This window comes from Fibrobacter sp. UWT3, assembly GCF_900230125.1.
Classification (GTDB): domain Bacteria; phylum Fibrobacterota; class Fibrobacteria; order Fibrobacterales; family Fibrobacteraceae; genus Fibrobacter.
Genome location: NZ_OCSS01000002.1, coordinates 758,356 through 873,698 on the forward strand (window position 1 = coordinate 758,356; position 115,343 = coordinate 873,698).

General features: G+C 50.9%; 107 protein-coding genes and 3 pseudogenes (1 of these 110 running past the window's edge). 73 read left to right on the forward strand and 37 right to left on the reverse strand.

The window, feature by feature from the left end; genetic code table 11:
* Window positions 1-30: the start of an IS3 family transposase gene (locus CRO08_RS10975; protein WP_176495013.1), read on the reverse strand. The gene continues 819 nt to the left of window position 1, outside the view; 30 of the gene's 849 nt are visible here — the first part of the coding sequence; it begins with the start codon at window positions 28-30; its stop codon lies beyond the left edge, outside the window.
* A 17-nt stretch (window positions 31-47) separates the two neighbouring features.
* On the reverse strand, window positions 48-377 hold the full coding sequence (locus tag CRO08_RS10980) for a transposase (RefSeq protein ID WP_097034692.1): 330 nt from the start codon (window positions 375-377) through the stop codon (window positions 48-50).
* A gap of 327 nt (window positions 378-704) precedes the next feature.
* Here CRO08_RS10980 and CRO08_RS10985 point away from each other — a divergent pair, with 327 nt between their 5' ends.
* The 30 genes from CRO08_RS10985 to CRO08_RS11130 all read left to right on the forward strand — a co-directional run bounded on the left by CRO08_RS10985 (window position 705) and on the right by CRO08_RS11130 (window position 31,841).
* Window positions 705-1,613, forward strand: coding sequence for an MlaD family protein (locus CRO08_RS10985; RefSeq protein ID WP_072807836.1), 909 nt, complete (start codon window positions 705-707; stop codon window positions 1,611-1,613).
* A 7-nt stretch (window positions 1,614-1,620) separates the two neighbouring features.
* The gene (locus CRO08_RS10990) at window positions 1,621-1,893 is read left to right on the forward strand and encodes an HPr family phosphocarrier protein (RefSeq protein WP_072807837.1); all 273 of its coding nucleotides are present in this window, start codon (window positions 1,621-1,623) and stop codon (window positions 1,891-1,893) included.
* Entirely contained in the window at window positions 1,865-3,715 is a 1,851-nt protein-coding gene (gene ptsP / locus CRO08_RS10995) for a phosphoenolpyruvate--protein phosphotransferase (RefSeq protein WP_097036222.1), read from the forward strand. Before CRO08_RS10990 ends, ptsP begins: the two co-directional genes overlap by 29 nt.
* Window positions 3,702-6,059: a lytic transglycosylase domain-containing protein gene (locus CRO08_RS11000; RefSeq protein WP_097036223.1), complete on the forward strand. Its 2,358-nt coding sequence runs from the start codon at window positions 3,702-3,704 to the stop codon at window positions 6,057-6,059. The genes ptsP and CRO08_RS11000 overlap by 14 nt, the downstream gene beginning before the upstream one ends.
* A gap of 4 nt (window positions 6,060-6,063) precedes the next feature.
* Window positions 6,064-6,918 (forward strand): EamA family transporter, encoded by an 855-nt coding sequence (locus CRO08_RS11005; RefSeq protein WP_097036224.1) that lies wholly within the window; start codon window positions 6,064-6,066, stop codon window positions 6,916-6,918.
* Between the two features lie 93 nt (window positions 6,919-7,011).
* A complete protein-coding gene (locus CRO08_RS11010) occupies window positions 7,012-9,801 on the forward strand; it encodes a CotH kinase family protein (RefSeq protein ID WP_097036225.1) in 2,790 nt (929 codons plus the stop codon).
* Window positions 9,802-9,959: 158 nt separating this feature from the next.
* On the forward strand, window positions 9,960-11,330 hold the full coding sequence (locus tag CRO08_RS11015) for a nucleotide sugar dehydrogenase (RefSeq protein WP_097036226.1): 1,371 nt from the start codon (window positions 9,960-9,962) through the stop codon (window positions 11,328-11,330).
* A 19-nt stretch (window positions 11,331-11,349) separates the two neighbouring features.
* Window positions 11,350-12,720, forward strand: a complete 1,371-nt coding sequence (locus tag CRO08_RS11020) for an O-antigen ligase (protein WP_141398340.1) — start codon at window positions 11,350-11,352, stop codon at window positions 12,718-12,720.
* Complete coding sequence (locus CRO08_RS11025) at window positions 12,707-13,786, forward strand: glycoside hydrolase family 5 protein (protein ID WP_176495130.1); 1,080 nt, start codon at window positions 12,707-12,709, stop codon at window positions 13,784-13,786. Before CRO08_RS11020 ends, CRO08_RS11025 begins: the two co-directional genes overlap by 14 nt.
* 78 nt (window positions 13,787-13,864) lie before the next feature.
* Complete coding sequence (locus CRO08_RS11030; RefSeq protein ID WP_097036229.1) at window positions 13,865-14,872, forward strand: glycosyl transferase; 1,008 nt, start codon at window positions 13,865-13,867, stop codon at window positions 14,870-14,872.
* A gap of 2 nt (window positions 14,873-14,874) precedes the next feature.
* Window positions 14,875-15,774, forward strand: coding sequence for a glycosyltransferase family 2 protein (locus CRO08_RS11035; RefSeq protein ID WP_141398341.1), 900 nt, complete (start codon window positions 14,875-14,877; stop codon window positions 15,772-15,774).
* Window positions 15,775-15,865: 91 nt separating this feature from the next.
* On the forward strand, window positions 15,866-17,314 hold the full coding sequence (locus CRO08_RS11040) for a lipopolysaccharide biosynthesis protein (protein ID WP_097036231.1): 1,449 nt from the start codon (window positions 15,866-15,868) through the stop codon (window positions 17,312-17,314).
* A 53-nt stretch (window positions 17,315-17,367) separates the two neighbouring features.
* Window positions 17,368-18,489 carry a DegT/DnrJ/EryC1/StrS aminotransferase family protein gene (locus tag CRO08_RS11045; protein WP_097036232.1) on the forward strand — a complete coding sequence of 374 codons (1,122 nt, stop codon included), beginning with the start codon at window positions 17,368-17,370 and terminating at the stop codon, window positions 18,487-18,489.
* Between the two features lie 36 nt (window positions 18,490-18,525).
* Entirely contained in the window at window positions 18,526-19,167 is a 642-nt protein-coding gene (locus CRO08_RS11050; RefSeq protein WP_097036233.1) for a sialic acid O-acetyltransferase, read from the forward strand.
* Window positions 19,168-19,186: 19 nt separating this feature from the next.
* Complete coding sequence (locus CRO08_RS11055; protein ID WP_097036234.1) at window positions 19,187-19,420, forward strand: acyl carrier protein; 234 nt, start codon at window positions 19,187-19,189, stop codon at window positions 19,418-19,420.
* A 16-nt stretch (window positions 19,421-19,436) separates the two neighbouring features.
* Complete coding sequence (locus CRO08_RS11060; RefSeq protein WP_217990587.1) at window positions 19,437-19,961, forward strand: 3-oxoacyl-ACP synthase III family protein; 525 nt, start codon at window positions 19,437-19,439, stop codon at window positions 19,959-19,961.
* Window positions 19,962-20,005: 44 nt separating this feature from the next.
* Window positions 20,006-20,335 carry a transposase gene (locus CRO08_RS11065; RefSeq protein ID WP_097034692.1) on the forward strand — a complete coding sequence of 110 codons (330 nt, stop codon included), beginning with the start codon at window positions 20,006-20,008 and terminating at the stop codon, window positions 20,333-20,335.
* Window positions 20,336-20,352: 17 nt separating this feature from the next.
* Window positions 20,353-21,201, forward strand: a complete 849-nt coding sequence (locus CRO08_RS11070) for an IS3 family transposase (protein WP_176495013.1) — start codon at window positions 20,353-20,355, stop codon at window positions 21,199-21,201.
* Window positions 21,202-21,273: 72 nt separating this feature from the next.
* Window positions 21,274-21,840, forward strand: a complete 567-nt coding sequence (locus CRO08_RS11075; RefSeq protein WP_097036236.1) for a 3-oxoacyl-[acyl-carrier-protein] synthase III C-terminal domain-containing protein — start codon at window positions 21,274-21,276, stop codon at window positions 21,838-21,840.
* A 2-nt stretch (window positions 21,841-21,842) separates the two neighbouring features.
* Window positions 21,843-22,604 (forward strand): SDR family NAD(P)-dependent oxidoreductase, encoded by a 762-nt coding sequence (locus CRO08_RS11080; protein ID WP_097036237.1) that lies wholly within the window; start codon window positions 21,843-21,845, stop codon window positions 22,602-22,604.
* A gap of 4 nt (window positions 22,605-22,608) precedes the next feature.
* Entirely contained in the window at window positions 22,609-22,845 is a 237-nt protein-coding gene (locus CRO08_RS11085; RefSeq protein ID WP_176495131.1) for an acyl carrier protein, read from the forward strand.
* Between the two features lie 3 nt (window positions 22,846-22,848).
* A complete protein-coding gene (locus CRO08_RS11090) occupies window positions 22,849-24,303 on the forward strand; it encodes a class I adenylate-forming enzyme family protein (RefSeq protein ID WP_097036239.1) in 1,455 nt (484 codons plus the stop codon).
* Between the two features lies 1 nt (window position 24,304).
* Window positions 24,305-25,372 (forward strand): 3-oxoacyl-ACP synthase III family protein, encoded by a 1,068-nt coding sequence (locus CRO08_RS11095; RefSeq protein ID WP_097036240.1) that lies wholly within the window; start codon window positions 24,305-24,307, stop codon window positions 25,370-25,372.
* Window positions 25,373-25,440: 68 nt separating this feature from the next.
* Entirely contained in the window at window positions 25,441-26,619 is a 1,179-nt protein-coding gene (locus CRO08_RS11100; protein WP_097036241.1) for a glycosyltransferase, read from the forward strand.
* Window positions 26,616-27,719, forward strand: a complete 1,104-nt coding sequence (locus CRO08_RS11105) for a glycosyltransferase family 4 protein (RefSeq protein ID WP_097036242.1) — start codon at window positions 26,616-26,618, stop codon at window positions 27,717-27,719. Before CRO08_RS11100 ends, CRO08_RS11105 begins: the two co-directional genes overlap by 4 nt.
* 14 nt (window positions 27,720-27,733) lie before the next feature.
* A complete protein-coding gene (locus tag CRO08_RS11110; RefSeq protein ID WP_097036243.1) occupies window positions 27,734-28,852 on the forward strand; it encodes a glycosyltransferase family 4 protein in 1,119 nt (372 codons plus the stop codon).
* A gap of 34 nt (window positions 28,853-28,886) precedes the next feature.
* Window positions 28,887-29,942 carry a dehydrogenase gene (locus tag CRO08_RS11115; protein ID WP_097036244.1) on the forward strand — a complete coding sequence of 352 codons (1,056 nt, stop codon included), beginning with the start codon at window positions 28,887-28,889 and terminating at the stop codon, window positions 29,940-29,942.
* An 11-nt stretch (window positions 29,943-29,953) separates the two neighbouring features.
* Entirely contained in the window at window positions 29,954-30,598 is a 645-nt protein-coding gene (locus CRO08_RS11120; protein ID WP_097036245.1) for an SIS domain-containing protein, read from the forward strand.
* 8 nt (window positions 30,599-30,606) lie between these two features.
* Window positions 30,607-31,311 (forward strand): nucleotidyltransferase family protein, encoded by a 705-nt coding sequence (locus CRO08_RS11125; protein ID WP_097036246.1) that lies wholly within the window; start codon window positions 30,607-30,609, stop codon window positions 31,309-31,311.
* A gap of 5 nt (window positions 31,312-31,316) precedes the next feature.
* On the forward strand, window positions 31,317-31,841 hold the full coding sequence (locus CRO08_RS11130) for an HAD-IIIA family hydrolase (RefSeq protein WP_097036247.1): 525 nt from the start codon (window positions 31,317-31,319) through the stop codon (window positions 31,839-31,841).
* Here CRO08_RS11130 and CRO08_RS11135 read toward each other — a convergent pair.
* Window positions 31,838-32,611, reverse strand: coding sequence for a WecB/TagA/CpsF family glycosyltransferase (locus CRO08_RS11135; RefSeq protein WP_097036248.1), 774 nt, complete (start codon window positions 32,609-32,611; stop codon window positions 31,838-31,840). The two genes, CRO08_RS11130 and CRO08_RS11135, sit on opposite strands and share 4 nt — an antisense overlap.
* 138 nt (window positions 32,612-32,749) lie before the next feature.
* Window positions 32,750-33,964 (reverse strand): CotH kinase family protein, encoded by a 1,215-nt coding sequence (locus CRO08_RS11140; RefSeq protein ID WP_176495132.1) that lies wholly within the window; start codon window positions 33,962-33,964, stop codon window positions 32,750-32,752.
* Between the two features lie 49 nt (window positions 33,965-34,013).
* Here CRO08_RS11140 and CRO08_RS16750 point away from each other — a divergent pair, with 49 nt between their 5' ends.
* Complete coding sequence (locus CRO08_RS16750) at window positions 34,014-34,850, forward strand: hypothetical protein (RefSeq protein WP_176495133.1); 837 nt, start codon at window positions 34,014-34,016, stop codon at window positions 34,848-34,850.
* Here CRO08_RS16750 and CRO08_RS11150 read toward each other — a convergent pair.
* The gene (locus CRO08_RS11150) at window positions 34,847-36,952 is read right to left on the reverse strand and encodes a polysaccharide biosynthesis tyrosine autokinase (protein WP_097036251.1); all 2,106 of its coding nucleotides are present in this window, start codon (window positions 36,950-36,952) and stop codon (window positions 34,847-34,849) included. The genes CRO08_RS16750 and CRO08_RS11150 overlap by 4 nt on opposite strands.
* A 91-nt stretch (window positions 36,953-37,043) precedes the next feature.
* On the opposite strand from CRO08_RS11150, the gene sppA reads away from it, so the two are divergent.
* The 4 genes from sppA to rpsI all read left to right on the forward strand — a co-directional run bounded on the left by sppA (window position 37,044) and on the right by rpsI (window position 41,531).
* Complete coding sequence (gene sppA / locus CRO08_RS11155) at window positions 37,044-39,305, forward strand: signal peptide peptidase SppA (RefSeq protein ID WP_255252333.1); 2,262 nt, start codon at window positions 37,044-37,046, stop codon at window positions 39,303-39,305.
* Window positions 39,302-40,369 carry a hemolysin family protein gene (locus CRO08_RS11160; RefSeq protein ID WP_097036253.1) on the forward strand — a complete coding sequence of 356 codons (1,068 nt, stop codon included), beginning with the start codon at window positions 39,302-39,304 and terminating at the stop codon, window positions 40,367-40,369. Before sppA ends, CRO08_RS11160 begins: the two co-directional genes overlap by 4 nt.
* A gap of 305 nt (window positions 40,370-40,674) precedes the next feature.
* Window positions 40,675-41,103 carry a 50S ribosomal protein L13 gene (gene rplM / locus CRO08_RS11165; RefSeq protein WP_072807868.1) on the forward strand — a complete coding sequence of 143 codons (429 nt, stop codon included), beginning with the start codon at window positions 40,675-40,677 and terminating at the stop codon, window positions 41,101-41,103.
* 23 nt (window positions 41,104-41,126) lie between these two features.
* Window positions 41,127-41,531 carry a 30S ribosomal protein S9 gene (gene rpsI, locus CRO08_RS11170; protein WP_072807869.1) on the forward strand — a complete coding sequence of 135 codons (405 nt, stop codon included), beginning with the start codon at window positions 41,127-41,129 and terminating at the stop codon, window positions 41,529-41,531.
* Window positions 41,532-42,054: 523 nt separating this feature from the next.
* Here rpsI and CRO08_RS11175 read toward each other — a convergent pair.
* The 3 genes from CRO08_RS11175 to CRO08_RS11185 form a co-directional block, all read right to left on the reverse strand.
* On the reverse strand, window positions 42,055-42,810 hold the full coding sequence (locus CRO08_RS11175; protein ID WP_097036254.1) for a flavodoxin family protein: 756 nt from the start codon (window positions 42,808-42,810) through the stop codon (window positions 42,055-42,057).
* A gap of 18 nt (window positions 42,811-42,828) precedes the next feature.
* The gene (locus CRO08_RS11180; protein ID WP_141398343.1) at window positions 42,829-43,572 is read right to left on the reverse strand and encodes a hypothetical protein; all 744 of its coding nucleotides are present in this window, start codon (window positions 43,570-43,572) and stop codon (window positions 42,829-42,831) included.
* A 429-nt stretch (window positions 43,573-44,001) separates the two neighbouring features.
* Window positions 44,002-44,433: a Lar family restriction alleviation protein gene (locus tag CRO08_RS11185; protein WP_097036256.1), complete on the reverse strand. Its 432-nt coding sequence runs from the start codon at window positions 44,431-44,433 to the stop codon at window positions 44,002-44,004.
* A gap of 435 nt (window positions 44,434-44,868) precedes the next feature.
* Here CRO08_RS11185 and rmuC point away from each other — a divergent pair, with 435 nt between their 5' ends.
* Window positions 44,869-46,380, forward strand: coding sequence for a DNA recombination protein RmuC (rmuC, locus tag CRO08_RS11195; protein WP_097036258.1), 1,512 nt, complete (start codon window positions 44,869-44,871; stop codon window positions 46,378-46,380).
* 84 nt (window positions 46,381-46,464) lie between these two features.
* On the opposite strand, the gene CRO08_RS11200 is transcribed toward rmuC, so the two are convergent.
* The 3 genes from CRO08_RS11200 to CRO08_RS11210 all read right to left on the reverse strand — a co-directional run bounded on the left by CRO08_RS11200 (window position 46,465) and on the right by CRO08_RS11210 (window position 48,455).
* Window positions 46,465-46,680 carry a helix-turn-helix domain-containing protein gene (locus CRO08_RS11200; protein WP_141398344.1) on the reverse strand — a complete coding sequence of 72 codons (216 nt, stop codon included), beginning with the start codon at window positions 46,678-46,680 and terminating at the stop codon, window positions 46,465-46,467.
* Window positions 46,681-46,812: 132 nt separating this feature from the next.
* A complete protein-coding gene (locus CRO08_RS11205) occupies window positions 46,813-47,481 on the reverse strand; it encodes a hypothetical protein (RefSeq protein WP_097036260.1) in 669 nt (222 codons plus the stop codon).
* A 332-nt stretch (window positions 47,482-47,813) separates the two neighbouring features.
* Entirely contained in the window at window positions 47,814-48,455 is a 642-nt protein-coding gene (locus CRO08_RS11210; RefSeq protein ID WP_097036261.1) for a hypothetical protein, read from the reverse strand.
* Between the two features lie 67 nt (window positions 48,456-48,522).
* Here CRO08_RS11210 and CRO08_RS11215 point away from each other — a divergent pair, with 67 nt between their 5' ends.
* From CRO08_RS11215 to tsf, 10 genes are all read left to right on the forward strand, one after another.
* Window positions 48,523-49,197: a hypothetical protein gene (locus CRO08_RS11215; protein WP_255252334.1), complete on the forward strand. Its 675-nt coding sequence runs from the start codon at window positions 48,523-48,525 to the stop codon at window positions 49,195-49,197.
* Window positions 49,198-49,338: 141 nt separating this feature from the next.
* Window positions 49,339-51,267, forward strand: a complete 1,929-nt coding sequence (locus CRO08_RS11220; RefSeq protein ID WP_176495134.1) for a glycosyl hydrolase — start codon at window positions 49,339-49,341, stop codon at window positions 51,265-51,267.
* Window positions 51,268-51,475: 208 nt separating this feature from the next.
* Window positions 51,476-53,362, forward strand: a complete 1,887-nt coding sequence (locus CRO08_RS11225) for a T9SS type A sorting domain-containing protein (RefSeq protein ID WP_097036264.1) — start codon at window positions 51,476-51,478, stop codon at window positions 53,360-53,362.
* 151 nt (window positions 53,363-53,513) lie between these two features.
* Window positions 53,514-55,412 (forward strand): glycosyl hydrolase, encoded by a 1,899-nt coding sequence (locus CRO08_RS11230; protein WP_176495135.1) that lies wholly within the window; start codon window positions 53,514-53,516, stop codon window positions 55,410-55,412.
* A gap of 20 nt (window positions 55,413-55,432) precedes the next feature.
* Window positions 55,433-57,856 carry a DUF3536 domain-containing protein gene (locus tag CRO08_RS11235; protein WP_097036266.1) on the forward strand — a complete coding sequence of 808 codons (2,424 nt, stop codon included), beginning with the start codon at window positions 55,433-55,435 and terminating at the stop codon, window positions 57,854-57,856.
* Complete coding sequence (gene hpt, locus CRO08_RS11240) at window positions 57,849-58,379, forward strand: hypoxanthine phosphoribosyltransferase (protein ID WP_097036267.1); 531 nt, start codon at window positions 57,849-57,851, stop codon at window positions 58,377-58,379. The genes CRO08_RS11235 and hpt overlap by 8 nt, the downstream gene beginning before the upstream one ends.
* Entirely contained in the window at window positions 58,369-58,857 is a 489-nt protein-coding gene (locus tag CRO08_RS11245; protein WP_072807883.1) for a hypothetical protein, read from the forward strand. Before hpt ends, CRO08_RS11245 begins: the two co-directional genes overlap by 11 nt.
* 27 nt (window positions 58,858-58,884) lie before the next feature.
* Window positions 58,885-59,931 carry a radical SAM protein gene (locus CRO08_RS11250; protein WP_097036268.1) on the forward strand — a complete coding sequence of 349 codons (1,047 nt, stop codon included), beginning with the start codon at window positions 58,885-58,887 and terminating at the stop codon, window positions 59,929-59,931.
* A gap of 189 nt (window positions 59,932-60,120) precedes the next feature.
* Window positions 60,121-60,861 (forward strand): 30S ribosomal protein S2, encoded by a 741-nt coding sequence (rpsB, locus tag CRO08_RS11255; protein ID WP_072807887.1) that lies wholly within the window; start codon window positions 60,121-60,123, stop codon window positions 60,859-60,861.
* A gap of 1 nt (window position 60,862) precedes the next feature.
* Complete coding sequence (tsf, locus tag CRO08_RS11260; protein WP_088636616.1) at window positions 60,863-61,744, forward strand: translation elongation factor Ts; 882 nt, start codon at window positions 60,863-60,865, stop codon at window positions 61,742-61,744.
* 128 nt (window positions 61,745-61,872) lie between these two features.
* Here tsf and bioD read toward each other — a convergent pair whose 3' ends face one another.
* Window positions 61,873-62,589 carry a dethiobiotin synthase gene (gene bioD / locus CRO08_RS11265; RefSeq protein WP_097036269.1) on the reverse strand — a complete coding sequence of 239 codons (717 nt, stop codon included), beginning with the start codon at window positions 62,587-62,589 and terminating at the stop codon, window positions 61,873-61,875.
* Window positions 62,590-62,593: 4 nt separating this feature from the next.
* Window positions 62,594-63,778 (reverse strand): 8-amino-7-oxononanoate synthase, encoded by a 1,185-nt coding sequence (gene bioF / locus CRO08_RS11270; RefSeq protein WP_097036270.1) that lies wholly within the window; start codon window positions 63,776-63,778, stop codon window positions 62,594-62,596.
* 99 nt (window positions 63,779-63,877) lie between these two features.
* Between bioF and CRO08_RS11275 the strand changes: the two genes are divergently transcribed.
* Window positions 63,878-65,215, forward strand: coding sequence for a Na+/H+ antiporter NhaC family protein (locus CRO08_RS11275; protein WP_176495136.1), 1,338 nt, complete (start codon window positions 63,878-63,880; stop codon window positions 65,213-65,215).
* Here CRO08_RS11275 and CRO08_RS11280 read toward each other — a convergent pair whose 3' ends face one another.
* Both CRO08_RS11280 and bioA read right to left on the reverse strand, forming a co-directional pair.
* Window positions 65,216-65,950 (reverse strand): 6-carboxyhexanoate--CoA ligase, encoded by a 735-nt coding sequence (locus tag CRO08_RS11280; protein WP_097036272.1) that lies wholly within the window; start codon window positions 65,948-65,950, stop codon window positions 65,216-65,218. It abuts the gene before it with no gap.
* 35 nt (window positions 65,951-65,985) lie between these two features.
* Window positions 65,986-67,320: an adenosylmethionine--8-amino-7-oxononanoate transaminase gene (gene bioA, locus CRO08_RS11285; RefSeq protein ID WP_097036273.1), complete on the reverse strand. Its 1,335-nt coding sequence runs from the start codon at window positions 67,318-67,320 to the stop codon at window positions 65,986-65,988.
* 121 nt (window positions 67,321-67,441) lie between these two features.
* Here bioA and CRO08_RS11290 point away from each other — a divergent pair, with 121 nt between their 5' ends.
* The gene (locus CRO08_RS11290; protein WP_097036274.1) at window positions 67,442-69,223 is read left to right on the forward strand and encodes a right-handed parallel beta-helix repeat-containing protein; all 1,782 of its coding nucleotides are present in this window, start codon (window positions 67,442-67,444) and stop codon (window positions 69,221-69,223) included.
* Between the two features lie 131 nt (window positions 69,224-69,354).
* Window positions 69,355-72,609, forward strand: a complete 3,255-nt coding sequence (locus CRO08_RS11295) for an EAL domain-containing protein (RefSeq protein ID WP_097036275.1) — start codon at window positions 69,355-69,357, stop codon at window positions 72,607-72,609.
* Between the two features lie 19 nt (window positions 72,610-72,628).
* Here CRO08_RS11295 and CRO08_RS11300 read toward each other — a convergent pair whose 3' ends face one another.
* On the reverse strand, window positions 72,629-73,315 hold the full coding sequence (locus CRO08_RS11300) for a nitroreductase family protein (protein WP_097036276.1): 687 nt from the start codon (window positions 73,313-73,315) through the stop codon (window positions 72,629-72,631).
* Between the two features lie 392 nt (window positions 73,316-73,707).
* Here CRO08_RS11300 and CRO08_RS11310 point away from each other — a divergent pair, with 392 nt between their 5' ends.
* Together CRO08_RS11310 and CRO08_RS11315 are read left to right on the forward strand one after the other, a co-directional pair.
* Window positions 73,708-74,037 (forward strand): transposase, encoded by a 330-nt coding sequence (locus tag CRO08_RS11310; protein WP_097034692.1) that lies wholly within the window; start codon window positions 73,708-73,710, stop codon window positions 74,035-74,037.
* Window positions 74,038-74,054: 17 nt separating this feature from the next.
* Window positions 74,055-74,903, forward strand: a complete 849-nt coding sequence (locus CRO08_RS11315; RefSeq protein WP_176495013.1) for an IS3 family transposase — start codon at window positions 74,055-74,057, stop codon at window positions 74,901-74,903.
* 93 nt (window positions 74,904-74,996) lie between these two features.
* Here CRO08_RS11315 and CRO08_RS17630 read toward each other — a convergent pair whose 3' ends face one another.
* The 4 genes from CRO08_RS17630 to CRO08_RS11335 all read right to left on the reverse strand — a co-directional run bounded on the left by CRO08_RS17630 (window position 74,997) and on the right by CRO08_RS11335 (window position 76,876).
* Window positions 74,997-75,260 carry a PIN domain-containing protein gene (locus tag CRO08_RS17630; RefSeq protein WP_369684802.1) on the reverse strand — a complete coding sequence of 88 codons (264 nt, stop codon included), beginning with the start codon at window positions 75,258-75,260 and terminating at the stop codon, window positions 74,997-74,999.
* 19 nt (window positions 75,261-75,279) lie between these two features.
* Entirely contained in the window at window positions 75,280-75,501 is a 222-nt protein-coding gene (locus CRO08_RS11325; protein WP_097036277.1) for a hypothetical protein, read from the reverse strand.
* 86 nt (window positions 75,502-75,587) lie between these two features.
* On the reverse strand, window positions 75,588-75,944 hold the full coding sequence (locus CRO08_RS11330) for a hypothetical protein (protein ID WP_097036278.1): 357 nt from the start codon (window positions 75,942-75,944) through the stop codon (window positions 75,588-75,590).
* A 254-nt stretch (window positions 75,945-76,198) separates the two neighbouring features.
* Window positions 76,199-76,876 carry a DUF3800 domain-containing protein gene (locus tag CRO08_RS11335; protein WP_141398345.1) on the reverse strand — a complete coding sequence of 226 codons (678 nt, stop codon included), beginning with the start codon at window positions 76,874-76,876 and terminating at the stop codon, window positions 76,199-76,201.
* Between the two features lie 385 nt (window positions 76,877-77,261).
* Here CRO08_RS11335 and CRO08_RS11340 point away from each other — a divergent pair, with 385 nt between their 5' ends.
* Window positions 77,262-78,074, forward strand: a complete 813-nt coding sequence (locus CRO08_RS11340) for a hypothetical protein (protein WP_097036280.1) — start codon at window positions 77,262-77,264, stop codon at window positions 78,072-78,074.
* A gap of 157 nt (window positions 78,075-78,231) precedes the next feature.
* Here the strand turns inward: CRO08_RS11340 and CRO08_RS11345 are convergent, their stop codons facing one another.
* The gene (locus CRO08_RS11345; RefSeq protein WP_097036281.1) at window positions 78,232-79,884 is read right to left on the reverse strand and encodes an acyl-CoA dehydrogenase family protein; all 1,653 of its coding nucleotides are present in this window, start codon (window positions 79,882-79,884) and stop codon (window positions 78,232-78,234) included.
* A 640-nt stretch (window positions 79,885-80,524) separates the two neighbouring features.
* Between CRO08_RS11345 and CRO08_RS11350 the strand changes: the two genes are divergently transcribed.
* The 7 genes from CRO08_RS11350 to CRO08_RS11380 all read left to right on the forward strand — a co-directional run bounded on the left by CRO08_RS11350 (window position 80,525) and on the right by CRO08_RS11380 (window position 88,682).
* Entirely contained in the window at window positions 80,525-81,076 is a 552-nt protein-coding gene (locus tag CRO08_RS11350; protein WP_097036282.1) for a hypothetical protein, read from the forward strand.
* 227 nt (window positions 81,077-81,303) lie between these two features.
* A complete protein-coding gene (locus CRO08_RS11355; RefSeq protein ID WP_097036283.1) occupies window positions 81,304-82,164 on the forward strand; it encodes a TIGR02147 family protein in 861 nt (286 codons plus the stop codon).
* Window positions 82,157-83,620 (forward strand): hypothetical protein, encoded by a 1,464-nt coding sequence (locus CRO08_RS11360; RefSeq protein WP_097036339.1) that lies wholly within the window; start codon window positions 82,157-82,159, stop codon window positions 83,618-83,620. The genes CRO08_RS11355 and CRO08_RS11360 overlap by 8 nt, the downstream gene beginning before the upstream one ends.
* A 26-nt stretch (window positions 83,621-83,646) precedes the next feature.
* Window positions 83,647-84,864, forward strand: coding sequence for a hypothetical protein (locus CRO08_RS11365; protein ID WP_097036284.1), 1,218 nt, complete (start codon window positions 83,647-83,649; stop codon window positions 84,862-84,864).
* Between the two features lie 23 nt (window positions 84,865-84,887).
* On the forward strand, window positions 84,888-85,292 hold the full coding sequence (locus CRO08_RS11370; RefSeq protein ID WP_097036285.1) for a GtrA family protein: 405 nt from the start codon (window positions 84,888-84,890) through the stop codon (window positions 85,290-85,292).
* Window positions 85,285-86,934, forward strand: coding sequence for an NAD(P)/FAD-dependent oxidoreductase (locus CRO08_RS11375; RefSeq protein WP_097036286.1), 1,650 nt, complete (start codon window positions 85,285-85,287; stop codon window positions 86,932-86,934). Before CRO08_RS11370 ends, CRO08_RS11375 begins: the two co-directional genes overlap by 8 nt.
* Window positions 86,931-88,682: a glycosyltransferase family 39 protein gene (locus CRO08_RS11380; RefSeq protein WP_097036287.1), complete on the forward strand. Its 1,752-nt coding sequence runs from the start codon at window positions 86,931-86,933 to the stop codon at window positions 88,680-88,682. The genes CRO08_RS11375 and CRO08_RS11380 overlap by 4 nt, the downstream gene beginning before the upstream one ends.
* 100 nt (window positions 88,683-88,782) lie before the next feature.
* On the opposite strand, the gene CRO08_RS11385 is transcribed toward CRO08_RS11380, so the two are convergent.
* Both CRO08_RS11385 and CRO08_RS11390 read right to left on the reverse strand, forming a co-directional pair.
* Window positions 88,783-90,495, reverse strand: a complete 1,713-nt coding sequence (locus CRO08_RS11385; RefSeq protein ID WP_097036288.1) for an acyl-CoA dehydrogenase family protein — start codon at window positions 90,493-90,495, stop codon at window positions 88,783-88,785.
* A 5-nt stretch (window positions 90,496-90,500) separates the two neighbouring features.
* Window positions 90,501-90,701: pseudogene (locus CRO08_RS11390) on the reverse strand (FAD-binding protein); the annotation flags it as partial.
* Window positions 90,702-91,053: 352 nt separating this feature from the next.
* Between CRO08_RS11390 and CRO08_RS17635 the strand changes: the two are divergent.
* Window positions 91,054-91,158 (forward strand): HNH endonuclease, encoded by a 105-nt coding sequence (locus CRO08_RS17635; protein ID WP_369684803.1) that lies wholly within the window; start codon window positions 91,054-91,056, stop codon window positions 91,156-91,158.
* 41 nt (window positions 91,159-91,199) lie between these two features.
* Here the strand turns inward: CRO08_RS17635 and CRO08_RS11400 are convergent, their stop codons facing one another.
* The 5 genes and pseudogenes from CRO08_RS11400 to CRO08_RS11420 form a co-directional block, all read right to left on the reverse strand.
* Complete coding sequence (locus tag CRO08_RS11400) at window positions 91,200-91,994, reverse strand: hypothetical protein (protein WP_097036290.1); 795 nt, start codon at window positions 91,992-91,994, stop codon at window positions 91,200-91,202.
* 328 nt (window positions 91,995-92,322) lie between these two features.
* Window positions 92,323-93,171, reverse strand: coding sequence for an IS3 family transposase (locus CRO08_RS11410; RefSeq protein WP_176495013.1), 849 nt, complete (start codon window positions 93,169-93,171; stop codon window positions 92,323-92,325).
* A 17-nt stretch (window positions 93,172-93,188) separates the two neighbouring features.
* Entirely contained in the window at window positions 93,189-93,518 is a 330-nt protein-coding gene (locus CRO08_RS11415; RefSeq protein WP_097034692.1) for a transposase, read from the reverse strand.
* A 44-nt stretch (window positions 93,519-93,562) separates the two neighbouring features.
* The gene (locus tag CRO08_RS16755; RefSeq protein WP_141398346.1) at window positions 93,563-95,659 is read right to left on the reverse strand and encodes a hypothetical protein; all 2,097 of its coding nucleotides are present in this window, start codon (window positions 95,657-95,659) and stop codon (window positions 93,563-93,565) included.
* 308 nt (window positions 95,660-95,967) lie between these two features.
* Window positions 95,968-96,783, reverse strand: a pseudogene (locus CRO08_RS11420) (acyl-CoA dehydrogenase family protein); the annotation flags it as partial.
* A 73-nt stretch (window positions 96,784-96,856) separates the two neighbouring features.
* Between CRO08_RS11420 and CRO08_RS11425 the strand changes: the two are divergent.
* From CRO08_RS11425 to CRO08_RS11455, 7 genes are all read left to right on the forward strand, one after another.
* A complete protein-coding gene (locus tag CRO08_RS11425; protein ID WP_097034692.1) occupies window positions 96,857-97,186 on the forward strand; it encodes a transposase in 330 nt (109 codons plus the stop codon).
* 17 nt (window positions 97,187-97,203) lie between these two features.
* Window positions 97,204-98,052: an IS3 family transposase gene (locus tag CRO08_RS11430; RefSeq protein WP_176495013.1), complete on the forward strand. Its 849-nt coding sequence runs from the start codon at window positions 97,204-97,206 to the stop codon at window positions 98,050-98,052.
* 115 nt (window positions 98,053-98,167) lie between these two features.
* Window positions 98,168-98,986: an IS3 family transposase gene (locus CRO08_RS11435; RefSeq protein WP_097034691.1), complete on the forward strand. Its 819-nt coding sequence runs from the start codon at window positions 98,168-98,170 to the stop codon at window positions 98,984-98,986.
* 121 nt (window positions 98,987-99,107) lie between these two features.
* Window positions 99,108-99,632: an InlB B-repeat-containing protein gene (locus CRO08_RS16760; protein WP_141398347.1), complete on the forward strand. Its 525-nt coding sequence runs from the start codon at window positions 99,108-99,110 to the stop codon at window positions 99,630-99,632.
* 55 nt (window positions 99,633-99,687) lie between these two features.
* A complete protein-coding gene (locus CRO08_RS11445; protein WP_097034692.1) occupies window positions 99,688-100,017 on the forward strand; it encodes a transposase in 330 nt (109 codons plus the stop codon).
* Window positions 100,018-100,034: 17 nt separating this feature from the next.
* Window positions 100,035-100,883, forward strand: coding sequence for an IS3 family transposase (locus CRO08_RS11450; protein ID WP_176495013.1), 849 nt, complete (start codon window positions 100,035-100,037; stop codon window positions 100,881-100,883).
* A gap of 145 nt (window positions 100,884-101,028) precedes the next feature.
* Entirely contained in the window at window positions 101,029-101,445 is a 417-nt protein-coding gene (locus CRO08_RS11455) for a hypothetical protein (protein WP_097036293.1), read from the forward strand.
* A gap of 52 nt (window positions 101,446-101,497) precedes the next feature.
* Here CRO08_RS11455 and CRO08_RS11460 read toward each other — a convergent pair whose 3' ends face one another.
* Window positions 101,498-102,226, reverse strand: coding sequence for a hypothetical protein (locus tag CRO08_RS11460; protein WP_141398348.1), 729 nt, complete (start codon window positions 102,224-102,226; stop codon window positions 101,498-101,500).
* A 128-nt stretch (window positions 102,227-102,354) separates the two neighbouring features.
* Window positions 102,355-103,626 (reverse strand): IS256 family transposase, encoded by a 1,272-nt coding sequence (locus CRO08_RS11465; RefSeq protein ID WP_097034567.1) that lies wholly within the window; start codon window positions 103,624-103,626, stop codon window positions 102,355-102,357.
* A gap of 70 nt (window positions 103,627-103,696) precedes the next feature.
* On the opposite strand from CRO08_RS11465, the gene CRO08_RS11470 reads away from it, so the two are divergent.
* Together CRO08_RS11470 and CRO08_RS11475 are read left to right on the forward strand one after the other, a co-directional pair.
* Window positions 103,697-104,287: a hypothetical protein gene (locus tag CRO08_RS11470; protein WP_141398349.1), complete on the forward strand. Its 591-nt coding sequence runs from the start codon at window positions 103,697-103,699 to the stop codon at window positions 104,285-104,287.
* Between the two features lie 22 nt (window positions 104,288-104,309).
* The gene (locus CRO08_RS11475) at window positions 104,310-105,128 is read left to right on the forward strand and encodes a hypothetical protein (protein ID WP_072811687.1); all 819 of its coding nucleotides are present in this window, start codon (window positions 104,310-104,312) and stop codon (window positions 105,126-105,128) included.
* Window positions 105,129-105,324: 196 nt separating this feature from the next.
* On the opposite strand, the gene zapA is transcribed toward CRO08_RS11475, so the two are convergent.
* Window positions 105,325-105,636: a cell division protein ZapA gene (gene zapA / locus CRO08_RS11480; protein ID WP_072811689.1), complete on the reverse strand. Its 312-nt coding sequence runs from the start codon at window positions 105,634-105,636 to the stop codon at window positions 105,325-105,327.
* A gap of 43 nt (window positions 105,637-105,679) precedes the next feature.
* The gene (locus tag CRO08_RS11485; protein WP_097036296.1) at window positions 105,680-106,636 is read right to left on the reverse strand and encodes a hypothetical protein; all 957 of its coding nucleotides are present in this window, start codon (window positions 106,634-106,636) and stop codon (window positions 105,680-105,682) included.
* Window positions 106,637-106,775: 139 nt separating this feature from the next.
* Between CRO08_RS11485 and uvrC the strand changes: the two genes are divergently transcribed.
* Window positions 106,776-108,698, forward strand: a complete 1,923-nt coding sequence (gene uvrC, locus CRO08_RS11490) for an excinuclease ABC subunit UvrC (protein ID WP_072811692.1) — start codon at window positions 106,776-106,778, stop codon at window positions 108,696-108,698.
* Window positions 108,699-108,807: 109 nt separating this feature from the next.
* Here uvrC and CRO08_RS11495 read toward each other — a convergent pair whose 3' ends face one another.
* On the reverse strand, window positions 108,808-109,686 hold the full coding sequence (locus tag CRO08_RS11495; protein WP_176495137.1) for an FISUMP domain-containing protein: 879 nt from the start codon (window positions 109,684-109,686) through the stop codon (window positions 108,808-108,810).
* Between the two features lie 67 nt (window positions 109,687-109,753).
* Between CRO08_RS11495 and CRO08_RS11500 the strand changes: the two genes are divergently transcribed.
* Window positions 109,754-110,146, forward strand: coding sequence for an NADH-quinone oxidoreductase subunit A (locus CRO08_RS11500; protein WP_072811696.1), 393 nt, complete (start codon window positions 109,754-109,756; stop codon window positions 110,144-110,146).
* Between the two features lie 135 nt (window positions 110,147-110,281).
* Here CRO08_RS11500 and CRO08_RS11505 read toward each other — a convergent pair whose 3' ends face one another.
* The 3 genes and pseudogenes from CRO08_RS11505 to dcm all read right to left on the reverse strand — a co-directional run.
* Window positions 110,282-111,415: a hypothetical protein gene (locus CRO08_RS11505; RefSeq protein ID WP_097036297.1), complete on the reverse strand. Its 1,134-nt coding sequence runs from the start codon at window positions 111,413-111,415 to the stop codon at window positions 110,282-110,284.
* 195 nt (window positions 111,416-111,610) lie between these two features.
* A complete protein-coding gene (locus CRO08_RS11510) occupies window positions 111,611-112,363 on the reverse strand; it encodes an NgoBV family restriction endonuclease (protein WP_072811698.1) in 753 nt (250 codons plus the stop codon).
* 4 nt (window positions 112,364-112,367) lie between these two features.
* A pseudogene (gene dcm / locus CRO08_RS11515) lies at window positions 112,368-113,495 on the reverse strand (DNA (cytosine-5-)-methyltransferase); the annotation flags it as partial.
* Window positions 113,496-113,571: 76 nt separating this feature from the next.
* Between dcm and CRO08_RS11520 the strand changes: the two are divergent.
* Together CRO08_RS11520 and CRO08_RS11525 are read left to right on the forward strand one after the other, a co-directional pair.
* On the forward strand, window positions 113,572-113,901 hold the full coding sequence (locus CRO08_RS11520) for a transposase (protein ID WP_097034692.1): 330 nt from the start codon (window positions 113,572-113,574) through the stop codon (window positions 113,899-113,901).
* Window positions 113,902-113,918: 17 nt separating this feature from the next.
* Complete coding sequence (locus tag CRO08_RS11525; protein ID WP_176495014.1) at window positions 113,919-114,767, forward strand: IS3 family transposase; 849 nt, start codon at window positions 113,919-113,921, stop codon at window positions 114,765-114,767.
* A 69-nt stretch (window positions 114,768-114,836) separates the two neighbouring features.
* On the opposite strand, the gene CRO08_RS11530 is transcribed toward CRO08_RS11525, so the two are convergent.
* Window positions 114,837-115,037 carry a DNA cytosine methyltransferase gene (locus tag CRO08_RS11530; protein ID WP_141398350.1) on the reverse strand — a complete coding sequence of 67 codons (201 nt, stop codon included), beginning with the start codon at window positions 115,035-115,037 and terminating at the stop codon, window positions 114,837-114,839.
* Between the last annotated feature and the right edge of the window lie 306 nt (window positions 115,038-115,343).

Here is a 115,343-nt window from a genome sequence, read left to right on the forward strand (position 1 = left end):
CTTCCTGACTGAGTATTTCTTGCGGTTCACGTGTATCGCCTCGCATTTCAGTCGTGTGGTCGCATAAAGATGTGCAGGGATTTTTTTAGGATCTCTACCGTCTCCTTCTCGTCCGCAAGCTCCTTTTCACGCTTCTTCAGGAGTTTTTCCAGTTCCCTGTTCTTGGCGGCGAGTTCCTCGACGGACACCTTGCGGATTCGCCGTTCCTCGCGGTAGCTCGGCAGGTTGTGTTCCTTGCGGTACTCGTTTACCCACCGACCGACTGTATTGGGCCCGATTCCGAGTTCCTTGGCTATTTGGTTTGCTGACTTTTCGCCTTTCAGGACCAGCTTGATGACCTGTTCCCTTGTCTCGGAGCTATAGTTGATTTTTGCCATTGTTTTACCTTTTGGGGGTTGCGCAATGAATATAGTAGCTTATGCTACCCTCTTATTAAACTCCTGCATGGTCCACCTTTTAAAAGGTTCTTACCAATATATCGATCTATCTTTTTTGATTGTCAAGTGCAGCAGTACAAACCCCAGCGCAAAACCCACGATGGTGGGCGCCACGGCAGACATGGTGTGCTGCACGGCCTGGATGAACCACGGTCCTCGGGTGCTGTAGGAGATATGGCCCAACAAGATATAAAAAAGGGGCTTTTTTCCCCATTTTCGGCGAATTCTTGTTGAAACGGGCACCGAATATGCTAAATTGGAAGACAAATGAAAAAGAATTCCGCTCTATACTTCTCCGTTGGCCTCGTTGTCCTCTTGGCTATCGTGATTCTTGTGTTCGGAATGTTCTTCTTGAACGAAAAGGATCCTCGCGAAACTTTCAATACATTCTATCTCCGCTTTACGCAGGTGAGCACGCTCGTGCTCGATGACCCCGTGAAGGTGAACGGCGTCAAGATGGGCAAGGTAGAGGACATTAGCCTTGCCGGCCACCGCGTGGTGGTGCGTATACGCCTCCGTACCGACGTGAAGATTCCGAAGGATTCCGAAATCCGCGTGCAGAACATCGGTATCATGGGCGAACGCCAGATTGGCATGATTCTCGGCGACGAGGAAGCCTATTTTGCCCCGGGCGATACCATCAACGGCCAGTTCGACGCCGGTATTGCCGAAGCGCTCGGCCTTGCGGGCGAGGTTTGCGACAGCACGAAGGTGCTTCTTGAATCCGTGAAGTCGGCCCTCAACGGCACGATTGCGAATCCCGATTTCCAGGAACGTTTCAGGACGCTCCTCACGAAGGCCGAAAACCTGGAAGACCGCCTGATGACCATGGTCAACACGACCGACCCGCAGTTGAAGAAGAGCCTCGCCAGCCTGAACGAGGTCATGGGCAAGGTAGACGCGCTTGTTGACGGCGTGAAGCCGCCTATTGACAATCTCTTTGCCAACGCCGATAAGACTATAGGCCATGCCGATGCGCTGGTTGGCCAGCTGGAAGGCGTAACCAAGCATCTCGACGACCTGATCGCGAAGGTGCAGTCCAAGGACAATACTGTGGGCATACTCCTTTCTGATAGGAAACTGCACGACGACCTGGTTAAGACGGTCCATTCGGCAGACAGCCTGTTCCGCGTGATCCTGCATGACGGTCTGGACGTGAACGTGGATATTTTCTGAGGAAACGATGATAGAGAAGGTTCTTACAGTCACGAATAAGCTCGGGATACACGCGAGGCCCGCCGGCATGATTGTCGACATTACCGGCCCCGCGAAGAGCGACGTGTTCATTATGTTCGAGGGCTCTAGGGCGAACGCCAAGAGCATCTTGAACGTGATGATGCTCGCTATTCCGATGGGCTCCGAAGTCCGCTTCGAGGTGGACGGCGAGGACGAGCAGGAAGTCGTGCAAAGGTTGGAAACGCTTTTCCATGACAATTTCAACGAAGAACCCGGCTGATACCGGCACGGAGAAGTCTTTCGGGACAAGGCCTGCACGTCAGGTCCTTGTGGGTATTCCCGCATCCCCCGGCCTCGTCATGGGCCGTGCGTTCCAGGTGGCGAGCCGCGAGATTACCGTCGTCGAGGAGGACATTCCCGAGTCGCGCGTGCAGGCGGAAGAACAGTTGTTCCGCAGGGCGGTGACCCGCACCTCCAAGGAGATTTCGCAAATCAAAGAAATCTCCGAGACGCGCACGGGCGTGCACGATAGCCTCATATTCTCGACGCACCTGATGATATTGCAGGACCCGGGCCTCATGAACGCTGTCCTGAAGATGATTCGCGAGGGCCGCAAGAATGCCCGCTGGGCGGTGCACGTGGTGCTCGGGGACTACATCGACAAGTTCGAGAAAATCGATTCGCCCGCGATGCGCGACAAGGCGGCCGACCTGCGCGACCTGTACAACAGGCTCATGTCGACGATGGACGAGGCCGAACCGGCCTTGGAGGAAGTGTCTGGCGAGGACGGCGCGGTGATTGTCGCGCACGAGATTCTGCCGAGCTTCCTGATGGCGCTCAAGCCGGGCCAGGCCCGCGCGCTTTTGATGGATACCGGTGGCCGTACGAGCCACGTGGCGATTCTTGCGCGCTCCCTGCAGATACCGGCTGTGTCGGGCCTGCGCAATGTTGTCACGGCGGTAAAGCCCGACGACACGATTATCGTGGACGGCTCGGGAGGCCTTGTCATTGTCAACCCGAACGAGGACGACATCCGCAGGTTCCGTGAACGTGTGGAGGTGTTCGAACGCCAGCGCAGGGAACTGTTTACCATGCGCAGGCTTGAGCCGATGACCCGCGACGGCAAGTACATTACTTTACATGCAAACATAGAACTGCCTACTGAAGCGGAGAAGGTGATGGATTACGGCGCGACGGGCGTCGGGCTATACCGTTCCGAGTTCTTGTTCTTGCAGTACAGCGCCCCGACCGAGGAAGAACAGACCGAAGCCTACAGGCAGATCCTCGACACGATGGCACCTTGCCCGGTGACCATCCGTACGCTCGACGCGGGTGGCGATAAACTAGTCTCGGGCATTACCGCGACCAACGAGGCGAACCCCTTCATGGGCTGGCGCTCCATCCGCGTGTGCCTCGACCGCGAGGATATTTTCTGCACGCAGCTGAAGGCGCTCCTCAAGGCGAATACCAAGGGTAACTTGCGCATATTGCTCCCGATGATTTCGGGGCTCGAGGAACTGCGCCGTGCGAAGGCGTGCATCCGTCGCTGTTCCGAGGAACTGGAGGCAGAAGGAATCAAGAGCGCTACGGTGAAGGTGGGCATCATGATTGAAGTGCCTGCCGCGGTGGTACTTGTAGACCTGCTGGCGAAGGAGGCCGACTTTTTCAGCATCGGTACAAACGACCTTATCCAGTTTACGCTTGCGGTGGACCGCACGAACGAACTCATTACCGACATGTTCCAGCCGCACCACCCCGCGGTGCTGAACATGATATACCAGACTGTGAACGCCGCCCACAGGGAAGGCATCCCGGTGGCGGTCTGTGGCGAAATGGGTTCTGACCCGATGAGTGTTCTGCTGCTTGTCGGCCTTGGGGTCGATGAACTTTCCATGACGCCCTGGAGCGTGATGGCGACAAAGAAGATTATACGCTCGATAAACTTCGAGGATGTCCGCGAGAGTGCGCTTGCCGTGCTGCAGATGGACGACACGAACAGCGTGAACGGCTACATGTACAGGAAGTACGCGCAGACCATTACCGACCTCGGGATATCGAGCTTTATTGGCCAAGTTGGAAACGAGGTGCATGGTGATACTTAGTGGTTCGGTGTTCTTTCGCCGGTTCTTTCCTGTTCTCTTGCTGATTGTCGCGTGCGAAGCTTCGGGTGAAAAAGGCGACGGCAAGGCGGACAGCGCGAATGTGGGCGAAGCCGCCGCAGCCGAGAACGATATCCCGCTGGACCCGTATGCCGCACTCGAGCAGATTCCTTCGGATGATTTCCATAATCGCGTAATCCGTGCCGACCGCGCGAAGCGTAGCATGGAAGATACTTCGCTTGCCCGCAATGTGCGCGACTATGCCCGCGCCGCGTATTATTACTACACCGAAAAGTGGGATAGCGCGTACACGACCTACGATTCCCTGAGGGGGCGCGACCCGAAACTGGAAGCGGAAGTAGTCTTGCGCATGGCGAAGGCGAAATCTCGGCAGGGCGATTTTGCTGGGATGCGTGCCGCCCTGAACCTGGGGGCGAAACTCTCGAAGAACGAGTCTTTCGCGCGCACGGCGGCAAGGCTCCGCGTGGAGGCGGCGCTTGCCGACTCAACGCTTTCGGAAAAAATGCAGGCGGATTCCCTGAAGGCTTTCCTCGAGAAGTTCCCGAAGGGCGACGATGCCGCCGCCCTCAAGTACCGTTACGCGTCTTACCTGGAACAGGACAAGCAGGAGAAGCAGGCGAAACGTTACTACATGCAACTGCTTGCGACATCGACCCCGTACAGGGATTCCGCATTTGCGGCAATCAGGCGGCTCCGCAAGGTTCAGGCCTTCCCGGAATCGCTCGCGGAGAAGGTCGCTTACGCGAAGATGGCCTGCGCGAAGGAAGAAGCGGGGGCATGCCTCGGGCTTCTCGATTCCATACGGATTCTTGATGAGGGCTTGGTGGCGGAACACCCGGAATCGGCGGCGGCGCCGTCCGGAGATTCGCTGCAGCAGAAACTTTCCAGGAGCACGCTCGACCTGAACACGCGTATCGTGCTGTGGAGCAAGCGCGGCGAGGCGCTCAAGGCGGTGGGCCGCAATGACGAGGCGATTGCGCAGTACAAGTTCCTGGTGGATTCCGTGGAAGCGCGCCCCGTGTGGATCCAGGCGGCGCTCCGCCTTCTCAGAAGTTTTGCCCCGAAGAACACGAAAGAAATCCGCAGGCTCGATTCCATGCTGCAGAGCGCGAACAAGTACAGCAAGGAAAATGCGAACAGCCTGTGGGTGAAGGGATTCGAGTACGAGCAGAAAGAAAATTACGACAGTGCGGTGGTGACCTTCGAGAAACTTGCCGACAGGCGGTTCGGAAACAACCAGAAACGCCAGTGGGCAAAGTTCCGCATCGGGTTCATCTACTTCAAGCAGGAACGCTGGGCCGAAGCCGAAAAGGCGCTTATCGATGCCGCGAAGGAACCATTCCTGTGGAGCGGTAGCGGGGCAAGGTACTTCCTTGCCGAATCGTACATGAGGCAGAACAAGGATTCCCTTGCGCGCGAGGCTTTCCTCGACTGCATCCGCGATTTCCCGCTGGGCTACTACGCGCACCGTAGCCGCATGAAGCTCGTGGAATATGAACTGCTCGAAAAGTTCGAGGTGCCGTACGCACGCGGCGTGCCCATGACTCCCGAGGCGACGCTTGCCTGGGTGAAGAACCTGCAGAAGGGAGCGAAGGACCCGACCTACACTCCGGAACGCTACAACCGCATCAAGACGCTGTTCCAGTACGGGTTTAGCGACGAGGCCTTTGCCCTGTATGACGAGGCCCGCAAGAAGAATGCGAAGAGGCTCGACTTCCTGTACGAATATGGCAAGCTGTTCTACGACATGGGGGAGGTTGCCGCGGGTTACAGGCTCGCGCGCCAGTTCCAGGCGAATATCGACCGTCGCGTGCTTGCTGATGCCCCGATAGAAGTACTGCATTATCTTTTCCCGCTGCCCTACAAGGACCAGGTGAAGTTCCATTCCGGAACGCGCATCGACCCGTTTTTCGTTTATAGCGTGATGCGCCAGGAATCCATATTCGACTACCAGATTACATCGCCTGCGGGCGCGTGCGGTCTGCTGCAGATTATGCCCGCGACAGGCAAGATGCTCGCGAAGCAGGAATACATGGATTCTTTCGACCCGTCGCAGTTGTATAATCCGTACATGAATATCCGCCTCGGCATCCGTTACCTCGTGGATTTGAAGGCGCAGTACAAGGACGACTACATGTACGTGCTCGGAAACTACAATGCGGGCCCGAAGCCCACGAAACGCTGGCAGGCTGCCGGGGAAGGCAAGAACTGGGACATCCGCGCCGAGGAAATCAGCTACTGGGAAACCCGCGACTACGTGAAACGCGTGATGGGCAACTACTGGATATACCAGGAAATTTACGACACCTCGGAATTCGGAATCTAGTGCCATGCTTTTCTTGTTGCTAACCATAGGTCCTGCATTCCTGTTCGCTTGCGGGAACATTCTGGAAAAGTCCGGGGTGTCGACTGTCGGCAAGCGCACCGGCGGAACGTCGCGCCCCTGGGAGTTTTTCAAGGGAGTCGTTACGAACAAGTTCTGGTGGCTGGGCATCTGCTGTTCGGGCCTTGCGACTCTCGGGTACTACATCGCGATGGCCCGCTACGACCTCTCGCAGGTGCAGCCGATGATGGTGCTGAATCCGGTCCTTACGGCGCTCATGGGCTTTTGCATATTGAAGGAGGCGCTCACGAAGCGTATCGTCGTCGCCATCTGCTTTGTGGTGGCGGGCCTCCTCTATTCGGTTGAAAGTCTGGGTGAATCGACTGCCGTGCAGAATATCGGTATGCTCTGGGCCTATGCGGGCGGCCTGTGCGCGGTAACGCTCTTTGCTCACTTGTTTGTAAAGGACCGCGAGATGGTGGATTCTTTCATCATGGGTGTCGGCTTCGGCCTTTCTGCGGCGTTCTACAAGAGCCTCGCGATGGACTTCGACCTTGACCATATCGAGATTTCCTCGGTAGCGGGCCTGCTGCTCGATTTCCGCACGCTGGGTTACATCGCGACATACGGCATAGCGTTCCTCTATTCGCAGATTTCCTTTTCGCGCGGTCGTGCGCTGTTCATTGTCCCGTTCAGTGCTGCCGTGGGGGCTGCCGTCCCTACGCTTGCGGGTGCTCTGGTGTTTTCCGAGGCCTTCCCTGTCGGGAAGATTGTCTCGGTGTCGCTCGTGCTTACCGGTGCCGCCCTTTTTGTGGTCCGTAGGCCCCGTCGCAAGTCCGGTCTGCCTTCTGCCAATCCGTAATGCAAATCACACTTTTGTGTGCGAAGGCTGTTTCCGGTAACTGCTAGCCGGCAATCCGTTTCTTTATATTTTCGTTTTATATATATTCGGGATATGGTGTGTGACCGTTTGTCATTAGTCCTCCGGTTCGCGGGCAGGTTCCTTGGCCTGGCTGTCGTTTCCGCGCTGGTGCTGTCGTGTTCCGATGACAGCGGTTCGGGTGCGCAGGTTGAAGTGCCCGCCAGTTCCGCGTCGGGTAAATCTGCTGTCCCGTATGTAGGCGGTTCCCCGGTGGTCGTGACGGAAATCGACCCGGTGAATATCTCGTTCAAGGACCACGAGGGTGGCGATGCGGGATGGGTCGAGTTTTTTAACCCGGCGGAAACACCTGTGAACTTGTCTGGACTCTACTTGACCGATGACCTCTCGCAACCCAGGAAGTGGGCGTTCGGGAATGTGCCCGTGCCGGCGCAGGGATTCATGGTGCTGTACCTTTCGGGCAAGGACCTTCCCGACTACGAGGCTCCTCACGACTCGACGAACCTGATTGGGCCCGGCTGCTGGAAATGGACCGACGCGCAGAGCGAACCCGTGGCGGGCGAGAGCCGTGCGGACAATCTTCCGGGAAAATCGAAGGTGTGCTTTACCGAGAACGGCAGTCGTGCTTTCGGTAGCCGTATGCAGTTTGGCGAGAACGAGGAACTTGGCTGGACATCGATTGCCGTGTTCGTGGGGACGGGTTCCTCTTCGAAGGACGACGTGGTCGATATTTCCGCGGCGAACGAGATTCTCCTGACGGGGTACGTGACTGCGGGCCGTAAGCTTGCTTTCCGCCTGGCGCAACCCGATGTGGACGACTGGCTCGGGTGGGAAGCTGTTATCGAGGGTACGGGCGATTCAAATACCACGTATGCCATCGGGCTTCCGCAGGGAATGAAACTTCCGGATTTGCAGAATATCTATGGTACGCGATTCAGCCCCGAGTCGAACGAGATGAAGGCGGTGGATATGAAGGTGACCTCGTTTATCGCGCGCAATCGCGGGCATGAACCTCACGCGAATTTCAAGCTGCACCACAAGGGGGGAAGCCTCTACCTGATGAATGAGGATGGCGCGATTGTGGATTCCATCGCGTACCCCGCAATGCCTGTGGGCAAGACGTGGTCCTTCGGTGTGTCGCCCGAGGGTGCGGCGACTTACGGGTTTGCGGACCCGAGCCCTTACGGCGGCGCCTTCATGTCGGTCGTGTATTCCGAACGCTCACCCGCAATTACGGACAAACTGCCTCCCTCGGGATTCTACAAGGAACCCTTCACTGTCGCTTTCGATGCGGACGCGCATGTGCGTTGCGTGCAGGGCGGTGCGCTGCCCGACGGGAATGCGCCCGCGGCTCAGTCGCTGACAGTTTCTGCGACTACGGTTTTGCGCTGTGCCTCCTTCGTGCCGGGAATGTACCCGGGCGATGTGGAAACCCGCACCTACGTGTTCGAGGAACAGCCGACTATTGCAAGCGTGTTCATTACCGCAAACCCGCTCTCGCTCTTTGACCCGGATACGGGCCTGTACATGGATGGCCCCGATGCACAGGAAAAGATTCCGCATTACGGTGCGAACTACTGGTCCGACCGCGAACTCCCCGTGACTGTCGAGCTGTTTGAGCCGGGAGTAGGCACGCCTGCGTTCGCGAAGGACGCCGGCTTCCAGATTTTCGGGAACTACAGCAGGGCGAACGACAAGAAGTCTGTCGCCATCGTGTTCCGTGAAAAGTATGGCGACAATCGCCTGAAATACCCGCTGTTCCCCGCATTCCCGGAACTGGACAAGTTTAAGGGATTTATCCTTCGCGTGGGGAATTTCGGGCAGGACTACATTCACGACGACCTCGCGAGTTCACTCTCCGAAGGCCTCGGCGTGGATTACCAGCGCAGCAGGCCCGCAATCGTCTTTTATAACGGCGAATACTATGGAATACAGAACATCCGCGAACGTTCGAACCGCTACTACTTCGAGACCCACTACGGCTATGACCCGGACGAAATTGACTTGCTGAAGGCGGACAATTCGGCGAGCAGCGGGGAATCTTCGGATTACGTGGAACTTCTGGACTGGCTGGAATCGCACCCGCTCGATAGCGATGAAAACTACCGGTATGTGGCGACAAAAATCGACGTGGACAACTTTATCAATTACCAGCAGACGGAAATTTACGCGAACAACCGCGACTGGCCCTCGAACAACCTGAAAAAGTGGCGAGTGCGCAACCCGGCGACGCCCTGGAGATGGTTCCTGTACGACATGGATTTCGGTTTCGGTAACGACATGAGCGAATATACGAACAACATATTCGAGTTTGCCGCTGCCGAGGATGGCCCGGACTGGCCGAACGGACCCAAGTCTACGTTCCTGTTCCGCAAGTTGCTGGAAAACAAGTCGTTCACGAACAAGTTTGTGAACCGCATGTCGACGCTCCTGGCCACGAACTTCGAAAAGACGCGTGTGCTTGCTCGCATCGAAGCCATGATGGGCGAGATTTCTGCCGAAGTGGCGCGTGACCAGAAACGCTGGGGGCATAGCGCGAAGTGGATGGATCAGGTTCTTGACGATATGAAGTATTTCGCGGAGAGCCGCGAGTCTGAAATCCTCTTTGACATGCAGGAATTTTTTGCCCTGGGTGAGTTCGTTCCCGTGACGTTTGCGGCAAGCGGGAGCGGTCGCGTGCTTGTCGAGGGGCTCCCGCTCGACAGGCCCGCGGTAAAGGTGACCCTCTTCAAGGGAACCCCAGTGATTGTTTCTGCGGAAGGCATGAACGGCGGTGTATTTACCGGCTGGAGCGACGGCGTGACGGATGTGACCCGCACGATTATGCCTGGTGAAATCGATGCCCTGACAGCGAATTTCAAGTAGGCAGATTTGGCCTGAAAACACCTTGTTCAAAATGGTGTGATTTGGATAACATTTACTGCACTTAAGTGCAGTGTTTTTATGCTTCTTTCGGGCCAATTTGTACATCTTTTGAAAAGGGTGTTTTCCCGTCATTTTTGAATTGCTAAATTTGTAAAATCATGAACTACAATACCAAGATTCTTTGCATTGGCGCGGGCTATGTTGGCGGCCCCACTATGACTGTTATTGCCGACAAGTGCCCCGACGTGAAGGTTACCGTAGTCGATATCAACCAGGCCCGAATCGACGCCTGGAACAGCGACAATCTCCCGATTTTTGAACCCGGCCTCGACGACGTGGTGAAGCGCGCCCGTGGCCGTAACCTCTTCTTCAGCACGGACATCCCGGCTGCGATTAAAGAAGCGAACATCATCTTCGTTTCCGTGAACACCCCGACCAAGACCTTCGGTCACGGTGCCGGTAAGGCATCCGACCTGCAGTACTGGGAAAAGACCGCGCGTAACATTCTGGAAATTGCCGACGAAGGCAAGATTATCGTCGAGAAGTCGACCCTCCCGGTGCGTACGGCCGCCGCGATGGAGCGCATCCTGAATTCTAACGACAAGGGCCTGCACTTCGAGGTGCTCAGCAACCCCGAATTCCTCGCCGAAGGTACCGCCATCAACGACCTGTTCGAACCGGACCGCGTGCTCATCGGTAGCCATCAGACGGAATCGGGCCTCGCCGCCTGCCAGAAGCTCGTGGACGTATATGCCCACTGGGTGCCGCGTGACCGCATCCTCACGACGAACCTCTGGAGTTCCGAACTCACGAAGCTTACCGCGAACGCGTTCCTCGCGCAGCGCATCAGCTCCATCAACTCCATCAGCGCCCTTTGCGAAAAGACCGGCGCCGACGTGGACGAAGTCGCCTACGTGATGGGCAAGGACCGCCGTATCGGGCCCAAGTTCCTGAAGGCCTCCATCGGTTTCGGTGGCTCCTGCTTCAAGAAGGATATTTTGAACCTCGTGTACCTGTGCGGTTACTACGGCCTCCCCGAAGTCGCCGCCTACTGGGAAAGCGTCGTGAAGATCAACGAGTGGCAGACCCACCGCGTGGTGGACCGCATGCTCGAGACCATGTTCAACACGATTGCAAGCAAGAAGATTGCCGTGTTCGGGTTTGCCTTCAAGGCGAACACCGGCGATACCCGCGAAAGCCCCGCGAACCTCGTGGTGCGCGACCTGCTTGCCGAACATGCACAGCCGGTCGTGACCGACCCGAAGGCTATCCCCGATGCCAAACGCGACCTGAAGGACGTAATCGACCAGGTGACGTTCGAGGAAGACCCGTACAAGGCCGCCGAGGGCGCACATGCCGTGGTGGTCTGCACCGAGTGGAAGTGCTTTGCCGAACTTGACTGGAAGCGCATCTACAAGGGCATGGCTAAGCCCGCATTTGTCTTTGATGGACGTAACATCCTGGATGCCGCTGCCCTTCGTAAGATTGGCTTCGAGGTGTCTAGCATCGGTAAAGGCAAAGCGGAGTAGCTGATACGCATTAGACAGTATGTTTACATGGCTTGTAAATGCTGCTATAGCTTTTTTAGGCTTGTATGTTATTAAAGACCTGAAAAAGGGTTTTTGTGTAGCTCTATGTGCGAGGATATTGATCCCTGAAGTGGTTCGATTCCAAGCATTTGGAATGAGCCTTGCTGTCTATGACACATTGATTCTTTGCTTGTGGGCTTCTTTTTTCTGGACCCTTTATAGAAAAGAAAACTCTGAATTTGAAGGAGGCTTTCCAAGAGGATTGCTCCTTTTTTTGCTTTTCTATAATCTTTCTTCCGCAATTCTGATTCTTTTTTCTGCCGAAATCCTCCCGCAAGAAGATCAATTCAAGAGCCTTATAAAAACAGCATTCCAGGAATGCTCGTACCTCATTATTGGGTACTATGCACTCCGGGATGCCGATAAAAAATTCTTTTTCAACCTCTTGATTGCTGTCGCTGTTGCTGCGGGGTTGTATGGTATATATGCCTACATGATAAATAACAACCCGTATATTATGACGATTATTTCGACATATGCCGAAGATAATGGCTATGACAACTTCTTCACGGAGAGCAGAGGTGTTCTAAAGGGGCGGTCTTCCGGGACGCTCACTCACCCACTTGCGTGGGGGCAGTTGTGGGGACTCCTTTTGGCCTTTTATGCGATTCTTTCTCAAACCGAAAAGAAGCCCGTTTGGCTTAGCTGTGCTTTTACGGCCTTGGCTGTGATGAGTATTTTCTTGTGCGGAAGCCGAACGGCGCTTATTGCCACAGGGGTTGTTGCGGTCTTTTTCTTTTTTTCGAGGAGCGGTATCACAAGGCTGAAAATATTTGTTGTTCTACTTGTTTTTTTAATGGGTGTGCTGGCTCTTCCGTTTAAGGATTCAAAATACCCTGTCCTTACCTATGTAAAATCGGCGGTTTTCTTTTGGGATGACTCCTATTCCCGTTCTGTAGGGATTAATGGGAGTAACGCCGATATGCGCTTGGAGCAACTGGACGAGGTTGTTACTATAATGGCGATGTTCCCTATAGGTGGATTGGGTTATAACACAACTTCCGTTCTTGCTGATCACCCGCTATTTGAACGCATGCGTGGCTTTGAAAGTGTTGCCTTTAGAAAGACTCTAGAACAGGGATGGCTAGGCTTTTTATGCTTTATTATAAGCTTTGCAATGTATGCGATTTGGATTATACGGAATGCATCTACAAAAAAAGAAAGCATTTTCATGAAGGGGTATTTTGCTAGTTATTTCGCATCAATTCTTGTAACGGGAATTCAAAATACTTGGTTAATCTTTTTAATGCTGCCTCTTCTGTATTCGGCTAAGAAAAATCCTGAAATAGAAAAAGAAACGGATGCGGAAGAATCAGATGATCAGGATTAAGACGGCTCTTTTGGGGGTTCTAGTTGCATTAAATTGCGCTTTGGCGCAAGGCACAAAAGAACTCTTTGACATCCATAAGGGAATTAATCTAAGTGAGTGGTTGGAAAAGGCCGATGATTTTGAAAATAAAGAATCTTCGGTAACTTTGGCGAATATTGATAGCTTAAGGAAATATGGCTTTGACCATGTTCGGATACCCGTAAGTGAGGAAGTCCTTTTTGACGAAGCATTAAATGTACGCCAGAATATTTTTGATCTTTTAAAAAACAGGATTGACTATTGCCAAAAGATTGGCTTAAAAGTAATTGTAGATCTTCATGCTGCACGCCTCCATTCTTTTACAAAGGCGGGTAATGCTCTTTTTGAAGAGCCTGTGCCTATTGATGATTTTTTGGCTGTATGGACGAAAATGCAGGCGCTCTTTCGTAATTATCCGGTAGATTTTTTGGCGTATGAATGCTTGAATGAACCTGCTGCGGCAAAAGACAAACATCACTTGTGGAATAATGTACTTGCAAAATGGGTGCAGTTCATTCGTAAGACAGAGAAAAAACGTTTCTTGTTTATTGGCACGAATAGGGGTAACCAATTGTGGACGCTGAAATACCTGAAGTTGCCTCAAGATGAACGGCTTGTTCTTTCGTTGCATTATTATTATCCCTTCCTTTTTACTCATTTCCACCCCAATGATGCTTACGCAAAAAGCTTCAACGGGAAAGTTCATTATCCTGGAAAAACGATTGACGATGATGATTATGACAAGTTGCCGAAAACGGCTAGAAAGGAGTATGAATCGTATCGCGAGTATTACGACAAGAAACGAATATATGAAGATTTTAGTGCTGCGATAAAGTTTTCAAAAAAGAATAATATACCGCTAAATATTGGAGAATTTGGCTGTAGACGATTTAACAATCCAGAAGACAGACTGCAATGGTTTAAGGATGTAACGGGGGTATTTAAAGAGAACGGTATTTCTTACACCTTGTGGGGCTTGAATGGGGCGGGGTTTGGGATTTGGATTAATGGTCGGCTCGATAAGCCAATGCTGGAGGCCATTAAATAATCCTTGACTGTGTGAGTGGAAAGATTTGTTATATTTTTTTAATCGCTGTAATCGGAATTTTTTGTTTTAGGGCGTTTTATGGCTTGTAATGATCAAGAAGAAAAAGACGGTTTGGTGTGTGCTCCGGTGATTATCCCTACCTTGTGTCGGTATGATCATTTTGCGCAGTGCATAGAATCTTTATCCCGTTGTACTTGGGCCGACAGAACCGATGTGTACATTGGTTTAGACTACCCGGCAAAGGAGTCTCATTGGGAAGGCTACAATAAAATAAAGACGTACTTGGACACTTGTGAACTGAAGTTTAAGTCGCTGAATGTTGTTGCCCGTGAACGGAATTATGGCTTCGGTGCCAAAGGAAATGTGGCTACACTGCAAAAACAAGTGTTGACTCAGTACGATCGTTTTATTATGTCTGAAGATGATAATGTATTCAGTCCGAATTTTTTGGTTTTCATGAATAGGGGCTTGGAAAAATTTAGGGACGATAAGTCGGTTTTTGCAATAAATGGGTATAGACATTTCTACCCGGTCAAGGTGGGAAAGAACTCCTTTCTTAGGCAGAATATCGAATTTTCTGCATGGGGCTATGGAATTTGGCGAGATCGGGTAAGGAACTTGCCTCCTTACGATTATTTTGCAAACAATTTTACGCTGAAAAAATTTTTTAACGTGAAAAAAAACATGGGACGTCGACGAGCCTTGAACTACTGGGATTTCTATTTTAAGCCTATAAAGTCGTGGTTTGATGTCCCATGGAGTATATATGCATATTTAGAAAATATGGATGTTGTTATGCCTTCGGAGGTTTCACTTGTTAGAAATATCGGCTGGGATGGATCTGGCGAACATTGTGCAGGAATGGACGATATCGCTCAACGGCATTTGACACAAAAGATCTCTGAAAAAACGGATTTTGTTTTTGAAGGGACTGGACGGGAGTTCTATGCCGAAAACCGTGCAGTCTATAGGAAATATTCTTACGCTAAAATGAATGTTTGGGTGTTCTGGAGAAGATTCTGCAAAAACCTTCTTAAATATTTTATGAGAAAACTTTGTGGAAAGGGGCCGTGCGGCAAGGAGTAATAATGGACGTCTCTATCATCATTGTTACATATAACACGCGGCAGATGACGGCGGAATGTATTGATAGCATTTATCAAGAAACTTCAGATGTCGATTTTGAGGTAATCCTTGTTGATAATGCGTCAAGTGATGGTAGTAAAGAGTTCTTTGAAAAAGACGGACGTGTAAAATACATTTATTCCCAAGAGAATCTGGGCTTTGGGAAGGCGAATAATAAAGGCGCTGAGTGTGCTCGAGGCAAGTACTTGTTCTTGTTGAACTCGGATACCTTGCTGGAAAACAACGCTGTGAAATTGTTCTACGATTTTATGGAGAAATCTGATCCTCGGGTGGCATGTTGTGGCTGCCTTTTGGTGAATAAAAATCATGAACGGATTCACTCGTTTGGCTCTTTCCATACTATGATGAACTCCATTGTGGAACGATGCTGGCCGTTGGAACGTTTTCGCCTTTTTTTGATGTTGGGAAAATTTCCGAAGTACGATAATCCAAAATATGAAACGTCGCAGGAGGCCTTTGATGTCCCGTTTGCGACGGGTGCGGCACTATTCGTGAAGAAAGAAATCTCGGATAGGCTTGGGCTTTTTGACCCAGATTATTTTATGTATTCGGAAGACATGGATCTTCAACATCGGTATTTTGAGTCAGGCTATAAAAGCGTTGTTATAAAATCTCCCCGTATAGTTCACCTTTTTGGGCAGAGTTCAAAAAGTGGATCGATAAAAAAAATGGAGATGATACTTAAGAGCCTTTTCTTATATATGAAAAAACACTATTCCTTGGGCTATTTCTTTGCGTTTTGCGTCATGTTTAAAACAATTTATAGCATTTCGTTTCTTTTGCGCCGAAGCCGTTCAATACATGAAAAAATATCTCATATAAGATTTGTGCAAAAATTGTGACATCCGTTATATTCTGCTTGTTAGCGGTTATACGAGCCTCCCTAAGGCGATGATGGCGACGGACTTCGTAAAATATTTCTAGTTTTTTTCTATGCCCTCGGCGAGAACTGTCACGAGTAATTTTTTTTGGCGTTTTTTTGAACGCTGTGGCGCGCAAATAGTAGCGTTCTTTGTCTCTATTGTCTTGGCCAGGCTACTGGACCCCTCAGTCTATGGTGAAATTGCTCTGATAATGGTTTTTATTTCCATTTTACAGGTTTTTGTAGATAGCGGTCTTGGGTCGGCTCTGATTCAAAAGAAGAATGCTGATGATACTGATTTCTCGTCTGTATTCTATTTTAACATTCTTGTTTGTGTTGCCTTGTACATGCTTCTGTATGTTGCGGCGCCCCTTATTGCTGATTTTTATCATATTCCAGAGTTGACTCCTGTTGTTCGGGTTCTTGGCTTGACTTTGATTGTTTCTGGTATTCGAAACGTTCAACAGGCCTATGTCTCCAGAAACTTGATTTTCAAGAAGTTCTTTTTTGCGACTATTGGGGGGACTTTGGGCTCGGCTGTCGTGGGCATTGCAATGGCCTATAAGGGCTTTGGCGTGTGGTCCTTGGTGGGGCAGCAGCTTACCAATGTGACGCTGGGAACGCTGATTCTTTGGCTGATTGTTCGGTGGCGGCCTAAGTTCCTGTTTTCGTTTCAGCGCCTAAAAGGCTTGTTTAACTATGGATGGAAATTGCTTGTTTCAGCCTTGCTTGATACGGGCTACAATCAGCTGCGCCAGTTGATTATTGGTAGGATATATACGGCAAAGGATCTTGCTTTCTATAACCAGGGGAACCATCTCCCGTATATTATTGTTTCAAATATAAATTCCTCTATCGATAGTGTCTTGCTCCCTGCGATGTCTGCGGAACAGGATGATAAGGAACGTGTCCGCGCCATGACACGCCGGGCGATTAGCATTAGTACTTACATAATGATGCCTATGATGATGGGGCTTGCCGTATGTGCTGAGCCTCTTGTGCGGTTGGTGCTGACGGATAAATGGTTGCCTTGTGTGCCTTTTTTGCGAATTGCGTGTTTTTCTTTTGCGTTTTGGCCGGTGCATACGTCCAACTTGAATGCGATAAAGGCTCTTGGCCGCAGTGATTTGTTTCTTAAATTGGAAATTGTAAAAAAAATTGTTGGTCTAGTTGCCATACTTACTACGATGTATATCAGCGTCATGGCGATGGCCTATAGCTTGCTTGTTACGGGTATTTTGTGCCAGGTTATCAATAGTTGGCCGAATAAAAAATTACTCGGTTATGATTACCTGGCTCAGTTGAAGGATATGCTCCCGCAAATACTTCTGTCTTGCGTGATGGGGGCGATTGCTTATAGTGTGTCGTTTGTTGGCTTAAATGATGTGCTTACCCTTATATTGCAGGTGATTGTGGGGGTGGTTGTTTATGTCGCCATTTCTGCGGTTTTCAAAATAGAGTCTTTCGGCTACATTTTCAATATGATTCGGAAAGTCGCGAAAAATAAACCTCAAACTTGATCCGGAAAAGTCAAAAAAAAAACTTTTTTTTATATTTTGAAAAAAGGCGTTTTATGGCAAATAATCAGATTACAGTAACCTCTCCCTTGCTCCCGTCCTTGGAGGAATTTGTTCCGATACTCAAGGACATCTGGGATCGCAAGTGGCTTACTAATAATGGCCATTATCACCAGGAACTAGAAAAGGCTCTTGCGGATTATTTGGGGGTGGAGTTCCTCAGCCTGTTTACTAACGGAACTCTTCCGCTGATTACGGCTTTACAGGCGATGCGCATTACGGGTGAAGTTATTACAACCCCATATAGTTTTGTTGCTACGACGCACTCCATCTGGTGGAACGGCCTCACCCCGGTATTTGTCGATGTGGACCCCGCGACGGGCAACCTCGACCCGCAGAAGATTGAGGAGGCGATTACGCCGAAGACGACGGCGATTATGCCGGTGCATGTGTATGGCAATCCGTGTGATATTGAGGCTATTCAGGAAATAGCCGACCGCTACGGTTTGGCCGTTATTTACGATGCCGCCCATGCCTTCAACGTGAAGGTGAATGGCCGGACCATCCTGGATGCGGGCGACATGAATACACTCAGTTTCCATGCGACCAAGACATACAATACCGTTGAAGGTGGTGCACTTATCTGCCACGATGCCCGTACCAAGAAGCGCATAGATTACCTGAAGAATTTCGGCTTTGCGGGCGAGACTACCGTGGTCGCCCCGGGCATCAACAGCAAGATGGATGAAATTCGTTCGGCATACGGTCTCTGCAATCTCAAGCACATTGACGATGCCATAGCCGCCCGCAAGAAGGTTGCGCAAAAGTACCGCGCCGCACTGGCGGATGTTCCCGGTATCTCGATGTTCAAGGAACGCGACGACGTGACCTACAACTACTCGTATTTCCCGATATTCGTGAACGAGAAGGAGTACGGCATCAGCCGTGACGCTCTTTATGCGAAGATGAAGGAACACAACGTACTCGGCCGTCGCTATTTCTATCCGCTGATATCGAATTTCGCCATTTATCGAGGTTTGTCGTCTGCCTCGAGGGAGAATCTTCCCGTTGCGAATCGTATGGCAGACGAAGTCATCTGCTTGCCGATGCATGCGGGGCTTACGGAAGAAGAGGTCAATCGTGTGATTGATATGGTGTTGTCGATTGATAATCCGTAGATTGTGTCGTATGCCTTAAGCTGGAGAGAATATAATATGAAGCATTTGTTGATTGTTGGAGCACGAGGATGGGGCCGAGAGGTCTATGCTGCCGTATGCCGCACCAAACCCTATATTGATGGCGAATTTGACGTTAAGGGGTTCCTTGACAGTAAATCGGATGCATTTGAGGGGTTGAAAGGAGTTTATCCGCCTATAATCTCCTCGCCAGAGGATTATGTGATTCAGCCGGATGATGTATTCTTTGTTGCAATGGGTGATTCGCAATGGCGCAAACATTATGTAGGGATTATTGAAAAGAAAGGTGGAAGTTTTATTTCTATTATAGGATGTACTGCCTATGTTAATCCGACGGCGACTGTTGGAGAAGGTTCTTTCATTGCCTCAAATTCGTTGATTTCAGACAATGTTGTTGTTGGTAAACATGTTGTAGTGCACGTTTTTAGCGATATTGGACATGATGCTAAAATAGGAGACTTCGCCACAATTGAGTCGTATTGTTTTATGGGAGGCTACTCTGAGCTTGGCTCTGAATCAATTATGCATGTTCGTTCGACATTGATACGACACAAAAAAATAGGGAATAATGTTGATGTGGGGTCAAATAGCCTTGTTACGCGTAATATAAAAGACGGACTACATGTGTTTGGAATTCCTGCGACAAAACTTTCTTTTTAACATAAAATAGGAGATAAACATGAATATTAATGAATTTGTCGAACACTTTGCAGAACAGTTTGATGATACTGACTCAGCTGAATTCAAGGCCGACACCAAGTTCCGCGACTTAGACGAATGGTCTTCTTTGATTGCGCTCAACATCATAGCAATGGTTGATGACGAATACGACGTTACGCTCAAGGGGGCGGACATCGAAGGCGCGACAACCATCGAAGACTTATTTAAAATCGTTTCTAGTAGGAAGGCGTAGTGAAGAAATGTCTTTTTTGACCATCAAGAACATTAAATTGGAAGGGATATCTGCGGGGGTCCCGAAGAACATCTCTCCAGCAATTTCCACGACAGACAAATACGGCGCCGAGGATTTTGTCGCAACCACGGGAGTGGTAGAGAAACGTTACTCTAACGATTTCACCACGTCCGATCTTTGTTTGGCAGCGACAAATCAATTGATAAATGATCTTGGTTGGGACAAAAAAGATATTGACATATTGATTTTTGTATCTCAGACACCGGACTACATTCTCCCTGCAACATCCTGTATTTTGCAAGACAAGTTGGGACTTTCTAAAGACTGCTACGCTCTTGACATAAGTCTAGGATGTTCTGGTTGGGTCTACGGCATGAGCGTCATCTCGAGTTTGATGAGCAGCGGGGCCATAAAGAAAGGTCTACTACTTGCAGGTGATGCGCGCAAACAATGTTATGAAGAACCCGACCAATTATTTGGCTTTGCGGGAACAGCCACGGCATTGAGCTATGGACCATGCAGGAGTTTAATAAGAGGGTAGCATAAGCTACTATATTCATTGCGCAACCCCCAAAAGGTAAAACAATGGCAAAAATCAACTATAGCTCCGAGACAAGGGAACAGGTCATCAAGCTGGTCCTGAAAGGCGAAAAGTCAGCAAACCAAATAGCCAAGGAACTCGGAATCGGGCCCAATACAGTCGGTCGGTGGGTAAACGAGTACCGCAAGGAACACAACCTGCCGAGCTACCGCGAGGAACGGCGAATCCGCAAGGTGTCCGTCGAGGAACTCGCCGCCAAGAACAGGGAACTGGAAAAACTCCTGAAGAAGCGTGAAAAGGAGCTTGCGGACGAGAAGGAGACGGTAGAGATCCTAAAAAAATCCCTGCACATCTTTATGCGACCACACGACTGAAATGCGAGGCGATACACGTGAACCGCAAGAAATACTCAGTCAGGAAGATGTGCAGAGCCCTAGGAATACCGCAGTGTTCCTACTACCAGTGGTCGCGCCAGCAGGAAAAACGTGCCGAGAAGAAGGCCCGCGAAGAACGGCTTGTCCAGAAGGTCCGCGACACCTTCGAAGAAAACCACCGCGTGTACGGTTGCCCGAAGATGCAGGCGGCACTCCATGACAAGGGTGACGAGGTAAAGGTGTGGAAACTGCGCCGCATCATGCGCGAGAACGGTCTCTATCCGGTCACGCTCAAGAAATGGAAACCCTACCGCAAGGGCAAATGTGACTCCATGTACAGCGAGAACCTGGTGCAGCGGAAGTTCGATCCCGACAGTCTGAACGCCGTCTGGGCCGGCGACATCACCTACGTCAAGACTACGCTTGGCTGGGTGTACCTTGCCGTGGTACTTGACCTATGCAACAAGGAGGCGGTGGGTTATGCCGTGAGCAAGAACATCGACACGGAACTTGTCAAGCGCGCGTTGTCCAATGCCATCATGCAACGCGGCCATCACGACGGACTAATCTTCCATTCCGACCGTGGCGTGCAGTACAGCAGCATGGGCTACCGCACGATGCTCTCGGAGAATGGGATAACGCCCTCGATGAGCGCCCCGGGCTGCCCCTACGACAACGCCTGCATGGAAAGCTTCTTCGCAAGCTTCAAGAAGGAGATGGCCTACAGGCGAGACTTCAAGGACATCGAAGACGTGCGGGAGGCCGTTTTCAGGTACATCGAGCTGTTCTACAACCGGAAACGGCTCCATAGTTCGCTCGGTTACATGACACCGGTGGAATATAGGCTGTCAAAACAGGCTGCCTAGACCACAAGGGTATACCACTTAACAAGAAAAAAGGATATATTTTAACTTAACCGGTAATGAATATGGTTGTTCATGAACCCACTATTAAAAAAACTACAAATCCACTATTCTGAAAATTGTGATGACATGCAGTTCCATTTCGGAACCGACGGCAGTGGCTATGACGCCATAATCAAGCCTGTCGGAGGTACAAGGAACCAAGTAACTGCAGAGGCACTCGTGCCGCAAATGTGTAGTGACGGTCGCAAAAGGCACTTATTCCAAACAGTCATGAAAGGAATGGACGTATTCTCGTTCGGGATTACAACGGCTCCTAAAAGCATCAAGAAACTTGCAGCTGAAAACAATTTTGATCTAAATGACGTCGATTATTTTGTATTCCATCAAGCAAACAAAAAGATGAATGAAACCATTCGGAATAAGCTAAAATTGCCCGCTGAAAAAGTTCCCTATTCCATGACGCATTTCGGCAATACTTCGTCGGCGTCCATTCCCATTACAATCGTGACTCAAATTGCCGAAAATGTTCGGAATCGCCGAACAAACATCATAGGTTGTGGTTTTGGCGTTGGTCTTTCCTGGGGAACCATCCACTTTACGATGGATAATCCCGTAATATCCAACCTTGTGGAGCTATAACCATGGAAAAGTATAACCCATACAGCCTTGAAGGGAAAACCATCTTTGTAACAGGAGCTTCTTCTGGCATAGGAAAGTGTACTGCCATCGAAGCGTCTAAATTAGGTGCGACGCTTGTCATCACGGCAAGAGACGAACTGCGTTTGCAGGAAACTTTTAATTCTTTGGAAGGAAAGGATTCCCGCGAACATAAGCTGATTATTGCAGATCTGACAAATGAGGCGCAAATGAGCGCCCTTTTAGAAAATCTTCCCCAGATTGATGGCGTCGTGCTATGTGCTGGGAAGGGTTTGACATTGCCCATTCAATTCGCTAGCCGAGACAAGTTCGACGACATCTTCAATGTTAATTTCTTCGCCCCTGTAGAATTGCTCCGGTTGTTGTTTAAAAAGAAAAAATTGAACAAAGAATCATCCGCTGTTCTTCTCGCATCCTTAGGTGGAACGCAGATTTTCAGTGGTGGAAATGGCATTTACGGCGCTTCAAAAGCCGCCTTGAATACGGTAATGAAATTTGCCGCAAAAGAATTCGCATCTCGCAAAGTTAGAGTAAACAGTATTTGTCCAGGCATGGTCGACACTCCTCTCATTCATAGGGGAACCGTATCGGAAGAGCAATTGGAAGAGGACAAAAAAAGATATCCTCTAGGGCGATATGGAAGACCCGAGGATATCGCATACGCAGCAATTTATTTACTTTCTGACGCATCGTCCTGGGTTACGGGCCAGTCGATGATTCTTGATGGAGGCATTTCAATTAGGTAATACCATGGATCTCAAAGAACAAGTAAGAGCAATCATTGCGGAAATATTGGAAATTCCTGTCGAATCGCTGGATTGCGATGCCGAAATGGATCAGATTGAACAATGGGATTCTATCCACAACGTCTCTATCCTTGCGGCACTTGAAGAAAAGTTCGATGTCATGTTCCCGGAAGATGACCTGTTTGATCTGATTTCAGTCTCTACATTTGCTGATGAAATCTCGAAGCTGAAGGCCCAATAGAGAATGTACGAGCATAGCCCCCTTTGTAAGACCCTCTTTGCTAATGCTGAACGACTGGCCGGCAAAACGGCCGTTGTCGTCTCTGGCAAGGAAGTCTCTTACGCGGAGGTTGCCGGAAAGGTCCGATCTTCTGCAACAGTGTTAAAATCCCTTGGGGTCTCGGTAGGGGATAAGATTATCCTTTCCGCCCAAAAGGATGTCGAGTTCATATACCTCTATTTGGCGACCCAGTTGATTGGCGCAATAAATGTCATTGTTGATGCTGAATCAAATGAAGAACGGCTGGCTTATATAGAAAATACGATTTCGCCTGTTCTTTGTCTTGGGTACAAGTCCGAAAAATTCCGCTCTTTCTTGTTTGCTGAATTGGATATTGATTCCGCAAAGCCGTTTTGCGATGGTGTTGAAGAAGCCTCGTTGAATGCCGACAGCGTCGGGGAGATCCTGTTTACTACCGGAACGACCGGAAATCCTAAGGGCGTATGCCTTTCCTACAACAATGTGTATGCCTCTGCAAGCAATATCAACCAGTTTATTAAGAACGAGGGACGTGATGTTGAATTGCTTGGGCTGCCGATATGCCATTCCTTCGGGCTTGGACGAATCCGCTGTAATTTAATCAAGGGCGCGACTCTGGTGATTCTCGGGAGCTTTGCTAATGTCCGTCTGGTCCTAAAGACAATAGAGCAGTACCATGTAACTGGATTTGGCGTTGTCCCCGCGGCGTGGGCCTATATCCGCAAAATTTCAGGTACAAGAATCGCCCAATATGCCTCCCAGATCCGCTATATCGAAATCGGATCGGCCGCAATGCCCATGGCGACCAAGCAGGAACTTCTCCAGCTTTTCCCGAATACGCGAATTTGTATGCACTATGGTTTGACGGAAGCCTCGCGTAGCGTGTTTCTGGAATTCCACGACGAGAAACATCTGGATTCCATAGGGAAACCTGTGACGTCGAATGTTGATGTCCAGATTCTTGATTCCGATGGCAACGCCGTTCCCGTAGGGCAAAAAGGCGAAATTTGCGTAAAGGGCAACATGGTCCTTAAGCGATACCTGAATGACGATGACAATAAGGAAGCGTTTTGGGGCAATTACATGCGCACGGGCGATTGTGGCTTCCGAAATGACGAAGGATACATCTACTTGCTTGGTCGCGAAAAAGAACTTATAAATGTCGGCGGCAAGAAGGTCTCTCCGATGGAGGTCGAGGACGCGATCTGTTCTTTAGGTGTAGGCGATTGCGTCTGCGTACCCATGAAAGACGAATCTGGCATCATGGGGGAACTGGTAAAGTGCTATATTCTTAAAGACAGTACGACGATGTCTTTTGATGAAATAGCGGAAGGATTGGCATCTAGACTAGAATTCTACAAGCGTCCTGCTAAATACGAGTGGATTGATTCCATTCCAAAGACTGCGTCTGGCAAAAAACAACGGGTAAATTTGAAATAGTATGTCTTTTTTAACGATAAATAATGTCAAAATTGTGGGTGTTTCCGCTTGCGTTCCGTCGAAAGTGGAAGAGAATCTGACGTTGCCGATTTTCTCGAGTGAGAAAGAGGCCCGCGACGTTATTGAATCTACGGGCATTGAACGTAAGCACATCGTAGAGCCCGGAACGACCGCCAGTGACTTAACAGTCCAGGCCGTTCAGGACTTGTTGAAAGGCCTCGATTGGGAAGCTTCGTCTGTTGATGCCCTTGTTTATGTTTGCGTTTCCCGTGATTATATCGCTCCGATTACTTCCGCTATTCTTCAGGACCGTCTAGGATTCCGTCAAGATTGCTATTGCATTGATTTACCCTTGGGTTGTTCGGGCTGGGTTTACGGCATGAGCAATTTGGCTTCCCTTTTGTCGCATGGGGATATGAAACGCGGGCTTCTTGTTTGTGCGGAAACGAACTCTCTAAACCGTAGCCCCAAAGACAAGTCGGTAAAACCGCTATTTGGAGATGCTGCCACGGTTACGGCTCTTGAATTCGATTCGTCCTGGGATAAGCCGTTTCAGTTCTCGTTCGGAGTCGATGGCAGTGGCTATAAGGCGGTATGGACTGAATTTGGCGGAACGAGAAATCCGATTACTCCCGATTCCATTGTAGAAAAGGAAGTAAAACCTGGTATAATTCGCAAAGGCACAGATATGGTCGTGAACGGGATGGATGTCTTTGCGTTTGCGATAAAAGTCCCGCCGCGTTCACTGCAGGAACTGATTGAGCATTTTAATATTGATATAAATCAAATAGACTACCTGTTCCTGCATCAGGCAAATCGCTATATTGACGAAAGAATCCGAAAGAAATTCAAAATGCCCGTAGAAAAGGTTCCATACTGTCTGCAGGATTATGGGAATACGAATAGCGCATCAATCCCGTTAACCATGGTTACGAAATGTTCGCAAGCGCTGCAGCATGGCGAGTACAATTGTTTGGCGAGCGGTTTTGGCGTTGGATTGGCTTGGGCTTGTATGAATTTTACAATGAAAGATGTCAAATTTATTGCCTATTCAGAATATACTGGTTGAGAACATTACCTGTTTTCATGAATCTTAGCTGGTGTAGGATGGCCTAAATTTGTAGATTAGTCACAGATATGAAAAAGATTCTGTTTGATTTGACAAAGACGCAACCGGTTAACGGGAGCAAGTATCATGGTGGAGGAAAGTACGGCCTTGAAGTGTTTTATAAACTGGCCGAAATTGCTCCCCAAAAAATCAGCGGATTCTTTGACGATTCTCTTTTTATTGAAGAAAAAGTTCTTGATGTTTGTGCAAAAAACGATATACCTCTCATAAAGGCGTCCAGTAAGACGGTTGTTCAGGCCGCAAAAGAATGTGGTGGTGTACTTTATAGCCCCTTGTACGACCCGATATATAAAACGGATCCTGAAATTGAAGTCGTGCTGACGATTCACGATATGCGCCCTCTGGAAATGGTGGGCGATTCATTTGAAAAGTTTTACAAGCACAAAAGAAAATTGATTGGAACGCTCTTGTTGAAGCTTGGACTTAGTGGCCTCCGCCAGAGATTGATACAGACTAAAAAGTTTAATTCTGTTCTACGGGAGCAGCGAGATATTTTCAACCAGAAAAATTTCCATATTGTTACGGTTTCTGAGCATTCCAAGTATGCGATGCTGTCGTTTGTCCCGTCGTTACAATCGGATGATATTCAAGTTTTCTATTCTCCGTCAACAATCAAGGACGAACGTTCAGACGATTGCGATAACCCGTATGGCAAATACTATTTAATTGTTAGCGGCAATCGGTGGCTGAAGAATGGAGCTCGGGCGATGATGGCGTTCGACGAACTGATGTCGGAACGCCCTGATTTTGAAGGAAAAGTTGTTGTTACTGGGCTCCCTACATTAGACGATCTTGAAATATCGATAAAGAACAGGGAGCGCTTCTCGTGTGTGGGTTATGTTGACGAGGGAACTTTAAAACAGCTTTACAGGAATGCCTATGCTCTTGTATACCCTTCCTTGAACGAAGGTTTTGGTTATCCTCCGCTAGAAGCTATGCATGAGGGGTGCCCTGTATTGGCTTCGGCGACGGCATCTATTACGGAAGTTTGCGGTGGTGCTGCGATTTATTTCAATCCGTTTTTGATAAACGAAATAAAGATGCGTATCCTCTACCTGGAAAATCAGGACGTCCGGAAAAAGATGATTGCCGATGGGCGAGAACGAGAATTAGAAGTAAGGCAAAAGCAAACGAGTGATTTAGAAAAGCTTTGTTTGTATATCCTTTCTTTTGGGGAGGATGCATGAGAATCTTGGAATTAAATCGATGGTTGATTCCTGGAGGTGGCGAACGGTTTATTGTGGACCTTTCCAATGAACTTGCAAAGATTGAAGGCAATGAAGTCTGCCTTTGTACATATATACGCGAGGATATTAATAAAGGCGATTTTTATAAGCCTGAAATAGATGCTTCCGTAATCTATCGGAATCTAAACGGTCGCTTGGGTTTCGTCAATCAGATTATTAATGTGTTTAGGGTTTTTCTCTTTATTTTAAAGTGGAAACCGGATGTGGTTCATTGCCATCTTAGCGCTTTTTACATGTGCGTGCTGCCTTGCTTGCTTTTGCGCCGTATAAAGTTTGTCAATACCTTGCACAATGTTGCCGAAAAAAATATTAAGCCGGGCTTTGAAAAGAAACTGAAGGCATTTATGTATCGGCACGGCATGCAGGCGGTTACCATATCTCCTATTTGCTATCGAAGTTTTTCGGATTATATGGGTTTTAATACTTCTGTTATGATAGATAATGGGTGCCGTGACATCCGTAAAACAGAAAAGTATAATGACGTCTGTATGGAAGTGCTGTCCTATAAAAAGACGGCAGAGACAAAGGTTTTTATAAACGTAGCCCGGTTTAGCCCTCAGAAAAATCATCCGCTTTTGATTGAGACTTTCAATCGTCTGGCGGATAAGGGCTTTGATATAATTTTGTTGATTATCGGGTCTTACGTAGATTATCCGGAGGATTTTGACAAAATCAAGTCCCTTGTTCGTACGGATCGGATACATTTATTGGGGCATAAGAATAACGTGCCGGATTACTTGTACAATAGCGATGCGTTTAGTTTGTCGTCTAAATGGGAAGGGGCGCCGATTTCCCTTCTAGAAGCTGGCTTTGCGGGTTGTTATCCGGTTTGCACTCCTGCAGGGGGGTGTGTAGATGACATTTGCTCTGACGAATGGGGCCTTTTGTCGAAGGATTTCTCGATTGATGAATTTGAGAAGGCGGTGGTTCGTTACTTGCAAATGGAACCGCCGTCAAGGGAATCTATTTCGGCCTTGTTTAGGGGTAAGTTTTCTATGAAGGCCTGTGCGCAAAAATATATGGGATTGTTCGTGAAATGAGGTAGGTGATTGTCATGAAATCATTTAAACGAACATTGTTTATAATGCCGGTTTTGTTTTGCGGGGGTTCCGAAAAGCAGATTCGTTTTTTAATCGAGGGCTTGTATAAAAAAGGCTACCCGATATCCGTTTTGGTTGAGTCGTCCCTTAAGGAAATGGAGAAGGATGAAGAAGCATTTGTCCGAGCGCATCCCGAAATTTCGTTCCTGTTTTTAAACAGCTCTGTTGCGGTAACAAAAGACAAGGGAGTACTTGTCAAGTATACCATGAAAATAGCGTCTATGCTGAGGATGTTTTGCCTGTTGAGGCGAGAAATACGCGAAAAACACGTTGAACAGGTCATGGTGACGAACCTTACGGGATTGATGCTGCTTTTTTTCTTTAAACTCTATAAGTGTGATGTTATTTACAATGAGAGAAATCCCGGTGATGCGGTAACTAGTTTCTTTTGGCGCCGTTTTTTGTTGAAACGCTGCAGTAAACTTGTTTGTAATTCAAAGGCCGCTTCCCAAATAATGTCGCAAAGACTGCGACTGCCGGTTCCGGTAATAAACAATGGTGTAGAACGTCAGGAATTCTTGCCAAGTACTTATAGTGGGGGGCTGTATCGGATAATTGTTCCCGCGCGAATATCGAGGATAAAGAATCAGAAGGTCGTTCTAGAAGCTGTCGGTCAGTTGCGGAATGAACTGGATTTACATGTCGTTTTTGCGGGTGCCGTCGAGGATCAGCGTTATTACGAAGAACTGCAAAAAATCGTTTCTGGTTGTGGACTAGAAAAGAATGTTGAATTTATTGGCTTTACATCGAACTTGAAAAAGTACTACAGAGAATCGCACTTGTTGATTCTTGCTTCGTTGGAAGAGGGAACACCAAATGTTCTCTTGGAGGCCTATATGCAGGGGGTTTCTGTCTTGGCTTCTAATATTCCGATGAATGCAGACTGTGTTTTGAGGGAGGAATTGCTGTTTTCTCCGGAAAATCCGGTGGAACTTGCCCAGAGAATAAGGCAGTCTAAAGACCGGTCTGTGGAAAATACAATGGAAATTCTTAAAGAAAACCGAACTTTCGTGCAAAAATCCTATAGCGAAGAAAGAATGGTGGAGGACTACGTTAAAATATTGTATAATTAGGCATGTAAGAGAAATGCCAAAAAAGGAATTATAGATGATTATTCGTAGCAAAGCTCCGCTTCGGTTGGGGTTGGCGGGTGGTGGTAGCGATGTCTCTCCATATAGCGACATTTTTGGAGGCTTGGTTCTTAATGCGACAATTAATTTATACGCTTATACGACGATTGAAGAAACCGATGATGGAATGATAACCATCCAGAGTTACGATTGTGACTATTTTGAAAAGTTCCCTGTTACAGAAACCCTTCCTATTGATGGTAAGGCTTCGTTGATTAAGGGAACATACAATCGCGTTGTTAAAGACTTTAAGATTCCGCTGAAATCGTTTAAGATTACCACGTATAACGATGCCCCGGCCGGTTCTGGCCTTGGTACGTCATCTACGATGGTGGTAAGCATTCTGAAGGCCTTTGTGGAATGGCATGATCTTCCGTTGGGCAATTACGAAATGGCCCGGCTTGCCTACGAAATCGAACGCAAAGACTTGAACCTTAGCGGAGGCAAGCAGGATCAGTATGCGGCGGCCTTTGGCGGTTTCAATTATATGGAATTTTTGCCCGGAGATGTGGTTATTGTTAATCCGCTCAAGGTGAAACGCTGGATTGTTGACGAACTGGAAGCGTCGATGGTGCTTTACTTTACGGGCCGTAGCCGCTCTTCGGCACAGATTATCGACGAACAGAAAAGAAATACGGAAACCGGGAATTCGAAATCTATTGAAGCCATGCACCGGATTAAGCAGGGTGCCATTGATATGAAGTTCGCCATATTAAAAGGCGACATGGATGTTTTTTGCAAGGTTCTCGGCAAGAACTGGGAAGACAAGAAGCAAATGGCGAATGCCATTACCAATTCCATGATTGAACAGGTTTTTGACGTGGCTTTGGCTTCTGGCGCCAAGTCCGGAAAGGTTAGCGGTGCTGGTGGCGGCGGGTTCATTATGCTCTTTGTTGAGCCGACTCGCAAAAAAGAGGTCGTTGAGGCGCTTGAAAAACTGGATGGCTTCGTGGTGCCGTTCGATTTTACCGACGGTGGTGCTCATGGTTGGAAAATCTACAACTCGGAAAATGAAGAACTCACAAAGCATTAAGGAGCACGGTGTTGAATAGTTGTATTGTACGCCATCTAGACACCTTGATTTCTCGTTACCCCGAGCTGGATGTTTGCAAGGAAAGTATTGCCGATGCGTATGTTCTTCTTGAAGAGTCTTATGCGAACCATGGAAAGCTGCTGATTGCGGGTAATGGCGGCTCGGCCGCAGATTCGGAGCATATTGTTGGCGAACTGATGAAAGGGTTCATGAAAAAACGCCCCCTCTCGGAAGAGCTGGTAAAAAAATTTGTCGCTGCCAACGCGGAACTGGGGCCTGCACTTGGGTCTACTTTACAGGGAGCACTTCCAGCGATTGCACTAGACGGTCATCTTGCGTTAACGACTGCGTATATGAACGACTGCGATCCGCTCCTCTGTTTTGCACAACAGGTTAATGGGTATGGAACTGCTGGTGATGTCTTTTTGGGGATTTCCACCTCGGGAAACAGCAAGAACATCCTTTATGCTGCGACGGTTGCAAAAGCAAAGGGGCTCAAGGTAATAGGGCTTACCGGCGAAAGAGATAGCAAGTTGGCTGCTATGGCAGATGTTTGCGTTCGTGCCCCGCAGACAGAAACGTTCAAAATCCAGGAACTTCACTTGCCGATATACCATTGCTTGTGCCTGATGTTGGAAGAGCGCTTTTTTGAATAAGGATTGAAATGGAAGTTGTTATTCTGGCGGGCGGTCTTGGCACGAGACTTCGCAGTGTTGTGAGTGAAGTGCCTAAGTGCATGGCTCCTGTTGCGGGACGTCCTTTCCTTTGGTATTTGCTGAAGTATTTGACTCGTTTTGATGTTTCAAGGGTCATTTTGAGTGTCGGCTACCTGCGGGAAGTCATTTTTAAGTGGGTGGAAGAAAATAGGGGCGAATTCCCCTTTGAATTTGATTATGCCGTGGAAGAGGAACCTTTGGGTACAGGCGGTGGCATAAGGCTTGCCTTGGATAGGGCTAGCTCCGATTCAGTTTTTATTTTGAATGGCGATACTTTTTTTGACGTGGATTTGAATGAACTGTCAAAACAATTTTTTAAATGCCCAAAGGATATCGTGATTGCTCTTAAGCCAATGGTAGATTTTGACCGCTACGGTTCCGTTGATTTTGACGACTGCTCTGCATCCATAGTCGCGTTCAATGAAAAGAAACATTGCGTTAAGGGCCTCATCAACGGTGGCGTTTACTTGGTGTCTACCCGGTCTAATGTTTTTGATGGCTTGCCTGTCAAGTTTTCTTTTGAAACGGCTGTCCTTGAAAAGCAATGCCTGCTTGGCAATGTCGGCGGCATAGTCCAAGATAAGTATTTTATTGATATAGGCATACCGGAAGATTACCGCAAGGCGAATGTCGAATTTCGGGCATTGTTTTAGTATTTATGAAATTGATAGATATAGATGTCGGCCGGTACGATACATTGTTGCTGGATCGTGATGGAACGATTAATGTCCACATCATTGGTGATTATGTTCGCAAATGGGCTGACTTTGAGTTTATTCCTGGCGTACTAGAGGCTTTGGCGAAGTTTGCAAAGCATTTTAAATACATATTCATTGTCACTAATCAGAGAGGGATTGGTAAGGGTAAATACTCTGATGCTGATTTGGCTGACATTCACGAAAAAATGCGCGTTGAAATAGAACGGGCGGGCGGACGCATCGATAAAATCTACTATTGCTCAGCACTGACACAAGAAGATATCAGAAGAAAGCCTGGACGGGGTATGTTTGATGACATCTTGAGGGACTATCCCGATGTTTGCCCGTCAAGATGCCTGATGGTTGGGGATAGCGACAGCGATATGGAATTTGCTAGGAACTGCGGAATAGACGGGGTGCTGGTAGATTCCCTAAAGAGAGAAGGGAACCAGTATAGGTTCGTAGAGCAGGTTAAGCCAAATTAGTTGTCTTTTGTTGCCCACGGGTCCTTGTATAGCCCCAGCATTTGCTTGAACAGTAATACAAAGAACGGCATGTCCTTGACGAAATACCTGCGCCAAAGACGTTTGGGTTCATGGACAAGCCTAAAGAGCCATTCCAGAGCAAGTTTCTGGAAAACGGTAGGAGCGCGCTTTATGATTCCGGCCTCAAAGTCGATTGTTGCGCCCAGGGCCATAAAGAGGTCTATGTTGGGCAGGCGGTCCTTATATTTGAAAATCCATTTTGTCTGTTTGGGGTTCCCTAGGCCGACAAGGACGACGTTTGCGGGAGTTTCTTTTAGAATCTCTACGATTCTTTCGCATTCCGCTTCGTCTTTTTCAAAACCGAATGGAGGGGAATATGCCCCGACGACGATTTCTCGTCCGATGCGGGTGTTAATCCGCTCCATAGCCTTGAGCCCAACCCCTTCTCTTGCCCCAAGTAGGAATATCTTGACGTTCTCGTCTTTTGCGTGATAGTCGCAGTATTTCGGAAAAAAACTTGAGCCGGGGATTGTCTCTTTTATGGGGAATCCACGAAGCTTTGCCGCAATCATGGCGACCCTGCTATCGCAAACGGAAAATTCCGCTTGGTTCGCCATTTCGTGAAATTCCTTGTCGCGTTGGTGCAGCATTATGTCATCAACGTTAGGGGTTACCAGAACGCCTTTATTTAGCTTTTCGAGTAGCTCCTGAACGGTATAATCGTCTATGCGAACATTCAAGAGTCTTATTTTTTTTCTTGTAACCGACATGAACTTTCCGAATGTACGTCCTGTTCATGCTGAACCAGGGCGTTTGGGGCAAAATTAACACAATATCCTACCAGCTTTGAACCGGCGAAATATGGCTTAAATATACATTTTTTCCCGATTTTTGCAAGCCGCCCTAGCCTAAAGGTGCTCGTCAATCCATTGAATTCGTTTAGTGGTCCAGGACTTCAGGCTGTCAACGGCAGCCTTATAGCTACTATAGGAGTCTACGAATGGCCAAACTTTATCATTTTCTAGAACAGGCCAGCGATTGAATTCGTTTTTGGAGGCTTCATTCAAAAGAATCGATATAGACGTGATGGAATCTGTCAGGTCTACGAAAAAACTCCTGTTGTCTTTCCAGAATTGATCGACTTGGCTTTTGAACGTATTGTTCTTGACGAGGTAATGAAACCACCCTTGTAGGCGGGCGTGCCAGTCATCCGGACTTGTTGTAGTCGTGTTGCCGATGCCGTAGGCGACGTCGAAATCCCAGACAGGACCCATTTTGAATGGCTCGTTAACCTGCCAAGTAATAAAAATACTTCGTCTGAAGTCTCCGTCAATGTTCTTTGAAAATTCCTGGATCCAGTAGTAGCGTACAAAGTCTTTGATGTCTATCCAGTCGGATAGTGCTATATTGCCGCTAGAAAGCTCGGTTTCAAAAATGTTGACGTGCGCTTTTAGAAGTTCTACACTTTCGTCCTTAGGGGCTTTCGGATACTTGATATTGAAAATACAATTGAGCGTGCTGTTGAAAATAATGTCATCATCGTCGGATTCTCCCGTTCTCTCAAAAAGAAAACTGGAATCGTTTTTGACGAGGTTGACCCTGTGCGGTGCGACCTTAACGTGTTCAACCAGCAGATACACGCCCATGTATTCCCGGTTCAGGTAGAGTTCGACGAATCTGCATTGCGGAGAATATTCGTCCTGGAGTATACGGGCTAGCTGGTAGGTAATGTAGTTGCGCAACATGCTCTTGTCGCGCTGATTGGATACAAGGTCCCATTCCTTGTCTGCTGGCATGCCGAAAAGGCTTTGCGCTTCGTTGAATTTTAGCTTGATGCTGTATTTGGCCATGGTGAAACTGGAATGCCCGCGGCCCTTGACGGTTAGGTCCAATACGTTGCTTTCGGGGCTGCTTTTCCCATAAATCTGGAACTTTGCGGGTATTTTGGTTTCCCTGTCTCTAATTTGCGAAAAATCATCTGTTTCAATGACAAGGCGGGGGAGTTCGGCGTATGGATACTCAGAATCGTCCAGGGGCAGAAAGTCTGGGTCGCTTTCTGTCCCGTTCCAGACACAAGACCAGAGTGGCAGGCAGATGATAATGTATGCCAATATCCGAAGCATGATTGAAATATAGATAAAAGTATTTTCAACTTTGCTACATTTCTCTTTGATGCGTTTGCTATTGAACCTACGGCTTGTTTGCTCCATTCTTGTTCTGTCTTTGCAGGTTACTGCAGTTGCCCGCGAAACGGTTTTGCCGGTACGTGCGCCCGAAAGTAGTGCCCTGCTTGGCGCGCTCGGGGAACTGCGCGACGATGTTTATGGCGTTGACCTGAATCTGACAGGGGAGTATGCTCCCTGCAGGTGCTTTAGCGTTTATGGAGATTTCGCATATCGCCTAGTGAGTTACGAGTGGAATACGATGTTGCACGACCAGATTCACGAGACAATGGACCTGCAGGTGAATGGCCTGAATGAATCCTACCTCGGGGCAAAAATGATGCCGTTCCCGTTTGCTGGTGTCGATGTCAGTTGGAGGTTGCCTCCACGCGATGGCTCCCGGGTAAACCGATTTCATCGGCTGGGAATATCGCCTTTTGGCCTCTACGAATTTTCTCGGAACATGACGCTTGGCGCTGCGGTGGAATATCTCACCTTTCTTGAAAAGGGCGGGTTCCTCCCGGGAGATGAAATTGGCCTGAAGGGGAGCGCGTCCTGGGAACTGCTGTGGAACCATGAGATTGGTTCCGGCTGGAAATTTGACTATGTCTTTTTGTATCGTTGGCGAATCCAGGAATCCGAAAATGGCAATCTTGACAAGCCGTACCGCAAGATGGACGACCTTTACTGCGGATTCCGCATGCGCGTTGATGCCGCTCGCTATTTTTCGCTTGTGGGCAATTCTCTAGGGCTCACGCTCTTTTACGAAATGAACCGCGGTAACCTGTTCGGGATGGAAACAGGTCACACGCTTGGGTTCTATGTAAAACTGAAATTGAGAAACTAGTACTTCCCGTACTTGTAGCCATAGCCATCGGAGTGGCTGTGTTCGTACTTGTTGACGACAATGCTTGCATGCGCATCAGTGTTGCCCTTGAGCAACTGGGCCATGCCGTCCTTGATGGCGTCGATGCTGTGCTTGTTGTACTCGATGACCATGACAATCTGCGAAGCGATGCGGCATGCAAGTGCTGCGTCCGTGACAAGCATAATCGGTGGCGTGTCGATTATAATCAGGTCGTATTCCTTTTCCAAGCCGTTTATGAGTTCGGCATAGTGCTTGGAACCGAGTAGTTCGGATGGATTGCTCGGAACGTTGCCGCAAGGCATGACAAAAAGATTTTCCACCTCGGTAGTGTGAATGACGTCCTTCAATTCGGCGTTGCGCATAAGCAGTTGCGAGAGGCCGTCGCCGCGCTTGATGCCGAATTCCTTGTGCAGGCGGCCCTTGCGGAGGTCGGCGTCGATAAGGAGCACCTTCTTGCCGAGTCCGGCGAACAAGGCTGCCAAGTTGACGGAGATGAAGCTCTTGCCTACACCGGGAATAAGCCCGCTTACGCCAATGATGGGACGGCACCCTTCGTCCATGCTGAATTCGAGTGAACTACGTAAGGCTCGAAGGGATTCTACGGCGACATCGTCAGGTTCAACAACGGCAAGGGGCCTTGTACCCTTGGTCCCATTGGGATTGCCTTTGGGAATTTTGGCGAAGACGCTGAAACCAGTTTCTTTTTCGATGAAGTTTGCGTCACGTACGCCACTACTCATTTTCTTCTTGAGACTTATGAGGGCGAATCCGAACAGTAATCCGAGAATTAGCGCAATGCAGACGATGATTTTCTTTTTGGGCTTAGCGGGCCTAGTGACCTGTTCTGCATAGTCAATGATACGGACTGTACCGACTTCGCCGGCAGAAACTAGTTTTAGTTGTTGAATGTTATTCAACATTGTGGTATACATGATTTTGGTCAGGTCGACTTCGTTGTTCAGTTTTAAGACTTCCTGCTGTGTAGCCGGGAGCCTCTTGGATTCGCTGGTATTGTGCGCTAATTCGCGCTTGATTGCGGCTTCCTGTTCTTCGTATGTCTTGATGGTGGGATGTTCCGGCTGGAATAAACGAATTGCATCTTGCTTCTTTTGTTGCAGCGACAGCAGATCCTGCTGTAGTTTATTCCTACGTTCAAGAACAAGCCTTGTTTCGGCGTTGATGTCTACGGAACCTACGCGGTTGCGGTAGTTGTTGAACCGTAACATGGCGCTATCCATTTGCATCTTGACGTCAGGAAGCTGCTTTTCTAGGAATTCGAGAGTCTTTTGGGCTTCTTCGTTGCTACGTTCTACATTTTGACGCAAATAAGCGGTAGAAATTTCGTTGAGAATTTCGGTTGCACGGTCTGGATAGATGTCCTGGTAGCTGAATTCGAGAATACCTGTCTTTTTTCCTTTTTCGGTGATGTCAAAAACGTCGCGGAACGCGTTTATAGCGTCTAGCCGGTCTATTTTGGTCAAATTGAATGTTTGCCCTTTTTTCACGTTCATCTTAAGAACGCTGAATGTGACGGAATCTCCCATATAAGGGAATTTGTATGTGATGCCGGCATGGCAGTTGTCTGCGATAAGTTTCTTGTTATGGTCATAAAGCTTGAAGGTGAGGCTGTCCATGATGACCGCAATCCAAGGCTTATTGCGTTCTTCTCTTGGGAAAAGTGCCCAAGGGATTTCCAGTTGGTTTAGCTCCATTCGCCCTTCTTTGTGCAGGAGCCTGTCTAATTTGTTTGTTGGGGTGGCGATGTACTGCAGGTGCATCTTGTCTACGGCATCACCAATAATATGTCTGCTTTTGATGAGCTCGATTTCTGTTTCGGCGGGGCTAGAACTTGCGAAAAGGCTTCCGAGTCCACCCATCATGGCTCCCGTCATGCCTTTGTTGCTTTTTGATTCAATTTGCAGCAGGGCGTCAACTTGATATATAGGTCTAATCCACATGGCAAGGATAATACCAATAAATCCCGAAAGAATCAAACATGGCAGCATGATGTGCCAGTTCTTGACCAGGTCCTTCAAAAGGTCAAAAAGATCGGTTTCTTCTTTTTTAGCAGACGATGCCATTAGATAATCCTCAATAATCTAAACACTCTGACATAAATTAGAAAAAATTGCTAAAATATTTGCAATGAGAAAGTTTTTTGCATTAATGTTTATGGCCGTTTGTGCCTCTTTCGCCTACATTCCGGGCGAATCGGGCTTCGTGTCGCAGGATGGCGGCCACGGGATTTTCGGCAACCCGGCGTCCCTTTCGGCGTTCGATTCGAAGGGCGTGCTGCTCGGCTACCAGTTCGATGACAACGTGTCCGCCTTGCGTGCGGGTGCGAACCTGGAGAGGCTAGGCGTCGGTTTCGATTACCGCACCGACGGCGAGGGTTTCGATGAGGCCCGCTGGAGTGCCACGTATTCGTTCCCGATGTTCGACCGCCTGCTTTTCTGGGGTACGCGCGTGCAGGCCCTCCGCAGTGCGGATTTCGAGGGTACGGAATGGACGCTGGACCAGGGCTTTCTGGTTCGCCCCTTCAACTGGCTTTCTTTGGGCTACACCTGCGAGAACCTGCTCTACCTTGGGCCGGAGTCGCAGGACCGCATCCATAGTTTCGGTGCAACCCTCCGCATTGGCCGCAACCTTGCGGTAAGCTACGACTGGGAGGATTTCGAGAACCACAGGCTCCTCCTGGAACTTGGGCTCTACGGGTTCCGCTTTGCTTTCCAGATGCCCCTTTACGGCGACGACGAATGGCGCCTCACGGTATCGACGTCCATTGGTGGCAACTACGACTTTGCCCTGACGGTGTTCGACGATTACCTGCCGAAGGGTGGCGCTATCGGCTACCATTCGTCGCGTAACCCGCAGGCTTCGCACTTTGCGCAGATTGTGCGCGTTCCCCTCAATACCGACGTGGTGGAAAAGAGCGAGGGCCTGCCGTTTATCGGTGAACGCGATATCGCGCTTTCGAAGGTGCGCAACCTGTTCGAGCACTTGATGCGCGACCCGTCTGCGGGCCTCGTGATTCTCGACTTTTCGGGTTATCGCGGGAATCTTGGCGTCTCGGGTGAAATCAACCGCATGGTGATGGCCCTGCGGGCGCGTGGCTCGAAGGTGGTCGCCTACGTGGATGATATTCGTTTGTCTGTACTTCTGGCGGCTGCTTCCGTTGACCGCGTTGTGGCGGAACCTTCTGCTCACCTGACTTGGCGCGGGCTCGGCGGGAATTCCCTCTTTTACAAGGGCCTGCTGGACAAGATTGGCGTGAAGGTGGAATTCCTGAAGCACGGTGCCTACAAGTCGGCGGTGGAACCCTATGTGGCAGACTCGATGTCTACCGAGGCGCGCGAGAACCGGAAGGAACTCTACACCGACCTCTGGCAGTCCGTCACCTCTATGGTTGCGGTGCGGAACACGCGCCAGTCCCTCGGGGTCAAACGCACCCTCGATTCGCTGGCGTCTACCCCGGTGGTTTCTGCGTCCGCGGCTGTGCGGGCGGGGCTCGTGGATACGCTTTTGTACCTGGACCAGGTGCCGGCTTATGCGCTCAAGTCGTTCTTCGATGTGGACGCCCCGCAGGCGCGCTACAGCGACTGGTACCCGACTTCGCGCAAGATTTTTGACGAGACATGGCGCCAGCGTTCGCGCATTGCGCTCCTGAATATTGACGGTACCATCGATGCGGGTATGGAACAGAGCGTCGCCGAGGCTCTGCGTCGCGTGCCGGGCAGTGCCGAGGCGCTCGTGATACGCATCTCCTCTCCGGGTGGCAGCGCGATTGCGTCGGACAAGATTTGGGGTGCCATCATGGAACTCAAGAAGCGTGGAATCCCCGTGGTTGCTAGCATTGGCGATATGGGGGCTTCGGGCGCGTATTACATTGCCTGTGCCGCCGACGCGATTTTCGCCGAGCCGTATTCCATAGTCGGGAGCATCGGCATTTACGGCGGCAAGATAGATGCCTCGGGGCTCATGAGCAAGGTGGGCCTGAAGGCGGAGACGGTAAAGACGCACGAGCATGCCGATGCGGAAACCTTCACGCGCCCGTGGACCGACGCGGAGAAGGCGGCCCTCCAGCAATACATGGACGAGTTCTACGAACGCTTTGTGAAGGTGGTCTCGGGTGCTACAGGCATCGCCCGCGCGAAGGTGGATTCCTCGTATGGCGGCGGCCGCGTGTTTATTGGCGAGAAGGCCTACAAGTACGGGCTGGTGCAGGGCCTGGGCGGCCTGGATGCTGCCCTGAAGGAGGCCCGCAAGCGTGCGAATATTGGCGAGGGCAACGATATCGAACTTGTCCCGATTCTTACCGGCGGCTCTAACATCATTCGGGATCCCTCGGCAAGTGCGCTTATCGACTTTGTGCTCGGTGCCGAGCGCGTGCAGTTCTGGGCCCTCGACCCGCTGCTCTGGGAAGGTGCCGAATGATAGCCATTGTCGTTACAGTCCTCTGTTGCCTTGCCGCCTCGGCGTTCTGTTCCGTGACGGAAGCTTCTTTCTATAGCGTGCCGCCCGCGACGGTCGAGTTCCTGCAGAAGAACAAGAAGTTTACGGCCAAGTACCTCACGCACGTTAAGGAAAATATCGATCGCTACATTGCATCCGTGCTTATCGTGAACACTGTCGCGAACACGGTGGGTGCTTCGCTTGCGACGGCGCTCGCGGTGAAGCGCCTCTCCTCTACCGGTGCGATGGCGCTCCCGATTGTCCTCACGATTCTCATTCTCCTCTTCGGTGAAATCACTCCCAAGACGCTCGGCGTAAAGCAGGCGAAGACGTTCGCCCCGCTCGTGTCGGTGCCGTTCTACTACATCACCAAGATTCTCGGCTGGACCGGGCTCATATGGCTGTGCCTCACGCTTACCAAGCACTGGACGCACGAGGACGAAGAAAAGAAGGACGTGAGCATCGAGGACATCAACAGCCTCGTGAGTCTGGGCCTCCGCGAGGAAGTTATCGACCGCCAGCAGGCTTCCGTCATCAAGAACATTCTTGCGCTCAAGTCGGTGCCTGCACGCAAGGTGATGACTCCCCGCCAGGTGGTGTTCAGCCTCCCGGCCGACAAGACCATCGGCGAGACCATCGACGAACTCGGGAACTGGCCCTTCTCGCGCATCCCGCTGTATGCCGAGAACAAGGATGCCTGGATTGGGATTGTGCTTAGGCGCGATGCCTACAACAGGCTTGCGGAAGGCGAGCGCGATGTTACGCTCCGGCAGATGATGCGCCCCCTCCAGCTGATACCCGACAGCGTGATGCTCGACAAGCTGTTGCTCCGTTTTTTGAAACAGCGCGGGCACATGGTGGGCGTGGTGGACGAGTTCGGTGCCATCGCGGGCATCGTGAGCCTCGAGGACGTGCTGGAAGAAATTCTCGGGCGCGAGATTGTGGACGAGTACGACGAGTCCGTGAACCTGCAGGAAACTGCCCGCCGCCGCAGCAAGGCCCTCGCGTTCATCCGCAAGAAGCGCCCCTCCAAGCTCCGCGCATAATTCCCCGACTGTCATCCCCGACCTTGCGCGAATGTCGTCCTGAGTCACGAATTGGCGAGGGATTTGCTAGATGTCATACCGCAGCCTTGCGTGGCAAGGCAAGGGTATCCATTGGTAAATTTCTTCCAAAATATTTACATAATTATATCAATTCATACAATTGATAGAGTCTAAAACCTGTATTTTTCGGACTTTTCTTGAAAATATGATTTTTTACCCTTGTCGGCCTTGCCGAAACCATCTATATTTGTATCGCTTTTTCCGGGGCACCCCTGCCCAGGAATTCCATTAACTAGAGGATTTACATGAAGACCATTACGGTAAACCCGAAGTCCGTCACCCGCAAGTGGAAGCTTGTGGACGCTGCGGAAAAACCCCTGGGACGCGTTGCAAGCGAAGTTGCTCGTCTCCTCATGGGCAAGCACAAGGCCATCTATTCCCCGAACGTCGACACTGGCGATTTCGTCGTTGTCATCAACGCCGCCAAGGTTGCCGTTACCGGTAACAAGAACCTGCAGAAGGAATACTTCCGTCACACCGGTCACATCGCCGGCGAACGCTGGATCAACTTTGCCGACCTCATGGCGAAGGACCCGACCGCCCCGCTGACCGCTGCTATCTGGGGTATGCTCCCTCACAGCGCTCTTGGCCACAAGATGGTTAAGAAACTCAAAATCTATGCCGGCGCCGAACATCCGCACGCTGCGCAGAACCCCGAAGTCGTTGACTTCTAATCTTTAGAACGGAGGATACCTCTATCGCTACCGCAAAGAACAAGAAGATCTACCGTGGCACGGGCCGCCGCAAGAACGCCATCGCCGCTGTGATCCTGAAGCCGGGTACCGGCAAGCGCACTATCAATGGTCGTGATTTCAAGGATTACTTCCATTCCGAAGTGCAGAACATGATCGCCAACCTTCCGTTCGCCATCCTCGGCAACGCGGAAGAATGGGACGTCGAAGTCACCGCTCGTGGCGGTGGAATCGCTGGCCAGATGGGTGCTGTCCGCCTGGGCATTGCCCGCGCTCTCGTGGCCAACGACGCCGAAGTCAAGCCCGCACTCAAGAAGGAAGGCCTCATGACTCGTGACGCCCGTGCCGTTGAACGTAAGAAGTTCGGCCGCAAGAAGGCCCGTAAGCACTTCCAGTTCAGCAAGCGCTAATCTGCGAATCGCTTTACAAGAAAAGCTCCGACATCGTCGGGGCTTTTCTTTTTTTGCACACCGCAGGTGTGCCCACGAAAATAACCCGCTAAACCTGATGGTCTCTGTCTGGACGAAGCGGGTTATTGAGTGTCGGGAGGGTCTTAGGGAGGGCTAGCCCGGTGGGTGCCCTCCCTAGTCTCATAACCGCGGGGCATTTTGCTATTTGTCAGGTGCGCTGCGGAGGCCTTTCTTTTTGCAAGGCCGCTCGCCAAGGGTTTTCTGTTTTTCAAAAGCCGCGGCACTCCGGCAGGACGTTTTTTGCCCCAAAAGCAGACTAAATGCGTGAAAATTAAGGTTTTGGTCTGCTAAAATTTAGGTTGTCTGTAAACAAAGGTGTGTTTTGGGACTGTTCTGCGCAAAATTTGCGTTAAATGAGTTTCTTTTTGACCGTTTGCTCTGGGAAAAGGGAGAAAAAACGATTACTTTGTGCGTAAAAAGCGGACCAAATGGAGATGTGAGGGCAGTTTGGTCTGCTAGATTGCTAGAAGTTGTCCGGCCGGTCGAACATGTGCGTGACGAACTCGGTCACGAGAGTCACGTAAGCGTCGTCGCTGAAGATGGGCTTCTGCATTAAATCGATTGCTTCTTGAGAAAGCGAACCCGTCTTGGCGAGTTCCTCGCCGCCCTTCCTGTACTTTTCGCGCAGCATGTTGAGGCGGCGCGGGCCACCGCGATGGTCGAGTGCGCGCATCTGTGGGCAGGCGATGAGCGTGTATCCCTCGTGCCCGAGGATGATGTCGAACTGCTTGCGGATGGGCTCGTACACCACGTCGATATCCATCCAGGCGCAGCTTGAGAGCAGGATGATTTTCTGGCCTTCCTTCTGGAACTGGAGCCCGTGCAGGTGCGAGTTGAGTGCGTTCGCGCCATCCTTGAGTTTCTGGCCCATGTAGGGGTGGACCATGCCCACGATGCGGTCCATCAGGACCTTCATCTGGCCCGGGATGCTGAAGAGGAATAGCGGGAAACTCCAGATGACGATATCGGAGTTGATGAGCTTCTCGCGCACCATCGGGATGTCGTCGTCCTTGATGAAACAGCTTCCGTCGGGGCGGCCCCAGCAGCTGAGGCACCCGCGGCAGGGCTTGATATTCAGGCGGTCGATGAAGAGGTACTCGGTTTCGTAGTCGCCGTTCTCTTCGAGTCCTTGCACGAACGCCTTCGTGGGGATAAGCGTCCCACTGCGTTCGTTCTTCGGGCTTGCGACCATCACGAGAATCTTCTTCTTTTCTGCCATGCGCCCAAATTTAAAAAATTACGCGGCGATAATCTTGCGGTACTTGGGAACCAGGCCCGCGCTCTCGAGGAGTTCGAGCACTTGACGGCGGAGGTTGCCGACCTGCGCCCTGGTAATCTTCATGCGTTCCGCGACTTCGACATCGGTGTAGCCTTTGGGGCATTCGTGGCAGACTTTGAATGCGACAGTAAGGTACTCGAGGAGGCGCTTCTTGCCGCTGATTGCCCTCTTGGTCGCCTCGATGGCAAGGATGTGGAATGCCCTCTTTTCGAACGTGTTCTTCGAGGAAATCTCGTTGATGATAGCGCACATGATGCCCTCTTCGTCCTTTTCCGGGTCGTTGGACTTCTTGTTGGAGCTCGTTTCGTACGAGAAATCGACGAACACCATGCGCTCGGTGTTCTTGGAGTTGTCGCGCTTTGCCGTCTTGAGGTCAAACTTCCCCATGTTGGTAAGGTGGGCCATGAAGTTGACGCCCATGTCCAGGTCGAACTTCTGGACCGTATTCCAGAACACGGTGAACACTTGCCCCGAGATGCGCGTGCCGCGATCCTTGTCGCTCAACCCCTGGAGGCTCCAGTCAGAGTTCAGTGCGCGGGACTTTGCGGCCATGAGGCCGAGGAAGTGGTCCCCGTAGATGTCCCAGAGCATCCTTGTTGCTCCGAGACGGATGTTTGCGTGCTTGGTCGAGTCCTGGGCGATGGTGATCAGGGCTTCGGTTTCGCGTTCGGCGTGGAACACGGGGCGGGTCTTGTTTGTCATAACGACTCCTTTTAAGGGTGGCGTGGCGCCCCCTTTGCGTTCCGCAAAGGGGTTGGGGGTGGAGACGGCCATTGCCCTTCACTAAAAGCAAAGGGTTGGCTTCACAACAAAAAGTGATGTAAGATGTTAGCCCGGAGGGCTATGCAAGCAGGCTCGATGAGATGCTAGAGGTCGGCATACCACAAATATAGTATTTTCGATTGACAGAATCTGTCAATTTGAGGTTTGCCGGAATTTTTTTTGAGGGGAGGGGTCGAGAGAAATCAAAAAATCTACTCATAACGTGAGCGGTAATATAACATATTTTCTTGCGAAGAGGTTGTAAAAATATGTTTACTGACGCTAGATTGCTCATCGGGTTCCTCCTGTTTCGTTCTATTATAAATATAGCAGTCCTATGCGACAAATAGCGTCACGTTCAGGGCGCTCTCAATACTCGGGCATTTCCGGGTTTGGCGCCTTTTTGCGAGTCTTGTGAACAGCGTGCTCAAATTCATCGGATTCTTCCCCGCTAGCCTCGTACAGGGTGAGCAAGTGTACCGCGTGTTCGAACTGCAGGGGAGGTACCGCAGGTTCTGCCCGCTTGTTCCACTGGCTCATGATGCGCTCGAACTTCGAGCGTTTTTCGCTTATCTCGGTATCGAAATCGTACCAATTGATAATTGCGCCGCATTTTTCGCAGTATATATAATAGGGAGTGGAATCATCGCTCCCGAATGAGAGGATGGGCTCGGGATGGTGCCGCGGCACGAGAAATGCCTTGCCCTGGCAATGCGGGCATGTCAGCAGGCAGGTTTCCGTTTTCCATGCGGCGACGAACCCGCCTAGGGGGCGGCTGGGGTATGGATTCTCCCACCACATCTCGGGACCAAAGAAGTCACCGAAAAATACGAAGTCTATCGGGATATTGTACAGTTTCGGGTACTTGCAGAAGAGTTTCCAGTTTCTTGCTTTCGAACTCCTTTTCCTCGTCGCTGTGACTCTTGCGTGTGTCGGCTTGGCCTACTTGCGTCGCGTAAGCCCTGCCGTTCGTATCGACGAGTTTTATCTGGTATGTCATTCGTGTGGACCTCCTATCTATTATCGCTACATAATGCAGCAATGTCAAATAGTTTTTGCGCCAGTTTTTTTGCCAGGGCGTTTTACATTGCCTCCCCTTTGGGCGATAATAATACTGTAGGGCAGTAGCATGTTCAACTTCGGAAAAGGACGTCCCCAACGGGGCCTGGTTTGAGATATGATTTTACAAGATTCTATCTTGATGCGATAATATTTTACTAGCAAAAGGAGAATGGTATGACAATAGCAGTCGGGATTTTGAGTGCGGTCCTCGGAATCGTAATCGGCATCCTCGTAATGCGTGTCAAGGGCGCGCAGCGGGATGCGGAATGCAAGCAAAGCAGTGCGGAACTTGAAACGCAAGTGGCGGTATTGCAGAGCCAGCTGAATGCGGAAACGGAAAAGCTCCATGCCGCCCGCGAAACCGCAGAAAATCAGCTCGCGGAGGTAAAGGCCGAAGCAGAAAAGCGCATCGCCGACGAAAAGGACGCTTCCGCCAAGCGCCTTGCGGCCGAAAAAGAAGAGGCGGAAAAGAGAATCGCCGAAGAACGGTCGCGGGCCGAAAAGAGGCTTGCCGACGAAAAAATGGCGGCCGAAAAGCGGCTTGAAACCGAAAAGCAGGAATTGGAACGCGTTCACCAGAATGCCTTCAACGAACAGAAGGAACGCTTCGACGATATCTCGAAGCGCCTTGTGGCCGAGGCGAAATCCGCTACCGAGGAAATGCTCAAGCAGCGGCAAAAGGACATTGCGGAATCTGGCCATGCGACGATGGAACAATTGGTGAACCCGCTCAAGGAAACCATCGCCAAGATGGAGCAGACCATGAAGGACAGCACCCTCAAGCAGGTGGAAACGAATACCTCGCTCAAGGATGCGCTGAGCCAGGCCATCGATTCGAACGCCAAGACCAAGCAGACCGCCGACGACCTGATCCGCGCCTTCAAGCACGACAGCAAGATTCAGGGAGACTGGGGCGAATGCGTCTTGGAAGAACTCCTGGCCTCGTTAGGGCTCCAGGAAGGGACCCATTTCGAAACGCAGGCGCCGCTCCGCGACCAGAACGGCAATCTGTTGGTGTCTGAAGAAAGCGGCCGCAGCATGCGCCCCGATGTGATCGTCCATCTGGATACGAAAAAGGACGTGATTGTTGATTCCAAGGTCTCGATGGCCGCGTTCTTTGAGTACAACCGTGCCGAAGACCCTGAAGTGCGCAAGGATTGGCTGAAAAAGCATATCCAGAGCCTGGAACAGCACGTGAAGGAACTATCCGGCAAGAAGTACGAAAATTACGTGAAGGCGCCCAGGGAAACTATCGATTTTGTGATTATGTTCGTGCCCCGCGCCGATGCGCTTTGGCGGGCGCTGGCCGAAAAGCCTTCGCTCTGGCGCGAAGCCATGGAAAAGGGCGTGTATATTGCCGACGAGCAGACCCTATATGCGGCCCTCCGCATTATCAAGATGACTTGGCGCCAGGTGCAGCAGGCGCAAAACCAGCAGAAGGTCTTTGAACTTGCAAACGAAATGCTCAAGCGCGTGGGCATGTTCGTAAAGCAGATGGGCGATGTGGGCAAGGCGCTGGACAATGCCCAGAAGGCATACCAGAACGGAATGTCGAAATTCGCCGAGAAGGGGCAGAGCGTGCTTACCACCTGCCGCCAGCTGGAAAGCCTGGGCGCAAAGCAGGACAAGAACAATCCGCTCCCGACCGAAATCGAGGTCATCGAGATGCAGGACGATGCGGAATGAAATTAAGAGTGAAAATTCGTCTCCTGATACAAAAGGGTTCCCTGCTTAGCGGGGAACCCTTTTGTATAAAGCAAGCCAAATCTGCTATTTGCCCTGTGCCGCGGGCTTTGCCTGGACAGCAAGAACTTCGCTTTCGGAAAGCTTGAAGATGCGGGCGACCTTTTCGATGGAGTCGCCTTCTGCGAGCATGGCCCTGGCCATCTCGAGGCGTTCTTTGTTAGCCTTCTTGCGTTCTTCTGCGGCGCCTTCAGTCTTGCCTTCGGAAAAACCGATTTCGTGTTCAGCCTTCAAGTCCGTCATGTTTTTCGCCTCGCAGTTGAAAAGTTCCTCTACAAAGTTAATCAATTTAACGCTGTCAGGAGGATTGTCGAAATCTACTGAAACGAATATACAATCTTTTGTGCGGCAAGGCAATAGGGTGGCTTTTCCTTATTAGTACCGTCCCAGCACGAGCCGCCTGTTGGGGCAGTCGACCAGCACCTGGAAGTTCTTGTAGAGTCCGATCCCGATGACGCCGACTGCGCCGGACATCTGCACGTCGCGATCAATGTCCGCGGGTTGGACTCCGAAGGGAATATCCACCGTCTCGCTGCCAACTTCGACTGGGAGCGAGAACAGATTGACGGTGTACTTCCCCTTTTGAGGGTGGAAATCCTCGACTGTGCCACAGGAAGTGCCGGTCTTTGCGATGGATTCAGTGAGGTAGTTCGCAATGCTGGCTCCCGTATCGAAGATCAGCTTGCGACTCACCCCGTCGATGACGGCGCTGAACATGATGCGGATGGGAAGGCCTGTAATCGGGAATTCCGCAACGGGATGCGCCGGGTCGACCTCGTCGCCCTGGTCCGCGACGACAACTGCCGCCTTCCTGTAGTCGAACAGCACCTTGCGCTGGGCGAAGTATTCCAGACCGCGAAACTCGTCGATGGTCGGGTCCACGTTGCGGCGTGCGTCATTGAGGAAAAGTTCCCCCATGGGCTTGGATTGCTTGTTTCCGTTGTTGATAATGAACGGGCAGCCCGTATCGATCAGGGCCCGCTTGTCGTCGTCGTTGATGATGAAGTGGCCCTTGATAAGGTCGGCGTCGAGGATTTTTACCATGAAAACTCCTTTGGAGATGAGGTGTTCCTTGATTTATCGCTGGAAAGGGCGAATTTGTAAAGGGACACGAAAAAGCCCGATGACCCAAAGGTCACCGGGCTTTGTTCAACAACGGAGGTAACAAAGGAAATTCTTTTAATTGCAGCCTTTTGTGGCGTAGCATTTGCCGTTCTTGTAGATGACGGTCTTGTCTTTTGTGTAGCGGAGAATGATTGTGTTGTCTTTAGTTGTGTAGGTCTTTGTGCGTCCCATAAGGGCCTCCTTAAAAAGCGTTCACTATATATATCGTAAGAAACCTTGCGAATGTAAAGTAGAATCGGTAAATTTTTACCTTACCACTTTTCCTCTTCTATATCCTCCTCTTCCATATCGAGCATGTCGAGCTCGGTCTGGGTGGAGCATATCTCCTCCTCGGTGGCGCTGTTGATATGCATGAGGAGCATCACGTCTACGCAGTCGTTGTCGAGCCTGCTCAAAAAACGGAGCAGGCGTTCGCGCGCCTCGGGGCCGATGGAGTTTATGTGCAGGTTGATGTTGCGGTCCGGTTCGGACTCTTCGCTGTCGGGGAACAACGGCCTGTGCTTTACCCCGAGCGTACCCTCAATCTGCTTCTTGAGCTCTGCCTGCAGGTGCTCCAGGCTCCGTATGTTCAGCGGGCTCTTCGTCTTGAATATGGCGGTGCTCTTCTCTACATATTCCTTGACGCGCGGCAGGTCCGCGACGGAGAGCCGCCCGTACACGCCGAGCGAGTGTTCGTTGAAAAAGTGCTGGTACGCGATGGAGATGGACTGCACCCTGCTCTCGTGTACGTCGGCGAGGAACTTGCCCTCGTTGTTGCGGAACTGGAGCTGCAGGGGCTTCCCGCCCATGTTGACCGTGTAATATATGGCATACGCCGGGCTTACGCTCATCAGGTAGTCGATGACGGGCTGGTCTATCCAGGTTGTGGGCTTTTTCTTGAGAAAGTTGAACATGCGGCCTCCTTGTAGTTCGTTATCGCCGTAGGGGAGGCTTTTGTAAAGAAAATGGCTATTTTTTGCCTTGAACGGTTTGACAGTCCGCCCTTCCGGTGCGATAAGATGGTGTAACTTCTTCCAGGAGGCTCCGATGCTCACTCTCCCCACGATGTCGCAGGTCATAGCATGGTTTGGCTGGGGGCACGGTGTGGGCGCCCTGGCGGGCATCAGCGCCATATTGACTGTGGTCGTGATTGTCGCGCCCGTGATTGCGGGGCTGCTCCTGTATGGCCTGGAACGAGCGCAGGTGGAACTTATCGGGCAGGTAAACCGCGACTTTGCCTACTTTTTCGTGAACTTCGTGACGTTCCCGGGAACCTTCGTGCACGAGATGGCGCACCTGTGCTTCGGCGTGATTACGGGCGCCGAGGTTACTGAAATATGCATGTTCGAAAGCGGTCACGGCCAACTGGGGCATATTTGCTACCGCTCGCGTGGTCCATGGTTCATGCGTGCGGTGCAGCGTGCGCTCATAGGGGTGGCGCCTACGGTTGTGGGATTTGCGCTCGGGTACTACTTGCTCCGGCTTATCTTCAGCGGGGCGTTTTCCGGCCTGGCCTGCGTCGGGCTCTGGTACCTGGTGATTTCGCTTATCGACCATTCCACCATGAGCGATTCCGACCTGGAGGGCTACTTCCAGGGGGTGTGGATTTTTATTCTCCCCTTGTTCCTGCTGTTTTTCGGTCTGGGCTATTTTTAGCTAGCAAATTGCCGTTTTTGTGCAAATTTCGCCATTTTTGTTGTTGTGATTTACCCAACATCTTTTTGCAGCGACCCCAAAAAAGGGGGCCGGGACACCCCCTATTAATATATATTCAAGGGAAACAAAAAAAGGATGTGTATGAAAATCACAAAATTTGCATGGATGTTTGGTCTCGCCGCCGCGGTATCCGCTAGCGCGGCTGTCAGCGCTACTCCCGTTACCGAAGGTGCAACCGAGGGCGCGCAGAAGCTCTACAACTTCCTCGCCATGAATTACGGCGTCAAGACCGTTTCGGGCGTGATGACGGGCGACGTGAGTTCCGCTACCGTCAAGGAACTCCCCGACGTGATTTCGTTCCAGGAACATACGGGCAAGCTCCCGGCCCTCGTGGGGTTCGACTTCCTGTTTGCAACCGGCGTGAAGGCCAGCGATTCCTGGTACCAGAGCTACACGCAGATGGCCCTCGATGCGGCCAAGGACCTGTGGAGCCAGGGCGGCATTCCGGCTTTCACCTGGCACTGGAAGGATCCGAGCGACCAGATTGACGCGTTCTACACCAAGTCTGGCAACGACAAGGAATACACCGAATTCGACTTTACCAAGGGCTTCGCAGACCCCGCCTGCACGGCGAACTGCACCTGGAACAAGGAAAGTGAAACTTACAAGCAGCTCGTGAGCGACATCGACGAAATCGCCGACATGTTCCTCGGCCTGCAGGAGGCCGGCGTGGCCGCAATCTTCCGCCCGCTGCACGAAGCGAGCGGCAAGTGGTTCTGGTGGGGCACCAAGGGCGGTGCCGCGTTCCAGGCGCTCTACAACCTCGTCTACGACGAGATGGTCGGCGTGAAGGGCGTTAAAAACCTCGTGTGGGTTTGGAACCCCGAATACACGAGCGACAAGGACTGGAACCCGGGTGCAACGAAGTACGACGTGATTAGCCTCGACATCTACGAAGCGTGGGACTACACCACCAAGTACACCAAGGCGTACACGGAACTCACCACGAACTACGGCACCGACAAGATTCTCGCCGTGTCCGAGAACGGTTCCATTCCCGACATGTCTGCCATGAAGGCTGGCAACACCGTTTGGTCATGGTGGATGCCCTGGTACCAGACCTGGGACGGCAAGTTCCTCGACCAGACCGTAGAGGCGGTATGGAAGGCAAACATGGAAAGCCCCTGCACCATCGACCTTGAAAGTATGCCGGGCTGGGACAAGTACACCATTTCTACGACGCCTGTCGCCGCATGCGAGGCGGGCTACAAGCTCGGCGATCTCGACACGGCACGCGTTATCGAGGAAGTTCTCCCGGGCGACATGGCCACCAACGGCTGGCTGCAGGTCAAGCTTGCCGCCGGCAGTGACACCGCCAAGGGCAACATCGTGATTCTCGACAAGAACATTCCGGACCTCTCCACCGCGAAGACTCTCACGATGAAGGTCTACAACACCAATTCCATGTCGGGCATCTGGTTCACGGTCGCATTCCTCACGGGCGCCCCGGACTGGGCATGGGCACAGCCCGAGGGCTGCTGGGTGAACGCAGGGGATTCCACCCTTTGCGAGATTGACCTTACTACAACCGCGAAGGACCAGGTTGTGCTGGAAGGTGCCGACTACACGGCATTCATGGGCAACATCTCGAAGGTCTACCTCGAAGTGTTCGCGGCCGGTTTCAACGGCACCGTTTACTACGACGACGTGACGGTTGACGGATCCATCCTCATCAACAATTTCGACAAGAAGCAGACCATCAAGGTGGAACAGGGCAGCAACCTCACGGCGACGGTTATCCCGCCGGGAACCGATGCTGTCAAGACCGTGGCCGCCTCTGCCGCCAAGTTCGGCATCCAGGGCAACACGATTTCGCTTTCTACCGCGAAGTCGGGCATGGTGTCGGTCGACGTGTTCGGCCTGAACGGCAAGCGCGTCGCGACACTCTACAAGGGCAATCTCGCCGCGGGCAGCTACGCGTTCAGCCTCGAGAACATGCCGAAGGGCAGCTACATCGTGCGCGTGAAGGGCGCGGGTATCGCCGCCACCAAACCGGTGCTTGTCAAGTAAGTATTACTCCTGAAACCAAGTCCCAGCAGGTTTTGCGCCTGCGGGGCTTTTTTTTGTCTATGGACCGCGGGTTTGGCGTTTCTCGCTTGCCCGGTGTGGACAAATCCGGCGGTTTTTGTCAACACCCCGGGGTGAAAAATGTCCTTTTTGCACCAGCGATTTATAGTTTTCGGGTAAACGCCTCCGAAGGGGCGTTTCGAGGAGTTATATGAAAAAATTGAGTTTTGCGGCTCTTTGCGGGGCCTTTTTGCTCTGTGGAACAGCCTTTGCGGCTCCGGGCCTCACGGTGAGCGGCACCGACCTGCTCTATAACGGCAAGAAAATCTTCTTTTCGGGCACGAACCTCGCCTGGAGCGATTACAATTCCGACGTGGGGGCTTCCCCGCTGAACGAGAACGCCTGGCGCAAGGCTGTGGAAGGCACGCGCGCCGCGGGCGGTAACGCTATCCGCTGGTGGCTCTTTAACAACATGAGCCAGAGCCCCGAAATCGACCAGACGACGCACCTGGTTTCGGGCCTCAAGGAAAACACCATCAACAACATGAAGAAGGCATTGGATATCGCCGAGGAATACGGCGTGATGGTCTCGATGTGCCTCTTCAGCCACAACCTGATGGAACCCAACCAGTGGGGACTTTACGACGAAAAGCTCGACATCACCGCGAACACGAACCTGTTCGAGGATGAGGGCACGCAGGCGTTTATCGACAACGCGCTTATCCCGGTGGTGAAGGCGATTGGCAACCACAAGGCGCTCATGACCTGGGAAGTTTTCAACGAGCCCGAGGGCATGACAAGCGAATGCAGCGGCTGGACCTCCAAGAAGATGGCGCTTTCCAAAATTCAGGCGTTTACGAACAAGGTAGCGGCAGCCATCCATACCGAAAACCCGGAACTGCTCGTTTCTACGGGTAGCGTGAACATTCAGTATCAAAAACACTGGAACGATGCGGCCCTCGTGGCGGCAGGCGGCAAGGCGAACGGCACGCTCGACTTTTTCCAGACGCACTACTACCCGTATTACCAGAATGACAACGTCTCGCCCTTCGTGAATACGGCAGCCCAGATGGCGAGCAAGTACGGTTACGATAGCAAGCCGATGATTATCGGCGAATTCCCCGCAAGCGGCTGGAAGGGCGATACCTATACCGCAAGCATGGCGGCAAAGACCCAGATTTCGACCGAGGAATGCTACCGCAAGGCGTTTGACGGCGGTTACGCAGGCGCACTCGCCTGGCAGTACATCGGCGACAAGACCGAATCGCAGTTCGGCGGCTACACCTACACGATTGACCCGGCACTCGATGCAATGAAGGCGCTTGCCGCAACGGAAGAGGCGAGCATCAAGATAAAGGATGCAGCAATCAGCCAGGAAGGCGGCGACGGCAAGATGTCGGTGACCTACGGTGGCGACAATGCGCAGATTGAATACCAGAAGACATGGGACCTGAGCAAGGCCAGCACGTTCACGTTCGAGGTGACGAACAAGGGCGCGAGCGATGCCCAGCTGCACCTGATTTTCAAGCTGACGGATGCTTGGACCTGGACTCCGGTGAACGACGATGCCGGCGCATGCGTTGTGCCCGCGGGCGAATCGACGGTATGTTCCTTCGATATCTCCAGCTTTACTGACCGCAACAAGACATTGAGCGTCGTAATCGCGAACTACGCCCCGGGCTACACCGGAACGCTCCTGTACGATAACTTCAAGGCGGGCGACCAGGTTCTCTGGGACTTCAACGAAGACAAGTACGATGCCTTCAGCCGCGGTTTCGAGAACACTGAAGAGATGATTCCCGAAATCAAGATTGTGTTCGGCGAAAGCTCCGTCGGGATTGAGCCCCGCGCAGCCTCGCTCGCTGCGGGTGGTACCTTCAATATCGCGGGCAATACGATTTCGCTTGTCACCGCGAAGGCAGGTGACGTGAGTGTGGATGTTTACGGCATGAACGGCAGGCGCATCGCCACCCTCTTCCACGGAGCGCTCGCGCAGGGCAACTACGCGTTCAGCCTCGAGAACATGCCCAAGGGAATGTATATCGTGCGCGTGAAGGGCGCGGGCATTACCGCGACGCAACCCGCGCTTGTAAAGTAAAGGATTTCTGACTCCTCGCCCCTGCAGGTTAACGCCTGCGGGGGTTTTTGAGATTGTACGCCACACAACAGGTTTTCTTTCTTTTTTCTTGTAAATGTTCAGTTCCGCCTTTTTTAGGGTATATTTAAAGCATAAAATGTATGGAGTGTTTATGGAATTCAGGTCTTTCGCGGCCATAGCCGCATTCTCCGTGGCGGTATCCGCTTTTGCCGCCCCCACAGTCTACGAAGCCGAAGCAGAGCCAGGCGTAAATGCTGGCGACGTCTCGGCGGATTCTACCGGAGCGAAGTTCGTGACGAAATCCTCCGGTACCGAGTTCACCTTCACGGTCAAGGTCGAAGAAACCGCGATGTACGACATCACGACAAAGGTGCTCATCAAGCAGTACGACTGGACGACCTCCAAAATTCTCGTGAACGGAGTCGAGGCGGGCTCGATGCTCACCACCCCGCGCAACTGCGATTCCAGCTACGTGGTGGCGGCATCCGCCAAGATGCGTGCCGGCGAGAACACGATTACCGTAGGGAACGGCGCCATCGGCGTGGACTACATTACCGTGGAACGCCATCCCGATCCCGTTTTCAACATCAGCGCACTGCCCGTAACGCCTAACGCGAGCGAGAGCGCCAAGAAGGTCAAGACATTCCTCCGCGACAACTTCATGAAGAAGACCGTGAGCGGCATGATGATTAGCGACCAGAACTTCAACTACGATTACGGCAACATGAAGCTCCTGAAGGCGGGCGAATGCACTCCGGCGGATTCCTGCAAGTTCAGCGACGAGGAAGTCTCGTGGAAGGGCCAGACCGACATTGCCGAGTTCTACAAGCGCAGCGGGCACTACCCGGCCGTGGGCGGGTTCGACATGCTCTTTGCCGCGGGCGGGCATCACGAGGAAGGCTGGTTCCGGGGCTACACCGAGAACAACCTGGTCATGACCGAGCAACTGTGGGAACTGGGCGGCATCCCGACCTACACCTGGCACTGGAAAGTCGGGGAAGACACGATTTTCTACACGCAGCAGGAAGGCTACAGGAATGCGGGATGCACCGAAGGCGTCACAAAGACGGCCGACAACAACACCTGTTTTAACTACACGAAGGCCTTCAAGGATTCCACCTGCAAGGAGATTGACGAGACTTCGCAGGTCTACAAGGATATCGTCGCCGACGTGGACATTGTTTCGGGCTACTTCAAGGAACTCGAAGAAAAGGGAATCGCCGTCGTGTGGCGCCCCCTGCACGAGGCCAGCGGTGGCTGGTTCTGGTGGGGCACGGCTAGCCCCGAGTGCTACGTGCAGCTTTACCGGCTTGTATTCGACCGCATGGTGAATACAAATAAACTCACGAACCTCATCTGGGTATGGAACATCAATACCGACCCGAAATTCGGTTACGACTACAGCGCGCTCAATGCGGAATGGTACCCTGGTGACGAGTACGTGGACATTGTCGCGGTCGATATCTACGACCCGCTCCTCAACCACAATTCCGCTGCCAACTACTTCAACAAGATTGTGAGCGACGTCGGCACCAAAAAACTCATCGCCCTGAGCGAAAACGGCGCCATTCCGGATATCGACAGCATCGCCGAGGACAAGGCCTATTGGAGTTACTGGATGACCTGGAGCCAGACGTGGAGCGGAAACTTCCTCGAAAAGACTCCTGCAGACATGTGGAAAAGGAACCTCGACGATGAACGCATTATCGCGCTTGATGACATGCCCGGCTGGAGCAACGTTGTCGCTGACACCAGTAGCGAGGGTGCCATTGTCGCCCCGACCGCAATTCCTGTCGCGAAATATGCGGGCGTTTCGGATAAACTAAATATCCGCTTGAGCGGCAACACGCTCGAGATAGACGTGAGTGGCAATACGACGGCAAACATCGCGCTGTTCGACATGCTCGGGCACAAGGTTGCGACGCTTGTCCAGGGCAACGTGCCCGCGGGCTCCACGCAGTTCGACCTGCAGGGAATCGCAAGCGGCAACTACGTCGTTCGCGCTAGGATAGGCGGCGCAAATTACGCCCAGAAAATCCGCGTGAAGTAAAGTTTTCTATCTTTGGGGGTATGGACAAGAAGCACCCCCTCTACTTTACTATTCACGGTCATTTTTACCAGCCACCCCGCGAAAACCCTTGGACGGGCGTCATCGAGAACCAGCCGAGCGCACGCCCGAACCACGACTGGAACGACAGAATAGCGAGCCAGTGCTACAGTCCCAATTCCGCGAGCCGCATTTTGAGCCCGCACGGGCATATCGTAGACATTGTCAACAACTACGAGTACATGAGTTTCAACATGGGCCCAACCCTCATGGGCTGGATTCGCACGAATACGCCGGATACCTACCGCCGCATCCAGGAAGCCGACAAGAAGAGCATCGAGAGGCTCGGGCACGGCAACGCAATTGCGCAGGTGTACAACCACATTATCATGCCGCTTGCAAGCGAGCAGGACAAGCGCACGCAAATCCGCTGGGGTATCGAGGATTTCAAGTTCCATTTCGGCCGCATGCCCGAGGCCATGTGGCTCGCCGAGACCGCCATCAACCTCGAGACGGTGGTGGAACTCATCAAGGCGGGCATCAAGTTCACCATCCTTTCGCCCACGCAGGCCGATAGCTTCCGCAAGTTCGGCGACGAGGAATGGACCGGGTGCAGCAACACCGACATCGATACGACGCGCCCCTACCGCGTGTACCCGCGGGACAAGGACGGCAATCTCGTATGCGACGGATACCTGGACGTATTCTTCTACAACCCGTGGCTTTCTTCTGCCGTAGGGTTCGAACACCTCCTGCGCGATGCAGGCACGTTCGGCAGGCGCATTGCCGACGCCTGGGACGAGAACCGCGAAGACGCGCAACTCGTGAGCATCGGTACCGACGGTGAAAGCTACGGTCACCACGAGCCCTTCGGCGACATGTGCGCCGCCTGGCTCTACAACCGCTACGCTCCCGAACACAAGATGGTACCGGTGAACTACGGCTGGTTCCTCGAAAAGTTCCCGCCGCAGCACGAGGTTATGCTCAAGAACTTCTACGGCGAAGGATGTGCGTGGAGTTGCGCCCACGGCGTGGGCCGCTGGTACCGCGATTGCGGCTGTTCGACCGGCGGCGGGCCCGACTGGAACCAGAAATGGCGCGGACCCCTGCGTGACGCGTTCAACCACCTGAAAAAACTTGCCGACGACGTTTTTGTCCGCGAATTCGAGAAGATTTCGAAAATCGGCCCGTGGGATGCCCGCAACAACTACGTGCAGGCGCTCGTCGCACCCGAAGACAAGTCCCGCGTGGAGCAGTTCCTCAAGGATACCGTCAAGGAACCCGAAAACGAGGCCATGTGCGCGAAGGCGATTCGCCTCTTGGAAATCCAGAAGTTCTGCCTGTTCAGCTTCACGAGTTGCGGTTGGTTCTTCAACGATATCGAGGGCCTGGAACCTGTACAGAACATGCGCTACGCCCTGCGTGCCATGGAACTGCTGGAACCGTTCCTGCCGTTCGGGCACAACATCAAGAGCGAGGTGCTGAGCATCCTTGCCCGCGCCACGAGTAACGAACACAAGTGGAACGGAGCCGAGGTCTTTACGCGCTACGCCGAAGACGCGGTCCCCGTAATCCTCAAGGAAATGGCCGAACGCGCCGCGATATTCCACCTGGAACTTGAACAGGATTCCGACAACACGAACTCCCGCATGAAGGCCGAGAAGATTTCTAGCCGCAGGCGCCAGACCCTCGTGCGCGTGACTTACGAAGACAAGTTTATCGGCGAAAAGCGCGAGACGACAAACCTCGTGATTACCGACGCCCTCGGGCGCGTGAACATCGTGGTGGCGATGGGGAGCATCGAGGAGAATGGCCTCAAGTTTGTGGAAAACCCGAATATGGGTACCATCGAACTCAGGAACCTGTTCCCGACCGCCTACGTGGTGCGTATGCGCGACCTCATGAGCGACTCGCTGCAGACCATCAACAAGCGCAGCACGCAGAAGCATCTTGCGAGCCTCACGGAATCGTTCTCGAGTTTCGCGCTGAATCACGGCATCTCCATCGACAGCCTTGCCGACCCCGATCATACGCTGCCCGACACCATGCGAAAGATTCTCTCGCTCGAACTCAACGCCCGCATTCACCACGAGGCGCTCAAGCTGCTCGAAGGCCCGGACTCTAACCTCGTGAAGGAAATCCAGGGGCTCATGGACGAGGCGAACAGGCTCGACACGAACCCGAGTTTCGGCGGTACGGGCCGTATGTTCTTCCGCAAGCTGAGTGCCCTCATCGACGACGTTTACGCCAAGATCGACGAATCTACGGTCAAGTATATCACCGACCTTATCACGGTTGCTGACTGGCTCAAGCTCGGAATCGACAAGACGAGTCTTGAGAACAAGGTATTCAAGATTTACAAGCAGTTCAGGGAAGACCCGAAGGGCAAACTTGCTGCACTCAAGCCCATGTTCGGCTGGCTCAACTTCGAGGTGGACAATGTATAGGAAGTCCAGCAAACCGCTCGTTTCCGCACAGGAGATAAACGAACGGCTGGACACGCTCGGCAAGGACGTGGCCGCGTTCGGGTGCGATATCGTAATTACCGTGCTTTCGGGCGGATTCATATTCAGTGCCGATATCTGCAAGCGCATCGCGACGCCGAAACTGCAACTCGCCTTCATACGGGCATCTAGTTATGGCAGCGGCACCGAATCGAGCGGGAGCCTCAAAATCACGGGGCTCGAGAACATAGATATCCGCGGCAAGAAGGTGCTCGTGATAGACGACATTCTCGATACCGGCAACACGATGTTCGGAATCAAGCAGGCCCTTGCCGGCATGGGCGCGAAGGAAATCAAGACCTGCGTGCTGCTCGACAAGCCCGCCCGCCGTACCGCGGACATAACCGCCGACTTCGTGGGTTTCGAGATAGAAAACAAGTTTGTCGTGGGCTACGGGCTCGACTACGCGGGCGACTACCGCACATTCCCCGAAATCTGGACGATGGAGGAAGACGATGGCAAGTAACGATTTTGAAGACGTCAGGCTGCATGCCACACAGACATTCGAAGCCGTCGAACGCAGCTACAACAAGATAAGCCGCGGCAAGCGATTCCTTATCAACGCTGCCGTATGCCTCCTGTTCTTCATTGCGGGCTTTATCGTGAGCAAGGTCATAAACGACGTGCCCTCGCAGGGGATAATCGAGAAGGTGGCCGCGCAGCCCGACCTCAAGAACAAGTGCAAGGGCCGTTACGACCGCCCGATGGAATACGCCATCATGCACGAATGCGTGTTCGCGAAGGGCACGCCTTCCGATGACCTGAAACTCGTGCAGCGCATCAACTACTGCACCTGCGCTCTCCAGAACGTGCAGGCCCGCAAGCCCTACCAGAAGATGTTCGAGAACAACCTGGTCGACTTTACCTTCAAGATTCGCGAAGAGAACCTGTGCCAGGAAGAAAAGAACATTCCGGTGCTAGATAGCAACGACGCGGAGAAGTAGCAGACAGGCGGGGCGGGCGGTTGCACGATGAATACAAACTTGCAAAAAGCGGTTGACGGAACTCGCATCACTCCGGCGGAAGCGCTCGATATCTTGAAAAACACCTCGTGGACTGAAGTGGTGGAAGCGGGAGACGCGATTCGCAGGCGCATGAACCCCGGAAACCGCGTGGGCTATACCGCGTTCCGCATCGTGAACTACACGAACGTGTGCGAGGTGACCTGCAGCTTCTGCAGTTTTTGCAGGCCGGCGCATAGCCCCGAAGCGTACGTGCTTAGTTTGGACGAAATCCGCCGGAAGACTCTTGAAGCGAAGGCGAAGGGCGCCGACCAGATCTTTTTGCAAGGGGGCGTGAATCGCGACATCCCCCTGAGTTACTACACCGATGTGCTCCAGATGCTCACCCGCGAGATGGGCGTGAAAGTGCGCGGTTTTTCGCCGGTCGAACTCGTGCGCATCGCGGAATCCAACAACATTACTTTGGACGAACTGCTTGACGTGCTGAAGGAAGCGGGCCTGAGTTCCGTTCCGGGAGCAGGCGCCGAAATCCTCAGCGACCGCATGCGCCAGATGCTGAGCCCGCGGAAACTTACCGCGCAGCAATGGTGCGACACACTCGCCGCCTGCCACAGGAAGGGACTCCCCGGGAGCGCGAACATCGTCGTCGGGAGCGTCGAGACCGCAGAAGAAATCATCGAGCACCTGAACTACGTGCGGAGCACGCAGGACAGGGCGCCGGACGCCGCCCACGGATTCAAGAGTTTCGTGGTATGGACGTTCCAGCCGCAGACCGACAAGTTCCCCATCCGGCACGTGCGCGGCGACGAGTACCTCAAGCTGCTCGCGCTCAGCCGCATATTCCTCGACAACATCCCGCATATCGAAGTCTCGCTCCTCGGGATGGGCCTCTCCCTCGGGGAACTCGGCCTCCATGCCGGCGCCGACGACATCAACAGCATCGTCATCGAGGAAAACGTACTGCAAAATCACGGCCTCACCACCATCGAGGCGGCCGAAAAATTCATTACCGACGCCGGTTTTACCCCGTACCGCCGCAGTCTGAACTTCGACTGACGTTGCCGCGACCCTCGCATTTAGCTATATTTGCACCCGCTCGGGCAATTTCGCCCGGGTAAAACCAATCACCGGTTTGCGAGAGTCGCTTCGGTGGCGCGGTCCTGGGCCTGAGGTTCACCCCAAGTCAGGGCATCGCTTCGCGGCTTATTTGCATGCCGGGTAGTAACAACCGAAAAGGAATACATTATGGCAAATCTGCCTTCTGTTGAAGATCTGCTTGCTGCAGGCTCTCACTTTGGTCACCAGACTCAGCGCTGGAACCCGAAAATGAAACCCTACATCTTGGCTGAAAAGAACGGCATCTACGTTCTCAACCTGTCCAAGACTCGCGACCTCCTCGAAGAAGCCGCCAAGGCCGCCGCCAAGATTTCTGAATCTGGCAAGACCGTGCTCTTCGTTGGCACCAAGCCGACTGCCCGTCAGTGCGTGCTCGACGCCGCTGCCGCTTGCAACCAGTTCTCCGTTACCAACCGCTGGCTCGGCGGTATGCTCACCAACTTCCAGACGGTCCGCAAGTCCATCAAGAAGATTGACAAGATCGACGCCATGGAAAACGACGGTACGTTCCAGGCCCTCTCCAAGAAGGAAGTGCTCGACAAGAACCGCGAACGCGAAAAGCTCCTTTCCGTGTTCGGTGGCATCCGTGAAATGGTGAACCTCCCGGGTCTCCTGGTCGTGACCGACCTCGCCCACGAAAAGATTGCCGTGGCCGAAGCCCGTCGCCTCCACATTCCTATCATCGGCATCTGCGACACGAACGTCGATCCGACCCTCGTGGATTACCCCGTGCCGGCTAACGACGACGCCGTGAAGTCCATCAAGCTCATTGTGGACTACATCGCCGCCAACGTCAAGGCCCGCGTCGCCAACGACAAGAAGGCCGACAAGGAAGAACCCAAGAAGTTCGACAACGGCGAGGACAAGTAATATGCAGATTACCGCTTCCCTCGTTAACGAACTCCGCCAGAAGACTGGCGTGGGCATGATGCAGTGCAAGAAGGCCCTCACCGAAACTGACGGTGACATGGACAAGGCCGTCGAACTCCTCCGCAAGCAGGGTGCCGCCGTTGCTGCAAAGCGCGCCGACAAGGCTGCCAAGGAAGGTCGCATCTACCTCGTGGAAACTGCCGACAAGGCTGCTGCGTTCGAACTCTCTTGCGAAACCGAACCGGTTTCCAACAACGAAGACTTCGTCGCTCTCGCAAACCTCGCCGTGAAGGCTGTTGAAACTCAGGCCATCTCCTCCGTGGAAGACCTGAAGAACGCTGTCGTCGACGGCGTCAAGATCAACGACCGCCTCCAGGACGTGCTCGTGAAGATCCAGGAAAACATCGACTTCCGCAAGTTCGGCGAACTCAAGAAGGTCCCGAATTCCGTGTTCGGTGTTTACAGCCACATGAAGGGCAAGATCGGTGTGATTACCGAACTCGCTTTCGAAGGTTCTGCCGACGAAGCCGCCCTCAAGGCTGCCGCCAAGGACATCGCTATGCAGGCTGCCGCATTTGCTCCGGTTGCCCTGAACGATGCTTCCGTCCCGGCCGAAACGATCGAGAAGGAAAAGGAAATTGCCAAGGCCCAGATCGAAGCCTCCGGCAAGCAGACCAAGCCTGAGTTCATGCAGCGCCAGATCGATGGCCGCGTGGCTAAGGTCCTCAAGGAAATCGTTCTCGAAGATCAGGAATTCTTCATGTCCGAAAAGAACCCGAAGAAGCTCAGCGTCAAGGACTACCTCCAGGAAGTCGTCGCCAAGCAGCTCGGTCTTTCCAGCCTGAAGGTCGTGAACTTCATCCGCTTCGAACGCGGTAACTAGTTTGGAATTCGTCCTCGCATAGAGGGCGTCATCCTCGCGTAGGCGAGAATCTTCAAACTTGAAATAGGTCGTCCCACTCCGGGGCGGCCAGTTTTTTTTACTGAGATGTCGTTTTTGGTGATGTTATTTTATACGAAATGTGGCACACCCAGGTCCGTATCGCCTTCCTTTACTCTTGCGAGAATCTCGAGGCCGGTCATGTCGTGCATCATGGCGATGTTGTCGTCTTCCATTTCGAGGTTCCCGCTCATGCCGTAGCGGTTCACGATTATCCCGCGTACGGGAATGCCTCGCGACCTGGCGTATTCTACCGTCAGTACGCAGGCGTTTATGGAGCCGAGGGCTGCCGTTGTCACGATGAGCAGCGGGAGCCCGAGCGCCTTCATGATATCTTCGAGGAAAATAGTCTGGTTATCGTCTTTGCGAATGGGGCAGATGATTCCGCCCGAGCCTTCCGCGAAGATGAACTCGTGACGGGAAAGCGCTGCCTCGAAGTCGGCGGTAACCTTCGCGAGTTCCACGGGGTTGCCTTCCTTGCGGGCGGCTAGGTGCGGGGAAACCGCCTCCCTGTAGACATAGCTCACGAGCTGCTCCTGCGTGTCAGGGAGATTTGCTATGCGTTTCACGTAATCGGCGTCGCCCGCAATCCATTTGCCGTCGCGGAGTTCCGCCCCGCTGAGGGCCGCCTTGTAGTAGCCCGCGTCAATTCCGGAGTCGCGCCATTTTTTCACGAGAAGCGCGGTAATGAATGTCTTGCCGACATCGGTCCCGGTTGCAGTAACGAAATAACCCTTGGGTTTAGACGAAAGACGAGAGACGAAAGACGAAAGGTTTTTGAGGGCCATAATGTTAATCAATGCTTTTTATGATTTGAGAAATTGCAGTTGCGGCGGTTTGGAGTTCCTCTTGCGTGTGCGTCGCCATCAGGCTTGCGCGTAGGCGGGCCTGCCCGCGGGCGACTGTCGGGTAGCGGATGGCCGGAATGAGTATGCCGCGCTCCTGGAGCGTGGCAGAAACCTGGAGGGCGCGGGCCTCGTCGCCAACGACTATCGGGACGATTGCGGAAGGGGAGGGCTGCACATCCAGGCCCTCGCGTTGCAAGGCTTCGCAGAAGAACTTTACGTTGTCCTGAAGCTGCCTTACGCGCTCCGGGTGGCTGCCGATGTATCGCAGGTTGTTGCATGCGGCGGCGGCAACCGCGGGCGCCATCGCAGTCGTAAAGATGAAACTGCGGGCCTTGTTGCGGAGAAAATCAATCAGTTGTTGCCTTCCCGCCACGAAGCCGCCCTCGGCGGCGACGGCTTTGCTCAATGTGCCGACGGTAACGTCGGCGTGAGCGCAGCCGTAGTGTTCGGCAAGCCCCCTGCCGGTCTTGCCGACCACGCCCGTGGCATGCGCTTCATCAATCATCAAGAGACAATCATTTTCTTTCGCGATGCGTAGGAGTTCCGGCAAATTTGCAAGATCGCCATCCATGCTGAAAACAGCGTCGGTCACAATAAGCCCACGGAAGGGCCGCGCATCTAGTGTCGCCGCGGCCTCTTTAATAACCCGTTCCAAATCTGCTATGTCGTTATGCTTATAGACAAAGCATTTGGCTCGCGACAGCCTAATACCATCGATAATGCTCGCATGGTTCAGTTCATCGCTAAAGATAAAGTCATTCTTGCCGCAGAGTGCAGAAATTGTCCCCACGTTCGCCATGTAACCCGTGTTGAACGTGATGGCGGATTCTTCGCCCTTGAACTTTGCGATAAATTCTTCCAGTTCCTGATGCGGAGTCTTGTTGCCGGTAGTGAGTCGTGCACCTCCGCTACCTGTTCCCCAGTCAAGAACCGCTTGAGCCATCGCCTGCTTCAATTCGCCAATGTTGGCTAAATCGAGGTACGAATTGGAGGCGAGCAACAGCGTCTCTGTGCCATCAATCTTCACATGGGCCGCTTCGGGTGTCGTAATGTGACGCAGGGTGCGGTAAGTATGCGTTTCGCGGGCAGCCTGCAAAAATTCGTCAGTAAACAAGTCTAATGAGGACATTTGAAAGCCTAGTCGTTCTCTCGGAAAAATTCCGTAGAAAAAATAAATTATCTTTGTCATCCCATAAATTAGAAAATTAACCGGATCAAGGTTCCCTTTTTGATTGAAATCTCCGTCATCGCCCTGTTCTGCATCGCCCTTTTCTCTGCACTGCTGACGGGCCTCCCGATTTTGTGGGCTTTGGTTTTCGGGCTTATCCTCTTCTTGCTTTACGGAAAGCTCGGATTTGTTTATGGCGGCGATAAAACTCCACGCTCGTGGAAAAGCCTTGCAATCATGTGCTGGAACGGCGTCAAAACTGCCAAGGGAATCTTGCTGTTATTCGTGTACTTGGGCCTGCTCACTTCGATATGGCGCGCTGCCGGGACAATTCCCTATATTGTGAGCGCATCGCTTGGCTTGATCCAGCCGAGTAGCTTTATCGCGGTAACATTCCTCTTGAATGCGGCAATGTCTCTCTTGACGGGGACTGCCCTCGGGACAGCGGCCACGATGGGCGTCATCTGTGCGACCATGGGGCGTACCCTCGATATGGATCCCGTATGGATGGGCGGCGCTATTTTGGCGGGCGTTTATTTTGGCAACAGGCTTTCGCCGATTTCTTCGATGGCGCTCCTAACTGCAAACATCAGCGGCTCCGACATTTACAAGAATATCCGTTTGATGCTCAAGACGACTTGGCTCCCGCTATTGCTGAGTTGCGTCATCTATGTCATCGCAGGTTTTACGGCAGGTGGCCCCGATGCCGAAGCATACTCCGTAATGCAGGTGCGTGAAAACTTTGCCAAGGAATTTACGCTATCACATTGGAGTGTGCTTCCCGCGATTGCTATCCTAGTGCTGTCGATAGCGAGAATCCGCACGAGCATCGTGCTGTTGAGCAGTTCGGCAATCGCCTTCGTGGTGGCGCTCCTTGCCGAAAGTCAAAATGTCGTGAACCTGTTCAAGATGATGGTTTGGGGCTACAAGGCGACAGTTCCTGAGCTTTCGATGATGATTAACGGCGGCGGTCTGCTTTCGATGCTAAACGTTTTCCTGATTGTAGTCATCGCGGGTTGCTACGGCGGGCTTTTCAAGGGCACGGGACTGCTGAGCCCCATGAAGAACTTGATTGAACGCTTATCGCACCGCACAACACCCTTTGTGGCGACTCTTGTGGCGTCTTCCCTGACTGCGTGCGTTGTTTGTAACCAGACTTTAACCATCGTCTTGACACACCAAATGACGGAAAGTCTCGGTGCCAAGAACCAGGCGTTGAACCTTTACGATTCTGCCGTGGTCGTGATTGCACTTGTCCCATGGTCGGTGGCGACGGCGATTGTCCTTGCGACAGCTCAAACCCCCGCAAGCGCCATACTCTGCGCATGCTTCCTATACCTGCTCCCGCTTTGCCGCGTTGCAGCAGATGCATTCAAGAAATGCGTCGGAAAAGCGTAATTACACTTCCACCAAGACTTTCTTCTTCTGTAAATAATCAATACACTCTTCGGCGCTTGCCCTGCGGGAATCAAACAGGAAAATACGGCCTCCGTTCTCGTCGCCCGCTTCCTTCATTTTCATTATGCGCACGTAGCCGAGTTCCTTGCTGGCCACATAGCCCGTCACGTATTCCGGGTCGTCGCTGATGCAGATTTCCGCCACGATTCCGGGCGCGTTCGCCACCTTGGTCGCGAGCACGATGGCTTCGTTAAAATGGTTCTTGCAACCATCCACTTCGCTCGAATGCAGTGCATCCATATAAGTCGCACGCACGCCGCGTTCGTGGTCTGGTTCCAGACGCTTTCCCGTCGCGATATCGTAGAGCATCGCCCCGCGCATCGGGAATGTTTCGCGCAACAGCTCCGGCAGCCTTTCGCGAATGCCTGCAGCGGCATCACCAACCAATCCAAATGCTTTCTCCAAGCCTTCCTGCCACGTATCCACATCCACTCGCGTTACCGGCAAGGCCTTCAAAATTTGGATATCGCATTCGTGGACCTTCTCGATTTTCACGTTGATGAAATCCGGGTCGCCCTTGGAATGTGTCATGGCACGGCGCACCATCGCAGAGCAGACCGCCTCTACGTTTTCGCGTGCGACGATGCGTTCAGCGCCGGAAATATGCTGCTCGTGCCTCTGTTCGCCTTCACCGACCTGCTGCGATGCGCGCATTTTTAAACTGTAATAATCCATAAAAAATCTCGCTCCGGGATTGCAGAACAGCACCCTTATTCATGAAATTCGTCTTCGCCTTCTACAACCGGCGCGGGCTTGCATTCGCCAATCAGTTTAATCGCCTCGCAGATGCGGTCGATTTCCGTATCGCTCGTAATGAATGGCGGCATGGTGTAGACGTAGTTGCAGAAGGGCCGTAGCCACACGCCCGTTTCGCGAATCACGCGCAGTATATCGTCGGCACTGGGTTTCGCCTTCAATTCCAGCACGCCGATTGCTCCGAGTACGCGCACGTCGGCCGCGTTCTCGAGACTGCGGAGCGGTTCCAGGTTTGCACGGAGCCGCTTCTCGATTCGGGCGACACTGCCTGCGTAGTCGCGGTTTTCGAAAAGCGAGAGCGATGCAATCCCTGCGGCGCAAGCGAGCGGGTTTGCCATGTAGGTAGGCCCGTGCATGAATGCGGGAATCCTGCTGTTCGTGATGGTGTCCGCCACCTTCCCGGATGCAATGCAGGCAGCCATCGTGATGCTTCCGCCGGTAAGCGCCTTGCCGATGCACATAATGTCCGGCTTTATCCCCGCATGCATCATCGCAAATCTCGGGCCGGTGCGGTAGAATCCCGAGGCGATTTCGTCAAGAATCAGCAGAATGCCGTAGCGGTCGCAAAGCTCGCGGAGTGCCTTCAGGTAGCCCGCGTTGTAAAGCCACATGCCGTTCCCGCCCTGGAAAACGGGTTCGCAGATGACGGCCGCGATTTCATCCTTGTGCTGTTCGACGACGCGTTCCATCGATGCAAAATCCGCCGGATTCCAGGCCTCGTCGAATCTGCAGTTCGGGCGTTCCGCAAAAAAGTGCTGCGGCATAATCCCGCGGAAAAGCACGTGCATTCCGTCGGGGTCGGAGAGTGCCATCGCGCCCGCGGTATCGCCGTGGTAGCCGCCCTTGAGGGCCACCAGCTTGCAGCGTTCCGGGCGGCCCAGCGCATGCTGGTACTGCAGTGCCATCTTGGCACTGCATTCCACGGCGATGCTTCCCGAATCCGCGAAGAAAATCTTGTCGAGCCCTTTCGGCAGGAACTTTACCAGTTTCTCGCCCAGTTCAATTGCGGGCTCGTGCGTGAACCCGCCGAACATCACGTGGCACATCCTTTCGCTCTGCCTGCGTATCGCTTCCACGATTTCGGGCGCGTTGTGCCCGTGCGCCATGCACCACCAGCTAGAAACTGCATCGATGAGTTTCAGGCCGTCTGCCGTCTCAATTGTCGTGCCGTGGGCTGATTTTGCCAAAAAACGCGCCGGTGTATTTTTCAGGGCCGCGTAAGGGTGCCACAAGTGTTCGCTGTCGAATTTCTGTTTCTTGTTTAAATCGCAATCAAAAAAACTATCCATTTCGAATGCAAATATAGTTTTTCCTAATTCCCGTTGTCCTTGGACAACCCTATGGTGCGGACCCTGCTACAGAAAACGCCATATAAAAGTATATTTAAAATATCTAAGGTGTGAGGTGATTATGGAAACGAAACTGTTTGTCGCGGGGCTTGTGCTTTCCGCGGCCAATGCGTTCGGGGCTGTCTACTACGTGGCCACCGACGGTAACGACAGCAATGCGGGTTCGCAGGCGAAACCCTTCGCCACGCTCAAGAAGGCGAATGCCGTTGTGGCTCCCGGTGATACCGTGTGGGTTCGCGGCGGGACGTACTACCTCAGGGATACCACGTATGCAAGGAACGACGGCATGTCGGCGGGGATACTCCTGAACAGGAGCGGTGAAAGTGACAATAAGCGAATCCATTACCTTGCCTACCCTGGAGAACTCCCGATTTTTGACGGAACGAACCTGATGATAGGGCAGGCCTACAGCCATACGGGTTCCGTCGATAGCACCATGTACACGTCGGCGATTCTAATCCAGGCGAGCTACCTGCACCTGAAGGGCTTCGAGGTCCGTAACGTCCCCATGAAATACAATTCCAACGTGGGCGTCTACATTTCGCGCAGCAAGCACATATTTTTGGAACAAATTAACAGTCACCACAACAAGGGCGCAGGTTTTTTCGTGAACGAGCGCGGCACCGGCAGCGGGGGCGGGCATTATTTCCTCAACTGCGACAGCCACGACAACTACGACCCGAACGGGCGTCAGGGCGATGGGGAAAATGCCGACGGTTTTGGCGTGCATTACCAGACATCGGGCGATACCACGAAATTTTACGGTTGCCGTGCATGGTGGAACAGTGACGACGGATGGGATTTTATTAGCCAGGAATTCCCGGTAGTCATCGAGAACAGTTTCGCAATGGGGCACGGTTACAGCGATTACGGTACAAAGCACCCGGCGAATGCGAACGGGAACGGGTTCAAGGCGGGCAGCAGCCAGGCGGGGACCGGGCGGCATATCATCAAGAATTGTGTCGCCTGGAATAACTACTCGTCGGGCTTCTATGCGAACCACAGCAGCGTAGGGAACTACTGGTACAACAACACCTCGTACAACAATCGCGGGAACCAGTTCAATATGTGGGCGAGTTCCTGGGATGCCGCCGGCAACAGGACCGATGGCGTGGTGCTTACCGGGGCAAATGCACACGTGATGAAGAATAACATCGCCTTCCCGAACAAGACCGCCTATATCGGCGGCGATTACGCCAGCGGGGAATACAATACCTGGAACCTGAACATCACTCCGGCAAATTCCGACTTCGTGAGCGTTGCGGACCCGAGCCTGACGACGACCGGGAAAGACATCTCGGCGCTGGCAGGTGCGCTTGGCCCGCGCAAGCCCGATGGCAGCCTGCCCGATATCGATTTCCTGAAGCTGAAGAGCGGGAGCCAGATGATTGACCGCGGGACCGACGTGGGGATTCCGTTTGTGGGCAAGGCTCCTGATCTCGGGGCGTATGAATATGGGGCGGTTTCATCGAGTTCCCTGGCGCGCAGTTCAAGTTCAACGCCGGCGACCTCAAGTTCGTCTGCAAAAAGTTCGAGCTCGGTGGTGACGACATCTAGCTCGACGCCGGCAACCTCCAGTTCAACGCCGGCGACTTCCAGCTCGGTGGCGCTGACCTCCAGCTCGGCAGAAGGAACCACGTCGCTTGCGGGTAACCTGCCTTCGCGCGAATGGACTGCAGAATCGGTGCAGGTGTTCGACATGCAGGGGCGTTTCCTCGGGACCCTGCAGAACGTGGATGCCGCGAATATAGCCCGGGAATTGCGTTCCCGTTACGGGAATCCGGGCATTTACTTTGTCCGTGCAGGGCGGGGCTCTGCACTTGTGGCTGTCCGCGCCTTTTAGCGAAATTTCAGAAAAATTGGACGTTCCTCCCCGGGAACGGCCCTTTTTTTATGAAAAAACGCCTTTTTTGATTACTTTGTGATAAAAATGTAAGAAAATGGTTGCTTTATCCGAAATAATAGATTAGTTTAATGATAAGAATAGCAAGAAGGTGTTCTTTATCAGGTGGCTTGTTTATGGCGATGCAGGGCTCAATTGGAAATCCGGAATTCGAAGGCGGTATCGTCGAGTTCCTGAACACGGACAAGGTGGATCCGTTTGCCATATTCGATGCGGACACGCACGAAATCTATATGGTAAGCGCCTCGGTGTCGCGAAAATGGAAACCCGCAAAGGATTTTGAACCGGGCATAAAGCTAGAGGAATACTTTTTCACGGAAGATGAACTAGCCAGGATTTCTGTTGACGAGATTCTGGAAAGGAGCGAGTCTATTTTCCATAGCCCGCGTACGGGGAAGTACGTAATCCTGAGTCAGTCCCAGATTCTCTGGCAAGGGAAAAACGCGGTCTTTTTACGTATAAGTGAACGTACCGACCGCTATTTCGACCCCTTGACGGGGCTCCCGAACATGGAATACGGCCGCCTGTGCGGCGAGAACTTCATCAATGATATCAGGGAGGCGGGCGGCACTCCCGGCCTTGTGTTCTTTGATATTGTAGGGATGAAGCTTTACAATAGCGCGAACGGTTTCCACAGGGGCGACGAGTTCCTGATATACTTTGCGTCATTCCTCAAGAAACGGTTTGGGAACGACCTGATTTGCCGTATCGCGAACGACCACTTCGCCGTGGTGACGGATATCTGCAACATCGAGGGCAAGCTGAATGAAATTCGGGGGTGTGTCAGGGGAGTCGTGTCGAAGATATCGATGGACCTCTATGTCGGCGTCTGCGAAATAGAGGAGTTCGGCGAATTCTTGGAAGCGAGCGAGAAGGCGAAACTCGCCTGCAGTATCCAGAAGGGCAAGGGCGATGGCTTTGTCCGCTATTACGACGAGCGGCTGCACAAGGATTTGTTGCTGCAGAACTACGTGGTAAGTCATGTGGACGAGGCTATTGCGAACGGCTACATCAAGATATACTACCAGCCTGTAGTCCGCACGATTACGGAAACCTTCTGCGGCATGGAGGCGCTTGCCCGCTGGATAGACCCGCAGTACGGATTCCTGAATCCGGGCGTCTTTATCGGGGCACTCGAGGATTCTAGACAAATTCACAAACTCGACAGCCACGTCGTAGAACTTGTCTGCAAGGAGATGCGGAGGGAACTCGACCTCGGGCACCCGGTGGTTCCCGTCTCGTTCAACCTTTCCCGCCTGGACTTTGTCGGCTGCGACATTTTTGAGGTGGTCGAAAGGGCGCTTGCACAGTATGGGATAGACCACGAACTTATCCGTGTCGAGATTACGGAGAGCATCATGGCGTCGGACACGTATATCCAGCGGGAAATAGAGCGGTTCCGCCTTGCCGGTTACGAAGTCTGGATGGACGATTTCGGGAGCGGATATTCTTCGCTGAATACCCTCAAGGACTACAAGTTCGACGAGCTCAAGATTGACATGGCGTTCCTCTCGAACCTGAACGATGTTTCGCGCATCATTATCAGTTCGATGGTGCGTATGGCGAAGTGCCTGGGCCTGAAAACGCTCGCGGAAGGTGTCGAAACGCAGGAGCAGATGGATTTCCTGAAGGAAATAGGCTGCGAGAAGGCGCAGGGCTACTACTATGGCAAGCCGCAACCCCTTGCCGATACCATGAAGCACATGGAATCTACAGGGATAATGGCCGAGAATCGGGAAATGCGGGGAGTCTTCTCGAAATTGGGTGCCCTCGACTATCTGGTGGAAACGCCCATGTCGATAATGACCTACGAAAACGGGGTGTTCAAGTTCCTGTTTGCGAACAGGCAGTACGAGGAACAGCTCCGGAGCCTCGGGTTTACGAGCAGGAAGGACGTGGAAGACGCCTCGAACAATCCCCAGAATCCGGTGTACTACACGCTGCGCGAAGGGGAGAGAATGGCCTACATGTCGCCATGCGAAATGACGTATGCGACTCACGGGGTCTATGTATTCGTGAGGGGGAGCCTGGTTGCCGATATCAACGGCTGCCACATATACAACCTGATGCTGCGCAATACGCACGTGAGCGCCTACGACGGGTCGTCTAGCCAGAAGCGCTCGATTCTCCCGGCGAGAATGAAGACCGTCCTGCTTGCCGATAGCAATCCGCAGAGCAGGGCATTCCTCGAGAGCGTCTTGCGGGCGGATTACAACATGTTGCTCGCCAAGGATGGGGAACAGGCGCACAACCTGTTGCTGGAACACAGGAACAACATTTCCCTTGTATTGCTCGATGCGAGCCTCCCGAAGATGGACGGGTTCAAGCTTATCCAGGAATTCCAAGGGGGTGGGCGCGACTTGCAGATACCTTTTGTCGTGATGACGGACAACCTGGAACTTGCGAAGGAAAGCATCCGCCTGGGCGCATACCAGTTTATCCTCAAGCCCATTACAGACAAGGGAATGATAAAGGCGAAGATTTCGGGCGCAATCAAGAATGCGGAAGTGTTGCACCAGGTGGCGTTGAACTACATGGAATACGTTCCCGGAGGTGTCATTCTTATCAATGCCATGACGGGCAAGATTCTTTACGTGAATGCCCGAGCGCTTGATATATTCGAATGCGAAAGTGCGGAACAGTTCCGTGATTTTGTCGGGGCGAATTTCAGGAACGCGATTCTGCCCGAGGATTATGCGAAAGTTGGCGAGGAACTTAAGGAACAGTTCCAGAAAGATAGCGGCCTGACAAAGCAAATCTCTTACCGCACGAGAACGGGCAAGGGGAACATCAAGCGCATATACCATGTGGGCCGCGTCTACAAGGATACGCCATATGGCCACATATTCTCGGCGTTTGTCTCAGAAGACGATATCGCGATGAAGAATTACTTTACCCGTAAGGACGAGTTCGCGAAGTTCATGGCGTCGGGCGAGGCGACGCACACGAAGTCGTACGATAAGGGGTACAAGGGATTCCTGTTCTGGAACCTGACGAAGAACTCCCCGGTGCTCCGGATGGACGGCGTGTCGTATATCCCCAAGGAAATGGCCGAAACATATACCTACGAAACGCACTACAGCTACCTGAGTTCCCTGATGCTGAAGAGCGAAGACAATGTGCGCAACGCGATGGACTACACCCGCGAACGGCTGATTCTCGATTACCTGAACAAGTGCATGGTGCACCCGCTCGACATAAGCTACGACATAGACGTCTACCAGTTTACCATCCGTTCAACCTTCGACATGATGATGGACCCCGATTCGGGCGACATTATCCTGAAGCTCGTGAACGAATGCATAAGGACGACGAAGGACGGGTAGGCCTTTTACCGCCCCGCATTTACGCCCACTCGAAGTTTTCTTTCCCGGCGGCTATCTCGAAATTGCACTTGACAATCCCCAGGTCCAGGGGTGCGTAGCCCATAAGGTCGAAGCTCGCCTTGGCGGCCACCTTGTTGCCGTCTAGCAGCGTGAAGAAAAACTTCTGCCGGTTCATCGCGGTGGGGGCAAGCAGTGCCGCCTCCATTCCCTTTTCAAACCATTCGGGGAGCGAGGCGTTCTCGCTGCGCGCATCCTTGTAAAAACGGGAGATGGGCTTGAGCTTGCGAGCGGCGCCGTTTGATTCGCCGTAACCGCAGGCGATGACCATCCGCAACTTTTCGTCGGGCTTCATCTGGTAGGCGCTCTTGATGTTCTTGAATGTGAGCCCCACCCAGCAACTGTTCAGCCCCAGCGACTGCATCAGCAGCACAATCCTTTGTCCATAATAGCCCACGGCCTCTTCGTGGTTGCCGTCCTTCTTGACCACCAGCGCAATGTAGTTTTTGACGCCGGAGAATTGCCCGTACTTGAAAATCCCGGTGGAAAACGCCAGGGGCTCGTTCTGCACCAGCTGAATGTGCAGGCCGCCTTCCGCGTTGCATTCGTCAATCAGTTTCTGAATCTCGGCCGCCTTCTCGGGCTCGATAGGCCTGTCCGTGTACTTCCGCACCGAATGCCTCTCGCGAATCGCCTGTTGCAAGTCCATAATGCCTCCTGCGTGATGATGGTAATATAGGAGTTTTTTTCCTTCCGTTTGAACAGTCAAGTATTCCTTGACGGTTGGATTGTATTTTGTTTTGAAGGGGGAGGAATCCCGCACCACCTAAAGGTGGCCATGTACACTTAGTACTAAAGTGCTAAGTGTACAAAGGCCGTAACGTCCGGCTTGAAGCTATTGCAGCATGACGGAAAATTCTTGCAAACTCTTCAAGATTAGTTTCGGAAAATCTATTTCTCGAAGAACGCTGAAATGCGAATCATTCGATACGATGAAGGTTGCATTCCCGGCAATGGCGCAGTCGATGGACCATGCAGGAGTTTAATAAGAGGGTAGCATAAGCTACTATATTCATTGCGCAACCCCCAAAAGGTAAAACAATGGCAAAAATCAACTATAGCTCCGAGACAAGGGAACAGGTCATCAAGCTGGTCCTGAAAGGCGAAAAGTCAGCAAACCAAATAGCCAAGGAACTCGGAATCGGGCCCAATACAGTCGGTCGGTGGGTAAACGAGTACCGCAAGGAACACAACCTGCCGAGCTACCGCGAGGAACGGCGAATCCGCAAGGTGTCCGTCGAGGAACTCGCCGCCAAGAACAGGGAACTGGAAAAACTCCTGAAGAAGCGTGAAAAGGAGCTTGCGGACGAGAAGGAGACGGTAGAGATCCTAAAAAAATCCCTGCACATCTTTATGCGACCACACGACTGAAATGCGAGGCGATACACGTGAACCGCAAGAAATACTCAGTCAGGAAGATGTGCAGAGCCCTAGGAATACCGCAGTGTTCCTACTACCAGTGGTCGCGCCAGCAGGAAAAACGTGCCGAGAAGAAGGCCCGCGAAGAACGGCTTGTCCAGAAGGTCCGCGACACCTTCGAAGAAAACCACCGCGTGTACGGTTGCCCGAAGATGCAGGCGGCACTCCATGACAAGGGTGACGAGGTAAAGGTGTGGAAACTGCGCCGCATCATGCGCGAGAACGGTCTCTATCCGGTCACGCTCAAGAAATGGAAACCCTACCGCAAGGGCAAATGTGACTCCATGTACAGCGAGAACCTGGTGCAGCGGAAGTTCGATCCCGACAGTCTGAACGCCGTCTGGGCCGGCGACATCACCTACGTCAAGACTACGCTTGGCTGGGTGTACCTTGCCGTGGTACTTGACCTATGCAACAAGGAGGCGGTGGGTTATGCCGTGAGCAAGAACATCGACACGGAACTTGTCAAGCGCGCGTTGTCCAATGCCATCATGCAACGCGGCCATCACGACGGACTAATCTTCCATTCCGACCGTGGCGTGCAGTACAGCAGCATGGGCTACCGCACGATGCTCTCGGAGAATGGGATAACGCCCTCGATGAGCGCCCCGGGCTGCCCCTACGACAACGCCTGCATGGAAAGCTTCTTCGCAAGCTTCAAGAAGGAGATGGCCTACAGGCGAGACTTCAAGGACATCGAAGACGTGCGGGAGGCCGTTTTCAGGTACATCGAGCTGTTCTACAACCGGAAACGGCTCCATAGTTCGCTCGGTTACATGACACCGGTGGAATATAGGCTGTCAAAACAGGCTGCCTAGACCACAAGGGTATACCACTTAACAAGAAAAAAGGATATATTTTAACTTAACCGGTAATGAATATGGTTGTTCATGAACCCACTATTAAAAAAACTACAAATCCACGACAAACTTGTTGTCATCTGGATCATCCTTTATAAGGTCGAACCTGAAGAAAGTGTCGATAAGTTCAACGGAAGGCGCGTTCAATAGGGTTTGAATGACGTTCGAGGCGATTATTGAATTTGTCTTTTGTCCAATAATCTCTTCATATTCGTCAAGGATTTCGTTTGAAACACAAAGAGTGTATTTGCCTTCCTGTAAGCCGCGCCAGACATTGAAATAAGCACCCCGTTTAGAAAGGGATGCTAAAGGCAATTCGTATCAAGAACAATTCTCATATGTTCTTGTAAGGCGTCCGAAGGTGTTCGTTCAGGACGGCTTCATTTTTTTCGTTGTCCCACTCGCCGGACTCCCACAGAGCATCCATGCCGTTCTCGACACGCTTGGCGAAAACATCCGTCAGGGCAACACGAATCTCTTCCAAGGATTTAGAATCCTTGGCAAAGGAAAACATCTTCAAAAGATGCAATTGAGTCGGGTTCAGGATGGTTTCCATAGGTCGCTCCATGTTTCTAAATAGGAATATACCTTATTTATGTGCTATTTGCCAACCCTATTCCAAGTTGGAATAGCTCTCTTTCTTTACAAATGGGTCCGAGAATGCCGTTTTGCTTGTAAAGTCGATGCTCTTGCGAACTTTTCAATAGCCTTCTTTATTTCGGCAATGTCTTCTTTTACGCTTTTGAACTTGGATTTGATATCCCTTCTCTTGGCGTCTTGCTCTTCAAACGACTCGGCTTCGGGGCTGTCGCCCTGGCATAGGTATTCCGTTACTACCTGGTCGCCTTTTCTTGAAACTAGGTAGAAGTAAACCTTCTGTCCGATTTTCTTTTTTCGCAGAGACCCTTTGGGGAGAGCTTCGAGCATGGCGGAATACTTCGCCTGAAGCCTTTCCTGTTGATCGAGTTCTTCTTTCAATATTCCTTTCACGACACTCATTACCCTACAAAATGTATAATTTTGGCGATTGTAGGGTAAGATTCTTTAATATACAAGAAGGGGGGGAGGAATCCCCCTGGCTCCTGTTTCGACAGGCCGAGAATCGCGGAAAAGGTTGGTGAGCCTGTCGAACCATCCGCGCACCCCCACTGCGGGTGCTCAAAACCCTGTAAGCGAGTGTCGCGACCGTGCTTGCACGGGCATGACCGAGCGACATGGGTTTCTGCAAACGCTGCCCCGCAACGCCCGGGCTATTAATTCCATTCTTTCTTTCTCAGAGCCTTTAAATAGTTCTGTTTCAAGTCGCGCTTGTTGCCGAAGAAAATCATTTCGGATTTTGAGAAAAGATTGTTTTCAAGTTTCAGGTTCAAAAGTTCCATCGTGCAAATAAAGTCTGCGACCTGGAACAATTTATAATCAGTAGGCATCACTTTTCGGAAAATTGGGTTTGGCAGCAGTGCGTTGAATACAGACGACAAAAGCTTGCTTACTTCGACTTGTCCATTGTCGTAGTAAATTTTGACATCGTTGAAAGCAAGAAAATCATCATAATGATTTCTAATGAACGAGGATATTTGCTTCGAAAGTTTGCCTGTTGCTTCTACAGAATCTTTGATGTGCTTTTTTTCGATGGAAAAACATTTGTACTGGATACCTACTGAACGGATAAACGCCATCATTTTGTTGAAAATGCGCCTCCGCTCAGCTATTCCCATGTCTTTATAAATTTCTTCCTTGCGGATAATTGGGCCGGTGTGGATGCAAAGATTCTCAAGTCCAAGATAGGACAGCTCGGTATCAAGACGAATAACGTTTTCTTGAATGTCGACTTCTTGGTCATGGAACACCATTGTTATTATGTAATACGGAGAATGTGGGCTATATTCGCCAAAATCCCCCGACTCATCGATGAAAACACTTAGTTCCTTCAAGACTCTCTCCACAAAAAAGGCGAGGAACTTCCTCGCCAAAGATGGACCTGGGTCTTTCGACCAGCCCGGTTATAATATACCAATTTTTATTAGAAAAGTCAACATGTAGAGCTTCTTCCAGCTTGGAATAATCGTCTGGCGGGCCTAGACGGGGCGTTTTTGGCGTTTTTTCGCACAAAAACAGGCTGCTTTGTAAATTTCTGTTGCGTCTGGGTTGCATTTAAGTTATTTTAAATTGGACATATTAGAGAGTATAGCTCTTGTTCTCTAAGCGAAATCTCGACAGTTTCCCTGAACGAGAATATGGCGAACGCTCAAAAGAACTTTTTGTTCCGCAGGATACGAAGGTCGATTATGTTCAATTCACAAAGAATGGAGGTTGCGAATGAAGATGTTCTTATTTTTATTTGGCATAATGGCGCTATTTATGGCGTGTTCTGACGACTCTTCGAGTGCCAATAACGAAAAGCAGTATCCGTTACAACTAAATGAGGATTGTGATGAATTTGTCAAAGATTCCTCTTTGTGGAGGGCTATTCAAGATTCTAATTTAACTGAATTAAAAAAAAGTATAGAGAATTGTGCTTCATTAGATATGAGCCTATATGACACAAACGCCCATGCAGACCAAATTGTCATTCTAGATTTGATTTGGACAACTGACGCGGATTCCATTATCTATTATCTAATAGATAATGGTATGGATTCTGTGGCCAGGAATCTTGGCAATGGATTTACGACGGAAGCTATGTGGGCTGGTGATACAAACCTTGTCCGATATGCAATGAACAATGGTTATCCAATTAGTGGAGAAACGGTTTATCGCACCATTGCAAATGGAATGGATGGAAAATTTGGTAGCCAAGTCGCAAGAAAATGGTATTACGAACTACTCCCTTTAATTTCCGATATAGATAGTGTTCGGTATAACGTGAACGGGGATTATTCCATTTTACACGAATTATGCAGTCAGATGAGTAATGCTCTTACATTTTTGTCAGAAGAAGATCAATTGTTTTATTTCCAAGATTTAATTGATCGTGGTTATTCCGTAAATCAAAAATCAAGCGATATGGTAGAATTGGACTATTGTAATTTTGGTCATTGGAATCAAACGGATCTTCAAAAGAAGTTTACGGACATTCTTATCAAGGCCGGAGCGGACACGACTCTTGTTGAGTGGACTTATTCGGAATAAACACCAGTCGCAAAACACTTCGCCTGCTCCCTTGGCTTTGTTAGGGGAGTTTATTTATTCTAACCATTGAAAAAGACCTCGGCATTGAATGAACTGCCGAGGTCTTTGAATTTTAAAGGGAGATTCCCGCCTTCGCGGGAATGACATCCTGCGAGACTTACGCCTGCTTGTAGCTTTCGAGCGATTCCACGCGGAGGCTCTTCACGAAGTTGTAGTGCTTGGCGACTTCGGCTTCGGCGAGGTTCAGGTACACCTTCACGCTCTTGTCGAACAGTTCAGGCGACTTGGTTGCATCGCGGAGGAGCAACTGGGTCATCACGCAGTTGGCGGCGAGTTCGTACAAGTGACGGCTGCAGAGGTCGGTGAATTCGTTGTTTTCAACGGACTTCACGTATTCGATAGCTTCGTTGTACTTTTCGTCCATAGCCTTGGCGCGGGCCTTGAGGCTTTCGTATTCCGGGCGAACGTCCATAGCTTCGAGTTCTTCGAGCATGAGGCCGTAGCTGCCGGTGGTGATGTGCGGGAGTGCTGCAACCGTCTGGAGCTGCGTCGTACCTTCGTAAATGGAGGTGATACGAGCATCGCGGTAGAGGCGCTGGCAAGCGTATTCAAGCATGTAGCCCGAACCGCCGTGAACCTGGATACAGTCGTAGCTGTTCTGGTTTGCGTATTCGGAGTTCATGCCCTTGGCGAGCGGCGTGCAAGCAGAAGCGAGCTTCTGGTAAAGCTTGAGTTCCTTCTTTTCGTCATCGGTGAGCTTGCGGGTGCGTTCGATGTCTTCGAGGCACTTGTAGATATCGACGTAACGAGCTGTCTGGTACAAGAGGGCGCGGCCTGCATCGAGGCGAGCCTTGATGTTCGAGATCATTTCGTAGACGGCCGGGAAGTTCACGATAGCCTGACCGAACTGCTTACGGTCCTTGGCGTAGGCGAGAGCTTCGTTGTAAGCCATCTGGCTGATACCCACGGACTGGGCTGCAATGCCGAGGCGGGCGCCGTTCATGAGGGCCATCACGTACTTGATGAGACCGAACTTGCGGCGGCCGCAGAGTTCAGCCTTGGCGTTCTTGTAGACAAGTTCGCAAGTCGGGCTTCCGTGAATACCGAGCTTGTTTTCGATGCGGCGAACGTCAACGCCACCGTCACGCTTGTCGTAGATGAACATCGAAAGGCCGCGACCATCGTGCGTGCCTTCTTCGGAGCGGGCGAGCACCAGGTGGATGTCGGAGTCGCCGTTCGTGATGAAGCGCTTCACGCCGTTCAAGTACCAGCACTTGTCAGCTTCGCTGTAGGTGGCCTTGAGCATCACGCGCTGCAAGTCAGAACCTGCATCCGGTTCGGTCAAGTCCATGGACATCGTTTCGCCAGCGCAGATGCGCGGGATGAAACGGGAACGCTGGTCTTCGTCGCCGAATTCATAGAGCGTTTCGATGCAGTCCTGGAGGGACCAGATGTTCTCGAAACCGGCGTCTGCAGAGGCGATCATTTCGTTGATGGCCGTGTAGGCGGTAATCGGGAAGTTGAGACCGCCAAAGCGGCGCGGCATCGTGACACCGTTGAGGCCAGCCTTGCGGGTGGCTTCGAGGTTCTCGTAGGTCTTGGATGCGTAGCGGACGCGGCCGTTTTCGCAGTGCGGGCCTTCGGCATCCACGTCTTCGGAGTTCGGGAAGACCGTGTTTGCGGTGATGTCGCCAGCGACTTCGAGCACGCGGTTGTAGTTGTCCATAGCGTCGGCAAAATCTTCCGGCGCATAGTCGAAATTGTCCTTGTCAGCAAAGCCGTTTTCCTTGAGCTCGACAATGCGCGGCATCAGGGAATTGCTTTCGAGGTTGAATGGGGCATCCTCGAAAAAATCCTTCTGAAAAATTTGGCTGCGACACTTCGTGCAAGTTCGTCACTCGACTTGGTAAAGACCTCCAGTATTCACCAAGTCTCGTTCCTTCTTGCACTCGGTCTCGCTCAAATTTTTCTGACGAAGTATTTTTCCTCGGCTGCCGGAATCTCGGGATGATCTGTATAAAAATTCGCCATAATATAAAGGGGGAAGAGTCCCCCTCGCTCCAGCCCTGGCCCCGCCCTTATAGTCATTCCCTTCGGGAATACGAACCTAAGCCCGCCCCGGCTAGGTCTTACGCTACCCCCACTGCGGGTGCTCAGACGCCGCACCCGCAACGCCCGGGCTTGACTGCTTAAAAACTTCAAATAACATCGAAATAGGCCTTGATGCAACAACCCCCTCTACCCTCTTCAAGTAAAAGAATGTATATTTAGAGTACGGAGGTATCTTATGACTGAAAATATCATAGAAAGAACCCTCAGGGCAATTAAGTCCGCAGATCATTCGCCGGAAGCCGCGCGTAGGCGTCTTCTGAGAGCTGGTATTATTACCAAATCTGGCCGTCTGAGCAAGATTTATCGCGAACCGGCGACAGTCCAAAAGTAATTTAGGTATGGACGATCTTTATCTAGAACGACCGAATCTTTACATCGGGTTTCATGGTTGTGAAAAAGAAAGTGGCTTGAAACTCGTCAATGAGCCTAAGGACATTATTTCAAGCAAGGCCGATCACGAATGGTTGGGAAAAGGTTTTTATGTTTGGGAAAATAACCAAGATCGTGCGTGGGATTGGGCGAAAAATCACAAACCCGTACCATTCAAGGATCCTTTTGTAATCGGAGTCGTTTATACTTTAGGTACCTGTCTTGATTTGACGGATTCTCATTTCATAGATCTATTAAGTTTGAATTTTGAATCGTTAAGTGACGACCTTAAAAAGCTAGACAATAAAAATGGTTTGCACAAACTTGATTGTGCGGTCATAGAACATCTTCACGAAACTTGTGAGGAGTTTGACAGTACATTTAGATACGACTCTGTCCGTGGAGCCTTTTACGAAGGCGATGTCGCTTACAAGGGCACCGAGATTCGGAAGAAGAATCACATTCAGGTTTGCCTTCGCAACATGAATTGCATAAAGGGCTTTTTCTTGCCCCGCTGCTAGGATTGATATTCCGTTTTGTGCAATGAAAGCCGCAGTGTTGTAGCTGCGGTTCTTTTTTTTAGGGGATTTTTCGCTTGCTAAAAAAGGCAAAACAAGCATTTTACTGTATAGTAAAACTTTAAAATCCTTTTATTATACGCAAAATTATACAAATTGAGCAAAAAACGAAAATTTTGTATAGAAAAACCGATCGTGGCAAGCGGATTGGAAAATATATTTAGGGTATAATGAGATCCGTAATTGAATACGAAGACTACCGTTTGTTTATGAACGATTACTACCAGTGGAAAAAGCGAACATCCGCTTTCTCCTGGCGTGATTTTACAAAGAAGGGAGGCTTTACTTCTCCCAATTATATGAAGATTGTGTGTGAAGGCAAGAGTGGCTTGTCGAAGAATGGAATTGAACATGCCGCTGACGCGATGGATCTTGTGGGTGCTGAAAGAGAGTATTTTAGACAACTTGTGAAATTTGGGCAGGCAAAGAGTGATGCAGACAAGAAGGCTGCTTATACAGAAATGAAGGAAATTGCCAGTGCTCACAAGGTCCGTGTTTTAGAGGGAGAATCAGTCTCATTTTACGAATCGTGGAAATATCCTGTGCTGCGCGAACTTGCTCCCATGATGCCCGGAGCGAAGCCTCTGGAAGTGGCCAAGGCGTGTGGAGGGGCTTTCTCGGCCGAGGAGGTCCGCGATGCGTTGGCATTCTTGACCCGAGCGAAGTTCTTAAAGAAGGTTGCTAATGACGTGTACGAGCAAGTGGATCGGTCGCTCCAGATGTCAGTTGCCGCCATGCCGGTGCTCGTTCGTGAAATGCATAAGGAAATGGCTGATTTCGCAAGAGAGGCTGTTGAAAAGTACCCCATAGATGAACGGAATTTTACGGGCATCACCATGGGTATCGACGATGAAGACTATGCCGAAATTTTAAAGGAACTGGACGCTTGCCGTAAAAGAATCATATCAATTGCGACAGCAAAAAAAGGCGGAAACAGAGTGTACCGATTGAATATGCAGATGTTCCCGCTCACAGAAAAAATTCAGAACAATGAAACCTCACTTAAAAATAAGGAGCATAACCATGAATAAACGAATCATTATTTCCGCTGCTGCTATTATCGCTTTAGCAGCCTGCTCCGAAGATAAGGGAGCAGTATCCACCGTTGGAACAGAACCTTCAACAGAAGCGCCTGTTACTGCAGAAAAGTCTTTATCCGATGCGGATATTGCGTTCATGAACGGCATGCTGAATTCCTTTGGGAGTAACAGCCAAGCTGTCGCTTCTGATGGTGCTAACGATGTGACTCCGACAGATGAACCGACTCTCACACTCTCTCCGGTCTTGTTTACTTTTACGACCGAAAAAGAAGTTGTGTACAACGAGATAAAGTCCAACGGAAGCTGTTGGGTAAATCTGTATGACGAAGAAAAAGGTATTTCTTTTTACAAGTCTAAAAAGGAGAAGATTCCAGGCTATAGCACCATTCTTGATCAATACGATGATGCGACCATTCTCCTCAAGGAAAACGAAGGGGCGCTTTACATGCAGGATTTGCACTATAAAACCTTTGCTGGAAAGACGGAACTTTGTGTGGCCGACAGCATAGCTTTTGTTGCCGAATGCAACGAGAAAGGCGGCATTTATAGGATTTACAATGAAGGTTGTGGCACAGCCCTCGAAATGTCCTGTGTAGCCAAGGTTTCTGGTCAGACTGAACTCAGGGCTATCGCCAATACATTCAAGGGTGAGTGCGAAACGTTTGTTGCAAATCTCCCCGAAGCGGAACCTCTGCCTACTGTACAATGCCAAGGCGATACGGAAAACGGAATGGCCTGCGATACAACGCAGGAAAATGGCGAGAAAGTTTCTGCCAATAATGTCGCGAAAACCTTGTCCGATGCAGACATTGCGTTCATGAACAGCATGCTGGATTCCTTTGGAAGCCGCAGTAAGGCAGTTGTTTCTGACGATATCATTCTGGATGAGGTTGTGCCTACTGATGAACCGACACTCGCTCTCTCGCCGGTCTTATTTACTTTTACGACCGAAAAGGAAGTTGTGTACAACCAGATAAAGTCTAATGGCAGTTGCTGGGTCAATCTGTACAGCCAAGAAAACGGAATATCTTTTTACAAGTCTAAAAAGGAGAAGATTCCAGGCTATAGCACCATTCTCGATCAATACGATGATGCGACCATTCTCCTCAAGGAAAACGAAGGCTCCCTTTATATGCAGGATTTGCACCATAAAACCTTTGCTGGAAAGACGGAACTTTGCGTGGCCGACAGCATAGCTTATGTTGCCGAATGCAACGAGAAAGGTGGCGTTTACAGGGCTTACAATGACGGGTGCGGCTCTACCCTCGAAATGTCCTGTGTAGTCAAGGTTTCTAGCCAGACGGAACTCAGGCCTATCGCTAATGCTTTCAAAGGTGAGTGCGAAACGTTTATTGCAAATCTTCCCGAAGCTGAAGCCCTGCCTACTGTACAATGCCAAGGCGATACGGAAAACGGAATGGCTTGCGATACAACTTGGAACGAATAAGGAAAGATTTTTAGGGCTTCTTGACAATGAGATTTGATTCCGGATTACTATTGCTTTGTTCGCTTGTTTTGCTGCTGGAATCTTGTTCTGAATCGAACAAGGTTTCTGGCGGTACAATAGAAGATCAGAATGCCCTTTTAGAGAAACAGGTGAACGATTGGTATAATTATGGCTTGGATTTGAACGAGGCTGCATATGCCAAAATAGACGGAGGCAGGCTGGCCGTTTTGGATGATGGTTCGGGCGCTCGTGCAGAGTGCACCGCGGATAGTGCGTCCATTGCAATGACCATACAAATTTCCGGTTCTGTCGCGGTGACAACCTTGAAAGCGGAGGGACTCGAACAATCCTGTGATTCTGCTTTTGCCGAGTTCAAGACTAATTGTGATAATAAATCGAATAGCGAATTCTTTACCCTAAGTGAAGGCTGTAAGGAAGGAACTTTTGATGCCGCTTGTCGAGTAAAGGCAATAGAATCTGATTCTGCGAACATCTTGATAACTTATTTTAGCGCTATTGCAACAAATCGGTGTTTTGAAATGTCAAGGAATGCCCAAAATTCAACGGGTAGAGGGGTAACACCGTCTTCTTCGTCAAAAGTGAGTGAAAGTTCAAGCTCTTCCAGTGCTGGTGGGCGAGAATCTGTGTCAACACTTTCTCCTAGCGATACGGCAGTGACAATTAAAGATGAGCAAACACTTGAAAATTATGTCTTGCAGTATGCTTCAAGTGCTGATCAACTTTCTTTTGACGAACATGTAATTGCATACAATGGATTGCCAGGTATGAATTGCATAGATTTTGCAGAATTGACCTTGAAAGTAAACACGATGGAGCTAAAATCGCCTTTGGTCAAAATTGAAGGAAACGACATACCGCAATGTTTCCCGATGACGGCGAAAATAATGAAAAATCGTCTAAAAGAAAAGAATGAAAGTTGCCAATACTTTATAACGTTTGTGGATGGCGGCGGTCTGCTTACTGGAAGTGTTTTGAGTCATGTTGCCGATGGCGAACTGGAATTCACGAAAGTGAAGCCTAGTGGGGAATGTGTCTCTACTGATGATTATTTTTCTGTATTCTTCCTAATTGAAGATTGCAAAAATGAAATAATGTCAACGGAACCGCAAGTTACACACAAAACTTATGAAAGCGAATTCTGGAAATGTGAAGATGGAAACTACAACCCTAATCCGAAGGCGAACCCCTATGGGGAGTGGTTTAGAGAGTCATTGCTTTTGTAGTTAGTTAACAGAAATTCCGAGTAATGTCTTCATTTTGTACGGTGCTAGCCCAACTAGCACGTTATATACTAGTGGGCGGATTTGCCTTTGTAATTGATTTTGGCTTGTTTTCTCTTTGCCTTTACGGTCTTGGATGGCAATATTTGCTTGCAAATCTTATGGGGCTAGTTGCCGGGCTGTGCTTGAATTATGCTTTGAGCATAAGTTGGGTTTTCCGTAGTAGTAAACGTCGACTAGAAAAGTGCAAATCGGCAGAATTTGCTGTGTTTGCTTTGGTTGGGTTAATGGGTGTGGGACTTAATGAACTTTTGATGTTGTTGATGGTTGGTTTCTTTAGTTTGCATGAATTGTATTCAAAAATGATAGCTTCTGTAGTTGTTTTGATGTGGAATTTTTGTGCTCGCAAGCTGATTTTGTTTAATGAATGAAAAATGTAAAAAAAATAGTCAGATTGCTGTAATTGCTGGTGCTGGTCCTGCGGGCTTGATCGCGGCGCTTGAACTTTTGCGAACAACAGATGTTAAACCTGTGATTTTTGAAGCGGAAGACGTTATCGGCGGAATCTCGCGTACGGCACGCTACAACGGCAACCGCATGGATATTGGCGGCCACCGCTTTTTTAGCAAGAGCGATACGGTAATGGATTGGTGGCAGGGAATCTTGCCGCTCCAGGGTGTCGCGAGCAAGGACGACATCGCAATTGGCCGCACTGTTCCGCTGACGGAAGGCGGCCCCGATCCGGAAAAGACGGACTACGTGATGCTTTGCCGCAGCCGCCTTTCGCGAATTCTCTTTTTGCGCAAGTTGTTCAATTACCCCATCAGTTTGAACGGCGATACGATTCGCAACCTTGGGCTTTGGCGCATGATGAAAATCGGCCTTAGCTACATCAAGGTGCAGTTGATGCCCGCCCGCAAAGAAAACAGTCTCGAAGACTTCATGATCAACCGTTTTGGCGTGGAACTTTACCGCACGTTCTTCCGCGATTACACCGAAAAGGTGTGGGGCGTTCCGTGCAGCAAGATTAGCCCCGACTGGGGCGGCCAGCGCATCAAGGGCCTCTCGATTACCAAGACCGTAGTGCATGCCGTCAAGCAGATTTTTGCGGGCAAGAAGAATGCTTCTTCTGCAAACGCTGGCGAAGGTTCAGGTGCCGATATCCGCCAGAAGGATACGGAAACAAGCCTTATCGGACAGTTCCTTTACCCGAAATTCGGTCCGGGTCAGCTTTGGGAAACGGTTGCCGAGAAGGTACAGGAAATGGGCGGCAAGATTGTCATGAACGCTCGCGTGGTGGGCGTGAACCGCGACGGAACCGGCTCTCGCGTTGAAAGCGTTGTCGTGGATTATGGGCGCTATACGGAAACGGTCCCGTGCGATTACTTCCTCTCGACGATGCCGGTGAAGGAACTCGTCGCCGCGATGGATAACGAAAAGAATCCCGTGCCCGCCGAAGTGCGCCGCGTCTCTGACGGTCTCGTCTATCGCGACTTCATTACCGTGGGCATCCTTTTGGACAAACTTGAAATCAAGAATCCTGCAAAGCCGGGCACGCCCGAAAGCAAGCTCAAGTTCGTTGCCGACAACTGGATTTACGTGCAGGAATCCGACGTGAAGCTCGGTCGCATCCAGATATTCAACAACTGGAGCCCGTATCTTGTTGCCGACCCCGAAAAGGTTTGGATCGGTCTTGAATATTTCGCGACTGAAGGCGATGACATGTGGAACATGCCCGATGCGGACTTCATCAAGTTCGCGATTGCGGAACTCGACAAGATTGACGTGGCAAGGCCTGCGTCCGTTCGCGATTCCGTTGTATTCCACATCAAGAAGGCATACCCCGCCTACTTCGGCACCTACGGCGAATTTGACAAAGTCCGTGGCTATCTTGATCCGATTGACAATTTGTTCCTCATGGGCCGCAATGGCATGCACAAGTACAACAACATGGACCACAGCATGCTCGCTGCCATGGAAGTCGTGAAGTGCATCCGCGAAGGTAGCAGCGACAAGACGGCGCTTTGGAGCGTGAACAGCGAAGAGGAATACCACGAAGGTAAAAAACTATGAAAAAGATTTTTAAGTCAATAGAAGTCTACTGTATCATCGGTATTTTAATATGCTTCAGCATTCTCCACTATGGTCAAATCCGGGTGGAAAATGTTGTTCTGCGGCATGGAAATGCTGAAAAACAAACGACATTACCCATCTCACAAAATATGGATGCCGGTGAATGGTTTAATGTTCGTTTTTCTATTTCTAATCCATTGAATATTCCCTATGATTTAAACATCATTCCTGATGATTGCGCTGAATCATTGACGGTTAACGGCTTTGCATTTTCATTGAGCGGCTATTCGGATAAATGTAATTTTAATAAAGGATTTTGGATTCCAGACTCGGTTACTTCTCCACATCGTGTGGGGAATAGAACCAGTTATGAAATTCTCTTGATGAATAAAGGCGGAATCGCAGGGATAAATGTTTTCCCTAAAGTCGATAGTATTTTGCTGTTTCTGCTGAAATTTATGATAGCCCTGCTTGTTGGGATAATTGTGATATTGGTTGCGAAACGACTGAAACTAAATACATTTCTGATAGCATGTATTCTTGCAGGTGTTCTCCTGCGTTTTGCAATGTTCTATGCAATGCCTTACAATCAATTTTCGATGGATGTAGAGGGACACTTAGCTTATATACAATATATAATAGACAATCATTCTATTCCTTCTGCGAAAGATTGCTGGAGCTGTTACCATCCGCCTGTTTATTATGCTAGTGTAATACCGTCTTTCATGGTGAGTGGATTGATTGACTATAATTCTTGTTCAGGTGCACAAGCATTCAGTTTGGTTCTTTCAATTATTTTGCTTGTCTGTGGCCTATTTTTGTTGAAGGAATTTGTTTCAGGTGTTCCTTTAGGAATTGCTTCTGTTCTGTGGACCGTATGGCCCTTGTTGCTTTTAGTTGCACCTAGAATCGGAAATGACCAACTTTTTTATACTTTGCACGTTTTATGTGTGGTGGCGGGTTTTAATTATATCAAGAACGGAAACGGAAAGCATCTTGTTGCTGCTGTTGTGTGTGCGGCTCTTGCGGTGTGGACAAAATCTACGGGCTATGTCACCTTGGGACTTGTAATGCTATTTGCTGTTTTCGGATTCGTAAAAACAAATCAATTGCATCGGCCGACCAAAACAGAAATTGCTGGGTGGATTTTACTGGCTCTTGTTTTTGTGAGCCTTGTTGTAATTAAGATTTTCAGCAATGGTGAACTGGTTGCAAACATAAATAGTTTGCATTCAAGCCTAAAGGTTGAAAATGAGGCGAAGAATTTCCTGTATTTTGATATGAAATCATTCTTGACGGAACCTTATACCAATGGATGGATCGATGGACAAGGACGAGAATATTTTTTTAATTACGCTTTTAAATCCTCGTTATTTGGCGAATGGAAACTTGTAGATACGGCTGTGGGCCGAACATTGGCGTCGTTGATTAGTTTGTCGTTGCTGGGACTAATTGTTTTCGCAATTCGAGGCTGGTGGAAAACCAGAATGAATATTTATCATTGGGTTTTATTCATTCAAGGAATTCTTTTCTTTGTGGCTTTAGTTTTTTTGCGATATAAATATTCCTACGCCTGTAGTGCTGATTTTCGTTATATATTGCCGGTCCTGTTGAGCTTTCTCCCGTATGTCGGGCTTGGCGTGTATCGGGAAGAATACTCTCTCAAATGGAAAGTGTTGGGGCTTGCTACGGTCTCAGTATTTGCAGTATGTTCCGTATTGTTGATGAGTTTTATTTTTGCGGCATAAACTTTGTGAAAACAAACAAAGACCCCGGCATTCTGCCGAGGTCTTTAAGTTTTATGGATTCTATCGGCTCTGCGAGCCTCCAGAATGACATCCTGCGGGCTTATGCCTGCTTGTAGCTGTCGAGCGATTCCACGCTGAGGCTCTTCACGACGTTGTAGTGCTTGGCGACTTCGGCTTCGGCGAGGTTCAGGTACACCTTCATGCTCTTTTCGAACAGTTCCGGTGCCTTGGTGGCGTCGCGGAGCATGAGCTGGCTCATCACGCAGTTGGCGGCCATTTCGTACAGGTGGCGGCTGCAGAGGTCGGTGAACTCGTTGTTGTTCGCGGCCTTCACGAATTCCACGGCTTCGTTGTACTTCACGTCCATGGCCTTAGCGCGGGCCTTGAGGCTTTCGTATTCCGGGCGCACATCCTGGGCTTCGAATTCTTCGAGCATCTGGCTGTAGGTTCCGGTGTTGATGTGCGGGAGGGCGGCCACGGTCTGCAGCTGCGTCGTGCCTTCGTAAATGGAGGTGATGCGTGCGTCGCGGTAGAGGCGCTGGCAAGCGTATTCAAGCATGTAGCCGGAACCGCCGTGCACCTGGATGCTGTCGTAGGCGTTCAGGTTGGCGTATTCGGAGTTCATGCCCTTCGCAAGCGGCGTGCAAGCAGAAGCGAGCTTCTGGTAGAGCTTGAGTTCTGCCTTTTCTTCGTCGGTGAGCTTGCGGGTGCGCTCGATGTCCTCGAGGCCCTTGTAGATATCCACGTAGCGGGCTGTCTGGTACAGGAGTGCACGGCCAGCGTCAAGGCGAGCCTTGATGTTGGAAATCATCTCATAGACGGCGGGGAAGTTCACGATGGCCTGGCCGAACTGCTTGCGGTCCTTGGCGTAGGCGAGAGCTTCGTTGTATGCCATCTGGCTGATGCCCACGGATTGAGCGGCAATGCCGAGGCGGGCGCCGTTCATGAGGGCCATCACGTACTTGATGAGGCCGAACTTGCGGCGGCCACAGAGCTCAGCCTTCGCGTTCTTGTAGACAAGTTCGCAAGTCGGGCTTCCGTGGATGCCGAGCTTGTTCTCGATGCGGCGCACGTTCACGCCACCGTCGCGCTTGTCGTAGATGAACATGGAAAGGCCGCGGCCGTCATGGGTGCCTTCTTCGGAGCGGGCGAGCACCAGGTGGATGTCGCTGTCGCCGTTGGTGATGAAGCGCTTCACGCCGTTCAGGTACCAGCACTTGTCGGCCTCACTGTAGGTGGCCTTGAGCATCACGCGCTGCAGGTCGGAACCGGCATCGGGTTCGGTCAGATCCATGGACATCGTCTCGCCGGCGCACACGCGCGGGATAAAGCGGGAACGCTGGTCCTCGTCGCCGAATTCATACAAGGTCTCGATGCAGTCCTGGAGGGACCAGATGTTCTCGAAACCGGCGTCTGCAGAGGCAATCATTTCGTTGATGGCCGTGTAGGCAGTAATCGGGAAGTTCAGGCCGCCAAAGCGGCGCGGCATCGTGACACCGTTGAGGCCAGCCTTGCGGGTGGCTTCGAGGTTTTCGTAGGTCTTGGATGCGTAGCGGACGCGACCGTTTTCGCAGTGCGGGCCTTCGGCGTCCACTTCTTCCGAGTTCGGGAAGACGGTGTTCGCGGTGATGTCGCCAGCGACTTCGAGCACGCGGTTGTAGTTGTCCATCGCGTCGGCAAAATCTTCCGGCGCATAGTCGAAAGCGTCCTTGTCGGCATAGCCCTTTTCCTTGAGCTCGACAATGCGCTGCATCAAAGGAGAGCTTTCAAGGTTGAACTTAATCTCTGGATGGTCTGTGTAAAAATTCGCCATAACGCCTACTTGTTGTTTGCCTTGTAATACTTGATCATCTTCGGGATGACCTCTTCGACGGTGCCGTTGATCACGTAGTCAGCGATAGCGTTGATCGGGGCGTCGGGGTCGGAGTTCACGGAGATGATGATTCCTGAATCCTGCATGCCGGCGAGGTGCTGAATCTGGCCGGAGATACCGCAGGCGATATAGATTCTTTTATATAAAGGGGGAAGTATCCCCCTCGCTTCAGCCCCGGCCCCACCCTTATAGTCGTTCCCTTCGGGAACCCGACCAAAACCCGCCCCGGCCGGGTCTTACGCTACCCCCACTGCGGGTGCTCAGGCGCCGCACCCGCAACGCCCGGCTTTTATTCAAGTAAATTGATGCTTGATTCATGAATGAAAAAAGCGAGAAACTTCCTCGCCACTATTGAATATACGAGTTTTTGCTGAACGAAGGAAAAAGGCTGCTTGCTAAAAGCAGATGAATGAAGCTCCAAAAAATGAACTTTCCAACTGCCCTTACTATGTCATATCCGACAATGCGAACAAGAATAAAATTTGGAAACTTGCTGAAATGGATGCCGACCACGTGACTGCTTGGAGTAAGGGCGGTGCCACCGAACGTTCCAACTGCGAAATGCTTTGCAAGTCGCATAATCGGGCCAAAGGGAATAGATGAAAAATCCAATTTTTCAAAATGGGTGGATTTGCCAAAAACTCTTATTGGCAATTTCCAATTAGTTTAATGTAAAAATAAAAGTCTTTTTTTGTTGATGCTGAATCAATTTGTATTTCCGCTTGAGTTCTCACCTTTAATGTGTAGGTTGAATCTATTATCATTGGAAAATGTGGCGCTTTTGCAAAATCGTATAGCAGGTATTCATCGCATTCTTTATACAACAGGGAATCTATTTTTATTTGACCTTTGGGGTAAAGGTCTATGAATGATGTCAATTTTTCATTGTATTTTTTACACTTACAAAATGTTTCTGTTTCGCTAGAAAAAATATATTTAGGAAGATAGTCCAAATCCTTTATTTTGTACAGTCTTTTTGATTGGTTGTCAAAACAGTATTCTGCAATAGTTAGAGTGTCCCTACATTCTCCTTTAATGGTAAATTTGAAACTATTCTCAACAGGAGCTGCGGAAGGTTCCTTGTAAAATAATCTTTTGCCCTTTAATGTCTTCCCATAATAGCCTTTTAACTTTTCCTTTGCATTTTTCAAATGAAAATTGAAATTTTCAATATTTGGTCCATCAAGTATAACGCAACCGCCCGTAAAGCTGTCTGAAAAATCTTGCGGAACGTTAAATAAATGTTCGAAACGAGAATATTTATTGTTTTTTAGACTATCACTCTGAACAATTATTTCATCATATTGATTTCCGTGAACAATTTGATGAAGGCTATATTCATCAGGATTTTTCGCAATATATGCACAAAATTCTAATGACTTTGCAAGAGAAAAAGAAGAAAGCAAAACAATGACGACAAGGGATGTTACTCTAAACATAAGTGTTGAATCTTTATTTATTGTTTAGATATTTGTTGCAAATACTTTTTAAGTTATCGTAATTCTTTACTAACTCCGCGTTTATGTCTATGCGCGAGTTGCAGGTGTTGTTTTTATCCTCATCGTCCCAATCGTTTTGCCTTTGATAAAGTTCGGCTAACAAATCGCGAACATCGAACCCCCATAATCTATCAAAAGCACTAACGCAAGTATTGTATGCGGATTGGATTTGTAGTTTTTTTAATAGTGGGTTCATGAACGACCATATTCATTACCGGTTAAGTTAAAATATATCCTTTTTTCTTGTTAAGTGGTATACCCTTGTGGTCTAGGCAGCCTGTTTTGACAGCCTATATTCCACCGGTGTCATGTAACCGAGCGAACTATGGAGCCGTTTCCGGTTGTAGAACAGCTCGATGTACCTGAAAACGGCCTCCCGCACGTCTTCGATGTCCTTGAAGTCACGCCTGTAGGCCATCTCCTTCTTGAAGCTAGCGAAGAAGCTTTCCATGCAGGCGTTGTCGTAGGGGCAGCCCGGTGCGCTCATCGAGGGCGTTATCCCGTTCTCCGAGAGCATCGTGCGGTAACCCATGCTACTGTACTGCACGCCGCGGTCGGAATGGAAGATTAGTCCGTCGTGATGGCCGCGTTGCATGATGGCATTGGACAACGCGCGCTTGACAAGTTCCGTGTCGATGTTCTTGCTCACGGCATAACCCACCGCCTCCTTGTTGCATAGGTCAAGTACCACGGCAAGGTACACCCAGCCAAGCGTAGTCTTGACGTAGGTGATGTCGCCGGCCCAGACGGCGTTCAGACTGTCGGGATCGAACTTCCGCTGCACCAGGTTCTCGCTGTACATGGAGTCACATTTGCCCTTGCGGTAGGGTTTCCATTTCTTGAGCGTGACCGGATAGAGACCGTTCTCGCGCATGATGCGGCGCAGTTTCCACACCTTTACCTCGTCACCCTTGTCATGGAGTGCCGCCTGCATCTTCGGGCAACCGTACACGCGGTGGTTTTCTTCGAAGGTGTCGCGGACCTTCTGGACAAGCCGTTCTTCGCGGGCCTTCTTCTCGGCACGTTTTTCCTGCTGGCGCGACCACTGGTAGTAGGAACACTGCGGTATTCCTAGGGCTCTGCACATCTTCCTGACTGAGTATTTCTTGCGGTTCACGTGTATCGCCTCGCATTTCAGTCGTGTGGTCGCATAAAGATGTGCAGGGATTTTTTTAGGATCTCTACCGTCTCCTTCTCGTCCGCAAGCTCCTTTTCACGCTTCTTCAGGAGTTTTTCCAGTTCCCTGTTCTTGGCGGCGAGTTCCTCGACGGACACCTTGCGGATTCGCCGTTCCTCGCGGTAGCTCGGCAGGTTGTGTTCCTTGCGGTACTCGTTTACCCACCGACCGACTGTATTGGGCCCGATTCCGAGTTCCTTGGCTATTTGGTTTGCTGACTTTTCGCCTTTCAGGACCAGCTTGATGACCTGTTCCCTTGTCTCGGAGCTATAGTTGATTTTTGCCATTGTTTTACCTTTTGGGGGTTGCGCAATGAATATAGTAGCTTATGCTACCCTCTTATTAAACTCCTGCATGGTCCAGATTCAGATGTTGTTGTTGAAATTGTTTGATTCCATGATTTGTTGTATTTGCTGTCGGACCATATTTCTTTATGGCGTTTTTCGTGCGCTATCAAATTAGCGTCATTACCTTCATAGTGAAGTTTACCTACAGATATTCGCAGAGAACCGTTTATAATAAATGATTTTATTACACCTTCTTGCTTATTTTCTTTTAGACATATGTTCATTATTGGTTTGCCTTCAACATATCCACTAAGAACTGTTGATTTAGCCAACATCCGCATAGATTGGTAACGCATCTTTGTAGAAATTTTTTTATAAACAATGTGATCTAAATTTAAATTAATGCTGTATTTCAAATTTCGTCCAAGAACATCGTAGTGCGAATTTGAAGAAGAAATTTGTTCGTAGCCATAGTCTACATCGGCAGAACTGTTGTAAGGCATAAAGTCATATTCAGATCTTTTTAGAAGTGCAGTTCTGTTTTCTGAAAGGTCTATTTCATAACAAACCTCAGAAGTTTTCTCTTCAAACGGGTCATCGCAATCCACTTCTTCGTACCACGAGCCAATATTGTGTGTTCCGAAGTTTTCGCCAGTCCAAAGCCAGTCGTAGGAGCAATTGACATAGCTGTTCTCGGATTTACATCTGTAGCATTTCCCATTGTGTGCTATGCATGCTTGTTCTGGATTATAAGGGGTGGTCTCCATCGGGAAGCCGGGGCACTGCCCAATTCTATTGTTGTCTTTTCTTTCGCCGCTTATGCAATCAATTTCTGTGAAGAAATATTTATCTGGAGTATAAGGGTATATCCACATCCACTCTTCGTCGCATTCATCTGCACGACGTGCGGCATTGCATCTATAGCATTTGCCGTTGCTTTCAAAGCATGTGTTTTTGGGATCGCTGGGAATGTAACCGAACGGGAGAGACTGACACAGGCCAAATTCACTTGAAGAACTTGATTCCTCTGAAGATGAGGAACTTGCGTAACTTGACGAACTATAATAGGGATCTTCGCCTGGTTCGCATGTTCCGACCACACACCACCCACGATCAGAAAGAGTCGTATCGTATTTCGAAATTCCCATAGAAAGAACGCAATTGTCTATTGAATCCTGTAACGCAATTTCGACTTCACTTGCGTAGCCAAAACAGTCTTCATCGTGTGGAAACCATTCCCCACGGCAATATTCGTTCATTTTGCCAATAGAAGGGAAGCGTGGATTCGCCTTCAAAAATGCATCTTCGAGATCGTAAGTGGTGATATTTTGAGGTAGAGGACGATTCATCCAGAAAAAGAGATATCTTTCATTGTCTGTTGTGACAACATAAAGCGGTTGCGATCCGTCATTTATTTCAAAAACACCATTGTTGCTGAAATTTTTAACACCCCAGGTATAATCCGTTTTCCAATATTGGTCGGAGTAGTATATTTCGATAGAAGAACCGCTATAATCGCACATACCATTATTAATGCCAGGACACCAATACGCATCGCGTAAACCACAGAGAGGAACATCTATAGGTTTATAACCAATAGGAACACCAAAATTTGAATAATTGCATTTAAAGGATCCGTCTTGATTGCATGAACATTTGGACACCTTGATGTTATCCGCATTTTTCATATAGGGTAGAACGGAATACAGACCACGGTGTACCGTTGGTACGTTTTTGACGCCCTCGTAGTATACGGAGTCTATGTAGCAGACTCCTCCCGTATAGATATATTCGCTAGAGGAACTGTTGACAATAGATGATGAGCTGGAACTGTAATTGATTGTGTCAATGGAGGCGCTGCTGTAATGAATGTCGCAAGCACCTTCAATACAAAAACAATTTTCGGACATTTTCTTCATTGAAAATGAGTCTTCGCCGTTTTTTTCTTTGCATTCCTTATGGAGCTGATTAATTGAATTTTCTGCCGATGTTTGTGTTGTATGACATGGACATGAAAAACTCGATGAACTAGTTGTGCTTTGCATTCCTGATGAACTAGTCGATGTAGAAGAATTTGTCTGTGCAATCGCGAAAGATGAAATTGCTAGTAGCGTGCAGATTGCCAATATTGCTTTTCTCATTTGTAATCCTGCCTGTTTTTTTATGCTATGTAAGAAAAATATAATTTAATAATTTGTCTGTCAACAGCATGGTTGTGCAAAAAAATGTTTTCGAAATGCTTCCTAAACAAAAAAAGCCTCTGGACTTATTATCCAGAGACCTTCAATTTTTATGGATTGCTTCAGGGCTTCGCCCCTCGCAATGACGTGCTAGGTTATACAGCGCGAGTGCTTGCACTCGCATTGGATAACCGACGCAGTCATGCACGAAGTGCAATGACGTGGCAGTGGCTATTCCTAACCACTAGCCACTAACCACTGTTTACTAATTACGCCTTCCTATAGCTTTCCATCGCTTCCACGCTCAAGCTCTTCACGAAGTTGTAGTGCTTGGCGACTTCGGCTTCGGCGAGGTTCAGGTACACCTTCATGCTCTTTTCGAACAGTTCGGGTGCCTTGGTGGCGTCGCGGAGCATGAGCTGGCTCATCACGCAGTTGGCTGCGAGTTCGTACAAGTGACGGCTGCAGAGGTCGGTGAACTCGTTGTTGTTCGCGGCCTTCACGACTTCGATGGCTTCGTTGAACTTCGCGTTCATGGCCTTAGCGCGGGCCTTGAGGCTCTCGTATTCGGCGGCCACTTCGCCCGCTTCCAGTTCCTCGAGCATCTGGCTGTAGGTGCCGGTGTTGATGTGCGGGAGGGCGGCAACGGTCTGCAACTGCGTCGTGCCTTCGTAAATGGAGGTGATGCGTGCGTCGCGGTAGAGGCGCTGGCAGGCGTATTCGAGCATGTAGCCCGAACCGCCGTGAACCTGGATGCTGTCGTAGCTGTTGATGTTCGCGTATTCGGAGTTCATGCCCTTGGCAAGCGGAGTGCATGCGGAAGCGAGCTTCTGGTATTTCTTGAGTTCAGCCTTTTCTTCGTCGGTGAGCTTGCGGTCACGTTCGATGTCTTCGAGACCCTTGTAGATGTCCACGTAGCTGGCGGTCAGGTACAACAGGGCGCGGCCTGCGTCGAGGCGAGCCTTGATGTGGGAAATCATCTCGTACACGGCCGGGAAGTTCACGATAGCCTGACCGAACTGCTTACGGTCCTTGGCGTAGGCGAGAGCTTCGTTGTAGGCCATCTGGCTGATGCCCACGGACTGGACCATGCAGGAGTTTAATAAGAGGGTAGCATAAGCTACTATATTCATTGCGCAACCCCCAAAAGGTAAAACAATGGCAAAAATCAACTATAGCTCCGAGACAAGGGAACAGGTCATCAAGCTGGTCCTGAAAGGCGAAAAGTCAGCAAACCAAATAGCCAAGGAACTCGGAATCGGGCCCAATACAGTCGGTCGGTGGGTAAACGAGTACCGCAAGGAACACAACCTGCCGAGCTACCGCGAGGAACGGCGAATCCGCAAGGTGTCCGTCGAGGAACTCGCCGCCAAGAACAGGGAACTGGAAAAACTCCTGAAGAAGCGTGAAAAGGAGCTTGCGGACGAGAAGGAGACGGTAGAGATCCTAAAAAAATCCCTGCACATCTTTATGCGACCACACGACTGAAATGCGAGGCGATACACGTGAACCGCAAGAAATACTCAGTCAGGAAGATGTGCAGAGCCCTAGGAATACCGCAGTGTTCCTACTACCAGTGGTCGCGCCAGCAGGAAAAACGTGCCGAGAAGAAGGCCCGCGAAGAACGGCTTGTCCAGAAGGTCCGCGACACCTTCGAAGAAAACCACCGCGTGTACGGTTGCCCGAAGATGCAGGCGGCACTCCATGACAAGGGTGACGAGGTAAAGGTGTGGAAACTGCGCCGCATCATGCGCGAGAACGGTCTCTATCCGGTCACGCTCAAGAAATGGAAACCCTACCGCAAGGGCAAATGTGACTCCATGTACAGCGAGAACCTGGTGCAGCGGAAGTTCGATCCCGACAGTCTGAACGCCGTCTGGGCCGGCGACATCACCTACGTCAAGACTACGCTTGGCTGGGTGTACCTTGCCGTGGTACTTGACCTATGCAACAAGGAGGCGGTGGGTTATGCCGTGAGCAAGAACATCGACACGGAACTTGTCAAGCGCGCGTTGTCCAATGCCATCATGCAACGCGGCCATCACGACGGACTAATCTTCCATTCCGACCGTGGCGTGCAGTACAGCAGCATGGGCTACCGCACGATGCTCTCGGAGAATGGGATAACGCCCTCGATGAGCGCCCCGGGCTGCCCCTACGACAACGCCTGCATGGAAAGCTTCTTCGCAAGCTTCAAGAAGGAGATGGCCTACAGGCGAGACTTCAAGGACATCGAAGACGTGCGGGAGGCCGTTTTCAGGTACATCGAGCTGTTCTACAACCGGAAACGGCTCCATAGTTCGCTCGGTTACATGACACCGGTGGAATATAGGCTGTCAAAACAGGCTGCCTAGACCACAAGGGTATACCACTTAACAAGAAAAAAGGATATATTTTAACTTAACCGGTAATGAATATGGTTGTTCATGAACCCACTATTAAAAAAACTACAAATCCACAGTCAGGAAGATGTGCAGAGCCCTAGGAATACCGCAGTGTTCCTACTACCAGTGGTCGCGCCAGCAGGAAAAACGTGCCGAGAAGAAGGCCCGCGAAGAACGGCTTGTCCAGAAGGTCCGCGACACCTTCGAAGAAAACCACCGCGTGTACGGTTGCCCGAAGATGCAGGCGGCACTCCATGACAAGGGTGACGAGGTAAAGGTGTGGAAACTGCGCCGCATCATGCGCGAGAACGGTCTCTATCCGGTCACGCTCAAGAAATGGAAACCCTACCGCAAGGGCAAATGTGACTCCATGTACAGCGAGAACCTGGTGCAGCGGAAGTTCGATCCCGACAGTCTGAACGCCGTCTGGGCCGGCGACATCACCTACGTCAAGACTACGCTTGGCTGGGTGTACCTTGCCGTGGTACTTGACCTATGCAACAAGGAGGCGGTGGGTTATGCCGTGAGCAAGAACATCGACACGGAACTTGTCAAGCGCGCGTTGTCCAATGCCATCATGCAACGCGGCCATCACGACGGACTAATCTTCCATTCCGACCGTGGCGTGCAGTACAGCAGCATGGGCTACCGCACGATGCTCTCGGAGAATGGGATAACGCCCTCGATGAGCGCCCCGGGCTGCCCCTACGACAACGCCTGCATGGAAAGCTTCTTCGCAAGCTTCAAGAAGGAGATGGCCTACAGGCGAGACTTCAAGGACATCGAAGACGTGCGGGAGGCCGTTTTCAGGTACATCGAGCTGTTCTACAACCGGAAACGGCTCCATAGTTCGCTCGGTTACATGACACCGGTGGAATATAGGCTGTCAAAACAGGCTGCCTAGACCACAAGGGTATACCACTTAACAAGAAAAAAGGATATATTTTAACTTAACCGGTAATGAATATGGTTGTTCATGAACCCACTATTAAAAAAACTACAAATCCACTCAATTTGATGGAGAATTGCCAAAGAAAGAATCTGCTCAATATGTATATACTTTCAAAGGCTGGTCACCTGAAATTGTAAAGGTTGCTGGCAACGCTTCTTATAAAGCAGTTTATGATAGCACAATCCGCAAATACACCATTAGTTTCTATAGCGAAGATAGTCTTTTGCAATCTTCTGAAATTGAATATGGTGAAACGCCGGTTTTGAAGACGGCATCTAATCCTAAAAAAGCCATGAGTGCTGGTTATACATATTCGTTCAGTGGCTGGTCTCCCAAAATAGTTCCCGTAACTGAAAATGCACAGTATGTTGCAGTATTTGACAGCACAATACGTAGTTATACTATATCATTTATGAATGGCGAAACAGTTTTGAAAACAGTGACTGTTAAATATGGGAATATTCCGGAATATACAGGAACAAAACCGAATAAAGGGAATACGCAAAAATACAAGTATGAGTTTTCGGGGTGGTCTCCAGAAATTTCGGCCGTGGAGGGGAATGCTCAATACCAAGCTGTGGACCATGCAGGAGTTTAATAAGAGGGTAGCATAAGCTACTATATTCATTGCGCAACCCCCAAAAGGTAAAACAATGGCAAAAATCAACTATAGCTCCGAGACAAGGGAACAGGTCATCAAGCTGGTCCTGAAAGGCGAAAAGTCAGCAAACCAAATAGCCAAGGAACTCGGAATCGGGCCCAATACAGTCGGTCGGTGGGTAAACGAGTACCGCAAGGAACACAACCTGCCGAGCTACCGCGAGGAACGGCGAATCCGCAAGGTGTCCGTCGAGGAACTCGCCGCCAAGAACAGGGAACTGGAAAAACTCCTGAAGAAGCGTGAAAAGGAGCTTGCGGACGAGAAGGAGACGGTAGAGATCCTAAAAAAATCCCTGCACATCTTTATGCGACCACACGACTGAAATGCGAGGCGATACACGTGAACCGCAAGAAATACTCAGTCAGGAAGATGTGCAGAGCCCTAGGAATACCGCAGTGTTCCTACTACCAGTGGTCGCGCCAGCAGGAAAAACGTGCCGAGAAGAAGGCCCGCGAAGAACGGCTTGTCCAGAAGGTCCGCGACACCTTCGAAGAAAACCACCGCGTGTACGGTTGCCCGAAGATGCAGGCGGCACTCCATGACAAGGGTGACGAGGTAAAGGTGTGGAAACTGCGCCGCATCATGCGCGAGAACGGTCTCTATCCGGTCACGCTCAAGAAATGGAAACCCTACCGCAAGGGCAAATGTGACTCCATGTACAGCGAGAACCTGGTGCAGCGGAAGTTCGATCCCGACAGTCTGAACGCCGTCTGGGCCGGCGACATCACCTACGTCAAGACTACGCTTGGCTGGGTGTACCTTGCCGTGGTACTTGACCTATGCAACAAGGAGGCGGTGGGTTATGCCGTGAGCAAGAACATCGACACGGAACTTGTCAAGCGCGCGTTGTCCAATGCCATCATGCAACGCGGCCATCACGACGGACTAATCTTCCATTCCGACCGCGGCGTGCAGTACAGTAGCATGGGTTACCGCACGATGCTCTCGGAGAACGGGATAACGCCCTCGATGAGCGCACCGGGCTGCCCCTACGACAACGCCTGCATGGAAAGCTTCTTCGCTAGCTTCAAGAAGGAGATGGCCTACAGGCGTGACTTCAAGGACATCGAAGACGTGCGGGAGGCCGTTTTCAGGTACATCGAGCTGTTCTACAACCGGAAACGGCTCCATAGTTCGCTCGGTTACATGACACCGGTGGAATATAGGCTGTCAAAACAGGCTGCCTAGACCACAAGGGTATACCACTTAACAAGAAAAAAGGATATATTTTAACTTAACCGGTAATGAATATGGTCGTTCATGAACCCACTATTAAAAAAACTACAAATCCACTGTTTTTGATAGTGTTGCAAGATACTACGTTGTTCTTTTTATGAATGGGAAGGACACTTTGCAAAGAGATTCTTTGATGTATGGTGAAACGCCTAAATACAAAGGAAGTGAGCCAACAAAGAAATCTTCGTCTAACTTTAGTTATAAATTTAAAGGATGGACTCCTGAAATTACGAGTGTTACGAGCAGAACAACATATCAGGCTGTATTCGATAGCACTGTGATAACTGGGATTGCAGATGTGCACTTTACTCAGGGCGTGTCTGTAGTTGCCTTAAATCGTAACATTCTAATTTCCGCGGCACCGGTTGGCTCTGCTTATGCAATCTTTGATATGCAGGGAAAATTGTTGAAGAAGGGGCGTGTGAGTTCTGCTAATCACAATATCGAAATGTCTCGTGTGGGAAACTATTTGATTCGTGTTGGGAATCTTACGCAACTAATAATGGTAAAATAAAGAAAAAACGGGTGGCAGTTCACTGCTGCCCGATTTTTTGTAATGGAAAAATTTAACCGAAATTTAAAGTGCAATCGGAGTAGCTTGAGTCCTTAAAAGTGATTTGTTTTACATCTTCAGGTTTTTTCAGCATTTGCGTTATGACTTCGATTATATAGTGCCCAAATAATACCTCATAGCGTTTGTCGTAAAGAACTGCGAAATGTTTTTGCATTTCATCATCGCTAAATTGGAATTTCTTTTGCTTGTTGGCTAATGCTAAATAAAATACAATGGAGAAGACTTCTCTGTAATTTCGATTATTCCATGAATATTGTAGTAATTCGATGTTATCTAGTAACTCCTTCATTTTATTTAGGAATAGATGTTTCTCTTTAAAATCAAATGCAAGGCCGTTTATGAATAAACTTTCAAAGCCTGAAAGAAGGTTTATGGGGTTGTTTCTTTTTGTGCTGTTAGACACCCAATGATTTATAATTGTCCATGAATCATTATGGATGTTGTTTGCATTTGCGTGTTTGATGTATCCTTGACTAAAAGCCTCGTTTTGATTCGATGAATGAAAAGATATAAAAGGAAGATAATCCTTTAAAATTTTTTGATCCTTTGCGACGCTCCATCCAAATAGATAAATGAAAGATGGTGAGCTGTGTAAACGTGATTTGCGAACGAATGATTGAAATACATCATTGTGCTTTATTGTAAATTCTATGAATATATTTGTGTAATCGGGGATGTCTTCAAATGAAAATTGCTGTTTTTGTTTGAATTTGCAATCCAAATTGTCTATTAGAGACATCAGTAATCTGAACAGTGGATATAAATTTTGTTCTTGCATTAAATGAGGTATTATTTCTGCGAATTTGTCCCTTTTTTAGTTGAAAATCCAGGTCTCCAACTGGTGTAAATCTAGGCTATTAGCGCTTCATTGTCAAGTAATTTCATGCTCTTTTCCCGAAGTTTTTCGACAAGTTCGGGGATTTCCGCATAGCCGTCCAACCGTCTCCAGTTCTTTTCGCGGTGGAGGACCTCAGCGGCCATCCAGCGTTTGAACATTCCAATGTCCCTGTAGCGCTTCACGTTCTTCTCGATGGCGTCGAGACCGTTGAAGGTGGACTCGATTATGTTGGTCGTTATGAGCGACTTGCGCAGGAGCGCGGGGATGCCCAGCCGGTGGACCGTAAGCAGCCTCTCGCCGCCCTCGGAAAGCGATTTGGCGGCACTCGTGTTTATGCCTTCGAGCCACTCGTGGACCTTGAGAAGTTCCCTTCTCGCGTCCTCGTAGCCCACCATCCCGATGGCGTTGTTGTAGCGCCTGTCGAACTCGGCCCGGTACATCTCGGGCAGATGGGACTCGACGTTGCGCCTCTTGTGGATCACGCAGCGCTGGTGCTTGAGGTCCTTGCCGAAGCGGTCCTTGAGGGCGCGGTTGAGGCCCGTCCCGCCGTCGGTCACGAAGATGATGTCGGGGTGCAGGGCGAGGCCCCTGCTCTCCATGTCGGAAAGGAACGAACGGCACATTTCGGTGTTTTCCGAACTGCCCTGCCAGAGGCCAAGCACGCGCTTGTAGCCTTCCGCGTCAACGCCTATGGCGGCCATCACGACCTCGCCGCAGCGATGCATTGCGTCCATGAAGACGGCAACCGCCTCGAAGTCCTCCAGCCTGCGCTCGTTCAGTTCCTTCAGTTTCCTTGTGCATGCGGCAACGACCTTGCGCGACACCGACGACTTGCTTACGCCGAACGCCTCCCCGGCAGTCGAGAACACATCCTCGTAACGCCTCCCGGACAGGCCTGAGAGGCATGCGTGCAGCAGGTGCTCGGAGAACGCGTCGGGGTCTTTCAGACGGGCGTAGATACGCGATTTGACCTCGCCGTTTTCGTCCCTGAGCCTGGGTACGCGCACCTTCGCCTTGCCACCCGCGATGTACACGGAACCACCCTGGCTGGACCACTTCTTGAAGCCCTTCCTGGGGTGGTATGCTGCACCGCCGAGCTGTTCCCTTTCGGCCAGGAGTATCGCCTCCACGAGCCTTGCGCCCATCTCCCTCGACAGCGCGTCAAGGCAGCTTTTCCCCTGTTCGGCAAGGTCGGCCAGAACCACCCCGACACTGGTCGAAATGTCGATTTCTTCGCGGCGGACGATTGACAGTTTGGGGGTTCTTTTTGTACTTTTCATCATGGTGGTTATCCTCTTGCTTGGTGTTTTTTTGCTGAACCAAATTTACAAGTTGGAGACCACCTTTTTCTTTTTGGTTGCAGAAATTTCAACTAACTTTGGGGCATCTTCCAAGCCGGATTCCATCATCCCGTATTCGAAAATCAACAATAACGAGGGCTGGTCCACCGCGACCGAAATCTCGCTTTCCAAGGGGGACTCGCTCTCGATTGGCCCGCACCCGTGGGAAGGCGGACGCTGGGTGTGGAGTGGCCCGAACAACTTTACCTCCACGAACCGTGAAATCCACATCAGCAAGATGGACGGCACCATGAGCGGCTACTACAAGGCGGTGCACACGAACGCATCGGGCTGCGAAGGCTCCGTGACCTTCAAGGTGGTGGTGGACGATCCGGCTCACCCCTTCGTGGAACCCGATACGAGCGTGAACGACACCAGCGTTACGGACACGTCGTCGCACGATTCCACGACTGCAATCGGATTGCGCGGCCTTGCGGGCGGGGCGCCTGCATGCCCGTTGCTCGGTGCCGGCGCTACGGTGCAGGTCTTTGACGTGCAGGGGCATTTCATTGGCAGTATGCGCGAGGAAAGGGTACGCGCGCTGAATGCGGGCGTGTACCTGCTCCGTGCCGGCAAGTCCGTGCGCAAAGTCCGCGTGGAATAAACTAATTACTATACTTTAGCGCATGTTTTTGGAGAACACTGCGCAAAGGGTTGTATTTGGGCTGATTGCGATTCTGCTTGCCGTCACTACGGGCAAGGACTGGCTCGACTTCTACGGTTGCGGCGCAGTGAACCAGTGCCTTGTCGATGCGGGCTCGCTCCAGCTGCTCACCAAGTTCTCGATGTCGTTCCTCCTTACGGTGATGGCGTTCCTCGTTTCGCGCGACTCGTTTTCCAAGCTCGATGCAAAGACGCTCCGCATGGCCTTTATCTTCTCGCTTCTCGCCGATTTCAGTTTCAGCATGGTCAAGTTCTTTGCACCGGACGAGCGCGCTCTCAGTAACATCCTCGGGATTGCGTTCTTCATCATGTTCCAGGTGGTGCTTATTCACAGGCATACGCGCAAGTCGGAAACAGATACAAAGCCCGGTAAGGTACACAAGTTCCTGCTGATTCCGGTGGCGGCCTTTACGGGAGCGCTTTTTGGTGGCAAAATCGTTGAGCCTACGCTCGACAACATTACGCTCGTGATTGTCGTCGTGTACGGCATCTTTGTCATCACGTCGCTAATCGTGGGTTTCCTTGCCCCGCGCAACGGTTACTTCCCGGCGGTAAACGCGCAGCTCATCCGCTGGGGCATGGTCACGTTCTTCTTCGGGGATGTCCTCGTGGGCCTCGCGCTGATTACGGGCGAAGACCACAGCGCCCTGCAGGCGGTTGCGGAAATTGCGAACAACTTTGTATGGTGGGTGTACGTTCCGGCCCAGCTCATGCTGATTCTGGGTACAAAAAAAGGCATCCGCCACGGTGGAACACTCGAAACTACTATTTCTGAAAGATAGCAGTGCCTTGGTGCTTCGTTTTTCACGTCGATGCGCGCCTAAACTAGACCACAAGAGCCACGAGCTGTTTATATCTTGTTAGATCGGGCGTTAATCCGTGCGATGCCTATGTTTTTAATATACCTTAATTTAGGGGCAGATGCAATAGGCTAATAGCCATATTTTGCATTTTGTTTGTCATGAAATTGTAAAAAGACTAATAACTGCTGACTTCCTGCCCTTCTTCGAGGAGTGCGGACATTTCCTTCATGGCGTTGTTCAGTTCGTCGCGTTCGACCTTTATCTCGTGGAGCATCTTGCGGTGCGCGAACAGCTGCTCGCACATTTCGAGAGCGAGCAGTGCCATGCGCTTGCCGGTTTCGAGGTTGTAACGCTCGTAACTGCTATACCGTTCGTCGATATAGTCAACGATTTCCTTGATATCCCCGTCGGGAAGGTCGGTCTTTATCGTCAGCCGTTCGCTTCCGACGTTTACGGTTACGGACCTGTGTGTATTGACTTCTACCATTATTTCATTCCTACGCCGAATGGATCGTCATCCATCAGCCATTTTAGCCGAAAAAACCGGGTTGCGAGCCTCCTGCGCTCGCGAAAAGGTCCGGTTCCTTCTCATTTGCGGGGTGTACTTCTATAATATCTTCTTCATCTTCTGCGGGAACGATATGCGATTCGGGCTCCGCAACCTGTTCGGGTTCTGCGACCGGTTCAGGTTCGGGCTGAGCAACTTCTTCTGCCGCGGGTTCCGCGACCTGCTCGGGGGCGGCCGGTTCGGGCTGTGCTGCCTCTTCCGGTTCGGGCTGTGCCGCGGGCTGCTCGTTGAATGCCACGTCCACGGGAATCTCGGTGCCGAGTTCGTTCTCGATGGTCGATACCATCTGCTTGAAGCGTTCCTGTGCCTCGCGGATTTCTTCGCCCTGCGCCTGGATGGTCTCGTTCAGGCTCGCCTTCTCGGTGTTGAGCACGTCAATCGCGTTGTCCTTCTCGGCGATGGCGTTGTCCCGTTCGGCAATCAGGTTGTCCTTCTCCGCGATGATGCGGTTCAGTTCCTCGATTTTCTGGTTCAGGATGCTCTCGTTCGCCTTGGATGCCATGCAGTCGTTCTGGAGGGCGTTCAGCTTCTCGTCCCTCTCGTTGATGCCGGCGTCGAGCCATGAAATCTTCTCGTTCGCGTTCTGCAGGTTGCCGTTCGTCTGGTCGAGCATGTTCTGCAGGTCGGTAATCTTGGCGTTCGCGCTGTCGAGTTCGCCACGGAGCCCGTCAATCTCGCCCTGTTTCTGGTTTATCGCCTCGTCCTGGGCGGCGGCCTGGTTGGCGCGGGCCTGGAGTGCTGCCTTGCAGTCGTTTATTTCGTTGTTGAGGCTCTCGAGGACCAGGTTCCTGTCCTGCATTTCGGCCTCTTTGGTTGCCAGGGTCTGCTTCAGGGTGGCGTTTTCTTGCCGCAGGTTGCGTACGGTTGTGAGGACGCCATCGACCTTTTGCGAGAGGAGATTGATGTTCTCTAGGTTCATTTATTGCTCCGTGATCAGGGGGTGTGAATCACCCATAAAAAGATATATAAAAAAATAAGCGGTAAAGTACGAAAAAAATCATAAAAATTATGGTAATGCGAGAAATGTCGGGGCGGAATAAATTTTACCTTGTAGGTCAGTGATTCCCGTTAGCGAACATATCGAGCGCAGGCTTGCCGAACTCCCCGCGTTGCCGGGCGTCTACATCATGCGTAACGCCCAGGGGAAGATTATCTACATCGGCAAGGCGAAGGTGCTCAAGAACCGCGTGAGGAGCTACTTCGACGGGAGCGAGCATAACGGCCACCGGGCCGCGACGCTCATGCTGCCCTATATACGCGACATCGAGTGGATTATTACCGAGAGCGAGTCCGAGGCGCTAATCCTGGAGGCGAACCTCATCCGCAAGCACACGCCCAAGTACAACGTGCTGCTGAAGGACGACAAGCATTTTCCCTACCTCGCGTTCTCGGTGAACGAGCCGTTCCCGAGGCTGTTCCTTTCCCGCGCGGTGCGCAAGGACGGCTGCCAGTACTACGGGCCCTACATGAATTCCCGCATGATAGGCCAGCTGCAGGACATTGCCGCCCGCCTGTTCAAGATTCGCGAGTGCAAGTTGAAGCTCCCGCTGGCAAAGCCCGCGAGGCCCTGCCTCAACTACCACATAGGGCGGTGTGGCGCCCCGTGCGCGGGGCTCGTGACGCAGGAGGAATACCACCAGGCGGTTCTCCAGACGCAGATGCTGTTGAACGGGAAACGCGACGACCTGATTGCCCAGTGGGAACGGGAAATGCAGGAGGCGAGCGACCGGCTGGATTTCGAGGCCGCGATGAAGAAGCGCGACGCCATCCAGGCCCTGAAGGCTACGGGCGTGCACCAGAAGACCGACGTGACGGATGCGCGCCTGTGCATGGACGTGCTGAGCCTCCGCCGGAACGGCACGATGGCGGCCGCAGTGATTTTCGAGTACAGGAACGGCGTGCTCTGCGGGCGCCGCCACTACCGCCTGGAATGCAAGCTGGAAGAGGACGAGACCGAGATTTTCCGGCAGATGCTATTGCAGTGGTACATGGACGTGGAGTTTATCCCGGGCGAAATCGCGACCGACGTTCCCCTCGGGGTGGGCGACGAGGGCGGCATTGCCGGAGACTCGCCGGATACGGAACCGCTCGCGCAGGCCCTTGCCGAGAAGGCGGGCCACAAGGTGGCAATCACGAACCCGCAACGTGGCGAGAAACTCGGGTTCCTGAAACTTGCGGGCGCGAACGCCGACATGATTCTGGTGGAGATGCGCGCCGAGGTGCAGAAGTACAGCGAAATCGACCAGAGCGTCTTTGAACTGCAGAAGGTGCTGGGCCTCAAGAAGACCCCCTTCCGTATCGAGTGCGTGGACATTTCGCACCTCTCGGGCACGAACACGGTGGCAAGTCTCGTCGCCTTCAAGAACGGCAAGCCCGACAAGAGCAACTACCGCAAGTTTATCATCAAGACGGTAACGGGTGTGGACGACTTCGCGAGCATGCGCGAGGTGATGACGCGACGCATCCGCAGGCTCGAAGACGAAGGTACGCCCATGCCCGACCTGTGGGTATGCGACGGCGGTAAGGGCCAGGTGGATGCCACCATGCAGATTCTGAAGGAACTCGGGCACGACAAGGACTTGCCGCTCATCGGGCTTGCGAAGCGCCTCGAAGAAATCGTGTTTCCCGACGACCGGAAGAGCATCGTGCTGCATCGCACGAGCCCCGCGTTGAAACTCCTGCAGAATGCCCGCGACGAGGCGCACCGCTTCGCCATCACGTACCAGCGGAGCAAGCGCAAGAAGGATTTGGAAGTGGAATGGCTCAAGATGCCCGGCGTGGGGCATGAGACCCGCGTGAAAATCCTTTCCCGCTACAAGAGTGCGGAGGCGTTCATGGCCGCGCCGCTCGAGGATATCGTTGACCTGCTGGGGAAGGTGCGCGGGAACAGCGTCCGCGAGCAGGTCGCAGAGTACTGTGCCAAGTTTATTGGACAACCGCTCGGCTCTGACGCAAATGAGGAACCGCCCGCGGACATGTAGACCCTCGGCGCAGTTTTTTCCCGGAACAATTTGCATGCAAAAAAAGGTCCGCTAAAAGCGGACCCTTAAACTGTCATCCCCGGCTTGACCGGGGATCTCCCTTACAGGTTTAGTTCTGCACGCAGCGCACGTTGTAGGCGCGTTCGTTACCGTCGCTTTTTTGTAGCTCGTGAAGGTCGCTATCGTTGTAGTTCTTGACGCGGAAGGAGTTGTTCTCACCCTCGGCCTGGATCCAGATGTAGCCCTGTTCGTTTTCCAGGCCGTACTCCGTAACTTTGCCGTCGGCAACCTTGAATCTTCCGCCCACGCTCCACCACTCGTGCGGAACTTCGCTATCGAGTGCGGTTACTTCGGCGACTGTCGGGAGGCGCCAGCCTTCGGGACAGGCTCGCTGGGCTGCGGCGTAGGTGTAGTAGCGCCCGTACTTGGCGCAGTAGTCTTCGCCACCCTCGGTAGAGCAGAAACTGTTGGCTGTTTCGAAGTTCAGGTTTTCCGCCATCCAGAGCTTGCCCGCGGCGTTCTGCAGCTTGTAGCTCTTGCCGTTGCGGTTATCCTTCAGCGTGTTCCCTTCCACGACCGGAGGGGGTGCCGCGGACGAGGAGGATTCGGTAATCACGATCTTGCCTTCGCTGGACTGGGGAGCAGCCGAGGAGGAGGACGCGTACTTGGCCTCGCAGCCTTCGGTCCAGCAGAACACTCCGCTACTGATATAGGTGCTGCCCTCGACGGTGCCGGAATCGGTAATCACCACCTGCTGGTGGACTACGGACGTATCCTGGGAATCGCCTTCCTTGCTTGCGCTCGATTTAGTCGAGGAAGCGCTGCTCGGTGCAGTGCCGGAGGAACTGTTGTCGACTGCCTTGTCGGAGGAGGACTCCGTTTCGTTATCGGCGACTGGCTGTAACGGACTGGTGCTCCCGTCGTCGGAACAGCCAGCAACTAAACAAAACACACCCAAAACGCCCATTTTTAAAATGATTCGTTTCATGCTCCAAATATACTTTACAATTCGGGGAGTTAACAGAAAAAAGTTTTTTACTATATTTTCTATCACTATGAGCAATGTTGAAATTTTCGACACCACGTTCGCCATGACCATCCTGGTCATCATGGCGGTTTGCATCCCGTCCATACTGCTCCTTGCCAACTGGTTCCTGCACCCGGGCAAGGTGAAGAACGTCCTCATCAAGGGTTCCGCCTACGAGTGCGGCCTTGCCCACGTTTCGGGCACGGCGAACGAGCGCTACCCCGTCAAATACTACATGGTAGCCATGCTTTTCCTCGTTTTTGACCTGGAAGTGGCGTTCCTCTACCCGTGGACGGTGCAGTTCCTCGCGGGCGGCTGGGAACTCCTGTTCGTGCTCCTCGGCTTCCTGTTCATCCTCGAAGCGGGCTACATCTACCTGTACAAGAAGGGCGTGCTCGACTGGACGAGCATCAAGGACTAAGGCCTTTCAAGCTATTCTATCTCAAAATAAAAAGCGCGGATTCCACCGGGAGTCCGCGTTTTTCTGTATACAGAAAGGCTCAAAATTCCCTTTTTACACCGTGATTTAAATCACCGGAAAATGCCGCGAGTAGTTCTAGAAAGCTTCTCTAAAGTAGAACGTCATGCCGAGGCTCTTGAAGTCCACCCACGAGAACTCGGCGCGGGCGTACAGGCGTTCGCTCTTGTTGAGCGCGAACTTGCCGCCGAACCCGACGGAACGGTGCCACTCGTTGCGCAGCAGCTGGCTGAAGTACGGCCCGACCTTGCCGCCTTCGAAGAAGATGTCGCCGGCGAGTCGCCAGAACAATGTCTTGCGGAGTTCCACCTGCATCATGAGCGCCTGGTTGTCGCGGAAGTACTTTGTCTCCACGCCGCGGAAACGCTTGATGCCGTCGGGGCCCGCCATGTACTCGAAGGGCACGTCGCCGTCGGAGCGCTGCCACATGAGGCCAACCGCCATGGAGGTGTTCCAGATGGTCTCGCCGTAGGTGCGCAGGTCTAGCTCCTGGTACGTGAAGCTGAAGTCGCCGAGAGCGTCGTTGTAGAACCGGTGTTCCCACTGCAGGTACATGCCGTGGCGCGCCCAGTTGGGGTTGTCGCGCGTGTCTACCGTGAGGTGGTACCCGAGGGCGGTGCGCCAGCCGTTCGGGTTTGCGGGGAGCGCGATTTCGCCATCGTATTCCCTGAACTCCATCGTGCTGTGGTTGATGTCGAGCACCATGCCGTAGCGGAAGAACTGGAGCGCAGGGGGGAGCCCGAGGTTCGATTCCACGAGGGCCATGAAGAAGAACGTCTCGCGGTCAAAGCTGATGTAGTCGTCCATGTCGACATCGTTGCCGATGCCGAAGAAATGCCCCACCCAGTTCTGGTACCGGAAGTCGAGCCAGCCCGAGATGCGGTCGTGCGCGAGGTAAAAATAGGGCGTGGCCGCGAACTGGAACTGTTTGCGGGTAGAACCGTAGGCGGCGATGTCTATCTCCTGCGAGTTGCCGCCCTTGAACGACGAGGGGATGAAGAAGTTCACCATCGCGCCGTACTGCAGTTCCGTCTCCTCGGTGTACCCGAGTACGGGCACGGCACTCCACCATTGGAAATGCGAGGTGTCCGCAGTGGCGGTGTCGGCCTGCACTGCCACGGAATCCGCAGGTGCCGCGCTATCCGTAGCGGAGAATGCGGGTAGGGCGAGCAGGAGGCCCGCGGCGGCTATGGTCTTGGCAAGTCGTCTCACATATTATAATGTAGTAATTAAGACCTTGTTTTCAAGGTTACTGCATAGTTATTTTGATGGTGTTGATGCTGGTCCAAGAACATTAGCATATAAAGTGGGAACATTAGAACATTTCCCGTGTTACCGATATTATAGTTCCCGAACTTGATGGCCGTATGCTTTATTAATTACTAAAGTATGTTTTTAATTGTCGGCTTAACCGCCGGCGGCTTTTTTGCATTTTAATATGGGAACGTCAGAATCGTTAAAGTACCTGATTTTTATATCATTCCATCTAGGGATATTAAGCCTTATCCCATAAAATTTGTTGTAACTACTAACTAATTTTTCTGACCAGGTTTCTGCTAGATAATTTGTTTCGTGGTATTTGTATATTGTTTGTTCTAGAGCGGATAAAAAGTCTTCTAGACATTCGAAGACAGGATATTCTGCTTTTTCAGAATACCATGTTGCGGGACGAATGTTGACAATGGTCTTATTTTTATATTGAACCTTAAGAGGAAATTTACTACTTGTACAACTGATTTCCCAAACCTTTTTAAGCCAAAAATCTTCAATGGTGACGACGCCGTTTTCCATTTTATATTTGATAAGAAGATATTGTGATTGTAACTTGTATGGCTTTTCAATGATGAGGTTTATAAAACTTCTAAAGGCAGCAATATCAAAATTAGGTGATCCCGTAAAAGATTTAATTTCGAGCCAATCTTCGGAAAGATTATTTGGATTAAGCCAAAAGTCAGGGGATTCCTGCTTTAGATTATGAATGTTGGGAATGCCTTTGCTGTCTAGCCATTTGGCTATCCATTCCTCCAAGATATTGCCAATAATATTATTTTGATCAACAGTTATGTTGAAATCTTTTAATGAGAACTGGACTGAACCGGATGCGCCATTGAATCCGAAGTCATTTTTCAATTGGTCAAATATTTCGTTTGCTTTGCTCATTGTATTACCTAATGCTTGAAATAAGGCGCTTGCAAACTGCTTTGATAACGGGAACAACAACAGTGTTGCCTAGTAGATCGAAACCGTTTTTTTCATTAATATCAAACTTGAAATTTTCTGGATAACCGAACAATCGTAGACCTTCGCGTAATGTAAATTTACGAAGTCCCCCGTCATCTACAACGTAAAGTTTTTGCATGTCCATGGCTACTAAGGTTGGGGCTATATCATTTGGATCTAGTATTTTGTTGATTTCAAAACTTAATTTGCCGGCAACAATATTGTAACCTTTAGGTAGACTAGTATCATACTCTCTATAGGATACTCCGTTCTCTACAATTTTCTTTTTAGGATGCTCGTAAACAATATACCCTTTTTTTACAAGGCCGTTTAAAAGAGATGTTAGTTTTTTGCTAGGGTAAAAACTAGCAATCATTTCCTCTGTCAAAGGCATTCCGTCCATCCAGTCAATGTTGTATATTTCTGCCCATTTCTTTTTCCTTCGTTCGGTTAGGATTTTGTCAAGAAGTTTTCTTTCCTCTTTGGTTGTTTTTCCCTTTATTTCTAAATCCCAACTATGGATGTTTGATTTTCCTCCTCTCTTGTCTTTTATAGATTTTCCATACAGTTCGTCTATACGGAATTTTGATAAAAGCAGGCGAATAAACTTACTATCTTCGGTGGGTTTCCCTTTTTCTAGAATATCTGATAATTTTTTCCTTTCTAAAGGAAAATCATCTAAAGAAATTTTCTTTGAGAATGTGCCAGTAATATAAATTCGCTTGCGTTCCTGTGGAACTCCGAAATTTTTAGAGTTTATTACTTTATATGAAACCTTGTATCCAATGTCCTCTAAATGCGATAAAATTACTTGAAGAGTGCGGCCTTTATCGTGATTGACTAAGCCCTCAACATTTTCAAGAATGAAGCCTTTTGGTTTTTTTGTTTTCAAAATCCGTTCTACGTCAAAAAAGAGCGTGCCTCGTGTGTCAGCAAAGCCTTCTCTTTTTCCGGCAGCCGAGAAAGCTTGGCAAGGAAAACCAGCACATAAAATGTCAAAATCGGGGATGTCTTTGGCGTCAACTTTGGTAATGTCACCAATGATTTTTTCATTAGGATGATTTTGTTTTAGTTGGACCATGCAGGAGTTTAATAAGAGGGTAGCATAAGCTACTATATTCATTGCGCAACCCCCAAAAGGTAAAACAATGGCAAAAATCAACTATAGCTCCGAGACAAGGGAACAGGTCATCAAGCTGGTCCTGAAAGGCGAAAAGTCAGCAAACCAAATAGCCAAGGAACTCGGAATCGGGCCCAATACAGTCGGTCGGTGGGTAAACGAGTACCGCAAGGAACACAACCTGCCGAGCTACCGCGAGGAACGGCGAATCCGCAAGGTGTCCGTCGAGGAACTCGCCGCCAAGAACAGGGAACTGGAAAAACTCCTGAAGAAGCGTGAAAAGGAGCTTGCGGACGAGAAGGAGACGGTAGAGATCCTAAAAAAATCCCTGCACATCTTTATGCGACCACACGACTGAAATGCGAGGCGATACACGTGAACCGCAAGAAATACTCAGTCAGGAAGATGTGCAGAGCCCTAGGAATACCGCAGTGTTCCTACTACCAGTGGTCGCGCCAGCAGGAAAAACGTGCCGAGAAGAAGGCCCGCGAAGAACGGCTTGTCCAGAAGGTCCGCGACACCTTCGAAGAAAACCACCGCGTGTACGGTTGCCCGAAGATGCTGGCGGCACTCCAAGACAAGGGTGTCGAGGTAAAGGTGTGGAAACTGCGCCGCATCATGCGCGAGAACGGGCTCTATCCAGTCACACTCAGGAAGTGGAAACCCTACCGCAAGGGCAAATGCGACGCCATGTACAGCGAGAACCTGGTGCAGCGTAAGTTCGATCCCGACAGCCTGAACGCCGTCTGGGCCGGCGACATCACCTACGTCAAGACTACGCTTGGCTGGGTGTACCTTGCCGTGGTGTTGGACCTGTGTAACAAGGAGGCGGTGGGCTACGCCGTAAGCAAGAACATCGACACGGAACTTGTCAAGCGCGCGTTGTCCAATGCCATCATGCAACGCGGCCATCACGACGGGCTCATCTTCCATTCCGACCGCGGCGTGCAGTACAGTAGCATGGGTTACCGCACGATGCTCTCGGAGAACGGGATAACGCCCTCGATGAGCGCACCGGGCTGCCCCTACGACAACGCCTGCATGGAAAGCTTCTTCGCAAGCTTCAAGAAGGAGATGGCCTACAGGCGTGACTTCAAGGACATCGAAGACGTGCGGGAGGCCGCTTTCAGGTATATCGAGCTGTTCTACAACCGGAAACGGCTCCATAGTTCGCTGGGATACATGACTCCGGTTGAATATAGGCTGTCAAAACAGGCTGCCTAGACCACAAGGGTATACCACTTAACAAGAAAAAAGGATATATTTAACTTAACCGGTAATGAATATGGTTGTTCATGAACCCACTATTAAAAAAACTACAAATCCAAGTATTGAAATTGCGTGTGGCTTGATTTCTGAGGTAAAAACGCATTCTGACACAAAGCCACATTCATGGATGGCTGATTCTAATCCAGCTCGAATGCCACCGATGCCGGCAAATAAATCAATGAATTTGATTACATTGGTGTTTTTGCTGCTCTTTTTTTTAGTCATTTCTGCTCCGCATCAAGAGTGAACGAGCCACTCTCGTTGGAGCTTTAACCGCGACTTTTCAAAAGAACAACATACATGCACAATATCTAGCGCATATGGAATGTGCTAGACATACTACGCCCACATGATAAAGTGGGTGTTGCGAGTTGTTGTCTTATTCTATGTACCTGAAATTGTCGAGATTTCTAGCTAAGAACAAGAGTAAAACTCTAATTTGAGTTAACTCTTGTTCAGCATCATTCCAGTCTGTTTGAAAACAAAAAGGCGTGGAGTTGAATGCGCTTATCAGCTAGAGGCTCTCGACTG

Coding starts and splice junctions, on each gene's coding strand:
- CRO08_RS10980 (WP_097034692.1), bottom strand. CDS start 377: ATGGCAAAAATCAACTATAGCTCCGAGACAAGGGAACAGGTCATCAAG.
- CRO08_RS10985 (WP_072807836.1), top strand. CDS start 705: ATGAAAAAGAATTCCGCTCTATACTTCTCCGTTGGCCTCGTTGTCCTC.
- CRO08_RS10990 (WP_072807837.1), top strand. CDS start 1,621: ATGATAGAGAAGGTTCTTACAGTCACGAATAAGCTCGGGATACACGCG.
- ptsP (WP_097036222.1), top strand. CDS start 1,865: ATGACAATTTCAACGAAGAACCCGGCTGATACCGGCACGGAGAAGTCT.
- CRO08_RS11000 (WP_097036223.1), top strand. CDS start 3,702: ATGGTGATACTTAGTGGTTCGGTGTTCTTTCGCCGGTTCTTTCCTGTT.
- CRO08_RS11005 (WP_097036224.1), top strand. CDS start 6,064: ATGCTTTTCTTGTTGCTAACCATAGGTCCTGCATTCCTGTTCGCTTGC.
- CRO08_RS11010 (WP_097036225.1), top strand. CDS start 7,012: ATGGTGTGTGACCGTTTGTCATTAGTCCTCCGGTTCGCGGGCAGGTTC.
- CRO08_RS11015 (WP_097036226.1), top strand. CDS start 9,960: ATGAACTACAATACCAAGATTCTTTGCATTGGCGCGGGCTATGTTGGC.
- CRO08_RS11020 (WP_141398340.1), top strand. CDS start 11,350: ATGTTTACATGGCTTGTAAATGCTGCTATAGCTTTTTTAGGCTTGTAT.
- CRO08_RS11025 (WP_176495130.1), top strand. CDS start 12,707: ATGATCAGGATTAAGACGGCTCTTTTGGGGGTTCTAGTTGCATTAAAT.
- CRO08_RS11030 (WP_097036229.1), top strand. CDS start 13,865: ATGGCTTGTAATGATCAAGAAGAAAAAGACGGTTTGGTGTGTGCTCCG.
- CRO08_RS11035 (WP_141398341.1), top strand. CDS start 14,875: ATGGACGTCTCTATCATCATTGTTACATATAACACGCGGCAGATGACG.
- CRO08_RS11040 (WP_097036231.1), top strand. CDS start 15,866: ATGCCCTCGGCGAGAACTGTCACGAGTAATTTTTTTTGGCGTTTTTTT.
- CRO08_RS11045 (WP_097036232.1), top strand. CDS start 17,368: ATGGCAAATAATCAGATTACAGTAACCTCTCCCTTGCTCCCGTCCTTG.
- CRO08_RS11050 (WP_097036233.1), top strand. CDS start 18,526: ATGAAGCATTTGTTGATTGTTGGAGCACGAGGATGGGGCCGAGAGGTC.
- CRO08_RS11055 (WP_097036234.1), top strand. CDS start 19,187: ATGAATATTAATGAATTTGTCGAACACTTTGCAGAACAGTTTGATGAT.
- CRO08_RS11065 (WP_097034692.1), top strand. CDS start 20,006: ATGGCAAAAATCAACTATAGCTCCGAGACAAGGGAACAGGTCATCAAG.
- CRO08_RS11075 (WP_097036236.1), top strand. CDS start 21,274: ATGAACCCACTATTAAAAAAACTACAAATCCACTATTCTGAAAATTGT.
- CRO08_RS11080 (WP_097036237.1), top strand. CDS start 21,843: ATGGAAAAGTATAACCCATACAGCCTTGAAGGGAAAACCATCTTTGTA.
- CRO08_RS11085 (WP_176495131.1), top strand. CDS start 22,609: ATGGATCTCAAAGAACAAGTAAGAGCAATCATTGCGGAAATATTGGAA.
- CRO08_RS11090 (WP_097036239.1), top strand. CDS start 22,849: ATGTACGAGCATAGCCCCCTTTGTAAGACCCTCTTTGCTAATGCTGAA.
- CRO08_RS11095 (WP_097036240.1), top strand. CDS start 24,305: ATGTCTTTTTTAACGATAAATAATGTCAAAATTGTGGGTGTTTCCGCT.
- CRO08_RS11100 (WP_097036241.1), top strand. CDS start 25,441: ATGAAAAAGATTCTGTTTGATTTGACAAAGACGCAACCGGTTAACGGG.
- CRO08_RS11105 (WP_097036242.1), top strand. CDS start 26,616: ATGAGAATCTTGGAATTAAATCGATGGTTGATTCCTGGAGGTGGCGAA.
- CRO08_RS11110 (WP_097036243.1), top strand. CDS start 27,734: ATGAAATCATTTAAACGAACATTGTTTATAATGCCGGTTTTGTTTTGC.
- CRO08_RS11115 (WP_097036244.1), top strand. CDS start 28,887: ATGATTATTCGTAGCAAAGCTCCGCTTCGGTTGGGGTTGGCGGGTGGT.
- CRO08_RS11125 (WP_097036246.1), top strand. CDS start 30,607: ATGGAAGTTGTTATTCTGGCGGGCGGTCTTGGCACGAGACTTCGCAGT.
- CRO08_RS11130 (WP_097036247.1), top strand. CDS start 31,317: ATGAAATTGATAGATATAGATGTCGGCCGGTACGATACATTGTTGCTG.
- CRO08_RS11135 (WP_097036248.1), bottom strand. CDS start 32,611: ATGTCGGTTACAAGAAAAAAAATAAGACTCTTGAATGTTCGCATAGAC.
- CRO08_RS11140 (WP_176495132.1), bottom strand. CDS start 33,964: ATGCTTCGGATATTGGCATACATTATCATCTGCCTGCCACTCTGGTCT.
- CRO08_RS16750 (WP_176495133.1), top strand. CDS start 34,014: ATGCGTTTGCTATTGAACCTACGGCTTGTTTGCTCCATTCTTGTTCTG.
- CRO08_RS11150 (WP_097036251.1), bottom strand. CDS start 36,952: ATGGCATCGTCTGCTAAAAAAGAAGAAACCGATCTTTTTGACCTTTTG.
- sppA (WP_255252333.1), top strand. CDS start 37,044: ATGGCCGTTTGTGCCTCTTTCGCCTACATTCCGGGCGAATCGGGCTTC.
- CRO08_RS11160 (WP_097036253.1), top strand. CDS start 39,302: ATGATAGCCATTGTCGTTACAGTCCTCTGTTGCCTTGCCGCCTCGGCG.
- rplM (WP_072807868.1), top strand. CDS start 40,675: ATGAAGACCATTACGGTAAACCCGAAGTCCGTCACCCGCAAGTGGAAG.
- CRO08_RS11175 (WP_097036254.1), bottom strand. CDS start 42,810: ATGGCAGAAAAGAAGAAGATTCTCGTGATGGTCGCAAGCCCGAAGAAC.
- CRO08_RS11180 (WP_141398343.1), bottom strand. CDS start 43,572: ATGACAAACAAGACCCGCCCCGTGTTCCACGCCGAACGCGAAACCGAA.
- CRO08_RS11185 (WP_097036256.1), bottom strand. CDS start 44,433: ATGTGGTGGGAGAATCCATACCCCAGCCGCCCCCTAGGCGGGTTCGTC.
- rmuC (WP_097036258.1), top strand. CDS start 44,869: ATGACAATAGCAGTCGGGATTTTGAGTGCGGTCCTCGGAATCGTAATC.
- CRO08_RS11200 (WP_141398344.1), bottom strand. CDS start 46,680: ATGACGGACTTGAAGGCTGAACACGAAATCGGTTTTTCCGAAGGCAAG.
- CRO08_RS11205 (WP_097036260.1), bottom strand. CDS start 47,481: ATGGTAAAAATCCTCGACGCCGACCTTATCAAGGGCCACTTCATCATC.
- CRO08_RS11210 (WP_097036261.1), bottom strand. CDS start 48,455: ATGTTCAACTTTCTCAAGAAAAAGCCCACAACCTGGATAGACCAGCCC.
- CRO08_RS11220 (WP_176495134.1), top strand. CDS start 49,339: ATGAAAATCACAAAATTTGCATGGATGTTTGGTCTCGCCGCCGCGGTA.
- CRO08_RS11225 (WP_097036264.1), top strand. CDS start 51,476: ATGAAAAAATTGAGTTTTGCGGCTCTTTGCGGGGCCTTTTTGCTCTGT.
- CRO08_RS11230 (WP_176495135.1), top strand. CDS start 53,514: ATGGAATTCAGGTCTTTCGCGGCCATAGCCGCATTCTCCGTGGCGGTA.
- CRO08_RS11235 (WP_097036266.1), top strand. CDS start 55,433: ATGGACAAGAAGCACCCCCTCTACTTTACTATTCACGGTCATTTTTAC.
- hpt (WP_097036267.1), top strand. CDS start 57,849: ATGTATAGGAAGTCCAGCAAACCGCTCGTTTCCGCACAGGAGATAAAC.
- CRO08_RS11245 (WP_072807883.1), top strand. CDS start 58,369: ATGGCAAGTAACGATTTTGAAGACGTCAGGCTGCATGCCACACAGACA.
- CRO08_RS11250 (WP_097036268.1), top strand. CDS start 58,885: ATGAATACAAACTTGCAAAAAGCGGTTGACGGAACTCGCATCACTCCG.
- rpsB (WP_072807887.1), top strand. CDS start 60,121: ATGGCAAATCTGCCTTCTGTTGAAGATCTGCTTGCTGCAGGCTCTCAC.
- tsf (WP_088636616.1), top strand. CDS start 60,863: ATGCAGATTACCGCTTCCCTCGTTAACGAACTCCGCCAGAAGACTGGC.
- bioD (WP_097036269.1), bottom strand. CDS start 62,589: ATGGCCCTCAAAAACCTTTCGTCTTTCGTCTCTCGTCTTTCGTCTAAA.
- bioF (WP_097036270.1), bottom strand. CDS start 63,778: ATGTCCTCATTAGACTTGTTTACTGACGAATTTTTGCAGGCTGCCCGC.
- CRO08_RS11280 (WP_097036272.1), bottom strand. CDS start 65,950: ATGGATTATTACAGTTTAAAAATGCGCGCATCGCAGCAGGTCGGTGAA.
- bioA (WP_097036273.1), bottom strand. CDS start 67,320: ATGGATAGTTTTTTTGATTGCGATTTAAACAAGAAACAGAAATTCGAC.
- CRO08_RS11290 (WP_097036274.1), top strand. CDS start 67,442: ATGGAAACGAAACTGTTTGTCGCGGGGCTTGTGCTTTCCGCGGCCAAT.
- CRO08_RS11295 (WP_097036275.1), top strand. CDS start 69,355: ATGATAAGAATAGCAAGAAGGTGTTCTTTATCAGGTGGCTTGTTTATG.
- CRO08_RS11300 (WP_097036276.1), bottom strand. CDS start 73,315: ATGGACTTGCAACAGGCGATTCGCGAGAGGCATTCGGTGCGGAAGTAC.
- CRO08_RS11310 (WP_097034692.1), top strand. CDS start 73,708: ATGGCAAAAATCAACTATAGCTCCGAGACAAGGGAACAGGTCATCAAG.
- CRO08_RS11325 (WP_097036277.1), bottom strand. CDS start 75,501: ATGGAAACCATCCTGAACCCGACTCAATTGCATCTTTTGAAGATGTTT.
- CRO08_RS11330 (WP_097036278.1), bottom strand. CDS start 75,944: ATGAGTGTCGTGAAAGGAATATTGAAAGAAGAACTCGATCAACAGGAA.
- CRO08_RS11340 (WP_097036280.1), top strand. CDS start 77,262: ATGAAGATGTTCTTATTTTTATTTGGCATAATGGCGCTATTTATGGCG.
- CRO08_RS11345 (WP_097036281.1), bottom strand. CDS start 79,884: ATGCCGCGCATTGTCGAGCTCAAGGAAAACGGCTTTGCTGACAAGGAC.
- CRO08_RS11350 (WP_097036282.1), top strand. CDS start 80,525: ATGGACGATCTTTATCTAGAACGACCGAATCTTTACATCGGGTTTCAT.
- CRO08_RS11355 (WP_097036283.1), top strand. CDS start 81,304: ATGAGATCCGTAATTGAATACGAAGACTACCGTTTGTTTATGAACGAT.
- CRO08_RS11360 (WP_097036339.1), top strand. CDS start 82,157: ATGAATAAACGAATCATTATTTCCGCTGCTGCTATTATCGCTTTAGCA.
- CRO08_RS11365 (WP_097036284.1), top strand. CDS start 83,647: ATGAGATTTGATTCCGGATTACTATTGCTTTGTTCGCTTGTTTTGCTG.
- CRO08_RS11370 (WP_097036285.1), top strand. CDS start 84,888: ATGTCTTCATTTTGTACGGTGCTAGCCCAACTAGCACGTTATATACTA.
- CRO08_RS11375 (WP_097036286.1), top strand. CDS start 85,285: ATGAATGAAAAATGTAAAAAAAATAGTCAGATTGCTGTAATTGCTGGT.
- CRO08_RS11380 (WP_097036287.1), top strand. CDS start 86,931: ATGAAAAAGATTTTTAAGTCAATAGAAGTCTACTGTATCATCGGTATT.
- CRO08_RS11385 (WP_097036288.1), bottom strand. CDS start 90,495: ATGGCGAATTTTTACACAGACCATCCAGAGATTAAGTTCAACCTTGAA.
- CRO08_RS17635 (WP_369684803.1), top strand. CDS start 91,054: ATGGATGCCGACCACGTGACTGCTTGGAGTAAGGGCGGTGCCACCGAA.
- CRO08_RS11400 (WP_097036290.1), bottom strand. CDS start 91,994: ATGTTTAGAGTAACATCCCTTGTCGTCATTGTTTTGCTTTCTTCTTTT.
- CRO08_RS11415 (WP_097034692.1), bottom strand. CDS start 93,518: ATGGCAAAAATCAACTATAGCTCCGAGACAAGGGAACAGGTCATCAAG.
- CRO08_RS16755 (WP_141398346.1), bottom strand. CDS start 95,659: ATGAGAAAAGCAATATTGGCAATCTGCACGCTACTAGCAATTTCATCT.
- CRO08_RS11425 (WP_097034692.1), top strand. CDS start 96,857: ATGGCAAAAATCAACTATAGCTCCGAGACAAGGGAACAGGTCATCAAG.
- CRO08_RS11435 (WP_097034691.1), top strand. CDS start 98,168: ATGTGCAGAGCCCTAGGAATACCGCAGTGTTCCTACTACCAGTGGTCG.
- CRO08_RS11445 (WP_097034692.1), top strand. CDS start 99,688: ATGGCAAAAATCAACTATAGCTCCGAGACAAGGGAACAGGTCATCAAG.
- CRO08_RS11455 (WP_097036293.1), top strand. CDS start 101,029: ATGAATGGGAAGGACACTTTGCAAAGAGATTCTTTGATGTATGGTGAA.
- CRO08_RS11465 (WP_097034567.1), bottom strand. CDS start 103,626: ATGATGAAAAGTACAAAAAGAACCCCCAAACTGTCAATCGTCCGCCGC.
- CRO08_RS11475 (WP_072811687.1), top strand. CDS start 104,310: ATGTTTTTGGAGAACACTGCGCAAAGGGTTGTATTTGGGCTGATTGCG.
- zapA (WP_072811689.1), bottom strand. CDS start 105,636: ATGGTAGAAGTCAATACACACAGGTCCGTAACCGTAAACGTCGGAAGC.
- CRO08_RS11485 (WP_097036296.1), bottom strand. CDS start 106,636: ATGAACCTAGAGAACATCAATCTCCTCTCGCAAAAGGTCGATGGCGTC.
- CRO08_RS11495 (WP_176495137.1), bottom strand. CDS start 109,686: ATGAAACGAATCATTTTAAAAATGGGCGTTTTGGGTGTGTTTTGTTTA.
- CRO08_RS11500 (WP_072811696.1), top strand. CDS start 109,754: ATGAGCAATGTTGAAATTTTCGACACCACGTTCGCCATGACCATCCTG.
- CRO08_RS11510 (WP_072811698.1), bottom strand. CDS start 112,363: ATGAGCAAAGCAAACGAAATATTTGACCAATTGAAAAATGACTTCGGA.
- CRO08_RS11520 (WP_097034692.1), top strand. CDS start 113,572: ATGGCAAAAATCAACTATAGCTCCGAGACAAGGGAACAGGTCATCAAG.
- CRO08_RS11530 (WP_141398350.1), bottom strand. CDS start 115,037: ATGACTAAAAAAAAGAGCAGCAAAAACACCAATGTAATCAAATTCATT.